Genomic DNA, 112105 nt, shown 5'->3' with positions numbered 1-112105 from the left:
AGCGTGCAGCTTGCGGACGTCGCCCTGGATCACATCAGCCTGCAGTGGCTGACCGGCACTCATCAGTTTCGTCGCTCGTGCTCGCAGATCCGCGAGACTGAGGATCTCCAGCCGTCCAATGGCATAGCCGGAATCTTTGCCGTCCGCGTGCAGATTTCCGGCGACGACTGAGAGTCGACGCTGCGTTTCAGCGTACGGTCCCTCGCGGAACCCTGTGATGCGCTCGAACCAATCCATCGAGTGTGCAGTCATTAGGCTTAGACAGACGTCTCAGTGGACCGAGAGTTGCGCCTTCACGCGCTCAACCAGCCCATGAAGGTCCACTAGCCATTTCTGCTGCGGAGGCGTGTACGTCGCATGCAGCTGGCGAGGGACAACAAGCTGCAGGTGCTTGTCCTTCATCTCGTCCGTCTGAGCCGTGCTTATCGCGGTCTCCAGCGTCAGCAGGTGCTTCTCAGGGACCCGGTCCGCCTCGGAGAGCACTTGTCTCCAGCGATCCTTGCAAGTGGACTTCACGCCCAGCATTGTCAATCTGACAGGGTCGAACGACGGGTCCCGGTACTCTGAGATGCCTGGGAAGAGGAAGTCCGGTTTCGCCTTGTTCTCAGTCACCGGCGTGCGAACAAAGGGCACCTTGAGGGTAGTGAAGACATGCTCGAGATGATTCTCAAGCGCGTAGCCAACACGACTCTTCCGGCGGTTCTGCACTGACAGGGAGAACGCAATGAACGCGTCGACATCGCCCTGAAATCCCTTCGAGAGCCTGTCCGCAATCAGATGCCGCTCGAGCGCACGGAATAGCTTCTCCTCCTTGTCCATCCAGGCCATCAGTGCGGCATCACAATCACTTTCCACGTCAACTTGAGGAGCCTTGGCCCGCGCAAACGCTGAAAACTCGCGAGTGGTCGGAAATCCTGAGAATCGATCCAGGATTTCATCGAGTCCGTCGTCCGAGTCCTCCTCCAGAGTGACCCCAACCGATTCAAGAATGAGGCGGGAGGCAAATGCGATCCGGTCTCGCTCCGCGTCAAGGACCTCCCTGACTGCGTATCCGGCATCTGCGAGATCATCGACTCCAAACAGCCACTGGATCTGATTGGCCGCGGTGGATCCGGCGTCGGCAACTACTACGAGCACCGATGCATCCGGCCGGCGTCCAATGATCAGCAGGTCACCCGTACCAGACCTCTCCGAGACCGGCGTAGAGGGGAAGTAAAGGCGGTGCTCAGAGCGGACAGGGTGCCTCTCACGCGCGTCGTACCAGGTCAGGAAGCCGTCCGCGATGACCGGCTCATCCTGAGCGTCGCTCAAGTAGATGAACTTCGCTGGGAACGTCTGCTTGCCGCTGGCATGACCAAACAGCCGCTTCAGTGCATCTACGCCGTTGAACTCGTGCTGATTACTTCGCAGCACGTCGGCCTCGACGGCTTTCAGGCGCTTTGCCGCCACCCCGGTGAAATACTCAGACAGATAGCCTTTTTTCATCCGCGTCTCACCTGCGAATGATAGGGCTACACGTCACGAGCACCAATGGGTAGCGGAGATGTCACCTCCCCACCGCCCTCTTCACCCGGAGGACCTGTCTGCGCAACGCGACAGCGTTCTTGGTCTCACACTCCCAGACCACGACACACTTCCAGCCAAGCTCACCTAACGCCTTGAGCGACCTGCGGTCCCTCTCCACGTTCGCGCTGAACTTTTCCGCCCAGAAGTCGAGGTTGCTCTTTGGGCTGTACGCCAGAGTACATCCGGCGTGTCGATGCCAGAAGCAGCCGTTCACAAAGACAGCGACTCGCGCCTTCCGGAAGACGAGATCGGGCCGACCGGGAAGGTCCTTTGCATGCAGCCTGTAGCGCAAGCCCTCGCGATGCAGAGCGCGTCTGAACGCGAGCTCGGGCTTTGTGTCCTTGCCTCGGATCTTCGACATGTTCCGGCTGCGACGAGCCGGATCCAGCCGGTCGGCCATTCAGGCAGCCAGCAGCGAACGCTCTGCGCGCCCTTCCTTTATCGACAGCACGCCAGGCTTCATGATCCGGGCGATTTCAGCGATCACTGGCACAACAACCGAGTTGCCGAACTGTTTGTACGCTGGAGTATCGGCAGCAATGATGTTGTACCGGCGCTCAGGAGTGTCAAATCCCATAAGACGTGCGCACTCGCGCGGCGTCAGCCTGCGTGGATTCTTCTTCTTGCCCTGGCTCACGAGGATCTCCGAGCCATCCTTGTAGTAGCGAGCAGACAGCGTCCTTGCGACATCGTCTTTATCCACGAGGCCAAAACCGAAGCCGTTGCCCTGCTTCTGGTGCTTGGCGGCGTACGCCTGCAGATACGTCCAGAGCTTGTCACTCAACGTGTACTTCTCTGCGACCTTGGCTTTCGCCCCGACCGTGTACGGCTCCTCGGGTTCCTCCGAGCCGTCCTGGGGGTGCAGGATGTCCGCCAGGCGCTTAGCGTCAGGGCGCGGGGCAACGAAAGCATTCCAGTCGAAGTCGACCTCTTCGCGGAAACCAACGATATAGATGCGCTCCCGGTGCTGCGGTACAAATCCTTTGGCGTCAACCACCATCGGGTAGACGTGATACCCGAGCTCCTCCCGCAGGACCTGCTGTATCACCCGGAACGTGTTGCCCTTGTCATGCCCCTTCAGGTTCTTGACGTTTTCGAGGAGGAACGCTGCCGGCCTGAACTGATGCAGGATCTGAGCGATGTCGAAGAAAAGCGTACCTTGGGCGTCGCAGGCGAAGCCGTGCTTGCGCCCCAGGGAGTTCTTCTTGCTCACTCCCGCGATGGAGAACGGCTGGCATGGGAAGCCGGCGACGAGCACATCGAACTCCGCCGGAATCAGGTCCCATCGCTCCTTTGCTGTCACCTCCCTGATGTCACCGATCAGTGCATGCCGTTCATCGACCGGGAAGTTGGCCCGGTATGTCCGCTGCGCTGCAGCATCCCACTCGGAGGTGAAAACGCACCGCCCGCCAGCCCGCTCAAAGCCAAGGCGCGTTCCTCCGATGCCAGCAAACAGGTCGATGAATGTGAAGTCACCCTTGTCGCTGGTTGGCGCGGGTCTGGAATTCGCCAAGAGGAACAGCAGCGCCATCTGGGATGTGCGGTCCAGACCTGCCTTCTCCCATCGCGCGATCGTCTTCGTGTCACGGCCGAGCTCACGAGCGAGCTCAGCTCTACTGAAGCGGCGCAGCGCCTCTCCGAGAAGAACCTGCGGCGGGGTCTGCATGTCCATACTGTATGTCCTGACAGGGGGAAAACTGAGCGGCATTATGACCGAGTTTTCTCCCAGCGCAACCCAGCGCCACACTCACCCGAGTTCAAGTGACCTGTTCGGGCTGCCTGGACTGCGGACGCGGACATCTGAGCCGCAAGCTCAATGCGCTTGGCCGCAATCACACACACGGCAGGGATGAGCTTGCGGAAAGCCGGGCCTGAAACGGCGTACCCCGTGTAGAGCACGGCCACGGCAGCACCGATCGGCCCTGCGGCTCCCGCAGCAGCCATCAGAGCCCCGCCGGCACCGATCCCGAGGACGGCTCCTGCCGCAGCAAGCTTGCCGGACGTGATGAGGATTGCCTTCAGAACCACCCACTGAAGAAAGTTGAGTCCGACGAGCCCCGATAGCCCAGGACCGGCCAGCACAAGGCCACCAACGGTCCCCCCGACATCCATGCCTGCGAACTTCACGAAGTCCACTATCTCGTGAAAGGCGACCCGCCGGTAGATGCCCCTCGTCCTCAGCTCCGCTTCAATCTGCTCCGCCAGTTGAAGCTTCTGGGCTTCGGACATTCCACTGAGTGACTTCTCGATCATCTTGAAGAGTACGACGCGTTCGATCTCCTCAATGGGCGAATCCGCCGGCGCAGGAATTTTCAGCCGCTTTGCAACAACGGCGACCGCTCCGGGGTAGTCAACGGCTCGCGACCAGGGCAGTGAATACGAGGCCGCAGAAGCGAACTGCGTTCGCACGTGGTCTGCAAGGACAGCATGGGGAAGGTCCGGTTCAATGCGCGCCTTGAACTGGGTTTCAAGGAGCGAGCGGAGCTCGCTGACGTCCATTGCGCCTGTGACTTCTCCCAACGCATCCGGGCCCGCCTTGATCGCGACACTGCTCATGAGTCCAGTGTAGTGACGCGCTGGGCAGGCGCCCTCGCCTTCGGGCACTGCCGGTGCAAGGCAGCGACACGTCGGGGCTTGCCCCGTTGTCAGGCCGGATACCAGCGGTTACATTGGAGGTCAGTTCATCTGGCCGCACACCGGTTCCGGAATCTCCTCCGCATACGGGTCCGTCGAGAACGGCTGCAGTTTGGGCTCGAGGGAGGGAAGATGAATCTGTTACGACGGCTGCTCGCATGGATTGGGCAGCTGCTCTCGCCGAAAGCGGAACCGCTTCAGGCCCGCAGGTGGGACCCTCAGACCAATCCGGTCGACGTCCAGAAGATCTCGCGCGAGCTGCGTCTGAAGGAAGAGGGTCGCCGACTTGGTGCTGCCGGCGTTCCGGCTGATTCGGATGCGAGCCTCTGCTCGCCTGAAGAAAAGGCCGTCGCCGTCATCGAGCACGCGCGCACTGATTACCTTGCGTGGGGCCAACTGCGCCTGAAGTCGCTTCAAGGCGAGTTGGACAGGCTGGACATCCGCAAGGACCTGCGAGCCGCCGCAGATGGCGCGAACGAATTTGAGCGGCTCGCCGAAGCAGCCATCACGGCAAACGCTCCCGAACTGCAGCAGCTTGGAGCGACCGCAACTGCCCGAGCTGACGAGTTCGCCCGCTTCCAGGCAGAGCACAGACGAAAAGACCTGCCCCACTACCCCGTGGGACTGATGAAGGTGCTGGCGTGGGTCTTCGCCGTCTTCCTCATCGCCATCGAAGCGCTGCTGAATGCATCGTTTTTCGCGAAGGGACTGTCCGGGGGTCTGATTGACGGTTTCGTGGAGGCGGCGATCGCTTCGATGCTGAACGTGCTCGTTTGCCTCGCTGTGGGCGCTCTGGCAATCCGCCACATCAATCATGTCCATCCGTTCGGAAAACTCTACGGGATGCTGGGGTTGCTCTTCGCCGTCTGTTTCATCACAGCGCTTGGCCTCGCCGTCTCGCACTATCGGGAGGCACTTGTCCTCGCGCTGGACGATCCGCAAAGCGCTGCGATCAAGAACGTGCTGGCTGACCCTTTCGGCCTCAAACAGGTGTCTTCCTGGTACCTCTTCTGCATCAGTGTCGTGTTCGGCATCCTGGCAGTGGCGGACGGATACAAGCTGGATGACCGATATCCCGGCTATGGGAAGCGCCACCGGCAGCTTGCTGAAGCACAGAACGAGTACACCGGCGCCGTAGCGCAGCTGCAGGAACACCTCGAAGAACTCAAGGCGGATGCGCTGACCAAGCTCGATCGTGCTCTTGCCCAGTCTCACGTGTCGATCGCCAGCTACAAGAGTGCGATCACTGACAAGGAGCGCTGCCGCAAGGATCTCAACAACCTCATCTTCGATGCGGAGCCTATCCTCAAGGCACTTCTTTCAGAGTTCAGGACAGAGAACAAGGTCGCTAGAGCCGAGAAGGGGCTCGGAGTGCCGCCTTCCTTCAGTACTTCTCCGCAACTCAAGGATCGCGCTGACGATGTACCTGACTTCAGTACTGACGACGACGAGAAGAACCTCGCGGAGCAAGTGCGTGCGCTCCAAGAGTTCGTCGACATGGAGCCCCAGATTCGGGGACGTATCCAAGCGGCCTACAACGCTCGTTTCAGCTCCCTGAGTACGCTGTTCGGACACCTGGATGGCACCGACCTCAGCTCGCGCATCACCCGCTCAGAGCAGCTAACAAGCGAGCCGTCGGTTGAAGTCGCCCTCGGAGGAAGCTGATGGCGTTTCGTGTTTCAAAGGGCCAGCGCAAGGGTACGCTGCTCACACTCACGTGGATTGCCCTTCTAGTCCTCGGCATCGCCGCGGCAGGCGGCGTGGTGATCTACAAGCTTGTATTCGGCAAGAGCGACGTCTTCGACCCCTCAACGCTCTGCCCCGCCGCAGGGTCGCATGGGCACGTCGTGCTGCTCGTCGACAGGTCAGACCCGCTGACCTTTACTCAGCGCAAAGACTTCGAGGTTCTGTTCCGCGACGTCCTCATCTCGAGCGTTCCCAAAGGACACCTCCTCTCCGTTTATGCGCTCGCCGACGACTTCAAAGCTACAGCTGAGCCGCTCATGGAGATGTGCAACCCGGGCGACGGCAGAGATGCTCGGGAGCTTGACGGTAACCCCGCCATGTTGCGCAAAGCGTTCGACGAGAAGTACCTCAAGCCGCTGCTTGCCAGGCGGGACGAGCTGATCACCGACATGCCGGGCAAAGCCTCGCCCATTCTGGAGATGATCCAGCTGGCAGGCATCACAGGATTTAACAGGCGAGCCGTTCCAGAAGCCCGACGCCTGATCGTTGTGTCCGACTTCATTCAGAACACGCCAGAACTGCCGATGTACAAGGTCGGGATTCCTGAGTACGAGTCATTCCGGTCGACAGCGTACGGAAAGAAGGTTCTAGCGGACCTCAAAGATGTGAAGGTGGAACTGCGCATGCTGTTGAACAGGCCAGATCTGCAGACGGAGAAGCTCCTGAAGTTCTGGCAGGAACACATCCGGGCGTCCGGAGGCCGCGTGGTCCTGTACGAGCCTGTTAAGGGCTGATCAGCAGCATCACCATTGAGAAAGATCTTGAGCACCCTCCTCCCCCAGACCCTGAGTGTTCAGCGCCTTTTCGGCGTTGCAGTCGCGCTGAAGGTCGCGTTCGCCGCCGCCGGCTACCTGCTTGAGTCTCCGCTCTGGCTTGGCACGGTGGCGCCGCTGACCGTAATGGTCGCGTACATGTACTTGGGGTACCACCGCCGTTCCTCAGACGTCTCTGAAGAACGCTTCGCGGATAGCTGCTACTACCTTGGCTTCATCTTCACCATCGTCTCGATCATCATCTGCCTGTTCGATCTCCCGAAGATGTCCCCGGGGAAGGGCATGTACCTGATCGCCATGCGCTTCGGCGCAGCAATGGTCAGCACGGTTTTGGGGATGATCGTCAGGGTTTATCTCGTAGGCTTCAAGAAAGACGTCTCTGAAGCAGTGAAGGACGTTGAGACGGCGCTTATCGATGCCACGCGGGCGTTTACCATCCAACTGCAGGACACGATGCAGTCCATGAAGCAGTTCGAGGCCCAGATTCTTGATGCTTCTAAGGCTTCTGTCGCAGGCGTCCAGCTCCAGGTCGAGTCGCTTGGCAGAAACTTCGCAGACGCGCTCAACCGGTTCTATGAGCAGGTGAATTCAGACAACAAAACTGCGTTTGAGCAGATGTTGGGCGAGGTGCGAACGGCAACAGGGCGCCTCTCAGCCTCAGTCGAGACGTACTCCGCTGGGATGCGCGAGCATTTGCAGGGGATCGAGCAGAAGGTGACGGCGTTCAGTGATGCCGTGACGTCGCGCCTCACATCCACCACCTTTCCGGACGACTTCTTCAGCACTCGACTTGAGGCGCCGGTTCAGCAGCTCCGGTCAGAAGCTGAGTCCCTAGGCGCCAGCATTCGGGCGGTAGCCGGGCAGGTACAGGCCTCATCGGCCTCGTTAGGCGAAGTTCTTGATTCCCTGCGCGAACGTACTGAAGGGACGAAGGCAACCATGGACTCAGTTGTGGCGCTTTCAGATCAGCACCGCGTTCTGCTGAACAACGCAGATCTGCAGCTGAATGCTCTCAGCAGACTTGCAGCCAGCCTAGAAACTCTGGAAGGCGCGCTGCGCCTCACCAGCGATGCGGTCAAGGCGAACAGCGCGACTAGCGGGGACCTCCAGAGACAGATCGGGACACTCGTGCAAGACGGTCTCGCAGCCCGCACGGACGTCAAGGATGCTCTCGGGGAGATTTCTAGGCGGCTGGACCAGACTGCCGGACGCGCAGATGGGGTTCTGGATCGCCTTGACTCCCATGTCGTAGCAATGCGCGACCATATTGGGGCGGCGCTGCTTGAAGTGAGAACAACAGCACAGGCGACGCAGAGGACCTCTGAACAGGTCTCGGAGCTCTCGGGCGTCCTGCCCAAGCTTGTCGCAACCACTGAGGACGGCGCGGTCAAGTTGCAGAACGCTGTTGGCAGCCTTCAGCAGATTGCCGGCGCTTCGACTGCTACCGCCCAGGCAGGCGCTGAGAACGCGCGGCTTTCGGAGCAATTGCTCTCTGTCATCAGGGAGCAGACTCGGGAACTTGCCGCCGCCAACCAGCGCTTCCAGGAGACGTCCAATGCCCAGCCCGCGCCTATCCAGACCATACCGACCATCGTGCAGCCTGCCGACGCGGCTGCGGTGCAGGTTGAGCTGCCGCGTCCACTTTCCTGATCTGAGTCCGCAGCCGTGTCGCGCCACACTGACCAGGTCTTTCCAGTCTCTCTGTCGGAGATTGCGTTCACGCTGGTTCTTGTTCTAATGCTTCTTCTTGGCTACATGTTCCTGCAGGAACGCGAGGCGCGCGACGCTGCCGAGCAGAAGCTTCGCGACGCCGTCGTAACTCAGAATGGCGAAGCGACCTTGAAGATGCTTGAGAGTGCCAAGCGGGCACTGGAGGTGGAACTAAGAAGAGCCGGCGCGAAGAACCCCGATCTGCTTATTGCAACCATCAGCAATGCGGGCGAGAAGACAGCCGAGGCCACCCGGCTGCAGCAGGAGGTGGCAGACCTCACGAAGAAGCTCGTCGCGCTTGAGGAACTTCGGAGTCGTGTTGAATCCGCTGGTCGCTCAACCGACGATCAGCTCACGCGCGAGCAAGTCGAAAGGGCGATCGTTCTGCAGAAGGAAGTCGAACGGATTCTGGCCGAGCGCGCCCAAGCCGGACATGCAAGTGCGAACTCGACATCGGCGAGTCCCGACACGGGGACCAGAATAGTCGTTCAGGCTCTGGCAACCACGAGCGAGCTTCACAAGCAAGCCAGAGAGAAGCTTCAACAGTCGATAGTTCCCGGTGAAGAGCCCAAGACCGTACGTGAGCTCGTTGCGGTGGCGAGCGAGGCGTCGCGAGAACGTGGAAGCGGCGCAAGCGTCGGTTCACTCCGCGCAGAGAACGAAAAACTCCAGACTCAGCTCCAGTTCTACGCAAAGCGCGACAAGTTGAGGGGACTTGACCATCCGCCGTGCTGGATGGATTCCGAATCACGCATCGAGTACATCTACAACGTTCAGACGACGCCAGAGGGTTTCTTCGTTAGCCGCGGCTGGCCCTCACACCGCGAGTCCGATGCACGAGCAAGCGATGGTTTCTCAGTTCTAATGGCACAGCCCGGAGTGGCACTCAGCTCGGAACAGTTCGGAACCGGAGCAAAGCCGTATCTGGACTATGGAAAAAAGCAAAGCCCTGAGTGCCGGCACTTCGTCTACCTGTCGTCAACGATCCCGAACGCAGATCGCCGGGATGACGCACGCCGGCTTGTGAGTTCATTCTTCTACATTCTCGAGCGCAAGGCGCCGGTCACGCCATGAGAGTGTCAGTCGGGTCCCTACGGTCGGCGCTGTTCCTCGTCGCCGCATTGCTCGCGTGTGGTCACCTGGCCGCTGACGAACTTCGCGGCCGGGTTGTCGGTATCACTGATGGGGACACTGTGACTGTCTTGACCCCAGCGCGCATCCAGAAAAAGGTTCGCCTCGCAGGAATCGATGCACCGGAGAAGGGGCAACCGTTCGGGCAAGCGTCCAAGCGCCAGCTGTCGGAACTTGCCTTTCAGCGCGATGTGTCGGTTCAATGGAACAAGGAAGATCGCTTCGGTCGCATTGTCGGCGTGATCATCGTGAATGGTGACGACGTTGGGTTGTCGCTCCTTCGCTCCGGTTTCGCCTGGCACTTCAAAAGATATGCGCATGAGCAGAGCTCCACAGACCGAGCTGCCTATGCGAAGGCCGAAGAACAGGCTCAGGCAGCGCGAGTTGGACTCTGGCGCGATCCACAGCCGGTCCCGCCTTGGCAATACCGATCGAACCGCCGACACTGATGCGCTCCCCGCGCCAAAATCGTGTGGATCCTTGGGGAGCGCTGCACGCAGTTGATGCGCGCGGATCGCTGATGGGCAACAGGGGCAAGCTGCACGACGACCAGGGCAGGATCGTTCGCAACGCTGAGACTAAGCGCTGGATTGCCTGTCTGCTGGAGTTCGGAGAGGTTCGCAGGTCCATTTTCTCGGACAGCTACAGCGAACTGTTCTTTCTCGACGAGGCCACGGCCTTTTCCGCGGGCCATCGACCCTGCGCCCAGTGCCAGCGTGGCCGGTACAACGCTTTCCGCGAGGCATGGGCCACGGGGAATGGTTTGTCAGGGCAGCTTGGAGCTGACGACATCGATGCGGCCCTACGCAGCGAAGCAACAGAGGGGCCGCACTTTCGCAAAGTCGGTGAGCTGCCCCTAGGCACCTTCTTCTGCATCCAAGAGACAGCGTTTGCCGTGTGTCCACAAGGCCCGCGAAAATGGTCGTTCTTCGGGTATGAAATGGCCGCCGACGTGCAAGGTAACTTGCCTGTTCGCTTACTGACGCCTGTCTCGATCGTCAACGCCTTCCGAGCGGGGTTCACGCCTCTACTGCATCGGAGTGCACGCACCGAATGAGCACTGCCCTGCGCATGCGCAGGCAGCGACCAGGGAAGCATCATCAATCTCATGTCTGCTCCTAGATCACTCTCCAACACGATCCTGTTCCTGTGGGAGGATGGCTTCGACCGGGGCGTTTTTATGCTACCGGAGCTGCATTCATTCGCGACGACTTTCTGCAGTTGCTGGCGAACCTCTGCGAACTGGGGCGAGTTGATGAATGCCATCGGACCATTCGGCCAGAGGTATCTCACGCCCTTCATAGAGAACTTATCAGAGCCACTTCGATCTTCATACAGCCTTGCGCGCGTTCATGAGATCTGGGAGGTGGATGTGGACGAGTTCCCGTGGACCCAGTGCGTTGAGGAGTCGTACACCAGACTGGCTCCTGCATTTCAGGACGAGTACGACGCGGTACAGATCTGGACTGAGTACGGGCACCCTGTTAGCTACTTCAACATAGCAGACTACCTCGCGCTGTGTACGGATCTGGTGGGGAGCGGCCTCACTGTCCAGCCTCTTCACGGAGCCGTCCCAAAGCTGCATGACTACGGTCGCCCTTGAAGGGGACAAAAGGCAGTGGTAGCTCGCATTGTGGTGGCTGGACATCTGACTCCAGCGCGATTCCTCGGCGCGCGACAGACCGTAGCGGTTCGCTACCGCAAGGCGCCGGTCGCAGTGATCTGCGACGCAAAGTAGGCAGCGGCTGCTGCGCCACTTGTCCGCCGCTAGCAGATTACAGGAAGGCCGGTGTGACTTCCTCGTACAAGTCTGGGATCCCGCGCTTCGACACACGAAATTGATTTCGAGCCTTCAAGGCCCCACCGCTTTTCTGAGTCAAATGCGTGGTGAGGATCGATGAGCCCGGGTCGTAGATTGCTGTATGGGAGAACAGAGCATGCAGGAAAAATGCGAAGTCCGTGCCCTCGCAGATCCAAACCACATGCGCGTTCTTCCTCTTTCCGGAGGCTGGATCGAGCACTTGTGACTTCGTCACAAAATTGAATCCCGAGGAACCGCGCTTGTATGGCACGTACGCGGCTTGGAAGTGCTTCGTTGACCAGTGGGTTAGGAGGCTTGCGAACGACCAGGAAGCGGCTGTCGCACCAGCCTTGTCAATCAGTTTTATCGACCCTTTCGCGTTGATGATCTTCTTCGCGACTGGGTCGTACCCCACGAGCTTGAGCGTTGTTCCCAAGCTTGCGTGGGTTGTCCCGACTTTGTGCTGACCGACGAACCGCGTCTTGTTGTTGGCGCCGGCTTTGCCGTAGAGCCGTAGAAACGCCCGGCAGCCATTCTTCTTGTAGTAACCACCATCTGGCTCAGGTTCTATCACCGTGATCTTCGAGCCGCTGAACGCCTTGATCTCCCATCCCTTGTAATCAGGTTCTGCTCGCGCATTCGCGGGGATGCCCAGGTAAGCTTCTAACGTGTAGCCAGCCGCGTTGTCGTCGGTGAACTTGATTGGTGCCGTCGTGCTTCCCATCTTCCTTGCAGGGGGGAGCTCTACGCCCTTAAGCCGCGCCAGCTTTTTCAGAAGCTCATTCTTGATGGCGGCCGCCGACTGCTTGGCATTTATTTCATGAAGAACGCCCCACCGGTTTATGGAGGCCACGTCCAATTCCAGCTGAAGCTCACGCGCGAGCAAAGTACCAGCGGCAGCTAGGTGCGCGATGATCCTCCCCCCTGGCGTTACTCCGAGAACCAGAACCCGACCATCTGGCACGCCTTTCCCGTTCCGGTCCTCCTTAGCCACAGGACGCAGCTTCTCGGCAAGACTTTTCGGGCACCCGCGCAAGAACCCCGAGAGCCGGATCTCGGGGTAATCGGGGTACATGATCAATTGGGCGCTGGGTGCCGCGCAGAGCTGACCACCTTTCAACAGCCAACTGAAATCAAGCTTTGCCTTGAAGTGCTGCCGTTGGGAACGCTCCACCGACACCGACTTCAAGGGCAGCAGATTGATCACACCCCAGTTTCCTCGCCACAGGTATATCTGCTGTTTCGAGTTGTCGTTCTGAGCGAGCTTCTTGCAAAAGAGCCGTTGGACCTCGACCTCGGACATCGCCTGCCGCAATGACGCAAGGTCGTTGATGGGATACGGTGCTGTACCCGAACTGACGCGCGAGGCGCTCTTGGCCGTGGTCATCTTCCCCTCCTCTTTTGTGGCGATCGTAGCTCATGGCACTGCCGGCTCAAGGCGGTGATCAACCCCGACGCTGGCCAACTGCAAGTACGAGCTGGACTGTCAGAGCTTCGAATCTTCTACACACTGCCTGAGAAACGCGTCAACTTGAGCTTCGGTGAGTACTTCGAAGAGCACTCCACCTCCCCGCAGGTTGAGTGTCTTCATAAACTTCCGGAATCCTTCCTCGCTGTCGGTGACTCTCGGTTCGTCCTGAATCAGGCGCACGATTCCCGCGCACACCTTAGTGCGGCTTGCAGTCAGCCGGCGCTCGACGATGTTCGAGCGGATATCCGCCGTCTTGAGGATGGCTGGCAGACCATCAAGCTGATCATCGCTCGAAACCTTCCTGGCGATGTATGCATTCCACCAGAGTCTCGAAATCGCATTGTCATCGCGACGCTTGGTCAGCGTGTCGGCAAAGAAGTGAGTCTCGATCACTGAAACTGTCTTATCGGACTCACTGCCGCGCGCCAACCAGCGGTCGCGACAGTACTGCAGGCACTCGCAATGTGTCAATCGCACCCAGATCCCCTCCTCGTAGGCCAGGGATGGCGAAAGCCGACCAGGAGAGCGCCACACCAAGCGCGAGTTTCTGACCTCCGCTTCAGACGAGCCCGCTGGATCAAGATCCCTCAAGGGGGCGAGGTCGACATCTAGATCGAGTTCCGATGTCCCATTCGCCAGCCGCTCGAACGTCTTCGAAACCGCTGCTCTGGTACCGAGAAAGATTGGCTTCAATCTCGGCGCGAAGGGAATCAATCGTGCTTTGTGAAAGATATCTGAGCTTCATTTCGTCTACTCACCGAGAAGTTCTTTGACCGCGAGAACTTCACTGAATGGCTGCTGCAGCAGCTTCTGCGCGTCTCTCCAGAGTTCAGCGTCAGCAGGGTTGATTCCGAGGTAGTCACACTTGGCAGTGAATACGCGATGCCAGCGCCTGCCCTCATATTCACCGGCGCCACTCCTCAACGTGTCTAGCACTTCCATGGCCGCCGGGAGGTAGACGCTGTTCAGGACGACGGGCTTGCCGACTTTCAGGCCGCGAAGCTGGTTCACAGTTCCGTACAGATCCGAGGCGCTGAGGATTCTGATGCGGTCGCCATCCATCTGGATGGAGAACGTGCCCGCCGGCAGGTCTTCGGACTCTACCAACGAGAAGATCGTGTCCACTTGAGCTAGCTTCTCGCGCCCGACATTGATCACGATTTCATCGTCCAGGCCGAGTACGGATCCGGCCGCGATGCGGCAAGTGCCGCCTCCGTACTCGGAGTGACATTCGGCGAGGGAAAAGGCCTCGATGTCGCGAGTCGCCCAGATCATGGGACGCATGGCGACCCGGCCGATGAGTGCGCCTTGCGGAAAGACGTATGCTCCGCCTTCGATGCCGAGCTGGATCAGCTCGGAAAAGTAGCTCTCGGCACAGCTGACGAACATGCCCACTCCCGCGGCCCCAGCGGCTACCAGCCCGCGAAGATAGGTCTGCGTCAGCGAGACACCGTACTGGAGGGAAAGTTCAGAGGACTCGGGCAGTTCCGTGACCTCTACAGACAAGGAAAAGTCTGCGCCTTCATAGTCGCCCGTCTCGCGCCAGAGCACCGGATGCGGAAACCGGGTTTGCTCATCAATTTTCACGGGCACCCTCCTCCGCCCCGCCAGCGCGGTAGGTCACAGCCAAGTCGATCGGGCCGCGGTACTCGCCTACCATGTCGACGTCAAGCTGAACGCGGACGCCCTCACTGACGCTGGTGCGCAAGCGACCCGCAACAATGCTCCCCTGATCAGCGCTTGCGAGCGGTAGAAGCTCCGCGCTGTTGAGGCCCACGGCAAAAAGCGCCACCTCCACTTCGCCGGCCGCGACCGGCGTGAAGAAGATCCGGCGACGGGAGGCCCCCCCCGATCAGCATGTTCCTGACATCCCGCACCTGCAACGCCCCTCCTCCGCGCTCCTTCGCATCGGCCCGGGGCCGGCTGCTCCGCCCGCCAAGGGCTTCATCCTTACCCCCCTCAGCTTGGGGACCTGCGCCTGGTGATTCGCCACCGACTCCAGCCGAACCAGCATGCTGACCTGCTCCACTGCCAGGGAGCGGCTTTCTGCGCGCTGGTGTGACTTGATAGCGCAGCTTCTGCGGGTCAGCCTGGGACGACTCTGACCGGCTCTCCGCCCCGGATCTCTCCCCTTCGAAGTACCGGCGCATTTCGTCAGCAGCGACCTCCTTGTCGAAGTCCGCCAAGGTATGAAACTTCACAGCTTCGCGGATCCGCTTGGCCAGCATCTTCATCACTCCCTTCGCACGTTCGCGGGATCGCACATCTGGAAGTCGCTCCGAGGACAGCTCGCGGTGTTTTGGATCCTCAAGCTTCTTGATGAACGCGCTCCCCTTTGCTTCCGCTGGCATGACCAGCGCGACAAAGTCCTTGTACATGGGGAAACGCACAAACTTGTCGCCAAAGTGTTCGAGGCTGTCGGCAATCACCATTCCGTTGCGGGCGATGAATATCTTCTTGGGCAAGCCTTCACGCACCAGAACCCTCACCCGCACCCGTCCAAGCTCCGGAAGCTCGAGCGACTCCTCCTTCGCGTCCGCGGAGGTCAAGCACTCATGAAGATCGCGCGCGAGCAGAAAGTCCTGCGACATCTCCGCCTTCTCCGCTGTCTGCAGCATGCCCAAATCGCTGAAAAGTCCTGCAATGCTTGAGCGGGTCAGGACAATCTGTCCACCATCGATGCTGAACTCCATCTCGCCCGCGGCGATCGCAGGGAAGAAGTTCTGCATCAGAGAGCAAGCGAAAGTCCGCTGCCAGTCGGCAGTTTCCCTGAAAGCAAGAATGTAGAGGGACGTTCCCGGCTCACCTCTGCGCAGCCAAGCAGGCACTGCGGCTCGATCCGCCACAGGCTCGAAGTTCGGCAGCCCCCAATACCCGGCCTGCCTGCGAGGCTTTCCGTCACTGCCGGTATGCAATATGAGAATGGTCTTGCCTTGGGCGAGGAAGGCAATCTCCCCCTCCGCGGGTTACACGGATTGACGTGGACGTCTGCGCGAACTGCTCGAAACTCGGCATCATCTCGCCGATGTGCCGCAGCTGAGCAGGCCCGACTGAGCTGTGGGATGCTGCCCTGGGGATCGTGGCCGGCTGCTGTCAGCAGCCAAGTGCTTGCCTGGGGCATCTGTACCCAAGCGCTCGCGCACTCTGGTATTGAGGCGAGGGAGAGCGTCCGGGCAATGCGCGGAGTTCGTGGCGGGCTACAATACCGCCCGACCTAGAGGTACCCACGCAAGATGAAATCTGGGCGAGCGTCAAGAAGGGCGGATCGGAGCGGCGGCTGAGCGCCTTGCCGGGTGCCCCAAGAAGCGCAGTCGCAGGTTCGCGCGTCCTTCTGCCATACTGAGCCATGAGCCCGCCTTCAGGCGCAAATGCAGGCAGCACACTGCGGGCGCTGCCCAGAACCACATGAGTCAGAACACCTATGTCACCGCAAGCGTGCTCGGGCGCGTGCGCGTGCGCGCCGGCTGGGATGCGCCACTGCAGGAGATCTACTGCAGTGTCGAGCCGCTGGACGTGCAGGCTGATTTTGACGGGCAGACGCCGCGCTGCTTCCTGGAGTTCGCCTACGCCGACATCCCGTCCATGATCGCCTCGCTGGCCGAAGGCGGCATCATGCTGCCCGCGGACATGCGCCAGGCGATTGAATCCGATGTCCGGGCCGGGGCGGGCAATGTGATCCGCGATTTCGGGGCCGACTGGCCGTCGTCGCAGCTGCACTGACCCGCCCGCAAGGCAGAACGCTCCGGCCGGCAGTCACCTTGACGGCACACAGACACTGCCGCAGCAGAAGCAGGCACACGGCCGCTGCCCACTGCCGCCAGTGATCACAACGGCAGCTCGGTACCGGCACAACGGAACCCGCAGCCGCGGGGTTCTACTCGCGCGGTGTGCGCCGGTGGTCCGAGTTCCTCAGTACGCGCTCCAAGCATTTCTGTAGCGGCAATTCGATTAGTGAACTGACTAAGGCCAGAGCTGCCAGCCTCACGCAACGGCGTCCTCCCACGTGACCGTCGGCTTTGAGGCACTGCATCAGAATCGAATCGCGACCGAAGCCGTATCCAAACCAAGTCCCAACGAGCAACACCAGAGAATCGACCGCAGCTGGACACTGCGCTCTACACGATCTCGCGATGGTCGAACGCAAGCCGGCGGGCTGGGACGCCCCCAGCTGCGGGGAACCATCTGAGCTCCTCGATGCGCTTGCCGGCGACCAAGGGGATGTCGGCCGGCGTAAGCGACCGGCAGACGATGCTCAGCGCCCGGCCGCGGGCAGCTCGTTCAGGCCGCCCACGGCTCGCATCTGGTGCAGGTACGGCACGCAACAACCGAGCCGCTCTTGCGCCACCTTCCGTGCCGCGGCTCGATCGAAGCAACTCCTACGCGGCCTGTTGAAGCGCAGCTTCTAGATGGTTGGCCCAGAACTCCATCATCTTTCGACGCTGGGGGAGTTGCCGACTATGGTCGTACGCTCCTCTCACCTTGCCACGAACGTGCGCCAGTTGAAGCTCGATGTGATCAGACGCAAACTGCCGCTCGTATAGAGCAGTGGATGCAAGGCCGCGGAAGCCGTGGCCCGTCATCTTGCCCTTGTACCCAAGTCGCCCCAGCGCTTTCAGAATCGTGTTGTTGCTCATTGGCTTCCTTCGGTCACGTTCACCGGGAAACAGCAACTCTGATCCTCTAGAGATCACCTGAAGCGTCCGAAGTACTTGAATAGCCTGAGGCGCCAGGGGCACGATGTGCATCCGCTTCATCTTCATGCGCTCCGCCGGGATCCGCCATTCGGCAGCGTCAAAGTCGATCTCTTCCCACTTCGCCTCAATGAGTTCAGATGTGCGCACAAACGTCAGCGCAAGAAGCTTCATGGCGAGCCGCGTGAGCTGCGAGCCTTCGTACGCCTCGATCTTGCGCAGCAGCTGTGGCAGCTCACTCTCGTCGATCCGGGCGTGATTCCCTCCGGCGCGTTGGGGCAGAACGTCGGAGGGCTTGAACTCGGAGGCGGGGTTGCGGCTGCACAGCCCTCGCGTGATCGCGTACCGGAACACCTGACTGCAGGTATTCCGCACTCGACGCGCGACATCGGTGGCTCCGCGCCCCTGGACACGCTCCATCATCGCGACGACGTGCTTGGGTTCGATCTGGTCCACTGGCTTGTGCCCAAGCACGGGAAATACGTTTCGCTCTAGCCGGCTCATGACGTCCTCGGCATACCTCGCATGTCGCCCTGTGGACCACCTCGAGTGCCAGGCACGAGCGACGGCTTCGAACGATGACTCCTGCGCGATCAGCAGAGCAAGCTTCGCCTCCCGCTTCTCGTCCGCGGGATCAATGCCGGCCTGCACCTTGTCGCGAGCTTGGTCCCGGGCGGCGCGCGCCTGCTCAAGACTGACTTCCGGGTACGAGCCAAGGAGCAGCACTTTCTCACGACCCCGGATGTAGTAGCGCCACCGCCAGGAGCGCTGCCCGCTCGGTGTGACGAGAACGAAGAGCGAGTTGCCGTCGAACACCTTGTACGGGCGATCTCGGGTGATCAGGTCGGCCAGTTGCTGGTCGGTGAGACGGCAGTCCGGCTGCCGGGGTCGGCGTTGAGTAGTGGTGGTTGCGGTCGTTTCAGACATCTTTCGGGTCCTTCTGATGAAGAAAAGTACCCCGATAGCCGCTGTCTCGATACCCCGATTCGTACCCCGATAAGGCGCTGGACGTCGGTGGACGGTCCTGGACCTCAGAAGACATAAAGCCCTGATTTCTCAGGGCTTTATGCTGCTTGGGGGACTTCGATGGACCCCTATGGACAGGGTCCTGGCGGAGCAGGAGGGATTCGAACCCTCGATACGGAAAAACCGTATACCGGATTTCGAGTCCGGCGCATTCGACCACTCTGCCACCGCTCCTGTATTCGGTTCGCGTGGTGCGAAGCCGCGCATTCTACCGCAGCAGCGGGGCTCTTCCGCAGGTCTCCCGGCTCTTCTGGATCAGCCCGCCGAGCGGCTCAGGCCGCCTCGAACCAGGGCCGCGAGCGGTCGTGCATGGCGCGCACGGGGACGACCTGGCCCGGCTCGACCTGCCGCGGCTCGTCGAAGAGGTAGACGGCCTGCTGCCAGCTGGCGACAGCCCGGCTGCGCGAGGGGTGGTTCTCGAAGAGCACGCCGCGGCCGAAATCGATGCGGATCCACTGGATGACGCCCCAGCACAGGCCGCCGTCCACCACCGGCAGCTCCAGCCGCTTCTTCTCGGGCGGGAAGGTGTCGTGCTGCTGGAAGTCGAAGCGGAAGGCCTCGACCGCTTCGCTCAGCAGCACGCGCGGCAGGTCCTCGCGGTGCAGCGGGCGCTTGCGCGGCTGGATGGCGTTGAAGGGCCGCAGGTCGAAGCCGAAGGAGTCCTGCACCCGCAGCTCCCGGCCGAGCTCCTCGCCGCCCACCAGGGCGACCATGATGCTGGCGGCCGCGGGCAGGATCTCGCCGCCCGGCTTGAGCAGGCGCGCCTTGGCGTCCTCGAGGGCGGGCAGCACGTGCTCGCCGAGCAGTTCGCTGGAGAAGATCTCGTGCACCAGGATGTCGGCGCGGCCGCCCAGGTCACGCTGCGCATCGACGCCGAACGAAGGCTTGTGCAGGACCTTCACCCGGTCCTGGTAGCCGTTGCGGGCCACGATCTTCATCGCCGCGTCGGCCACCAGGCCCTCGGCTTCGCAGGTGACGACCTTCCTGGCGCCGAGCCGCGCCGCCATCATGGCCACCAGGCCGGAGCCGGTGCCGATCTCGAAGACGGTCTTGTCCGCGCTGACGGCGCCGCGCAGCCCCTCTTCGTAGGCGCGGTTGCGCTCGGCCTCGTTCATCATCGGCACGTGCCAGAGCGGGACCATCTGGCTGACCAGCCACTCGGCGCCCAGCCGCGCGGCCAGGCTGTCGGGCTGGGCCTTGAGCACGTCCCGGCATACCTGGATGGCCAAGGCGCCCTCGCCCGCGTGCAACAGGCAGAGCGTGGCCTTCTTCAGGGCCTGCTCGTCGGCCGGGCGCAGCGCCAGCACGACGCGGTAGTCCTCCGCCGCTTCACGCAGGCCGCCCAGCTGCTCCCAGGCGTCGCCGCGCTGCTGGCGCAGGTCGGCGTCGTTGGGCGCGAGCTGGATCGCCCGGTTGAAGGTGGCGATGGCCTGTTCGTGCCGGCCTAGCGCCTGTTCGCAGCGGCCGCGCACCGACCAGGCAGGCACGAAGGCCGCGTCGATCTGCAGCGCGCGCTCGGCCAGCTCGATGCCCTCCTCCGCAGCGCCCAGATGGAGCTTGCATTCCGCCAGGCTGGCCCAGCCATCCGCATGGCCGGGGAAGCGGTCGGCGTAGGCGCGGAAATGGTCGGCGGCGGCCGCGAAGTTGCCCAGTTCCCGCTCGCACATGCCCAGGTTGAACAGCACGTCCGCATCGGCGGGCGCGTGGCGATGCACCTGGCCGAGCAGCTCCCGCGCCCGCGCGAAGTTGCGCACCATCAGCTGCATGGTGGCGCACAGCCGGGCGCTGTCGATGTCGCCAGGGTTGTCCCGGCACAGCGCCTCGCATTCGGCGATGGCTTCGGCGTGCTGGCCGGCGCGGAACTTCGCCTTGAGGGCGGCGTGGGCAGGATTCATGGAGGCAGCGGTCGAAAAGGCGCGATTGTCGGCCACGCCGACGGAGCGAGCGGCGGCCGTTCAGCGCACAGGCGCCAGCACCGCCTCGCCGCCCATGTAGGGTCGCAGCGCCTCGGGCACCGTCACCGATCCGTCGGCGTTCTGGTAGTTCTCGACGACGGCCACCAGCGTGCGGCCCACGGCCAGTCCCGAGCCATTGAGCGTGTGCACCAGCTCGTTCTTGCCCTGCGCGGTCTTGAAGCGGGCCTGCAGGCGGCGCGCCTGGAAGGCCTCGCAGTTGGAGACGGAACTGATCTCGCGATAGGTGTCCTGCGCCGGCAGCCAGACTTCCAGGTCGTAGGTCTTGGCGGCGCCGAAGCCCATGTCGCCGGTGCACAGCAGCATCACGCGGTACGGCAGGCCGAGCTTCTGCAGCACGGCCTCGGCGTGGCCGGTCATCTGCTCCAGCGCCTCGTAGCTCTTGTCCGGGTGGGTGACCTGCACCATCTCGACCTTGTCGAACTGGTGCTGGCGGATCATGCCGCGTGTGTCGCGGCCGGCGCTGCCCGCCTCGCTGCGGAAGCAGGGCGTGTGCGCGGTCAGCTTGATCGGCAGCTGCGACTCGGCCAGCACCTCGTCGCGCACGAAGTTGGTCAGCGACACCTCGCTGGTCGGGATCAGGTACAGCGCCTGCTGCTCCTCCGAGGCCAGTCCCTCCTGCCCGCCCTTGCTGACGGCGAACAGGTCGGCCTCGAACTTGGGCAGCTGGCCGGTGCCGCGCAGCGTGGCCTCGTTGACGATGTAGGGCGTGTAGCACTCGGTGTAGCCGTGCTCGCGCGTCTGCACGTCCAGCATGAACTGGGCGATGGCGCGATGCAGCCGGGCGATCGGGCCCTTCATCACCGAGAAGCGCGCGCCGCTCAGCTTGATGGCCGTTTCGAAGTCCAGGCCGAGCCGCTCGCCCACGTCGACGTGGTCCTTGGGCTCGAAGTCGAATTTGCGCGGGGTGCCCCAGGTACGCACCTGCACGTTGGCGCCCTCGTCGTCACCGACCGGCACGCTCTCGTGCGGCAGGTTGGGGATGCCCTGCAGCATGGCCAGCAGCTCGGGCTGGATCTCGTCCAGGCGTTGGGCGGAACGCTCGAGCTCGGTCTTGATGCCGGCGACCTCGGCCATCACGGCGTCGGCCGATTCACCCTTGGCCTTGAGCTGGCCGATCTGCTTCGACAGCTGGTTGCGCCGGGCCTGCAGCTCTTCGGTGCGGCTCTGGATGGTCTTTCGCTCGGCTTCCAGGGCCTTGAAGGCGTCCACGTCCAGGTAAGGCTGCGGCTTCTTGCGCGCCTCGAGCCGGGCGACCACGGCATCCAGGTCTTTGCGTAGCAGGGTGATGTCGAGCATCGCGGGATTTTATGCGGGGGGCTCCAGGGGCCGGGGGCTCGCTCGGGTGGGAGAGCCACACGGCTGGAGTTGCCGCCGGGACTGGATCCCCCGCCTTCGCGGGGGATGACGAAGAAACGCGCGGGGGATGACGAAGAAATAGAGCAGGCGGTGACGAGAGACTATTTCGCCGCCGCCGTTTCCGGGTCCGGGATCTCGCCGCTTTGCCGCTGCAGCGACCACATCTGCGCATAGCGGCCGCCGCGCGCCAGCAGCTCGCGGTGGGTGCCGCGCTCGACGATGCGGCCGGCCTCCATCACCAGGATCTCGTGCGCGTCGATCACCGTGGACAGGCGGTGCGCGATCAGCAGCGTCGTCTTGTTTCGCGCCGCGCTCTTGAGCTCGGCCTGGATGGCGCGCTCGTTGGCCGAGTCCAGGGCGGAGGTGGCCTCGTCGAAGATCAGGATCGGCGGGTCCTTCAGCAGCGTGCGGGCAATGGCCACCCGCTGCTTCTCGCCGCCGGAGAGCTTCAGGCCGCGCTCGCCCACCATGGTCTGGTAGCCGCGCGGCGTACTCTCGATGAAGTCGTGGATGCGGGCGGCGCGGGCCGCGGCTTCCACTTCGGCGCGGCTGGCGCCCGGGCGGCCGTACGCGATGTTGTATTCGACCGTGTCGTTGAAGAGCACCGTGTCCTGCGGGACGATGCCGATTTCCCGGCGCACGCTGGCCTGGGTGACCGCGCGGATGTCCTGCCCCGCGATGGTGATGCGGCCCTGCTGCACGTCGTAGAAGCGGTAGAGCAGGCGGGCCAGCGTCGACTTGCCCGAGCCGGAGGGGCCGACCACGGCCACCGTCTTGCCGGCCGGGATTTCGAAGCTGACGTCGTGCAGGATGACGCGGGAAGGCTCGTAGGCGAAGCCGACGTGCTCGAAGCGGACGGTCCAGTCGATCTCGGGGCCGGCCGCGGCGGCTGCCTCGCGCAGGGCCGGCGCGCCGGGCGCGTCCGCCACCTCGCGCTCGCGGTCCATCAGCGTGAACATCTTGTCGAGGTCGGTCAGGCTCTGCTTGATCTCGCGGTACAGCACGCCCAGGAAGTTGAGCGGGATGTAGAGCTGGATCATGAAGGCGTTGATCATCACCAGGTCGCCCAGCGTCATGCGGCCGGCGACCACGCCCTCGGTGGCCAGCCACAGCATGGCGATCAGCCCGGTGGCGATCACCAGCTGCTGGCCGGTGTTCAGCAGCGACAGCGTGCTCTGCGCCTTCAGCCGGGCGCGGCGCAGGCTCTCCAGGCTCTGGTCGTAGCGCCGCGCCTCGAAGCCTTCGTTGTTGAAGTACTTGACCGTCTCGTAGTTGAGCAGCGAGTCGACCGCCTTGGTGTGGGCCGCCGAGTCGAACTCGTTGGCCTCGCGCCGGAACTTGGTGCGCCACTCGGTCACCACCACCGTGTAGGCGATGTAGACCACCAGCGCCGCCAGCGTGATCCAGGCGAACCAGGCGTCGAAGCGCACCGCCAGGATGCCCAGCACCAGCGCCATCTCGAACAGCGTGGGCACGATGCTGTAGAGCGAGAACGAGATCAGCGACTCGATGCCGCGCACGCCGCGCTCGATGTCGCGCGTCATGCCGCCGGTCTGGCGTTCCAGGTGGAAGCGCAGCGACAGCGAATGCAGGTGCTGGAAGGTCTGCAGCGCGATGCTGCGCGCCGCGCCCTGCGTGGCCTTGGCGAACACCAGTTCGCGCAACTCGGTGAACAGCGTGGTCGACAAGCGCAGCGCGCCGTAACCGATCAGCAGGCCGGCCGGCACCACCAGCATGGCGGCGGCGTCGCCCGGCTTCAGGCTCAGCGAATCGATGAGGTGCTTGAGCACGATCGGCACGCTGACGTTGGCCAGCTTGGCGCCCACCATGAAGGCGAGCGCGATCGCCACCCGCCACTTGTATTCCCACAGGTAGGGCAGCAGGCGCTTGAGCGTGGCCCAGTCGGCCCCCTTGGCGGGCGGGGCGCCGGGAGCGGCTGCAGGCGGGAAGTGGCGGGAGGAGCTGGCGTCGCCGTAACGGCGCATCGGGGACAATCCGGACAGTTGCTTCTGGAGAGATTGTGCCCACCTCCCCGAATTCAAGCGCGTCGGCCGGCGCCTCCCCGGTCGGCCCGGCCACCCCGCCCAGCGACAAGGAGCTGGTGCTCAAGGTGATCCCGCTGCCGGCCGACACCAACGGCAACGGCGACATCTTCGGCGGCTGGGTGATGGCCCAGGTCGACCTGGCCGGCTCGGTGATCCCGGCCCGCTACGTCAACGGGCGCATGGCCACCGTGGCGGTCAAGGAGTTCATCTTCAAGCAGCCGGTGCGGGTGGGCGACATCCTGTCCTTCTACGCCTGCGTCACCCACATCGGGCGCACCTCGATCACGGTGCAGGTGGAGGTGTTCTCCGAGCGGCACCGGGCGCAGGGGCAGTTCGTCAAGGTGACCGAGGCGACGGTGACCTACGTCGCGATCGACGACAACGGCCGGCCGCGGCCGATCGAAAAGCGCGCATGAGCGACCCGCACGAGCCGCCCGACCCCCTGCTCTCCCCTGCGCTGGAGCACAAGACGCTGCTCTGGCTGGTGGTGGGCTTCACCCTCGCCTTCCTGTGGGTGCTGTGGCCGCTGGCCGGCGCCGTGCTGTGGGCGATCTTCCTCGCCATCGTGTTCTTCCCGATGCACCAGTACGTGCGGCGCCGGGTGGTCCGGCGGCGCTCCAACCTGGCGGCCTTCCTGACCATGCTGTCCATCGTGCTGATGGTGATCCTGCCGCTGTCGCTGGTCAGCGCGTCGGTGGTGGAGCAGGCGTCGATGCTGTACCAGAGCATCAAGACCGGGCAGGTGCAGCCGGCCCAGTGGCTGCAGCGCATGATGGACGCCCTGCCGGCCTGGGCCCAGTCCATCCTGGCGCGCTTCGGCCTGTTCGACCTGCCGGCCGTGCTGCAGCGCGCCGGCGAACTGCTGTCGCGCAGCAGCCAGGCCATCACCAGCAGCCTGGTGGGCATAGGCCAGGTCACGCTGGACTTCGTGGTGTCCTTCTTCATCATGCTGTACGTGCTGTTCTTCCTGCTGCGCGACGGCAGCTCGCTCACGGCCAGCATCGAACGGGCGGTGCCGCTGCGGCCCGAGCAGACCCACAAGCTGCTGTCGCAGTTCGTCACCGTGGTGCGCGCCACCGTCAAGGGCAACGTGGTGGTGGCCGTGATCCAGGGCACGCTGGGCGCGCTGGCCTTCTGGGTGCTGGACATCCCCGGCCCGGCACTGTGGGGCGCGCTGATGGCGCTGCTGTCGCTGCTGCCGGCGGTCGGCGCAGCTCTCGTGTGGGGACCGGTGGCGCTGTACCAACTGTTCACCGGCCAGCTGCTGCAGGGCCTGGGACTGGTCGCCTGGGGGGTGCTGGTGATCGGGCTGGTCGACAACGTGCTGCGGCCGGTGCTGGTCGGGCGCGACACGCGCATGCCCGACTACCTGGTGCTGGTGGCCACGGTGGGCGGCATCAGCCTGTTCGGGCTGAACGGCTTCGTGATCGGGCCGGTGATCGCGGCCCTGTTCCTGGTGTGCTGGAAGCTGCTGACCGACGTGCGCGAGGAGACGCCGGCCTCAGCGCTGGCCGCCACCGACACCGGCGCCGCCACCCCGAAGGACGGCCAGCCCCCGCCGTAGCGCCTGCAGCGGCAGCTGCCCGGGCGCCGAGGCTTGCTGCCCGACGGCAAAGGTCAGCGCCGATCCGAATTCGCCGCCGCACAGGCGGCTGGCGGCACCCAGTGCGCCCATTGCCATTCCGGCCACCGGGATGCGCAGTTCCTCGCTGGCCTGCAGCGTGGCCTGCAGCAGCACCAGCACGTCGCTGCGCCGCTGCGGCATGACGGCGACCTTGGCGATGTCGGCGCCCAGCGCCTGCGCCTGGCGGAAGCGCTCCAGCAGCTGCGCCGCCGGCGGCGTCTTGTCGAAATCGTGGAAGGACAGCAGCAGCGCGATGCCCGCCGCGCGAGCGGATTCGCGCACCTCGGCCAGTTGGGCAGGTTCGGACGCCATCTCCCAGTCGACGATGTCGGCGGCGCCCTGCGCGCACACGGCGCGGTACAGCTCCACCACGCCGGGCTCGTCCAGCGCGAGCGGCTGGCCACCCTCGCGCTGCGAGCGACGGGTGAACAGCAGCGGCACGCCGGCGGCCTGCCGGATGCGAGCGGCGGTGTCGAGCACGCGGGCGGTGTCGGCCACCGCCCCGAAGAAGTCGACCCGCCACTCCAGCAGGTCGGGCGGCTCGGCGGCCACAGCGGCCACTTCGGCCAGCAGCGCGTCCGCGTCGCGCCCCACCAGCGGCACGCACACGGCCGGCAACGCGCCGCCGGCCAGCGGCTGTCCGTGCAGCGTGATCGGCTCCATGGGATCAGGAGATGATGTAGGCGCCGGCGCCGGTGCTCAGCAGCTTGCCGTCCGGACCCAGGAACTCCATGCGCGTGGAGCCCACGCGCGAGCCCAGGCGCAGCACCTCGGCGCGCAGCTCGAAGTGGTCGCCGATGGCCGGGCGCAGGTAGTCGATGCGCAGGTCGATGGTGCCCAGCTTGGCGAAGCGCTGCAGGCGGGCCTCCGGCGACTCGTCCATGTGGCGGCCGCCGACGGCGGCCAGGCAGGCCAGGCCACCCATCGCATCCAGCCCCGCGGAGACCACGCCGCCGTGCAGGCGGTTGTAGGCCGGGTGGCCGATCAGTTCGCGGCGCATGTCGATGCGGCCGACCACGCGGTCGGGGCGGAGGCTGGTGATCTTCAGGCCCAGCACCTGGTTGAAGACGATGCGGTCCTCGAAGATGGCCTTCAGGCCGGCAATGAACTCCGGCTCGAATTCGCTCGGGGCCGGCGGCGGGTTCCTTGTCATCCCGCCATTGTCCCGCACACGCCGTGCTCGACCGTGGAAGGTGTCCGACGCGGCCCGCCGGCCGGCGGGGCCATACTGGCCGCATGGGCGGGGCGCCCGGCGGAAAGGACGGACGTGAAGAAAAAGACGTACAGCCAGATGCTGGAAGAGATCGAACTGCTCAAGAAGCAGGCCGAGGAGGTGCGCCGGCGCGAGATCGAGACGGTGATCGCGCGCATCAAGGACGCGATCGCCTTCTACGGCCTGACCGAGGAAGACCTGGGGTTCAGGAAGCCGGAGAAGCCGGCGCCGACGCCGCCGCCCGCTTCGGAACCCGTGACCAGGAAGAAGCGCAAGTCGCGCTACACCGAGCGGCCGCTGGCCGGGCCGAAGGTCTGATGCCTCAGTGCGGCGCGAGCCGCTGGGCCCGTTCCAGCAGCAGGGCCTTCTCCCGCGCATTGCCGGCCAGCGCGGCGGCGCGCTCGAAGGCGGCCCGCGCCTCGTCCTTGCGGCCCAGCCTGGCCAGCAGGTCGCCCTGAATGCTGGGCAGCCACTGGTAGTTGCGCAGGGCCTTGTCGTCCAGCAGGCGCTCCACGATCGCCAGCCCCTCGGCCGCACCGAAGGCCATCCCGACGGCCACGGCCCGATTGAGCTCGACGACCGGCGACGGCATCACCTGCGCGAGTTGCCCGTACAGGGCCGCGATCGCCGGCCAGTCGGTCGCCTCCGCGCTGGGCGCCTGCGCATGGCAGGCTGCGATCGCCGCCTGCAGCGCATAGGGGCCGCGTTGCGGCGACAGCGCGTCGGCGCGCGCCAGCGCCGCCAGCCCGCGGCGGATCAGCAGCCGGTCCCAGCGCGAGCGGTCCTGCTCGGCCAGCAGGATGGGCCGGCCCTCGGCGTCGGTGCGCGCGTGCAGGCGCGAGGCCTGAAGCTCCAACAGCGCGGCCAGCCCGTGCGTCTCCGCGGCGTCGGGCGCCAGTTCGGCCAGCATGCGGGCCAGCCGCAGGGCCTCCTCGGCCAGCGCGGGCCGCATCCAGTCGCCGCCGGCCGTCGCCGTGTAGCCCTCGTTGAACACCAGGTAGACCACCTCCAGCACCGAGGCCAGTCTTGCCTGCAGTTCCTCGCCGCGCGGTGCCTCGAACGGCACGCGGGCCTCGCGCAGCTTCTGCTTGGCGCGCACGATCCGCTGCGCGACGGTCGGCTCCGGCACCAGGAAGGCGCGCGCGATCTCGTGCGTGGTCAGGCCCCCGAGCAGCTTGAGCGTGAGCGCCACGCGGGCCTCGGTGGGCAGCACCGGATGGCAGGCGGTGAACATCAGCCGCAGCAGGTCGTCGCCGATCTCGTCCTGGCGAGCGGCGTCCAGTGCATCGGTGAAGTCCGGCACGATCAGGGCCTCCTGCGCCTCGAGGTCGCGCCCCAGTTCCTCGTGCTTGCGGGCCTGCATCTGCTGGTGCCGCAGGTGGTCCAGCGCCCGGTTCTTGGCCGTGGCCATGAGCCAGGCGCCGGGCTTGTCCGGCAGCCCGTCGCGCGGCCAGCGCTCCAGCGCGGCCACCAGCGCCTCCTGCGCCAGTTCCTCGGCGACGGCCACGTCGCGCACCATGCGCGCGACGGTGGCGACCACCTTGGCCGACTCGATGCGCCAGGCCGCGGCGATGGCGTCATGGGTGGACGAGTGCATGGACGGCGCGACGCCCCGGTGTCAGGCCATGGGCGGCGCGGCCGCCGCGTCCATCCAGAACACTTCCCACACGTGGCCGTCGAGGTCCTCGAAGCCGTGCTGGTACATGAAGCCGTGGTCCTGCGGCGCATTCGGCGCGGTGCCGCCGGCGGCCAGCGCCTTCTTCACCATGGCGTCGACCTCTTCGCGGCTGTCGCACGACAGGGCGATCAGCACCTCGGTGCCCTTGCGCGCATCGGCGATGGGCTTCTTCGTGAAGCCCTGGAAGAAAGGCTCGACCAGCAGCATGGCGTAGCTGGCGCCATCCTGGATCACCATGCAGGCGCCCTGCTCGTTGGTGAACTGCGGGTTGAACGAAAAGCCGAGCGCGGCGAAGAAGGCGCGTGAGCGCGCCATGTCGCGGATCGGCAGGTTGACGAAGGTCTGGCGGGGCATGCGAACTCCTCGGGCGATGGGGGTTGCGTTGGTGGTCGGGTCACGCCAGCGTGCCGATCTTGCGGAAGCGCTCGGCGCCGGGGATGCCCTTGCGCTCGAAGTCCTCCGGCCCGTACAGCGGGCGCACCTCGATCTCACCGGTGCGGCCTTCGCCCATGGGGTTGGGGTAGCGCCGCGCCCAGGCCAGCGCCTCGTCGCGGTTGCGCACCTGGATCAGCGTGTAGCCCGCGATCAGTTCCTTGCTCTCGGCGAAGGGCCCGTCGATCACCTGGATGCGGCCGTCCTCGTGGCGGATGCGGAAGCCCTCGCTCGAGGGCTGCAGGCCGTTGGCATCGAGCAGCACGCCGGCCCGCGCCAGCTCCTCGTGGAAGGCGGCCATCTCGGCCATCATCCGGTCGGTGCCGGGCGGGAATTCGCCGGCCTCGGTCATGTCGGTCGCGCGCACCATGATCATGAATTTCATGACGGTCTCCCGCGCCATCAGCCGGCATGGGCCAGCGGCTGCAGCATGCTGGAGCGGTTGCCTTCGGTGTCGAGGAAGGCGACGTAGGCGCCCACGCCGGGGATGTCCATCGGCTCGCCCAGCACCTGGCCGCCCGCAGCGCCCACCTGGCGCATGGATTCGCGGATGTCCTGCACGCCGATCACGATGCCGGGGAACTGGGCCGGCATGGAGGGGTCGGCGGTGAAGAAGCCGCCGTTGATGGCGCCGCGCGGCGCGTCGGGGCGGGCGTCGGTCTCGGCGGTGGTCACCAGCACGTAGTTCCCCATCTCGGGGCCGAGCAGCTGGCATTTCCAGCCGAAGGCGCGCTCGAAGAAGCGGGCGATGCGCTCGCGGTCCTTGCAGGGCAGTTCGAAGTGGACGACGGGGTTCACGATGCCTCCTTTCGGGCAGGGTCCGGGATGGGCCCTCACCTGCACGACGAACCGGCCGGCCCGGAATCGACAACGGGCCCGAAGTCCGATTCCAGTGGAACCGGGACCTGGCCCGCCTACGCGTAGCAGGGGCCGAGCTTGCGGACCTCCACGGTGGCCCAGCGGGCCGCCGGGCATTCGCGGGCGATGGCGAGCGCCTCCTCGCGCGACTCGCAGTCGAGCAGGAAGTAGCCGCCCACCATCTCCTTGGCTTCGGCGAAGGGCCCGTCCAGCAGGCGGGCCTGGCCGTCGCGCACCTGGATGCGGGCCGGTGTGCCGTCGCGCCAGCTGAGCGACTCGGCGCCCCGCAGCAGCCCGCGTTCCTGCAGTCCGGCCGCGAAGCGGGTCATCTGGTCGTAGACCTCGTGGCCCTCGGCTTCGGTGCGGGTGGCGCGCTGGCCGGGGGGTTCCATGATGAGCAGCATGTAGGCCATGCGTGCCATGCTATCGGCTTCGGACCCGGCGCGCACCGGACTTTCAGGCCAGGCCTCACGCCCGCTGCCGAGTCAGCAGCCGCCCCAGCAGGGCCAGCGCGGCGATGAGGTAGGCCAGCCCGGTGGGCACCCACATGATCAGTCCGCCGAGCTGCTGGTCCTCCAGGGCCGCCAGGCCCAGCGCGGCCGTGCTGGACGCGTAGGCGGCGTACCAGGGCGTGGGCGAGAGGCTCAGCAGCGCGCCGAGCAAGGCCGTGTGCACCATGGTCGTGAACAGCGAGAGCACCGTCCATCCGGCGCCGCGCGTGGCGCGCGGGTCGGTGCCCAGCACGGTCCACCAGAACAACAGCGCACTCGCCAGGAAGCTGCCGTGCTGCAGCACGTGCCAGCCTTCGTGCCGGATCGCCGCGTCGAACAGCACCGGCACGTGCCAGAGCCACAGGGCCAGCGCGTGCAGCGACCATGCCATCGCGGGTTCGGTCAACGAAGACCAGGTCGCCGCCAGCCAGCGCGCCGACACAGCCCGGGCTATGCGCCGGCGGCCCGAAGCATCGAAGGCCCAGGTCCAGGCCGCCAGCGGCCGCCCCAGCACCAGCAGCGGCGCCGCGACCACCATCAGCAGTTCGTGCTGCACCATGTGCACCGAGAACAGCAGGCCGCCCAGTGCATCGAGCGGCGAAACGAGTGCGACCAGCAGGGCCAGCCAGCCGCAGGCGAACGAGGCCACCGTGCGCGGCGCGATGCCGCGGCCCCAGCCCGCGTGGGCCCACAGGCGCCAGGCACCGCGCGCATAGAACAGCGCGGATGCGGCCATCAGCGCCAGCAACCACGGCTCGGTGTTCCATGGCCACGCGTGCGGCGCCGCTTCCGCGCCGGGTGCATGCGCGCTGGCCACGCCAGGCAAGAGGGCCAGGAGCAGCCAGCAGCGCGCCATCGCTTCAGGCGTGCTGCTCGCGGCGCGCCATATGGGTCGCGAACCAGTCCGCCGCGGCCTCGCCGACCGCGTCGAGCGCGCCCGGTTCCTCGAACAGGTGGGTCGCCCCCGGCACCAGCTTCAGCTCGTGCTCCACCCGCAGGTGCTGGCCGGCGTGGCGATTGAGCTGCAGCACGACCGGATCGGCGGAGCCGACGATCAGCAGCGTCGGCGCCTGCACTTCGGCCAGCACCACCGGCCCGGCCAGGTCGGGCCGGCCGCCGCGCGACACCACGGCGCTGATCTGCCGGCCCAGTCGCGCCGCGGCGATGAGGGCCGCAGCGGCGCCCGTGCTGGCACCGAAGTAGCCGATCGCCAGTCCGCGCAGCGGCGGGTCGGCCGCCGCCCAGGCGGTCGCATCCTGTAGCCGCTGCGTGAGCAGCGGGATGTCGAAGCGGTGCTGGCGCGTCTGCAGGTCCACCTCCTCTTCCTCGGGCGTCAGCAGGTCGAACAGCAGCGTCGCGATGCCCGCGTCCTGCAGCCGCCGCGCCACCCGGCGGTTGCGGCTGCTGTGGCGCCCGCTCCCGCTGCCATGCGCGAACAGCACCAACCCAACCGCCGCGTCCGGCAGCACCAGGTCGCCGACCAGGTGGTGGTCGCCGGCCGGCATCCGCACCTCGCGCGCAGGATCGGATCGAGCTTGCATGGGCCGCACGGTGCCTGCGCGGCGCGGCGGCGTCGGTCAGCAGCAACCACGAGTGTTCGTAGGAGCGGGAATGACATGCCCGGCCGTGGGAATGGACGGATGCCGGACGTCGGAGACGGACGCCAACCCGGCGCACGTAAGCCTCTCCGCGGCCACGTGAATCGCCATCTGGCATCCTCCACCCATGCAATTCCCGCTTTCCGTCCTGGACCTGGCGCCCATCGTCGAAGGCGGCGACGCCGCGCAGTCGTTCCGCCATTCGCTCTCGCTCGCGCAGCACGTGGAGCGGCTGGGCTACCGCCGCTTCTGGCTGGCCGAGCACCATGGCATGCCCGGCATCGCCAGCGCGGCCACTTCGGTGCTGATGGCGCACGTGGCCGGCGGCACCGAACGCATCCGCGTGGGCGCCGGCGGCATCATGCTGCCCAACCACTCGCCGCTGGTCATTGCCGAGCAGTTCGGCACGCTGGAGGCGCTGTTCCCCGGCCGCATCGACCTCGGGCTCGGCCGTGCACCGGGCTCCGATCCGGCCACCGCCCGCGCCCTGCGACGCAACCTGGACACCGATCCCGACCAGTTCCCGCAGGACGTGGTCGAGCTGATGGACTTCCTGTCCGACGCGCCGCGCCAGCGGGTGCGCGCCGTGCCCGGCCAGGGCGCCAAGGTGCCGGTCTGGATCCTGGGCTCCAGCCTGTTCGGCGCGCAGCTGGCCGCCATGCTGGGGCTGCCCTACGCCTTCGCCTCGCACTTCGCGCCGCAGCAGATGATGCAGGCCGTCGAGCTGTACCGCGCCACCTTCCGGCCGTCGGCGCAGCTGGACAGGCCCTACGTGATGCTGGGCTTCAACGTGATCGCGGCGGATTCCGACGAGCAGGCGCAGGTGCTCGCCACCTCGCAGCAGCAGGCCTTCGTCAACCTGCGCTCGGGGCGCCCCACCCGCCTGCCGCCGCCACGGCCCGGCTACCTGGATTCGCTGGGGCCGGCGGAACGCGGGCTGCTGGAGAACATCCTGTCCTGCTCGGCCATCGGCTCCCCGCACACGGTGCGCCGCCAGGTGCGCGAGTTCATCGAGCGCACCGGCGCCGACGAACTGATGGTGGCCTCGCAGATCCACGACCACGCGGCGCGCCTGCGCTCCTACGAGCTGCTGGCAGGAGACGAACCATGAGCGGCTACCTCGAGAACGGACAGTGGCACGACGGCTGGTACGACACCCGTGCCACGAAGGGCGAGTTCGTGCGGACCACCTCCGCCTTCCGCCACCCGCTCACGGCCGACGGCTCCAGCGGCTTTCCGGTCGAGGCCGGGCGTTATCACCTGTACGTGTCGCTGGCCTGCCCCTGGGCGCATCGCACCCTGATCGGCCGCGTGCTCAAGGGACTGGAGGACGCCATTTCGGTGTCGGTGGTCGAGCCGGTGATGACGCAGGGCTGGAGCTTCAGCGAGGCGCTGCCCGACCACCTGTACGGTTGCTCGCACCTGCACCAGCTCTACACCATGGCCGACCCGCACTACAGCGGGCGCGTGCTGGTGCCGGTGCTGTGGGACAAGCAGGAGCGCACCATCGTGAACAACGAGTCCAGCGAGATCCTGCGCATGCTCGACGGTGCGTTCGCCGGCCTGGGCCGCGGCGGCGCCGAGCTGTACCCCGAGCCCTGGCGCGCCGAGATCGACCGCATCAACGCCTTCGTCTACGACAACATCAACAACGGGGTGTACCGGTGCGGCTTCGCGTCGGGCCAGGCGGCCTACGAGCGCGCCTTCGAGCGGCTGTTCTCCGCGCTCGACGAGATCGAAGCCCTGCTGGCGCAGCGCACCTGGCTGGCCGGCTCGCCACGGCCGACCGAGGCCGACTGGCGCCTGTTCACCACCCTGGTCCGCTTCGACGCCGTCTACGTCGGCCACTTCAAGTGCAACCGCAACCGCATCGAGGAGTTCCCGCGGCTGTCGCGCTTCCTGCGCGAGCTGTACCGGGTGCCCGGCATTGCCGCGACGGTGGACATCGAGCACATCAAGCGCCACTACTACATGAGCCATCCGCACATCAATCCGACGCGGATCGTGCCCGCCGGCCCGAGGCTGGCCTTCCTCGAGCCCGCGTGAGGCAGGCACGAAAAAGGGGGCTCCGTTGCCGGAGCCCCCTGTCGCTTGCTGGCCTGGATGCTCAACGCACGTTGTGGGCGAAGCGGTCGCCGGACGGCTGCTGCTGGCCGTTGCGGGCCAGGTAGGCGGAGCCGCTGTCCTCGCCCGTCATGGCGGCGACGCGGTCACGCGCGACGATGTAGTCGCCCACCACCTCGGCGCGGGTCTTCTGGCTCTCGAAGTTCGCCGTCTGGGAGTAGCCGCGCGACCAGGGGTTCACGCCGGACGCCTTGAACTGGGCCAGCTCGGCCTGCACTTCGGCGCGGGTGCGCGACGAATCGAACGGGATGTTGTTGTACTCGGCGTAGTTCTCTGCGAAGGCGGTGCCGGCGGCAGCAGCGGTGACGAGGGCGATGGCGAGGGTGCGCTTCATGTTCATTTCTCCTGGTTGAAGGTTGGATCGGCAGCCGGGCCGGGCTTGCGTGCCCGGCGGCGTCGGCATGGGATGAAGTTTGGGCGCTGGGGAGCGAAAGAAAAACCGCCCCCGCGTGTACGCGCCATTGCCGATCCGGCAACAATCCGGAGCGGCCGTCGTGACGACGGCCGGCCGGGGCCGGTGCCCCGGCAGGGAGGAGGAACAATGGAAACGACCGCGGCCCTGCCGAAGGGCCTGCAGCCGGCCGGCGGGGCGGGTCAGCCCTGCGCGGCCTTCACCATGATCCGCGACAGCCGCGCGAAATGATCCAGCGCGTCCTGCGTCAGCTCGATCTGCTTGCGGCGCGCATCCTCGGTGTCGGCCAGCGTGATCCAGCCCTTGCTGCGCATGGATTTCAGGCGCGAGTGGATGGTGGCGGGCGCACCGAATTCATCCTTGGCCAGCATGTCGCGCACCGACAGCCGCTCGCCCTCGCGTCCCGAGCGGGCGATCCAGGACAGGATGCGCTCCTCCAGGGGATCCAGCGGGGGCAGCGTGGGCAGGCCGCGGATCGCCTGCGACAACTGCAGGAATCGCAGGTACACGTCGGCGCCACGGGTCGACTTGTTCAAACGCGTTCTCCGAGAGGTAAAACCGGCTGTGCCAGAAGGTCTTCGGGCCCCCATGCAGCCGCGTCTGCAATGCTAGCGCGAACACGATGATCCGGATGACCCTCCGCCTGCAGATTGTCCAGGTGATCGCCACCATGGCGCTGTTCATGGCCATGCTGTGGATCAATGAATGGCTGTTCCGCTCACTCGAGTTCGCGCCCGGCATCAACTGGATCTACCTGCCGGCCGGGGCCCGCCTGTTGTGCACCCTGCTGTTCGCCGAGGCCGGCGCGATCGGCCTGCTCATCATTTCCTGGCTGGTGAGCTTCCTGATCTTCTTCCCCCATGACCCGCTGCGCGCCTTCGTGGGGGGCATCCTGGCCGCGCTGGCGCCCTGGCTGGTGTACCGGGGCGCCTCGTGGGCCTGGGGCCTGCAGGCATCGCTGCGCAGCCTGACCCCCGCCCGGCTGCTGCTGCTGGCGCTGGCCTATTCGATCGCCAGCCCGCTGCTGCACCACCTGTGGTTCGCCCTGCGAGGCCAGGACGACCTGCTGCGCGGCTTCTTCGCCATGTTCGCGGGCGACCTCGCCGGTACGCTGATCGTGCTGTACGGCATCAAGGGCCTGCTCGCCCTGATGCCGCGCCTGCGCATCTGAGCGGGCAGCTACCTCATTTGGGCAATGGACGCAATCCGGGCTTCGGCTAAGCTCGGGACCGTATCAGTTCTTGTCACGAAGAGGCTCAGGGGGAGTCATGGAAGCGCGGCGGAGGAAGCCATGACGGGTTGCGAGGCCTGTTCCGCGCTGGTCGCCGCCGGCGACGCGTCCTGCGCCACCTGCGGCGCAGACCTGGGGCCGGCCCGCCATCGGCGGGCCAGGCCCAGGGTCGACATCCCCGTGCGCCGCTACGGCCGCGTGCCGCGGCCTCCGCGCGCCCTGCGCACCACCCACGCGAAACGACCCGGCCGCCAGCAACTCGCCCTGGCCGCGGCCGTGATGGTGCCGGTGGTCGCCGGCGCGCTGGCAGCGCTGGTGCTGTTCGGCTGAGCGCTCAGTCGACGAAGAAGTCGGGGATGAACTGCCGGGTGCCCGGCGTGACCGAGTACCGGTCCAGGTCGCTCACGCCGTGGCCGGCCAGCACCTCGTCGTCGATGTAGAAGTTGCCGGTGGCGTCCGACGGGCCGGTGAGGATGTACCAGGCGGCGTCGGCCAGGATCTCCGGCTTGCGGCACAGCTTCACTTCCACGCCCGGGATCATCTGCAGAGCCGCCGTGGCGATGGCGGTGCGCGGCCACAGGCTGTTGACGGCGATGCCGTACTTGCGGAACTCGCCGGCGTGGCCCAGCGTGCACATGCTCATGCCGTACTTGGCCATGGTGTAGGCGGTGTGCGGCGCGAACCAGCGCTCCTTCATGGACAACGGCGGCGACATGTTCAGCACGTGCGGGTTGCGCCCGGCCGCGGCCGACTTCTTCAGTTCGGGCAGGCAGGCCTGGGTGCACAGGTAGGTGCCGCGCGCGTTGATCCCGTTCATCAGGTCGTAGCGCTTCATCGGCGTGTGCTCGGTGTCGGTCAGGCTGATCGCGCTGGCGTTGTTGACCAGGATGTCGATGCCGCCGAAGGCCTGCACCGCCTGCGCCACCGCATCCAGCACCGCGGCCTCGTCGCGGATGTCCACGGCCAGCGGCAGGGCCTGCCCACCGGCGGCGCGGACCTCGTCGGCGGCGCTGTAGATGGTGCCCGGCAGCTTCGGGTTGGGCTCGGTGGTCTTGGCCGCGATCACCACGTTGGCACCGTCGGCCGCGGCGCGCTTGCCGATCGCCAGCCCGATGCCGCGCGAGGCGCCGGTGATGAAGAGGGTCTTGCCTTGCAGGCTCATGGCGCAGTCTCCTTGCTGGTGGGCCGGGCGCTCAGCCCTTGGGCGCGGGCAGGCCGCGCAGGTACAGGTGGAGCGCCCGCATGTCAGTGTCGCTGATCTCGCGCAGCGAATCGAAGGGCATCACCTGCACGGCGCTGCCGTCGGCCCGCTTGCCGGTACGGAACAGCCGGATCAGCGATTCCGGTTCCGCATAGTGCGCCATCACCGAGCCCTCGCCCGGCGCCAGCCGCGGGGCCGGCGGCCAGTCCGGCGGGGCGCCGGGGATGCGGCCACCCAACAGGTGCTCGCCGTGGCAGCCCAGGCACATGTTGGCCACGTAGGCGCCGTGCTGCGCGTTGACGCCTTCGGGCACCGGCTGCGAGGGCGGCAGCGAATGGTCGATCTTGGCGGCGGCGTCCCGGATCGCGCCGAAGCCGTACAGCACGCGCGCGGGCAGCGGCAGCTCGACGACGGCCGGCCCGCCTTCGGCCGGCGGCAGCGAACGCACGTAGGCGACCAGCGCGGCGAGATCGGAGTCGGTGAATCGGTTGTAGTCCTCGCTGGGCATGATCATCAGCGGCCGCCCGCCGGGCGCCACGCCGTGGCGGATCGACCGCACCCAGTCCTCGGGCCCGTACCGGGCGACCATGCTGCCCGGGCCGGGGCTGATGTTGGGACCCTTGATGCGCAGGCCCGCCGAGGGGTCGTCGACGAAGGTGCGGCCGGCGCCGTTCGCCCCGTGGCAGTCCACGCAGCCGCGCGACGAGAACAGGTAGCGGCCGCGCTCGATCGCCTGGGCGTCGTCCACGTAGGCCACGGGCCGCACCGGCACCTCGACCTTGCGGTGCATCCGGCTGTCGGCCAGCCACAGGCCGGCGCCACCGGCGGCGCCGGCCAGCAGGGCCAGCCCGGCGGCCACCCCGATCGTGATCTTCATCCATCTGCGCATCGCTTCGCTCCTGTAGAATTGGACGACCCAGCAAATTTTTGACTGTGCCTAAAAAATTGGAGCGTATGTCAACATCTTGGCCTTTGTCAATGCCAGCTTTGCCCCCTCCGCTGGCCGCCGCCTTCCTGATGGGCACGGTCGGGGGCGCCAAGCGCGAGCGCACGCAGGCCCAGCTGCTCTATGCCGCCGTGCAGGTCTTCGCCGGTGGCGGCGTGGGCAGCGCGACCATGCAGCAGATCGCCCAGGCCGCGGGCGTCACCACGGCCACGCTCTACAACCACTTCAGCACCAAGGAGGAGCTGGTCGTGCGGCTGGCCGCCGCCATCGCCGGGACGCTGTGCAAGGCAATCGACGACAGTTACGGCCACATCGCCGACGGCGCCGAGCGCATGGCGATCGGGCAGCGGCGCTACGTCTGGCTGGCGGCCGAGAGCCCCGGCTGGGCCCTCATGCTGCTGGAGGTGATCGCCGCCGCGCCGGAGGTGCTGGCCCAGGTGCAGGCGTATCCGCTGAAGGACCTGCGGGTGGGCGTGCGGCAGAAGAAGTTCAAGGTCCCCAGCGAAGCCGCGGCGCTGGATGCGATCAACGGCATCTGCATCCAGGCCATGCGGCGCGTGGCCACGGGACGGGCGCCCGCCCACCACGACGTGGCCGCGGCGGCCATGGTGCTGCGGGCGCTGGGGGTGCCGCCGGACCAGGCGGCCGAGATCGCGAAGCGGCCGCTGCCGCCGCTGCCCGAACCGCAGCCGCCGGAAGCGGCCCGGCCGCGCGCGACCAAGGTGGCGCAGCGCCGGGCGTAAGCCGCGCTGCGCCGGGCGCAGCGTCAGACCTTCGAAAAATCCGGCTTCCGCTTCTCCATGAAAGCAGTGAACGCCTCACGGGCAGCCGGCTCGCGCAGCATGCGGGAGAAGCTGGCGCCCTCTTGCTGCATGCGCTCCATCACCGGGCCTTGCTGGCCCAGCTTCATCAGGCGCTTGGTCTCGACCAGGCTGCTCAGCGGCTTGGCGGCGAGCTTGCGCGCCTGGGCCTGCGCATAGGCGTTGGCCTCGGTCGGCGGCAGCACGCGGTTGACCAGGCCGGCCTCGAGCGCCGCTTCGGCCATGAAGGGCTCGCCCAGCAGCAGCGCCTCGGCCGCGCGGTGGTAGCCGAACATCTGCGGCACCAGCAGGCTGGACGCCGCCTCCGGGCACAGGCCCAGGTTCACGAAGGGCAGCGAGAACGCGGCGTTGTCGCCGGCGAACACCAGGTCGCAATGGAACAGCAAGGTGGTGCCCACGCCCACGGCCGGGCCGCACACCGCCGCCACCAGCGGCTTGGGGAACTTCGCGATGCCGCGCAGGAAGCGGAACACGGGCGAATCCTCGCCGGCAGGCGGCTGGTTCAGGAAATCGCCGATGTCGTTGCCGGCGGAGAACACGGTTTCGTGGCCTTGCAGCACCGCCACCCGGATCGCCGGGTCGCTGGCGGCCTTGTCCAGCGCGTCGGCCAGCGCCGCGTACATGGCGGAGGTGATCGAGTTCTTGCGCTCCAGCCGGTTGAAGGTGATGGTCATCACGCCGGCTTCGGCGTGGGTCAGGATGTCGTTCATTGCAGGCTTTCCTTCACGAAATCGAGGCGGTCCTGGCCCCAGAACATCTGGTCGCCGACGAAGAAGGTCGGCGCACCGAAGACGCCGCGGGCCACCGCCTCCTGGGTGGCGGCCTTGAGGCGTTCCTTGACCTCCGGGTCCTGCGCCAGGGCCAGCAGGGCCTGCGGATCGAAGCCTGCCTGCTGCAGCACCGAGGCCACCTCCGCCGGATCGTTCATGTTGCGGCCATCCACCCAGATCGCGTGCATCACGGCGTCCACGTAGGGCCGCAGCTTCGCGGGCTCGCGCATCTGCAGGCCGAGCGCGATGCGCATGAGCGCCAGGGTATTGATCGGGAAATGCGGGCTCAGGCGGAAGGGCACACCGTAGCGGGCGGCGAAGCGGTTCAGGTCCTCGTGCAGCCAGCGACTCTTGGCCGCCACCTCCATCGGCGAGCGGTTGCCGGTGGCCTGGAACACACCACCCAGCAGGATGGGCCGCTCGTGCACCGTGGCGCCGGTCTCGGCGGCGATGCGCGGCACCTGCGTCCAGGCGAGGTAGGCCGCCGGGCTGCCGACGTCGAAATAGAAATCCAGGCTCTTGCTCATTCAGAAGCTCTCCATCCAGGGCCGCAAATCCAGTTCATGGGTCCAGGCATCGCGCGGCTGCGAGTGCAGCATCCAGTACTGGTCGGCGATGTGCCCGGGGTCGAGGATGCCATCCCGGTCCTTGAGTGCGTAGCGCTCGGGGAAATTCTCCCGGATGAAGGCGGTGTCGATGGCGCCATCGATCACGACGTGGGCCACGTGGATGCCGCGCGGCCCCAGCTCGCGCGCCATGCTCTGGGCCAGCGCGCGCAGCGCATGCTTGGCGCCGGCGAAGGCGGAGAAGCCGGCGCTGCCGCGCATGGAGGCGGTGGCGCCGGTGAACAGGATGGTGCCGCGCCCGCGCGCCGCCATCCGGCGCGCCACCTCGCGCCCATTGAGGAAGCCGGCGAAGCAGGCCATCTCCCAGACCTTGAAGTAGCGCCGCGCGGTCTCGTCCAGGATGCTGGCCCGCACGTTGGCGCCGATGTTGAAGGCCAGCACCTCGATCGGGCCGATCTCCGACTCGATGCGCTCGACCAGCGCCACGACCTCCTCCTCCTTGCGCGCGTCACTGCCGAAGCCGTGCGCCTGGCCGCCCTCGGCCCGGATGCGATCGACCAGCGGCTGCAGCGATTCGGCGTTGCGACGCGTCACGCAGGCGGTGAATCCCTCGCGCGCGAAGCGCCGGGCGATGGCCCCGCCGGTGGCATCGCCGGCGCCGACCACGAGGGCGACGGAGTTCATGTTCATTCTTTGTAGTAGACGACCTGGTGCGTGGTGGCCAGCAGGTCGCCGGCCTCGCTCCAGAGCTGCGCCGACTGGTCGAAATAGCCGCCGTGGAAGGCCTGGGCCTGGGCCTGGCCCAGCAGGTAGCCCTCGCCGACCTGCGCCAGCTGCACCGCGCCGGCATGGAAGTAGACCGTCATCGTCACGGTGCCGATCGGCACGAACACGGGCCGCCGGCGCCAGATGCGGGGGAAGAACACGTCGGCCAGCGCCGTGAGCGAGGCGAAGTCCAGCGGCCGCGGCGGGTTGTCGCGCATCCACAGGCGGGTACGGCTGTCGCCCAGGTCGCGCCCGTGCCAGTCGTGCGGCAGCGCCCCGTCGACGAAGCGCATCTCGTAGCGCTTGACCCATTCGACGCGCGCGGGGCCCTGGGCCAGCGGCACGCCGGCCGGCCGCGGTACCGCCGGCAGGGGATGTTCGACCGCCCCCCAGGTGTCCCGGCGCAGCGCGGTGAACACGGTGCCGGTCAGCACCGGCTGGCCGTCCTGCAGGGTCTGCACGGTCCAGTGCTGGGTGGAACGGTTGGTGCGGACCGGCGTGGCCACCACCTCGAAGGGGCCGTCGGCCACGGCCGAGGCGAAGTTCACCGTCAGAGCGACTGGCTCGCCCAGCAGCGCCGGGTGGCGCAGCACGGCGGCCAGTGCCTGCGCCGCGGTGAGGCCGCCGAAGGGCCCCACCATGTTGGCGTACGCGGGGCTGGTGTGTCCCCGCCAGCGGTGCTCGCCGGCTTCGGCCAGCGCGAGGGCGGCGTCGAAGGCGTGCGTCGTCATGCGGCGGCGCTCCCTGCCGGCGCCAGTGCATCCAGCCACTGCGCCAGCCGCGGCCACAGCACGGATTCCTGCTCGCTGCGGAACGCGCCGAAGTGGCCGATGCGGCGCAGGGCGAGGTCGCCGGGCGCGATCCGGCGCACTTCGCTGCGCGCGTTCTCGTACAGCGACACCAGGCTGTGGGTGCCGCGCAGCGTCATCAGCTCGTCGTCGGCGATGGACAGGGCCAGCACCGGGAAGCGGGCCTGCGCGTACTGGCGCCGAACCGCCTCGCCTTCGGCACCCACGCTGTAGCGCGGGTTCAGGCACCAGCGCCGCCACTGCAGGATCACGCCCTTGGGCAGGTCGCCGACCTTGCGCAGCTTGCGCCCCGGGAAGTAACCGAACAGGCGCGTGGCCAGCGGCACCAGCACCCACCAGAAGTACCAGACCGTACGCCGCAGCCGCGGTGCGTTCTCGCGCCAGTAGCCGCTGCCGGCGGCGACGCTGAGCAGGCCGCTGACCTTGTCCTGGTTGCGCAGCAGCCCGGGCAGCTGCGCCCCCAGGCTATGGCCCAGCAGGTAGAGCGGCCGGTCGGGCAGCGCCGCGTGCGCGTGATCGACTACGGTTTCGTAGTCGCGCGCCCAGTCGAACAGGTCGGCCCGCACCTGGCGCAGGCTCTCGCCCTGCGCGAGCGAGGCGCCGCTGCCGCGGTAGTCGAAGGTGGTGACGCGCCAGCCCTGGCCGGCGAGCCACTGCGCGAAGGGCGCGTAGAAGTCCTGCCGCACGCCCATGGCGCCGCCTATGACGACGCTGCCCAAGGCTGGCTCGTCCGGCGCCCAGGTGCGTAGCACGACCGCGGCGCCGTCCGGGGTGGTGAGTGTCTCCTGCTTCATCTTCTGCTCCTGCTGCTCACCGGGGGGGCGGCCCCTGGGCGCTTCGTGCTAGACCCTTTCGAAGATACCCGCTGCGCCCTGCCCCATGCCCACGCACATGGTGACCATGCCGTACTTGAGGTTCTTGCGGCGCAGCGCGTGCACCACGGTGGCGGAGCGGATGGCGCCGGTGGCGCCCAGCGGGTGGCCCAGCGCGATGGCGCCGCCCATCGGGTTGACCCGGGCCGGATCCAGCCCCAGGGTGTTGATCACGGCCAGCGACTGCGCGGCAAAGGCCTCGTTCAGCTCGATCCAGCCCAGGTCGTCCTGCTTCAGCCCGGCCGCCTTGAGCGCCGCGGGAATCGCCTCGACCGGGCCGATGCCCATGATGTGCGGCGGCACGCCGCGGCTGGCATAGCCGGCGAAGCGCGCCAGCGGCTGCAGGTTGAAGCGCTTGAGCGCAGCCTCGCTCACCACGATCAACGCGCCGGCGCCGTCGGACGTCTGCGAGCTGTTGCCGGCGGTCACCGTGCCGCGGGCGGCGAACACGGTCTTGAGCTTGGCCAGGCCTTCAACGGTGGTGTCGGGGCGCGCGCCCTCGTCCAGGTTCACCGTGCGGGTCTTCACCGCGACCTCGGCCGATTCCAGGTCCACCGAGCGCTCGGCGACATCCACCGGCGTGATCTCGTCGGTGAACTCGCCGGCCTTCATGGCCGCCAGCGCCTTCATGTGCGACTGGTAGGCGAACTGGTCCTGCGCCTCGCGCCCGACCTTCCACTGCTGCGCCACCTTCTCGGCCGTCAGGCCCATGCCATAGGCGATGCCGTAGCTCTCGATGTCGTCCGGGTTGGCGAAGATGGCGGGCGACAGCGAGGGCGAGTTGCCCATCATGGGGACCATGCTCATGCTCTCGGTGCCGGCTGCGATCATCACGTCGGCCTCGCCGACGCGGATGCGGTCGGCCGCGATCTGCACCGCCGACAGGCCGGAGGCGCAGAAGCGGTTGACGGTCATGCCGCCCACGCTCTTGGGCAAACCGGCCAGCACGGCGCCGATGCGAGCCACGTTCAGGCCCTGTTGCGCCTCGGGAATCGCGCAGCCGCAGATCACGTCCTCGATCGCGTTCGGGTCCAGGCCCGGCGCCTGCGCCAGCGCGGCCCGCAGCGCCGTCGCCAGCAGGTCGTCCGGGCGCGTGTTGCGGAAGTAGCCGCGGTGCGAGCGCCCGATGGGCGTGCGGGTGGCGGCGACGATGTAGGCGTCCTGTACTTGCTTCATGTCCTGTCCTCAGTTCCTGACCGGCTTGCCCGTGCTGAGCATGCCGAGGATGCGCTCCTGGGTCTTGGGGTGCTGCACCAGCTCGCAGAAGGCCTGGCGCTCCAGCGTCATCAGGTATTCCTCGCTGACCAGCGTGCCGGCATCGACGTCGCCGCCGGTGACCACGTTGGCGATCAGGGAGGCGATGCGGAAGTCGTGCTGGCTGATGAAGCCGCCGTCGCGCATGTTGACCAGCTGCCCCTGGATGGTGGCCTTGCCGCTGCGGCCGGCCACCGGGAACAGGCGCTTGAGCGGCGCCCGCCAGCCGGCGTTGAACATCGCCTTGGCCTCCTGGATGGCCACGTACAGCAGCTCGTCCTTGTTGGGCACGATGATGTCGCTGTCCAGCAGGTAGCCGATCTTGCGCGACTCGATCGCGCTGGTGCCCACCTTGGCCATGGCGGCGGCGGTGAAGCCCTCGGTCAGGAAGGGCAGCAGGTCCTTGTGGGTGGACTGCGCCTGCGCTTCGGCCGCGCGGCGCGCGATGTAGGCCAGGCCGCCCGCGCCGGGCACCAGGCCCACGCCCACTTCCACCAGGCCGATGTAGCTCTCCATCGCGGCGACGCGGCGCGCCGAGTACAGGCCCAGTTCGCAGCCGCCGCCCAACGCCAGGCCGCGGATGGCCGAGATCACCGGCACCCCGGCATAGCGCAGCCGCAGCATGGTCTGTTGCATGAAGCCCTCGGCGTCCTCGATCGCGCTGACGCCCACCGCCAGGAACGCGGGCAGCGTCGACTCCAGGTCGGCGCCGGCGCTGAAGGGCTCGTCGCCCGACCAGATCACCAGGCCCTGGTAGGACTTCTCGGCGGTCTCGATCGCCAGTTGCAGCCCTTCGCACACCTCGGGGCTGATGGTGTGCATCTTGGTCTTCAGGCTGGCGATCAGCACGTCGCCGTCGAGCGTCCAGACGCGGATGGTCTTGTCCTCGTGCACGGTGGTGCCGGCCGTCTGGAACTTCGCCCCGCCGCTGCCCAGCACCGTCTCGGGGAAGTGCTGGCGCTGGTACACGGGCAGCATGCGGCGCGGCTCGAACCGGCCGCTGGTCGGGTTCCACGAGCCCTCGGGCGTGTGCACGCCGCCGGCTTCGGCCACCGGCCCCTTGAACACCCAGTCGGGCAGCGGCGCCTTCGACAGCGCCTTGCCGGCAGCGATGTCCTCCTGGATCCACTGCGCCACCTGCAGCCAGCCGGCTTCCTGCCACAGCTCGAACGGGCCCTGCTTCATGCCGAAGCCCCAGCGCATGGCGAAGTCGACGTCACGCGCGGTATCGGCGATGGACGCCAGGTGCACCGCGGCGTAATGGAAGCTGTTGCGCAGGATGGCCCACAGGAACTGGCCCTGCGGCCCTTCGCTCTCGCGCAGCAGCTTCAGGCGCTCGGCCGCCGGCTTCTTCAGCATGCGGCCGTACACGTCGTCGGCCTTCTGGCCGCCGGGCACGTAGTCCTTGGACGCCAGCTCGAAGCGCAGCACGTCGCGGCCGACCTTCCTGTAGAAGCCGGCCTTGGTCTTCTGGCCGAGATGGCCCATCTCCAGCAGCGTCTTGAGCACCTCGGGCGTGCCGAAGCTGTCGTAGAACGGGTCGGTCTCGGCGCTCAGGTTGTCCTGCAGCGTCTTGATGACGTGAGCCATGGTGTCCAGGCCCACCACGTCGGCGGTGCGGAAGGTGCCGCTGGAGGCGCGGCCCAGTTTCTTGCCGGTGAGGTCGTCCACCACGTCGTAGGTCAGGCCGAACTTCTCCACCTCGCGCATGGTGGCCAGCATGCCGGCGATGCCCACCCGGTTGGCGATGAAGTTGGGCGTGTCCTTGGCGCGCACCACGCCCTTGCCCAGGCCGCTGGTGACGAAGGTCTCCAGGTCGTCCAGGATCTGCGGCTGCGTGGTCGGCGTCGCGATCAGCTCGACCAGGTACATGTACCGCGGCGGGTTGAAGAAGTGGATGCCGCAGAAGCGCGGCTTGATCGCCTCGGGCAGCGCCTCGGACAGCTTCGTGATGGACAGGCCCGAGGTGTTGGACGCCACGATCGCGTGCGGCGCAACGTGGGGCGCGATCTTCTTGTAGAGATCGAGCTTCCAGTCCATGCGCTCGGCGATGGCCTCGATCACCAGGTCGCACTCGCCCAGCAGGGCCATGTGCTCCTCGTAGTTGGCCTGCTGGATCAGCGCTGCGTCGTCGGCCACGCCCAGCGGCGAGGGCTTGAGCTTCTTCAGGCCCTCGACGGCCTTGGTGACGATGCCGTTCTTCGGGCCTTCCTTGGCCGGCAGGTCGAACAGCACCACCGGCACCTTCACGTTCACGAGGTGGGCCGCGATCTGCGCGCCCATCACGCCGGCGCCGAGCACGGCGACCTTTCTCACCTGGAAGCGGCTCATCGTCGCGGCCCTTTCGCTGCCCGCCGCGGTGGCGGCGTCGTGTTCCTTGTACATCTCACTCTCCGGTTCCCTCCCGCTGCCGGGAGGAGAAAGACATCTACTCGACCCGCACCCAGGTCTGCGTGCGCCCGAACGGCCCGATCGAGCCGCGCACGTCGAGGCGCTTGCCGCCGTCCTGCGGCGTCAGGCGCAGCGTGTAGTCGCGGCCGTTCTCGGGGTCCAGGATCCGGCCGCCCTCCCAGACGTCCTTGCCGTCGGCCTTGCGGGCGCCGCGGATGATCTCCAGGCCATCCAGCGGCTGGCCCTTGCGGTCATCCGAGCACTCCTCGCACACCGCATCGGGCTTGGCGCCCTTGGCCAGCCGCCGCACGATGCGGCCGTTGACCACGCCATTGGCCTCGGTGATGCGGATCTCGGCCTTGACCTCGCCGGTCTTGTCGTCGACGTTGCGCCACAGGCCCACCGGCGACAGCTGCGCGAAGGCGCTGCCGGCGGCCAGCAGTCCGCCCAGGAGGACCAGCGTCCTCACGCGAGGGCCTCGTCGGTGTCCAGCAGCACCCTGGCGCCGGAACGCGCCGTGCGCATCAGGGTGGCGGTCTCGGGGAACAGGCGGGCGAAGTAGAAGCGCGCGGTCTGCAGCTTGGCCTTGTAGAACGGGTCGGTGTTGCCGGCCGCGATCTCGCGCAGCGACACCTGCGCCATGCGCGCGAACAGGTAGCCGAACACCAGGTGGCCGGCCACGCGCAGGTAGTCGACCGCGGCGGCACCCACCTCGTCCGGGTTCTGGAAGCCCTTGAAGCCGATCTCGGTGGTGAACTTGGTCATCTGCTCGCCCAGCAGCGCGATCGGGTTGATGAACTCGGCCATCTTCTCGTTCACGCCCTCATCCTCGACCAGCTGGGCGACCAGCTTGCCGAACTTCTTGAGGGTGGCGCCCTGGTTGCCCAGCACCTTGCGGCCCAGCAGGTCCAGCGACTGGATCGTGTTGGTGCCCTCGTAGATCATGTTGATGCGGGCATCGCGCACGAACTGCTCCATGCCCCATTCCTTGATGTAGCCGTGGCCGCCGAACACCTGCAGGCAGGACGAGGTGGCGATCCAGCCGTTGTCGGTGATGAAGGCCTTGACGATGGGCGTCAGCAGCGCCACCAGCTCGGCGGACTCCTTGCGCACCTTCTCGTCGGGATGGTGCAGCTCGCGGTCGATCAGCAGCGCGCTCCACAGCGCCAGCGCGCGGCCGCCTTCGGCGTACGCCTTGGCGGTCAGCAGCATCTTGCGCACGTCGGGGTGCACGATGATGGGATCGGCCGGCTTGTCCTTGGCCTTGGGACCGGACAGCGAACGCATCTGGATGCGGTCCTTGGCGTAAGCCAGCGCGTTCTGGTAGGCGACCTCGGTCAGGCCCAGCGACTGCATGCCCACGCCGACACGGGCCGCGTTCATCATCACGAACATGGCCTGCAGGCCCTTGTTCGGCTCGCCGACCAGGGTGCCGACGGCGCCGTCCAGCACCAGCTGCGCGGTGGCGTTGCCGTGGATGCCCATCTTGTGCTCCAGGCCGCCGCAGTGGATGCCGTTGCGCGCGCCGAGCGAGCCGTCCGGGTTCACGTTGTACTTGGGCACCACGAACAGGCTGATGCCCTTGCTGCCCTTGGGCGCGTCCGGCAGGCGGGCCAGCACCAGGTGCACGATGTTGGGCACGAAGTCGTGTTCGCCGGCCGAGATGAAGATCTTGTTGCCGGTGATGCGGTAGGTGCCGTCGGCCTGCGGTTCGGCCTTGGTGCGCAGCAGGCCCAGGTCGGTGCCGCAGTGGGGTTCGGTCAGGCACATGGTGCCGGTCCACTCGCCGCTCACCAGCTTGGGCAGGTAGGTCTTCTTCTGCTCGGGCGTGCCGTGCGCGCGCAGCGCGGCGTAGGCGCCGCTGGTCAGGCCGGGGTACATGGTCCAGGCCTGGTTGGCGGCGTTGAGCATCTCGTAGAAGGCCTGGCTCACCACGATCGGCAGGCCCTGGCCGCCGAACTCCGGGTCGCAGGACAGCGCCGGCCAGCCGCCCTCGATGAACTTCGCGTAGGCCTCCTTGAAGCCCTTGGGCGTGGCGACCTCGTGGGTCTCCCTGTCCAGGCGGCAGCCTTCCTCGTCGCCGCTGATGTTCAGCGGGAAGGTCACCTCGCTGGCGAACTTGCCACCCTCCTCCAGCACGGCATTGATGGTGTCGGCGTCGACCTCGGCATAGGCCGGCATGGCCTTGTACTCGTCGGCGACCTTGAACACCTCGTGCATGACGAACTGCATGTCGCGCAGGGGCGGGGTATAGCTGGGCATGGGCTCACTCCTTGTGGGCGGTTTTGTTGTGGCGTGGAAGCCGGGCGGGGCGGCCGTCGACGGCATCCGCGCCGTAGCGGCGCAGGATGTTGTCGAAGCCGGTGTTGGCGCGCGCGATCGAGCCGGGGCTCTTGAGGAAGCGCGCCTCGTAATGCAGGGCCAGGATCAGGCCGTGGATCTCGAACAGCATCTGCTCGACGTCGGCGTCGGCGCGCAGGTGGCCTTCGTCGCGGGCGCTGGCGATGGCCCGCTTCATGGCGGCATGCCAGGTCAGCACCGAGCTGGCCAGGGCGTCGCGCACCGGGCCCGGCCGGTCGTCGAACTCCACGGCGCCGCTGATGTAGATGCAGCCGGAGTCCAGTTCGACCGAGGTGAGCTTCATCCAGTTGGCGAACAGCGCGCGCAGGCGGGGCAGCCCGCGCGGCTCCTTCATCGCCGGATAGAACACCTCGTCCTCGAAGCGCGCGTGGTACTCGCGGATCACCGAGATCTGCAGTTCCTCGCGCGAGCCGAAATGCGCGAACACGCCCGACTTGCTCATCTGGGCGACCTCGGCCAGCGCGCCGATCGACAGGCCTTCCAGCCCGATTTGCGTGGCCAGCCCGAGGGCGGCATCGACGATCGCAGCCTTGGTCTGCTGGCCCTTCTGCAGGGCACGGCCGTCGCGCACGGAGCGCGAGCGCTTCAGGGGCAGCTCGGTGACGGACATGGCTTTCCGATTAGAACGAACGGTCGTTCTATTTTGCAGGAAAACCGCATCCCCCCCAAGCCGGCGTGGTCCTCTAGGCGCGCCGGCCTAGAAACGCGGCGTGCTGACCGGTCTCAGGCGCGGAACGCCACCACCTCCTGGCGCTGCTCGCCCAGTCCCTCGATGCCGAGCGTGACCACGTCGCCCTTCTTCAGGTAGCGCGGCGGCTTCATGCCCATGCCCACGCCGGGCGGGGTGCCGGTGGTGATCACGTCGCCGGGCAGCAGGGTCATGAAGCGGCTCACGTAGCTCACGAGCTCCGCCACGCCGAAGATCATGGTGCGCGTGTTGCCGGACTGCATGCGCTGGCCATTCACCTCCAGCCACATGGGCAGGCGTTGCACGTTGGCGACCTCGTCGGCCGTCACCAGCCAGGGGCCGATCGGGCCGAAGGTGTCGCAGCCCTTGCCCTTGTCCCATTGCGGGCCGCGCTCGAGCTGGTACTCGCGCTCGCTCACGTCGTTGACCACGCAGTAGCCGGCCACGTGCGACAGCGCGTCCTTCTTCGTCACGTAGCGCGCCCGAGTGCCGATCACCACCCCCAGTTCGACTTCCCAGTCGGTCTTGGTCGAGCCCTTGGGCAGCATCACCGGGTCGTCCGGGCCCTGGATACAGCTGGTGGCCTTGAGGAAGACGATGGGCTCCTTGGGGATGGGAGCGCCCGCTTCCGCCGCGTGGTCGGCGTAGTTCAGGCCGATCGCCACCAGCTTGCCGACGCCGGCCACCGGGCAGCCGATGCGCGGCTTGCCGCGCACCGCCGGCAGCTTGGCCGGGTCGAGCCGGCGCAGGCGGGCCAGCGCCGCCGGCGCCAGCTGGGCCGCACCGATGTCGGGAACCACCGCCGTAAGGTCACGCAGGCGGCCGTCGGCATCGACGAGGCCGGGCTTCTCGCGTCCGGGCTGGCCATAGCGCACGAGTTTCATCGGGTCTTCTCCTTGCTTGTTCGTTCGACGCGCGGCGAGGGCCGCGGCACCCGATCATGCACCGCGCCGCTCAGGCGCCGGGCAGCGGACGCACGACGCCGTCGGCGATCGCGAACACGCGGTCGCCAGGCGCGCGCCGGATCGGATGCATGCCGGTGAAGCTGCCGAAGGCCGGCAGCACCCCGACCGCGCGCTGCGGCTGGGCGCCGCTGTCGTCGCCCAGCCAGAAGCAGGGCAGCCGCAGGCTGTCGAAGGCGCGGCCGCCGATGCGGGTGCACGGATGCCAGTGGCCGGCCAGCACGTAGGCGCCGGCGACCGGATCGGGGTGGTGGCACAGCGCGAACGGGCCGAGCCGCACGGGTTCGTCGGTCGCCTCGATGCCGAGCGAGGCCGGCGGGTCACCGGCCCGCGCATCGTGGTTGCCGCGCACCAGCAGCAGGTCCAGCGATGGATGGCGATCACGCCAGGCCTGCAGCGCCGCCAGCGTCTCGCGCGCATGCGAGCGGCGCGAATGCAGGAAGTCGCCGAGGAACACGATGCGCCGCGCCGCCGTGGCGGCTATGGCGTCCGACAGCGCGTCCAGCGTCGCCCCGGTCGTGGCTTCCGGCACCGGCACGCCCAGGCGGCGGTAGCTCACCGCCTTGCCGAAGTGCGCATCCGCGACCAGCAGGGTGTCGCGCGCGGGCAGGAACAGGGCGCCGGCCGGATGCAGGTGCGCCGGCTCGCCGGCGAGTCGGATGGGGTGCATGGCGGAAGGCGGGACGGCGGCCGGCCGCCGCGGGCCGGGCCAGGAAGGCGCGGCTCAGCCCAGCATGAGGCCGAGGCTGGTGTCCAGGTGTTCCGACGGGCTGCGCCGGAAGCCCGAGCGGGCGAAGCGCTGCAGCCGGCCCACCACGAAGGCCGTCAGCATGGCGGCGCGCACCTGCGCGTCCACCGTGGGGGTGGCCGACGGCTCGGCGACGCCGTCGCGCAGGCACTGCTTGAGGGTGGATTCGATCTTGTCGAAGAACTGGTTCATGCGCTGCTGCAGGCGCTCGTTCTCGAACACCAGCGCGTCGCCCACCATCACCCGGGTCATGCCCGGGTTCTTCTCGGCGAACTGCACCAGCATGGCCACGATGCGGGCGGCCTGCCGCACGCCCGGTTCCACCCCCGCCTCGCGCTCCTGGATCTGGTTGACCAGGGTGAAGACGCTCTGCTCGATGAACTCGATCAGGCCCTCGAACATCTGGGCCTTGCTGGCGAAGTGGCGGTACAGGGCCGCCTCGCTGACTTCCAGCCGGGCCGCCAGGGCCGCGGTGGTGATGCGCTCGGCGCCGGGCTGCTCCAGCATCATGGCCAGCGCCTGCAGGATCTGCACGCGGCGCTCGCCGGGCTTGGGGCGCTTGCGCGTGGGCGCGGCGGCTTCGGCGACAGGGAGGGCGGGCGTGCTGAGCTCGGCTTCGGACATGGCGTTGCTATGGATCAGTTGCAACCATTCTCGCATACCGTTACGCCCGACCCGCCGCGCCGTGCCCGTGGGGCCGCGCGGCGCCGCGCCCAAGTGCGCGCTTACAACGGCAGCAGCAGGTGCACGCGCAGGCCGCGTCCGCCGGCGCCGGTGCCCAGTTCCAGCACGCTGTGGTGCACGCGCGCGATCTCCTGCGCGATCGCCAGCCCTAGGCCGTTGCCCTCGCCGACCGTGCCCTGCACGCGGTAGAAGCGCTCCAGCACCCGCCCGCGCTCGGGTTCGGGCACGCCGGGGCCGTCGTCCTCCACCTCCAGGAAGGCATGGCCGGCGCGCACGCCGCAGCGCAGCGTCACCGTGCCCCCCTCGGGCGTGTACTTGATGGCGTTGTCGACCAGGTTGGACAGCAGCTCGCGCAGCAGCCAGTCGTGGCCCATCACCTGTACCGGCGCGGCCTCCAGGCCCAGGTCGAGGCGGCGCTCGCTGGCGGCATCCAGGTGCGCGCCCAGGATGTCCTCGCACAGCGCCTTGAGGTCGACGCGGTGCATGGGCTGGGCCAGCATAGCGCGGGCGTCGGCCCGCGACAGGGCCAGCAGCTGGTTGGCCAGCTGGGACGTGCGACGGGTCGCGCCCCGCAGCTTGTTCACCTGCTCCGCGGGCAGCTCGATCCGCCCCTCCGGCCCGGCGTGGCCGGCCGCCTGGGCCCAGGCCTCCACCTGCGCCTGCAGGCCCGCCAGGGGCGTGCGCAACTGGTGCGCGGCATCGGCGATGAAGCGGCGCTGGCTCTCGGCCTGGGCGTTCACCATCCCGAACAGGCGGTTGAGCGACTGCACCAGCGGACGCACCTCCTCGGGCGTGCCGCCCTCGTCGAGGGCGCTCAGGTCGCGCGGCGAGCGCCGCTCCACCGCCTCCTTCAGCGCCAGCAGGGGCCCCAGCGCCCGCTCCACGGCCCAACCCACCGCGATCGCCGCAGCCGCGATCAGCACGAGGTTGGGCAGCAGCACCTTCAGCAGGATGGAACGCGCCCACTGCTGGCGCGGGTCGGAGCCGTCCGCGATGGACACCGCCACGTCGCCAACCACCGTCTGCTGGCGCTGGCGCGCGATGCGCCAGGTGATGCCGCCGTGCTCCTCGCTGTGGAATTCGATCTGCGTGTCCGGCGGCGGCAGCGCCGCCAGCCAATCGTCGCCGACCAGCAGCTTGCCGTCGAGATCGGTGATCGCGAAGGTGGCGGGGCCGGGCCGCTCGCGCAGGAACTCCTGCACGCTGGGGGCCATCATCAGCACCAGGGCTTCGTCGGCACCGCTGCCCTGCCCGATCACCGAGTCGGCCAGCAGCGGCACCAGCGCCTGCAGCCGGCGGTCCTGCTGGAGCGCAACGTTGTCGGCCGAGCCGTACGCGAACCAGGCGTTGCCCAGCGCCAGCAGCACCAGCGGCACCAGCAGCATCACCATCAGGCGCCGCCGCAGGCCGGAGAGCATGCGCTCGCCCGGCGCACGTCGTGCCGGCGCGGGGGCGAGCAAGGGCATCACGGCGCGGGCGGTTCGTGCAGTTCCAGCCGGTAGCCGAAGCCGCGGATGGAGCGCAGCGCGACCCCGTGCGGCTCCAGCTTGCCGCGCAGCCGCGAGATGTAGACCTCCACCGCGTTCGGGGTGATCTCCTTGTCCCACCCGGTCAGCGCCTGCAGCAGCTTTTCCTTGCTGGCCGGCTTGGGCGCGTGCATCAGCAGGTACTCCAGCACGGTCCACTCGCGCGGGCCCAGCTCGATGGTCGCGCGCTGGCCGTCCCGGACCGCGCTGGCGCGGCGATTGGCGGTGTCGAGTTCCACCGGCCCGAAGCTGAGCACGGCGCTGGTGGCCGCCTGCGAGCGCCGCAGCAGCGCGCGCAGGCGCGCCAGCATCTCGGGCAGCTCGAACGGCTTGATCATGTAGTCGTCGGCGCCCAGGTCCAGCCCCTGCACCCGGTCCTGCAGCGCGTCGCGCGCGGTCAGGATCAGCACCGGCACCTTGCGGCTGGCCATCCCCGGCTTGCGCAGCCGGCGCGTCAGTTCCAGCCCGTCCATGCCGGGCAGGCCGATGTCGATGACCGCGACGTCGAACACCTCGGCGCGCAGCACCTCCTCGGCGCGCTCGCCGCTGCCGACCCAGTCGACGGCATAGCCGGCGTCCGACAGCCCCAGCTTGATGCCGCTGGCGACCATCACATCGTCTTCGACCAGGAGCAGGCGCACCGCAGCCTCAGTGGTCGCGCCCGGGTTGCATGGGATCCCGCCCAGCGGCCACGGTGGATCCGGCGTGGCCGGTCCAGAGGTGGCGCCCCTGCGCGGGGGAGGCACCGAAGGCGCTTCGGGGGGGACTCATCTGCTCCGGATCATGGTCCCGTAGGCCTGCTCGGTCAGGATCTCCAGCAGCATCGAGTGCGGCACCCGGCCGTCGATGATGTGGACCGAGTTCACGCCGTTGCGGGCGGCGTCCAGGGCGCCACTGATCTTGGGCAGCATGCCGCCGGACAGCGTGCCGTCGGCGAACAGGCCGTCGATCTCGGCCGCGCTCAGCTCGGTGAGCAGCTGCCCGTTCTTGTCCAGCACGCCGGGCGTGTTGGTCAGCAGCACCAGCTTCTCGGCCTTCAGCACGGTGGCCAGCTTGCCGGCGACCACGTCGGCGTTGATGTTGTAGCTCTCGTTCTCCTCGCCGAAGCCGATCGGGCTGATCACGGGGATGAACTGGTCGTCCTGCAGCGCCTTCACCACGGCCGGCTCGATCGCGATGATGTCGCCGACCTGGCCGACGTCGTGCTCCTTGCTCGGGTCCTGGTTGTCGACCATCTTCAGCTTGCGGGCGCGGATCATGCCGCCGTCGCGGCCGGTCAGGCCCACCGCCTTGCCACCCGCCTGGTTGATCAGGCCGACGATGTCCTGCTGCACCTCGCCCGCCAGCACCCACTCGACCACCTCCATGGTCTCGGCGTCGGTCACGCGCATGCCCTGGATGAATTCGCCCTTCTTGCCCAGGCGCTTGAGGGCCTGCTCGATCTGCGGCCCGCCGCCGTGCACCACGACCGGGTTCATGCCCACCAGCTTGAGCAGCACCACGTCCTCGGCGAAATCGGCCTGCAGCTCCGGGTCCGTCATCGCGTTGCCGCCGTACTTGATCACCATGGTCTTGCCATGGAACTTGCGGATGTAGGGCAGCGCCTGGGCCAGGATCTCGGCCTTGTCGCGCGGGGTGATCGAGGAGAGGTCGGTCATGCCGAAATTGTAGGGTCGGCACCCGGGCGCACACCCGGTCGGCTACAGCCCCGCGTGCACCGTGGGATAGCGCAGCCGCAGCCGCAGTTCGCGCTTGAGGCGGCGGTTGTCCAGCCGGCGCGATTCGCCAATGAAGCTCAGGAGCACCGGCCCCAGCTGCGACTGCGCCTCGGCCCGCGGGATCCGGGGCGGGCGCGGCAGGCCGTAGCGGTCGGCCGCGAGGTCGAACCAGTCGCCCATCCTCAGCTCGGTGTCGTCGGCCACGTTCAGCACGCGCTGCGGCCGGCCGCGCCAGAGGGCCGCGGCGACGGCGCGCGCCAGGTCGTCCGCGTGGATGTGGCTGGTGTAGACGTCGTCCTCGGCGCGCAGCACGGGCGTGCCCCTGAGCAGGCGTTCGCGCGGCGTGCCGCCCTCGCGGTCGGCGGCGTAGATGCCGGGCACGCGCAGGATGGTGGCGCGCACGCCCGCGGCGCGGCCGGCGTGCCGCACCGCGGCTTCCGCATCGGCGCGGCGTTGTGCACGGGCGGTGCGGGGCGCGATGCGCCGCACTTCATCGACCTTGTCGCCGCCGCAGTCGCCATAGACGCCGGTGGTCGATGCATAGACCAGCGCGGACGCCGGGGTGCGCAGGCGCAGGGCGCGCAGCAGCGCCGAGGTGCGCGGATCGCGCCAGGCCGGTTCGCGGTCGGACGGCGGCGGCGCCAGGTGGACCACGCGCGTGGCCAGGCCGGCCAGTCGTGCCAGCGTGTGCGGGCGGTCCAGGTCGCCGGCCAGCGGCACCAGGCCGGCGGCGCGCAGCGCCCCCACGCGCTGCGGCGACGACGTCAGCGCCAGCAGCCGGACCCGGCCCCGCAGTTCGCGCGCTACGCGCAGGCCCACGTCGCCGCAGCCGACCACCAGGATGCGCTCGCGCCGGAAGCGCGCGGGAAGCGCGCCGAGGGGACTCTGGTTCGAGGGCAAAATACCGGCTTCGTCGAGTGAAAACCAGCTTCGAGGATACCCAAACATGACCAGCGCCGAGGCCGCAGCAGGCCCCTTCCAGGTGACCGTGCAGCCCAGCGGCCGGACCTTCAGCGCCAACGCCGACGAGGCCCTGCTCGCCGCCGCCATCCGGCAGGGCATCGGCATGCCCTACGGCTGCAAGGACGGCGCCTGCGGTTCGTGCAAGTGCCGCAAGCTTGAAGGCGAGGTGGTCCACCGCGCGCACCAGAGCAAGGCCCTGAGCGCCGAGGAGGAAGCGGCCGGCTACGTGCTGACCTGCAGCGCCTTCGCGCTGACCGACGTGGTGCTCGAGTCGCGCCAGGTCACCGACGAGAGTGCGTTCCCCGTCAAGAAGATGCCCTCGCGCGTGATCGCGCTGGAGAAGCGCTCGCACGACGTGATGATCGTGCGGCTGCAGCTGCCCGCCAATGACACGCTGCGCTACCACGCCGGGCAGTACGTCGAATTCATCCTGCGCGACGGCTCGCGCCGCAGCTACTCGATGGCGAACGCGCCGCACAACGGCCCGGGGGTGGAACTGCACATCCGCCACATGCCGGGCGGCAAGTTCACGGACCACGTGTTCAGCGCGATGAAGGAGAAGGAGATCCTGCGGGTGGAAGGCCCGTACGGCAGCTTCTTCCTGCGCGAGGATTCCGACAAGCCCATGATCCTGCTGGCCTCGGGCACCGGCTTCGCGCCGATCAAGGCCCTGATCGAGCACATGCAGCACAAGGGGATCTCGCGGCCGACCACGCTCTACTGGGGCGGGCGCCGCCCCGGGGACCTGTACCTGGACGACTGGGTGAAGGCGCGCTGCGCCGAGATGGGCCACCTGAAGTACGTCCCGGTGATCTCCAACGCCCTGCCCGAGGACAACTGGACCGGCCGGACCGGCTTCGTCCACAAGGCCGTGATGGAGGACTTCCCCGACCTCTCGGGCCACCAGGTCTATGCCTGCGGCGCGCCCATCGTGGTGGATTCCGCCCGCGCCGAGTACAGCGAGTTGGCCAGGCTGCCGCCGGAGGAGTTCTACGCCGACGCCTTCACCACCGAGGCCGACAAGCACAAGGACGCCGGCACCTGAGTCCGGCGCCGCTGGGCGCTAGGCCCCCAGGTCCATCATCCCGGTCGGGGTCGGCTCCGACGCGCCCTGGCTTCCCGCCGAGAGCGTCTCGTGGATGCGGTGTGCCACGTACCAGCTGGCGCGCATGCGCGCTTCCCGCGTGTGCGAGCCCAGGCGCGGGGTCAGGAAGAGGTTGCTGCAGTCGTGCAGCGGCGACCCGCGCGAGGCGAAGCCGGACTCGGCGCCGTCCAGCAGCGCGGCTTCGATGCGGCCGTCGTTCAGCGCCCGCGCGAAGGCATCCACGTCGAACAGCTGCGAGCGACTGATGCCCACCCAAAGCTGGCCGGGCCGGCAGTGGGCCAGCAGCTTGTCGTTGATGAAGCCCCGGTAGCGCGAGGCGTACATCACCTGCACCGTCACCGCGTCGGCGTTGGACAGCAGCTCGTGCACGCCGACCGGCTGGATCTTCAGGCGCTCCCAGATCGGCGCGCTGTGGTGCACGGCGGGGTCGTAGCCGATCAGGCGGGCCCCCAGCGAGGTCAGCATGAGCGCGAGGGTGTGGGCCGTGGGCTCCAGGCCCAGGATGCCGACCACGCTGCCATTGAGCTCGCGGCCGAGCCGGACCTCGGCGTGGCGGTCGCCGTTCAGAGCCGCGCCGATGCCGCGCCGGTACAGCATCAACAGGCTGGCGAGCAGGTACTCGGCGTTGGACCGGACGTTGGCGGTGCTGGCCTGGATGACGCGCACCTTGCGCGCCCGGCACGCTTCCAGGTCGGTGTTGTCGGTGCCCACGTGCATGCGCGCCACGGCCTTGAGCATGGGGGCGAAATCGAGGAACTCCTGGGTGACGACCACCTTGCGGGGCAGCACCAGCGCGCGCGACTTGTACACCGCCTTGCGCAGCGCGCTGGGGTCGCTGGCGAGGTCACCGCGCACCTCGACGCTGTGGCGCTCCTGCAGCCAGTTCAGCGCCTCGGGCACGAGACGTTCGACCAGTAAGATGTCCAAGGTGGGTTGGGTCCTTGTCCGACATGGATTTCAGCCAGTTGCAACGGCTGAGAACGTCGGAGTGTGAAAAACTGCGCGGACTTTATCCAAGATCAGCGCACAACGCTATGAAAAACGTCACAAAGGTCAACAAAGCAGTCTTCCCGGTCGCCGGCCTCGGCACCCGCTTCCTCCCGGCCACCAAGGCCATGCCCAAGGAGATGCTGCCCATCGTCGACAAGCCGCTCATCCAGTACGCGGTCGAGGAAGCCTACGAGGCCGGCATCCGCCACATGGTGTTCGTCACCGGCCGCAGCAAGCGCGCGATCGAGGACCACTTCGATGTTTCGCCCGAGCTGGAGATGGAGCTGGAGGCCAGCGGCAAGAAGGAGGTGCTGGAACTGGTGCGCTCCATCGCGCCGGCCGACATGGCCTGCTCCTTCGTGCGGCAGCCCCGCGCGCTGGGCCTCGGGCATGCCGTCCTGTGCGCCGCGCCGATCGTGGGCAACGACCCCTTCGCGGTGCTGCTCCCGGACGACCTCATGAGCGGCCCCGAGGGCGGCCCCTCGGTGCTGGCGCAGATGGTGCAGCAGTTCGAGCGCACGCCCACCTGCATCCTCGCCGTGCAGGAGGTCCCGCGCGAGCACGTCAAGCGCTACGGCATCGTTGCCGGCGATGCGGTGGGCGAGCGCCTGACGCGGGTGCGGCAGATGGTGGAAAAGCCGGACCCGGAATCGGCCCCGTCACGCATGGGCGTGGCCGGCCGCTACGTGCTGACCGCCAGCGTGTTCGACATGATCCGCACCAACCCGCGCGGCGCCGGCGGCGAGATCCAGCTCACCGACGGCATCGCGCGGCTGATGGAGGGCGAAGGCGTGCACGCCTGGCTGTACGAGGGCAAGCGCTACGACTGCGGCAGCAAGGACGGCTTCCTGCAGGCCACCGTCGATTTCGCGCTGAAGAACCCCGAGCTCGGCCCGGGCCTGCGGGAGCACCTCAGGCGGCTGGCCGTCTAGGCACCCCTGGGGCGGCGCCGTTCAGCGCCGCTTCAGGACGTGGATGAACTCCTCGCCCTGCTGCTGCTGCTCGACCAGTTCGTTGCCGGTCTGGCGGGCAAAGGCCTGGAAGTCTCGCAGCGAGCCCGGGTCGGTGGCCACCACCTTGAGCAACTGGCCCGACAGCATGTCCGTCAGCGCCTTCTTGGCGCGCAGGATGGGCAACGGGCAGTTCAGGCCGCGCGTGTCGATTTCCTTGTCGATGTTCATCGTGCGCCCTTGCGGATGATCCACCGGCCATTCTAGGCGCGACCGCAGGCGCTCACCGGAGGCGGCTTCGGCCGTTTGCTATCGTCGGGGTCTTCCCCTCGCTTCCATCATGATCATCGTCACCGGCGGCTGCGGCTTCATCGGATCCGCCTTCATCCTCGACTGGCTGGCCCAGGACCGGGAGCCCGTCCTGAACCTGGACCTGCTCACCTACGCCGGCCACCCGGGCAACCTGCGGACGGTGGAGTCGCATCCCGGCTACCGGTTCGTGCGCGGCGACATAGCCGACAGCGCGCTCGTCGGCGACCTGCTGCGCGAACACCGGCCGCGCGCCATCGTGCACTTCGCCGCCGAGAGCCACGTGGACCGCTCCATCGCCGGGCCGGACGCCTTCATCCAGACCAACGTGGTCGGCACCGCCCGGCTGCTGCAGGCGGCGCACGGGTACTGGAGCCGGCTGCCGGCACCGGAGGCGTCGGCCTTCCGCTTCCTCAACGTCTCCACCGACGAGGTGTTCGGCTCGCTGGGCCCGTCCGAGCCGGCCTTCAGCGAGACCCACCCCTACCAGCCCAACAGCCCGTATTCGGCGTCCAAGGCCTCGGCCGACCATTTCGCGCGCGCCTGGTGCCACACCTTCGGCCTGCCGGTGATCACCACCAACTGCTCCAACAACTACGGCCCGCGCCAGTTCCCGGAGAAGCTGATCCCGCTGATGATCCACAACGCCCTGGCCGGCCAGCCGCTGCCCGTGTACGGCGACGGGCGCCAGGTGCGTGACTGGCTGCACGTGGGCGACCACTGCTCGGCGCTGCGCGCGGTGCTGGAGCGCGGCCGGCCCGGCGAGACCTACAACATAGGCGGTCGCTCCGAGCGCACCAACCTGGAGGTCGTCCACACCATCTGCCGCGTGATCGACGAAGCGCGCCCCGGCCGCTCGCACGCGGCGCTGGTCCGGCACGTGCAGGACCGGCTCGGCCACGACCGCCGCTACGCCATCGACGACAGCAAGATCGCCGCCGAGCTGGGCTGGAAGCCCGCGGTGACCTTCGAGCAGGGCATCCGCGACACGGTGCAGTGGTACCTGGCCAACGGCGACTGGGTGGCCTCGGTCACCAGCGGCGCCTACCGGCGCTGGGTCGAGCAGCAGTACCCGGCCCTGCACTCCGCCGCATGAAGATCCTGCTGTTCGGTGCCCGGGGGCAGGTCGGCTGGCAGTTGCAGCGCAGCCTGTCGGTGCTGGGCGAGGTCGTCGCGCTGGACCGCCGCAGCGCGGCCCTGTGCGGCGACCTGAGCGACATCGAAGGCGTCGCGGCCACCGTGGCCGCCGTGGCACCCGATGTGGTGGTCAATGCGGCCGCCTACACCGCCGTGGACCGCGCCGAGGACGAGCCCGAGCTGGCGTTCGCCATCAATGCGCAGGCCTGCGAGGCCATCGCCCGCGCCGCTGCCCGCTGCGGCGCCTGGGTGGTCCACTACTCCAGCGACTACGTCTACGACGGCAGCGGCGAACGGCCCTGGCGCGAATCCGATCCCACCGGCCCACTGGGCGCCTACGGCCGCAGCAAGCTGGCCGGCGACGAGGCGGTCGCGCGCGAGAACCCGCGCCACCTGGTCCTGCGCACCAGCTGGGTGTTCGACAGCTGGGGCCGGAACTTCGCCAGGAGCATCCTCGAGGCCGCGGCCACCCGGGACGAACTCACCATCGTGGCCGACCAGTGGGGCGCCCCGACGCGCGCCGCGCTGATTGCCGACGTGACTGCGCACGTCCTGCGCTCGCTGCGCCAGCGCGGCGAGGATCCCTCGCTGGCCGGCGTCTATCACCTGGCCGCCGCCGGCTTCACCACCTGGCACGGCTATGCCCTGCTGCTGCTGCAGGAAGCGCAGCGCGTGGGCCTGCCCCTGCGCGCCACGCCGGACCGGGTGCGGCCGATCCCGTCCCGTGACTACCCGGTGCGAGCGGCGCGGCCGGCCAACTCGCGGCTGGACACCACCCGGCTGCGCGAGACCTTCGGCCTGTCGCTGCCGCCCTGGCAGGATGGCGTGCGCGCCGTCATCGCCGAACTCGCGCACCATCGCGCCTCCTGACCCATGCCCACCCACAAGCCCGCCCGCAAGGGCATCGTCCTGGCCGGCGGCGCCGGCACCCGGCTGCACCCGGCCACGCTGGCGATCTCCAAGCAGCTGCTGCCGGTCTTCGACAAGCCCATGGTCTATTACCCGCTGTCCACGCTGATGCTGGCCGGCATCCGCGAGGTGCTGCTGGTCAGCACCCCGCAGGACACGCCGCGCTTCCAACAGTTGCTGGGCGACGGCAGCCAGTGGGGCATGCGGATCGCCTACGCCGTGCAGCCGCGCCCCGAGGGGCTGGCGCAGGCCTTCCTGATCGGGCGCGAATTCCTGGCCGGCGCACCCAGCGCCCTGGTGCTGGGCGACAACATCTTCTACGGCCATGACCTGGTCAAGCTGCTGCAGCAGGCCAACGACACGGTCGAGGGCGCCACCGTGTTCGCGTACCACGTGCGCGACCCGCAGCGCTATGGCGTGGTCGCCTTCGACGAGCAGGGCAATGCCACCTCGATCGAGGAGAAGCCAGCGCAGCCGCGCAGCAACTGCGCGGTGACCGGCCTGTACTTCTACGATGCCGAGGTGTGCGACGTCGCCGCGCAAGTGCGCCCGTCGGCGCGCGGCGAGCTGGAGATCACCAGCGTCAACCAGCACTACCTGGAGCGCGGGCGCCTGCGCGTGCAGACCATGGGCCGGGGATTCGCCTGGCTGGATACCGGCACCCACGAAAGCCTGCTGGAGGCCACGCAGTTCATCCACACGCTGGAGCAGCGCCAGGGCCTGAAGGTGGCCTGCCCCGAGGAGATCGCTTGGCGCAACGGCTGGATCGACGATGCGGCGCTGAGCGCGCTGGCGCAGCCGCTGGGCAAGAGCAGCTATGGCGCGTACCTGCTCGCGCTGCTGAGGGGGTGAGCACGATGCAGGTCACGCCCACCCGGCTGCCCGAAGTGCTGCTGATCGAGCCGCGCGTGTTCGGCGACGCCCGCGGCTTCTTCATGGAAAGCTGGAACCAGCGCGCCTTCGACCAGGCCGTGGGCGGCGCCGTCACCTTCGTCCAGGACAACCATTCGCGCAGCGCGCGCGGCGTGCTGCGGGGCATCCACTACCAGCTGGCGCATCCGCAGGGCAAGCTGGTGCGCGTGGCCAGCGGCCGGGTGTTCGACGTGGCCGTGGACCTGCGGCGCGATTCGCCGCGCTGCGGCCAGTGGGTGGGCGTGGAGCTCAGCGCCGACAACCACCGGCAGCTGTGGATCCCGCCGGGCTTCGGCCACGGCTTCCTGGTCCTGTCGGAGCAGGCGGACTTCCTCTACAAGGCCAGCGACTATTACGTGCCCGAGGACGAACGGGCACTGGCGTGGAACGATGCCCACGTGGGCATCGAATGGCCGCTGTCGGCGATCGGCGACGCACCGGTGCTGTCGGCGCGCGACCAGGCTGCGCCCGGCTGGGACCAAGCGCCGCTGTACTCCCGCTGATGGTGCGCGCCTACTCGGCGCGCCGCTGCCACTCGATGAACTGCGGCTCGTGGCCGCGGCCGCGCAGCCAGTCGGCCAGCGCGTAGCCGGTTCCGGCCGGCCAGCACTTGACTTCGTCGCAGGCGTACAGCCGGTAGTCCGCCAGCTCCGGCGACAGCCGCACCACGCCCTGCGCCTGCACGTGGAAGGCGATGATCACCTGGTTCATGCGCTGGAAGTCGTAGACGCCGATCAGCTCCACGGCGGTGGCGTCGAGGTCGGTCTCTTCCTTCACCTCGCGGCGGATCCCCTCCTGCGGGGTCTCGCCGGCCTCCATGAAGCCGGTGATCAGCGCGTACATCCTGCCCGGCCACGCGGCATTGCGCGCCAGCAGGATGCGGCCTTCGTACTCGACCACGGCCGCCAGCACCGGGGTGGGATTGTTCCAGTGCGTCCAGCGGCAGGCCGGGCAGCGCAGGCGCTCCTTGGGCCCGCCGTCCTCGTCCTGCACGATGGGCTGCAGGGGCGTGGCGCATTGGGGGCAGAACCGGTAAGGCTCCATGGTCCCCCTCCTCAGGCCGGGAACACGCCCGTCGACAGGTAGCGGTCGCCGCGGTCGCAGACCACGAACACGATGGTGGCGTTCTCGACCTGCTGCGCGATCTGCTGCGCGACCCAGCAGGCGCCCGCCGCCGAGATGCCGCCGAAGATGCCCTCTTCGCGCGCCAGGCGCCGGCACATCTCCTCGGCCTCCTCCTGGCTGACCAGCACGGTCTCGTCCACGTGGGTGGGGTCGTAGATCTTCGGCATGTACTCCGGCGGCCACTTGCGGATGCCGGGGATGCGCGAGCCTTCGGCCGGCTGGGCGCCGATAACGCGCACCTTGGTATTCTTCTCCTTGAGGTAGCGCGACACCCCGGTGATGGTGCCGGTGGTGCCCATGGCACTGACGAAGTGAGTCACGCGACCACCGGTCTGCTCCCAGATCTCCGGGCCGGTGGCCTCGTAGTGGATGCGCGTGTTGTCGGGGTTGGCGAACTGGTCCAGCACCCGGCCCTTGCCCTCGCGCTGCATGTTCTCCGCCAGGTCGCGCGCGTACTCCATGCCGCCGCTCTTGGGCGTGAGCACCAGCTCGGCGCCGAAGGCCTTCATGGTCTGCGCCCGCTCGATCGACAGGTCCTCCGGCATGATCAGCACCATGCGATAGCCGCGGATCGCCGCGGCCATGGCGAGCGCGATGCCGGTGTTGCCCGAGGTGGCCTCGATCAGCGTGTCGCCGGGCCGGATCTCGCCGCGCTCCTCGGCCCGGCGGATCATGGACAGCGCGGGCCGGTCCTTCACCGAGCCGGCCGGGTTGTTGCCCTCGAGCTTGCCGAGCACGACGTTGCCGCGCTGGCGGTTGCCGGGTTCGCCTATGCGTTGCAGGGCGACCAGGGGCGTGTTTCCGATCGCGTCTTCGAGGGTGGGATAGCTGCGCGGGTCCATCGCCCCACTGTGCCATAATTTTTTTCCTCGCTCTTCAACGCTGCCGGAGTGGCGAAATCGGTAGACGCAGCAGACTCAAAATCTGCCGGTGGCAACACCGTGCCGGTTCGATTCCGGCCTCCGGCACCAACCTCTTAGCCCGACCGACACCGGTTCCCCGCCTCCTTGCCCGTCACGGTGTGTTCGAACCCTCCATGACCCGGGCCGCCACACACCGTGTTCAACGACAACCGCCTGAGCGACCCTGCTCCTGCCGAGGCGATGCAGGCTGTTTCGGCGCCGACGTATCGCGCCTTCGGCACGTTCCGCCTCGTGCTGGCCATGGTGGTGGTCCTGGGCCACGGCGCATGGCTGGCGCCGGACCACCTGCCGGCCAACGCCGTCATGCGGATCCACGCCGGTTCGACGGCGGTCCTCGCCTTCTTCGTCCTCTCCGGCTTCATCCTCGCCGAAGCGGCCAGCACCTTCTACCGGGGCCGCGCGATGGCCTTGATGAAGAACCGCGTCATCAAGATCGTCCCGCCGTTCCTGGGCGCGCTCGCCGTTTCGCTGGCGGTACACCGTGTGCTGGCCCATTTCGGCCTGCTGTCGGCGGGCATCGGATTCGAGGGCTACAAGCAGTTGCCCGACATGTGGAGCGCGCGCAACCTCCTGTACAACCCGGTGAGCGTGCTGCCGTTCCTGATGCCGGACCGCATGACGGACTACGTGGGCGAGATCTACCTGTTCGTGCGCTACGTGTGGGCGATCAACGCCGAGATGATGTTCTATCTCTTCATCGGGCTGTTCGTCCTGTTCAGGGGCTCCATCGGGCGGACGCGGCTGCCCACCCTCGCCGGGACCCTCGCGCTGGCCGTGCTGTACCTGTACGCGGCCTGGCACCAGAAGCCGTGGTTCTACGTCACCTACGCACCCTTCTTCGTGCTGGGCGTCAGCATCCACGCGGTCGCCAGGCACAAGGGCTGGCAGCTTCCCCTGGTGGCCAGCGCGGCCCTGTCGCTCGTGGGCGCCGCCCGCCTGATCGGCGGGGGCAACGTGCTGCGCGACCCCGGCCTGGTCACCTTGCCCGTGCTGCTGGGCATCCTGGTGTTCGCCATGTTCTGCGGCCTGGTCGTCGTGCTGAGCCGTGCGACGGTGCCGGCTTCCTTGCGACGGCTGGACCGCTCGCTCGGCGACCTCTCCTACGCCGTGTACCTGAACCACTACGTGGTGCTGGTGCTGTTCAGCGCGCTGGTCGGCGAAAGCCGCGGCGCGGCCTTGTGGATGGCGGCCTTGCTGGCGGCGCTGGTCCTGTCCGCCCTCATGCAGCTGGTCATCGAACGTCCGCTGGCGGGACTGCGGGCAAGGATCCGCGGCGCGGCCCTGGCCTAGATCGCCCGCGCTGCAAAAAAAACGCCCGGCGCGCGGCCGGGCGAAGAACCTCCATGGCTGGGACCGTAACCAAGGACCGATCCCGCGTTCAGGATGGTCGAACGGCCGAGCCAGTGCCGTCAGGCTGAGCCTCGTTTCATGGCTCGGCCGTTTCCGACCGGCGTGTAGGCGGAAACGCCGAGCCAGCGAGTCCCGCGCCGGATGAGCCGCTTGGGGCCGGCCTACGGTGGAGCGCCGGGAACCGGCGACAAACGGCAGGCAGCGCCTACTCCGCTGCGCTGCGCAGCGTTTCCACCACCGGCCTGCGCAGGACTTCGCGCAGCCCCCACCAGCCGGCCGCCAGCGCGAGCACGGCACCGGCCACGGCGCCGCCGGCCAGCACCAGCGGGGAGGCCGTCCACTGGAACTCGAACACGAAGCGCGCCAGTCCCCAGCCGACGACGGCAGCGACGGCGCTGGCCAGCAGCCCGGCCAGCAGGCCCACGCCCGCCAGTTCGGCCCGCTGCACCTGCCGCAGCAGGGCACCGCTGGCGCCCACCGCCCGCATGATGGCGAACTCGCGCGCGCGCTCCTCGCGGGTGGCGGTCACGGCGGCGAACAGCACCACCAGCCCGGCGGCCAGCGTGAAGCCGAACAAAAACTCGACCGCGCGCACCACCTTGTCGAGCACGGCCTGCACCTGGTCGATGGTGCTGGTCATGTCGACGTTGGTGATGTTGGGGAATTGGCGCACCAGCGCGCTGTCGAAGCCCTTGCGCTCGGGCGCGCGGAAGGCCGCCATGAAGGTGGCCGGCACGTCCGGCATGCGGCTGACCGGGAACATGACGAAGAAGTTGGCCCGCATCGAACCCCAGTCCACCTTGCGCAGCGAGGTGATGCGCGCCTCCACCGGCATGCCGCCGATGTCGAAGCGCAGGCGGTCGCCCAGCTCCAGCCCCAGCGTCCTGGCGATGCCCTGCTCCACGCTGACGGCATCGGCCTCCTCGGCCTGCCAGCGGCCGGCGACGATCTGGTTGTGCGGCGGCGCATCCGCCGCATGCGAGAGGTTGAATTCCCGGTCCACCAGTCGCCGGGCCCGGTCCTCGGTGTAGTCGTCGGGGCCGACGTCGCGGTCGTTCACCGCCACCAGGCGGCCGCGGATCATGGGGTACCAGTCGAAGCGCTGCACGCCCGCCTGCTGCAGCGCATGCAGGAAGTCGTCGCCCTGCTCGGGCATCACGTTGATGACGAAGCGGTTGGGCGCGTCCGGCGGCGTGGCCTGGCGCCAGCTGGCCACCAGGTCGGTGCGCAGCAGCACCAGCAGCACCAGTGCCAGCAGGCCGACCGCCAGCGAGCTCACCTGCACCACCGCATAGGCCGGCCGGGCCGACAGCTGCCGCGTCGCCAGCACCAGCCAGCGCGGCGCCGTGGCTTCGTTGACCGACAGCCGCAGCAGCTTCACCGCCACCCAGCTCAGCACCGCGAACAGCAGCACCGCGCCGGCAAAGCCGCCCACAGCGATGCCACCCAGCCACAGGTCGCTGCTGGCGGCCAGCAGCAAGGTGGCGAAGCCCAGCACGCCTATGCCCAGCACCGCCATAGAGGCCGGCTTGAGGCCGCCGACGTCGCGCCGGATCACGCGCAGCGGCGGCACCTGCGCCAGTTGCAGCACCGGCGGCAGCCCGAACGCGAACAGCAGGGTCAGGCCCATGCCCAGGCCGAAACCGACCGGCCACAGGCCGGCGCCGGGCAGCGAGGTCTCCACCAGCCCGGACAGCAGCAGCACGAACACGAAGTGCACCGCATAGCCAAGCGCCACGCCCAGCGCACTGGCCGCAAGCCCGACCAGCCCGAACTCCACCGCGTAGCCCAGGGCGATGGCGCGCTGCGGCTGCCCCAGCACGCGCAGCATGGCGCAGTCGTCCAGGTGGCGCGCCGCGAAGCCACGGGCCGCCAGGGCCACCGCCACGGCGCTGAGCAGCGCCGACAGCAGCGCGACCAGGTTCAGGAATTTCTCGGCTCGGTCCAGCGTCTGGCGCATCTCCGGCCGGCCGCCTTCCAGCGATTCCACCCGCACGCCGCGCACCTCGGGCTTCGCCGCCACCGCGGTCGCGAATTCGGAGAAGGACTTGACGGCGCGGTCCGGCCCGGCCACGGCAAAGCGCCAGCGGATGCGGCTGGCCGGCTGCACCAGCCGGGTGGCCGCGAGGTCGGCCTCGTTGATCATCACTCGCGGCGAGAAGGTGGAAAAGCCGGTGCCCCGGTCCGGCTCCAGCAGCAGCACGCGCGCGATGCGCAGGCTGGCATCGCCCAGCAGCAGGGTGTCGCCCGGGGCCAGCCCCAGCGCCTCCAGCAGCGAGCGATCGACCCAGGCCTCCCCTCGGGCCGGGATCGCCCGGGTGGGCGCGCCCGCCCCTTCCGCGCTGTCGCTGACGGTGAGCTGGCCGCGCAAGGGATAGCCGGGCTCGACGGCCTTGAGGGCCACCAGCCGCGCGGCGCCGCCCCGCTCGTCGGGCGCCCGCGCCATGGTCGGGAACACCACGCTGGTGGCCGCCTGCAGGCCGAGGGCGCGGGCGCGCTCGACGAAGGCGGGCGGCGTGGGGTTGTCGCTGGCGACGACGGCATCGCCGCCCAGCAGCTGGCGTGCATCGCGCGCCAGCCCGCCCTGGAGCCGGTCCGCGAAGAAACCGACGGCGGTGAGCGCCGCCACCGCCAGGGTGACCGCCACGATCAGCAGCCGCAGTTCGCCGGCTCGGAGGTCGCGCCACAGGGTGCGCCAGCCCAGGCGCCAGAAGGAGGTCTGCATGGCGCAGGACCTTAGCAAAGACGGGCCGGCGCCGCTGTCGCGTGGCCGGCGCCGCTAGGCAGCTGGACTCAGCCCCCGGGCCGGCATCGTGCGCGACTTGCTGCGCACGGATCCGCTCGAGGGCTCGGCCGGCTCCTCACCGTCCAGCCGCGCCAGCTCGCACCGGAAGGCCTCGATGACTTCCGAGACACCGGGCTCGGACATCATGCTGAAGTGCGAGCCGGCGATCTCCGTCAGGCGGATCTCGCCCGTCACATGCTCGTCCCAGCCCAGCCAGGGGCCGGCGTACAGGTACAGCGTCTCGGCCTGCGCCGCCTTGAACAGCACCACTTCGCCGTCGTAGGGCTGCACGCGGTACTGCGCCTGCGCGTCGGTGAAGTTGCGGAACAGGTGGAAGTCCACCAGCTCCGGCGGCAGCGGCTCGCCGCGCGCCAGCTGCTCCAGCGCGAGCTGGTAGGACCGCTGCATCACGCGCGCGCGCCGGCGCCGGCTGGGCCAGTCGAGCGCGAACGCCAGCGACCAGTGGCGCTTGAGCCAGAGCTTCTGCAGCAGCGGAACCTTGCGCACCGCCGCGCTGGGCGACAGCGTGTCGATCATCAGGATGGTCTCGACCTGGGCGCCGCTGCGCACCAGCTGCTGCGCCATCTCGTACGCGATCACGCCGCCGCCCGAGTACCCGGCCAGCCGGTAGGGACCGCTGGGGTCGACGGTGCGGATCGCCTCCACGTACTGCGCGGCCATCGCTTCGATGGTGGACAGCGGCGGCAGCCTTCCATCCACCCCCTGCGCCTGCAGGCCGTAGAAGGGCTGCTGCGGCCCGAGCCGGTCCGAGATGACCTTGAAGTTCAGCACGTTGCCGCCGGCGCCGTGCACGCAGAAGACCGGCCGCCGGCCGGCGGCCCCGCGGCAGATCGCCACCAGCGGCGACCAGGCGCGCGGCAGCGGGATGACGTTGGACGCCGGTGCCGCGGTCGGCGCGGGCGGGCTGCCCATGCTGGTGTCCAGGTGCCCCGCCTGGGCCACCAGCTGCGCCAGGCCGGCGAGCGTGGAGCCCTGGAACAGCGTGGCCAGCGGCAGGTCCACGTTCCACTGCTTGCGGATGCGGGCGAACAGCCGCACCGCCGCCAGCGAATGCCCGCCGAGCGCGAAGAAGTCGTCGTCGCGGCCCACCTCGTCCACGCCCAGCAGTTCGCGCCAGATCCCGGCGATGACGGCCTCGACCGGATTGAGCTGGGCCGCCGACGCGGCCGGCGCCCGCGACGCCGCCACCGGTGGCAGCGGCCGCGGCGCCGCATCGCTCATGGCGCGGTGGATGGCCGACAGCGGGATGGAGGACACCACCAGTTCGCGCACGGCGGCATCCAGTACCCGCTCGAACAGCGCCGGCGCTTCCTCGGTGCGCAGGCCGCAGGCGAGCATGGCCTCGGCCAGGCCGGGCTCGCGGTGGGCCTGGCCGCTGGCGTGGCGCGACAGGGCCTTCGGATCGACGCCGCGCAGGCTGAAGCCTTCGATGGTGGCGATGGGTGCGCCTTCGGGCGTGTGCAGGCTGACGTCGAAGGCGGCGAAGCGGTCGCGGGCCGCCTCCTTGAGCCGCGCGCAGCTGACGCTGTGCATGGGCAGCGGCGCCACGATGCGGATGCGGTCCACCGACAGCGGCACGTACAGCGTGCCTTCGCGCTGCGCCGGCTCGAGCAGGTGCAGCCCGAAGGTGGCAGCGATGTCGGCCAGCGCCGGATGCATGGCGAAGACCTTCAGGTCGTCGGCGAACCGGGGCGCCAGCTGCATGCGGGCGACGCCCTCGCCGCGGCCCAGTCGCATGCCGGCGATGTTGTGCCAGCGCGGGCCGAAGTCCACGCCCCGTTGCGGCAGTTCGCCGCCACGCCAGTCGCCGGCCGGCAGCGGCGGCGCCGGCGGCAGCGTGCCGCGGTAGCGCGCCAGCCGGGCCCGCGCATGCTCCTGCCAGGGTTCACGGGCGTCGGCGCGGCTGCGCACCAGGAACTCGTAGCCTTCCGGATGGCGGTTCAATTCGATCCGCACGTCGCGGCGGCCGGCGCCGTCGAACACCATTGCTTCCTCGAAGGAGAGCGAGCGGATCTCGACGCCGCTGCGCGGATGCAGCTGCGCCATCGCGGCGCGGGCGATCTCGATGTAGGCCGTGCCCGGCAGCACCGGGCGGCCGGCCACCGAGTGCTCGCGCAGCACCCACAGGTCCTGGGCAGCGTACGTGGCCTCGAACACGGCGCCGCCGTCGCTGTCGGCGCGCACGCCCAGCAGCGGATGGACCGCGTGCGGCGTGGCCGCCGCCGCGCGCCCGTAGGCCCGCGCAGCCATGCCCTTGTCGGCCCAGATGCCCCAGTGGATGGACAGGCCGTCGGGGCGCGACGCGGCCAGCGCGTCGAGGAAGGCATTCGCCGCCACGTAATCCACCTGCCCGGGCGGGCCCAGCCACACGCTGGTGGAGGAGAACATCGCGAAGACGTCCAGCTCGCCGGGGGGCAGCAGTGCGTGCAGCACGCGCGCGCCATCCGCCTTGGGCGACAGCACCTGCCGCAGCGCATCGGCCGTCTTGGCGGCCATGGGCGCGTCCTGCAGCGTGCCGGCCGCGTGGAACACGCCGTGCACTGCGCCCCAGCGGCGCCGCGCGTCGGCGATCACCTCGGCCATCGCGGCCCGGTCGGCCACGTCGGCGCTGTAGACGGCCACTTCGCCGCCCGCCTTTTCGAGCGCGAGCAGCTGGCGCAGCACGCGGGCGGTGTCGCCCGGCTCCGTGGCGGCCGCCAGTGCCGGCCAGCTGCTGCGGGCCGGCAGCTTGCGGCGGCTCACCAGCGCCAGCCGGGCCTTGCAGCGCTGGGCAAGGAAGGCCGCCAGTTCCAGCGCGATGTCGCCCAGCCCGCCGGTGAGGAGGTAGACGCCGCGTTCGCGCAAGCGGGACGGGATGTCGGCCTTCGCCAGGTCGGGCTCCGCGAGGGGCTCGCCGCCCTCCGCACCGGCGCGGGATGGACCGGCGGCCGGCAGCTTCACCAGTTGTGCCACCCAGCGCGCGCCCTCGCGCCAGGCCACCAGGTCGGCACCCCCACCGGCGCCACGGCATTCGCCGACCACCGCTCGGCAGGCCGCAGCCGACGCGGTGTCCCGCGGGTCCAGGTCGACCAGCACGGTGCTGACGTTCGGCACCTCGCGCGGGACCACGCGCACCGGCCCCAGGGCCAGGCTGCGCACCGGGTGGGTAACGGGGCTGCCGTTGACACCCTGGCTGCCCGACGTGACCACCGCCAGCCGGACGGGCTGGCGCAGGTCCATGGCCTGCAAGGCCTTGGCGAGGTTCACCAGGCTCTCGAAGGCCAGGACCTGGTCCCGCGCCGCATCCCGGCCGTCCGCCTGCAGGCTCCACAGGTGCAGGACCTGGTCCGGCATCCGGCCACTGCCCTCCAGTTCGTTGAACAGTCGCTCGAAGGCGGCGGCGTCCGTCGGGTCCAGCGTGAAGCTGCCGTCGGCTGCGGCCGCGAACGCGGCGCCGCTGCGCACCAGCACGGCACGCCCGCCCTCGTCGGCGATGCGCCGCAGCACGCCGTGGGTGGTGGCGTCGTCGCCACCCAGCACCAGCGCGTGCAGCCCCGGTTCCGGGGCGGGCGCCACCGGCAGCGGCGCCGGGCTCCACTGCGGGACGCCGAACCAGTCGTCCATCTGCGGCAGGCGGCGCACGCGCTGCGTCGGCGCTTCGTCCGGGCCGGCCGCATCGGTCAGCAGCGCACGGCCCGGTTCGATCCAGTGGCGCTGGTGGTCGAACGCATAGGTGGGCAGCGAGATCCGCCGGGGCGAGCCGCCCCCGCGCACGGCCGCCCAGTCGGGGGTGATCCCGCGCGTCCACAGCGCGCCCAGCGACGCGAGGATGAGCGGCAGGTCGTCGCCCTCGTCCTGCGCCTTGCCGGTGGACGGCAGCACGGTGCGCGGCTGGCCGCGCAGGTTCTGCCGCGCCAGGGCGCACATGCCCTGGCCCGGCCCGACTTCCAGCAGCACCGCATCGCCCATGGCCAGCACCGTGGCCAGGCCCTCGGCAAAGCGCACCGGCTGGCGCAGGTGGCGCACCCAGTAGTCGGCGCCGGACAGCAGCGCCGCGTCGGCCCAGCCCCCGCTGAGGTTGGAGATGAACGGAATCGCCGGCTGCGACAGCCGGATGCGCGCCACTCCCTCGCGGAAGCGATCCAGGATGCCGTCCAGCAGGCGGGAATGCGCTGCCACCCGGATGTGCAGGCGCCGCCCCTCGTGCCCATGGGCCGCCAGCCGGCGACCCAGTTCCGCGATCGCGGATTCGGCGCCCGATGCGATGCACAGGTCGGGCGCATTGACCACGCCGACGTCCAGTTCCAGGCCCTGCGCCAGCGACAGCAGCTCGTCCTCCGCCAGGTCGACCGACAGCATCGCCCCCGGCGGTGCCTGCTCGAACAGCACGCCGCGCAGCACGACCAGGGACAGCGCATCGTCCAGGTCCATCACGCCGGCGATGACCGCGGCCGCGTACTCGCCGGCGCTGTGGCCGATCACCGCCGAGGCACGCACGCCCCAGCTCTCCCACAGGCGGGCCAGCGCGTACTCGAGCACGAACAGTGCGGGGATGTTGTAGCGCGGCTGCTCCAGCCGGCGCGCCGCGTCCGCGTCGCCCTTGTCGCGCTCGAACATCAGGGCCCTCAGGTCGGCCGGCGCGTCGGGCGGCATGCGCCGGAAGCACTCGTCGACCGCCGAGCGGAAGGCCGGTTGCGCGAGCAGGTCGCGGCCGGCACCCGGGTAGCTGGCGCCGCCGCCGGGGAACATCATCACCACGGCCGGTGCGTGGGCTGCGGCCTTGCCGCCGGCGACTTGCGCGGACGTGCGCGTCTCCAGGGCTGCCGCGAGCCCCGCTACGTCGCGCGCGACGAGCGCGCAGCGATGCGGGAACGCGCGCCGGCCCTCCTGCGTGGTGAAGGCGGCGTCGTGCAGGCTGAAATCGGCCGGCGGACGCGCGAGGAAGTCGCTCCACTTGGCCTTGAGCCGCTCCAGCGAGCCCGGCGTGCGGGCCGACAGCGTGATCACCTGCCAGGGCTGCCCGGCCGGAGCCTGCGACACGACGACGGGCGCTTCCTCCAGGATCACGTGCGCATTGGTGCCGCCCACGCCCAGCGAATTGACCGCTGCACGGCGCGGCTGTGCTCCTCGCGGCCAGGGCCGCGCGCGGTCGACCACGCGGAAGGGCGTGTTCTCCATCTCGAAGCGGCTGTTGGGCCGCTCGAAGTTCAGCGAGGCCGGGATCAACCCGTGCCGCAGCGCCAGCGACACCTTGATCAGCGAAGCGGCGCCGGCGGCGGTGTCGAGGTGGCCGATGTTGGTCTTGATCGAACCCAGCCCGCAGAAGCCGCGGCCACCCTCGCCATAGGCCTGGGTGAGCGCGGCCACCTCGATCGGGTCGCCCACCGGCGTACCGGTGCCGTGCGCCTCGATGTACTGCACGCTGCCGGGCTCCACGCCGGCCACGGCCAGCGCCTCGACGGCGCAGCGGGCCTGCCCGTCGACGCTGGGCGCGAGGTAGCCGGCCTTTTGCGAGCCGTCGTTGTTGACGGCCGAGCCGCGGATCACCGCATAGATGTTGTCGCGGTCGCGCAGCGCGTCCTCCAGGCGGCGCAGCACCACGACGGCGGCGCCGCTGCCGAACAGGGTGCCGCCCGCGTTCTCGTCGAAGGCGCGGCAATGCCCGTCCGGCGACAGGATCTCGCCTTCGGCGAAGCGGTAGCCCTGGCGGTGCGGCAGCTCGATGCTGGCCGCGCCGGCCAGCGCCATGTCGCACTCGCCCGACAGCAGGCTCTGCGCCGCCACGTGCACGGCCACCAGCGAGGTGGAACACGCCGTCTGGATGCCGAGGCTGGGCCCCCGCAGGTCCAGCAGGTAGGACACGCGGGTGGCCAGGAAGTCCTTGTCGTTGCCGGTGTGGCGCAGCAGGAACAACCCGATCGACTGCCTCAGCTCGGGGTTGGTCAGCAGGTTGTACGGCAGGTAGGCCTGCATGCCGCAGCCGGCGAACACGCCGATGGCGCCCTCGAAGGACTCGGGCGGATGCCCCGCGTCCTCCAGCGCCTCCCAGGCGCATTCGGTGAAGTGGCGGTGCTGCGGATCGAGGATGGCGGCGTCGCGCCGCGAGAAGCCGAAGAACTCGGCGTCGAACATCTCCAGGTCGGGCAGCACCAGGCTGGCGCGCACGTAGTTGGGATCGGCCAGTTCCGCATCGCCGACGCCGGCGGCGCGCAGTTCCTCGTCGGTCAGCCACTGGGTGGCCTCGCGCCCGGCGGCCAGCAGCTGCCACAGCTCGCCCGGCGTGCGCGCGGCCGGGAAGCGCCCGGCCATGCCGACGATGGCGACGCAGCCGGGCTCGATGGGGGGCACTTGTTCACTCATCAGGATTGGGTCTGGAGGCTTCGGTTGCGCAGCATGCGGCGCGCCTGGGCGCGGCTCTGGCCCTGGGCGACGGCCGAGGAGGCGCCGCCGCCGCCCAGGTGCGCGGCCAGCGCCTGGATGGTGGGCAGCCGGAACATGTCGGTGATCGAGACCTCCTGCCCGGTGGCCTCGCGCAGCCGGCGCTGCACCTGCACCACCAGCAGCGAGTGGCCACCCAGGTCGAAGAAGTTCTCCGTGGTCCCCACCGCCTCCAGCCCGAGCACGTCCTGCCAGATGGCGGCGATGGTTTTCTCCAGCGCGTTCTCCGGCGCCGCCGACGGCGGGGCCGCGATGGCGCCGCTGCGCACCACGCTACCGGCGCGCGGATCGGGCAGCAGCTTGCGGTCGATCTTGCCGTTGGGCGTGGTCGGCAGCGTCGGCAGCACCAGCACCGACTGCGGCACCATGATCTCGGGCAGTGCCTGCGCGACCGCCTCGCGGAGCCGCGCCGCCTGCAGGGTCGCACCCGGCCGGGGCGACACGTAGCCGGCGAGGAAGTGCTGGCCGGCGCTGTCGGTGCGCGCCACCACCACCGCCTGCTTCACGCCGTCCTGCCGCAACAGCACGCTTTCGATCTCGCCCAGCTCGATGCGGTGGCCGCGGATCTTGACCTGGTGGTCCATGCGGCCGAGGAACTCGAGCGTGCCGTCCGGCAGCCGCCGCACCAGGTCACCGGTGCGATACCAGCGGCGGGCCGGCTGCTTCGAGTCGGGCACGAAGCGCTCGGCCGTCAGCTCCGGCCGGTGCAGGTAGCCATCGGTCACGCCGTCGCCGGCGATGCACAGCTCGCCCGGCACCAGGGCCGGGCATTCGGCGCCCCAGGGCGTGCGGATCGACAGCTGCGTGTTGGCGATCGGCCGCCCCAGCGGCACCCGATCCTGCACCCGGTCCAGCTGGCAGGTGGTGGACCAGACGGTGGTCTCGGTCGGCCCGTACATGTTGACCAGCACGCCTTTCACGCAGCCGCGCAGCTGCGTCGCCATCTCCAGCGGCAGCGCCTCGCCGCCGACCAGCAGCACCTCCAGCTTCGACAGCGCCGCGCGGCCGGGCGAGTCGGCCAGCAGCATGGCGGCCATGGACGGCGTGCACTGCAGGTGCGTCACGCCGTGCTGCAGCACCTGTTCGGCCACCGTGACGCGGCGCGGCAGCGCCTGCGCGGCATGGCTGGCCTCCATCACGGCCTTGAGGTGCGGCAGGCTGGCCAGCACCTCGTCGGGCGCAATGCCGAAGTCGATCAGGCAGGCGATCTCGTCCACGCCCGCCGCCTGCACCTTGCCGACCAGTTCCAGGCATCGCTGCGGCGTGCCGATCAGCGCGCTGGTGCCGTAGTAGCGTTCGAACGCATGGTCCAGCAAGGCATCCATGTCCTGCTCGGACAGCGGCGCCGACTCCATGATCTCGAGCGGGCTCTTGCCGCTGGCGGAGGCTCGCTCGACGAACGTGGGGAACGACCAAGCCGCCTGGCGCACCAGGTCCACCGCGCTGCGCAGGTACTGCTTCATCGGGCCACGCGCCATCTCGCGCGCGCGGTCCTCGTCGGGATCGACGAAGGTGTGCAGCATCAGCGTGACGTGGCCTTCGCCGGGATGGCCAGCCTTGAGCCAAGCCGCCCGGTACAAGGCGAGCTTCTCCGCCACGTCCTCGACCTTCTGGCCCAGCAGGTGGGTCAGCAGGCGGCAGCCGAGCGCGCCCGCCTGCTCGAAGGTCTTGGGGTTGCCGGCGGCCGTGATCCACATCGGCAGCTCGGGCTGCACCGGCCGCGGCAGGGTGCGGATCGCCACCGGCTCGCCCTTGGGCCCGGGGAAGGACACCGTCTCGCCGCGCCACAGCCGGCGCACGGTGTCGATGCGGTCCAGCATCTCGTCCTGGCGCTTGGCGAAGGCTTCCGGCATCAGCACGAAATCGTTGGGCTGCCAGCCGGACGCGAAGGCCACGCCCACCCGGCCCTGCGAGATGTTGTCCACGAAGGCCCAGTCCTCGGCGATGCGGATCGGGTGGTGCAGCGGCGCCACGCAGCTGCCGGCCCGGATCTGCACCCGCGAGGTGATCGCGGCGATGGCCGCGCTGGTCACCGATGCGTTCGGGAACAGCCCGCCGAACGCATGGAAGTGGCGCTCGGGTGTCCAGACCGCCGCGAAGCCTTCGCGATCGGCGAAGCGCGCGCCCTCCAGCAGCAGGCGGTAGCGGTCCTTGGGCTCGTTGTTCTCGTCGCTGGCGAAATAGAACAGGCTGAAATCGGTGGCCCGGCCGGCGGCCGTGGCGTCGTCGGCGTGCAGCACCACGGCGACCCCGCGCGCCAGGGTCCAGCACAGCTCCAGCACCGAGATGTCGAACGACAGGCTGGTGACGGCGAGCCAGCGCGCGCCGTCGCTTCGCGGCACTCGTTCGTCCATGCCGGCGAAGAAGTTCATCACGTTGCGGTGCGTGACGACCACGCCCTTGGGCTTGCCGGTGGAGCCCGAGGTGTAGATCACGTAGGCGGCGCGGCGCGGGTCGGCGGCCGGCAGCGCGGCCGGCAAGGGCGCCGCGGCGCCGGGCTCGTCGATGCGCAGCAGGCGCTGCGCCGGCAGTTGCAGCGCGGCCGCCGTGGCGCCGCTTGCCAGCACCAGCGGCGCCTGCGAATCCTCGACCATGAACTGCAGGCGCTCCTGCGGATAGTCCGGATCCAGCGACAGGTAGGCGGCGCCGGCCTTGAACACGCCGAGCACCGCGACCAGCAGCTGGGGCGTGCGCGGCAGGCACAGGCCGACGATGTCGCCGGGCCGCACGCCGCGTGCCAGCAGGCGCTGCGCGAGCGCGGTGGATTGCTCGTCCAGCTGGGCCGCCGTGAGGCTGTCGCCGGCACCGGTGACCACGACCTGCCCCGGCGCGCGAGCCAGCTGCGCGGCGATGGCCTTGTGCACGGCGCCCTGTTCGTCGAAGGCCACCTGCGTCGCATTGAGCTCGTCCAGCGCGCGCTGCTCGTCGGCACCGAACAGCGGCACGCGCGAGACCGGTCCGTCCGACGCCGCGAAGGCGTTCAGCCAGGCGCCGAGCTGCGCCGCCATCGCCATGCCCGTTTCGGCATCGAAGGCCGCGCCGTCGAGCACCAGTTCGAGCGAGCGCTCGCCGGCATCAGGCCGGACCAGCAACTCGCAGCCCTCGGGGCGTTCGCACGGGCGCAGCGAGAGCGCCACCCGGGCGATCGCCGGCATCGGGGATTGCCGCTCGCCCAGGCGCCAAGGCAGGTCGCGCGTGGGCGGGCCGGCCGCACGCGTGCGCGCCAAAGCCGATTCAGCCGCGCCCACCGCCTGCAGGGTGGTCGTGGCCGCATCCGTTTGCAGGGCCACCGGCACCCAGTCGCTTAACCAGGGCTGCAGGTCCCTCGCCTGCTCGGCCAGCGACGCATCGGTGTAGAGCACGCAGGCGGTGCCCTGCCCCGTCAACGCGGCCAGCCAGGCGTGGAAGGCGGCCAGCGTGGTGGCGCCGTGCGCGGGCGCCTGCAAGGGCAAGGTGAGCTCGGCGGCCCCGGCCGCCGGGTGGGTCCGCCTGGGATAGGGCAACTCCACCGGCGTGGCCGCATGCAGCACCTCGGTCCAGTGCTGCTCGCCGCGCGCAAGGGACTCGCTGCGCTGCGCCAGTTGCGCGACGGCCGCGGCGGGCAGCGCCAGGCAGTCATTCGGCGCCAGGCCACTGGTCGCGTGGCCCTGCAGGTCCGTGACCCCGGTCAGCAGCACGTCCGCATCGGCGGCCGCCACGCGCATGGCATCGCCCTGCACCGAGAGCACGGTGCCCGGCGTGGCACCGCTTCGCTGGCCGGTCGGCTCGGCCCCACGCACGGCGAGCAGGCGGTCGCCGGCGAGGACCTTGGCCCGGCCCAGCGGATTGGGGTACTGGCCGAAGTCCAGCGCGCGCACCAGCGCTACGAGCTCCGCAGCGGGCCGCGAGAAATCGAGGGTGCCCAGCGCCGGTGGCCGGCGGTGCCGGCCGAAGTACTGCCGCTCGCCCTGCTGTTCGACCAGGGTCGGTTCGCCGCGCGCCAGGTCCTGTGCGATGGCCGTGAAGCTGGCGAGGCCGGCCTCGTAGCACTTGGCGTTGAGGCTCAGCGCCGTCTCCTGCGGCGAGATCTCGAACGAAGCCTGCCGCACGATGCGGCCCGCATCGGCGCGGGCCGTCATCTCGTGCCAGGTCACGCCATGGCTGCGTTCCTGCGCCATCAGCGCCCAGCAGGTGGCGTTCAGCCCGGCGTACCGGGGCAGCAGGGCGTCGTGGAAATTGATGGCCAGCTTGCGCGCACGGGCCAGCACCGCCGTCGGCAGCATGCGCAGGTTGGCCACGCTGAACAGGTAGTCGAAGCCGGGAAGGCCGGCCAGGGCCGCTTCCCAGCCGGGCTCGATACGGATCGCGGGAATGCCCTGCTCCCCCGCCCACCCCAGGTGGGCCTCGCTGGCCGACGCCACGGCCACCACCTCGTGTCCGGCGCTGCGCCAGGCCTGCGCACATTGCACGAGCAGGCTGCCGTCACCCACGAACACCGCGCTTGTCTTCATCCCTGTCCCTCGCTTCACGGGTTACGAACTGAAAATGCTAGGCATCGAGTCGAGCCAGCAGTCACCAGACTTACAACTTGTCTCGGCTTTCTGCGGTTGGGCAGGGGGCCTGGGCGCCAGGGCCTCCAGTTCGACCCATTGCACCGGCGCCGCCTGCGTGCAAGCCAGGCTGAGGACGTGCGTGGCCGGGCCCGGCATCCGCATCACCACCAGCCCGCTGGCGCTGCGCGCCTCCCCGACCAGCACCTCGAGGCAACCGTCGCCGCAGGGCCGCAGCGCGATGCGCGGATGCGAGGTGGACAGCCCCAGGCCGCGGGCCTTCCAGTAGGCTTCCAGCGCGGTCCAGTGCGCATAGAAGGCCTCGTCGTCTTGCGGCGGCTGCTCGCCGTGGTCCATGTACGCCTCCAGCAACCCGGCGTCGACGCCGTCGCGCAAGAGCTCGACGTCGATGCCGACCGGGCCGCGCCAGTCCACGGCCACCGCCACCAGCCCGCGGCTGCGGGTGAGGCTGAAGAACGGCGCGTCGCCGCCGTTCCCCAGGAGCAGCGGTTGCCCGTGCGGGCCGCTGCCGAATCGCACCTCCTGGGGATCGATGCCGAGGGCCAGTCCCAACGCCATGCGCCGCATGGCATGCGCGACGACGAACGCGCGCCGGTCGCTATCGAACTGCAGCCGGGACGCCCGTTCGCGCTCCATCGGATCGAGCATGCCGGCGAAGGCCTGGCAGGCGGCGCAGCCGAGACCGTCCGGGTTCGCCGTCCACACTTGCACCCCACCTTGCATGCCAAGTTCCCTGTTGCACAGCCGTTGCGCCCTGTTGCCGGGGATGTTTGCATGGGCATTCCGCGTTGTGGGCGCGCCCCGATGGCCCTTACGGACTACCCGAAGGCGCGACTACAGCCCGGCAAGGCCGGGTCCTACGAGCAACCTCGTGCATTGGCACATGATTCGACGCACGAACCTGAGCCAGCACCGCCATGCAGCACGACACCCAGGAGCCCGCCACGGCCCAGCGGACGGCCCGGCGGCCGATCGCGATCCTCTCGTACCACCAGACCACGCGGCCGCCTGCGCGCGGCACGCCGGTGCGATCGCTCGTGCTGCCGCCGCGCCGCTTCGCCCGGCAACTGTGGTGCTTGCGCCTGCTCGGCTGGCGCGGCCTGTCCCTGGGCGACCTCGAGCCCTACCTGAGCGGCGAGAAGACGGGCAAGGTGTTCGGCATCACGCTGGACGACGGCTACCTGAACAACTTCGAGGAAGCCCTGCCGGTGCTGCGCGAGGTGGGCTTCACCGCGACCGCCTTCATCGTGACTTCGCAGATCGGCGGCTCCAACGTGTGGGACCACGGCAAGGGCGCGCCGCCGGCGCCGATGATGGACCTGGGCCACCTGCGCGCGTGGCTGGCCGCCGGCATGGACATCGGCGCGCACACGCGCAACCACGTGAACCTGTGCACCTGCGACGCCGAGACCGCACGCGCGGAAATCGCCGGCAGCAAGCACGACCTGGAACAGGCACTGGGCATCGAGGTGCGCAGTTTCTCCTACCCCTACGGCGAGCACCGTCCCGAACACGTCCAGATGGTGCGCGACGCCGGCTACACGCTGGGGACCACCATCGTCAGCTCGCGTGCCCGGCCGGATGACGACCCGGCCTGCCTGCCGCGCATCTCGGTCCACCTGCACGACCGGCTGCCGCGCGTGCTGGCCCAGGTCACCACCGACTACGAGGACTGGCGCATGCGCCGGAACCGGTCGCATCCCAACTCGCGCTGGTACCAGCCGCCCCAGCCCGGCGTGCCGGGCATGGGCTCCGGCGCGACCAGTTCCTGATCAGGTCAGGTCGAAGCGGCGGCGACCGCGGCCGGCGGCTGCATCAGCAGGCGGTCGGCGCCGGTGTAGCAGAGGAAGCGCCGGTTGAGCGCGCGCCCGACGGTGCACAGGCCGAGCTGCTGCGCCACCTGATGGCCCATCTGCGTCATGCCGCTGCGCGACACCACGATGGCCACGCCCATCTGCGCCGACTTGATCACCATCTCGCTGGTGAGCCGGCCGGTCGTGTAGAAGACCAGGGGCTCGTCTTCCGCGGCGTCGTGCGACGACAGGCCTTGCAGCCACATCCAGCCGGCGATGGTGTCGATCGCGTTGTGCCGGCCGACGTCCTCGACGAAAAGCAGCAGCTCGCTGCCGCGGAACAGCGCGCAGCCGTGCACCGAGCCGGCCGACTTGTAGGTGCTCTCCTGGTGGCGGATGGCTTCGAGGATGCCGTACAGCGCCTCCTGCCTCAGCACAGCCGGCGGCAGGCGCAGCGAGGCCACCTCGTCCATCAGCGCGCCGAACACGCTGCCCTGGCCGCAGCCGGTGGTGACGATGCGGCGCGCGGTGCGCTCCTCGATGCGCGCGATGCCGCCGCGCGTGCGCACCGCCGCACTGGACACCTCCCAGTCGACGGTGACCGACTCCACCTCGTCCGGCGAGTGCACCAGCCGCTGGTTGCGCAGGTAGCCCAGCACCAGCCACTCGGGGTGCGCGCCCAGGGTCATGAGCGTGACCAGCTCGCGCTTGTCGACGTAGATGGTGAGGTCGCGCTCGGCCGGGATGGACACGCGCTGGTGCTGGCCGTGCTCGTCGAGCACGTCCACTTCCTGGGTCAGCGGGGCTTGCGCCCGGGTCAAGCGCGGCAACATCGCCGCCAGTTTATGCGGCGGGCGCAGGGCGGCGCGGGCCAGGGCTACTTGCTCGCCGGCGCCGCGGCACCGGGCTTCATCTCGGCTGCTTCGGGACGCACGCTGGGGGGCGTGGCGGCCGTGCCGGCCGGCGAGTGGGCGCCGGACGTCTCGAGCGGTTTTTCCGATGGCGCGGTGTAGGCGAACGGGCCGGGATCCACGCAGGGCGCCGCCGGCGCGGCCGCCACCGGCGTGCCCGCTGCAGCGGAGCCCGAGGCAGGACGGGCGGCCGATGCGGCAGCTGCAGCCGCTGCCGGAGCCGGCTGGGACGGCTGCGCCGCGGCCGTGGCCGGCGCGGCGCTGGAGGCCGCCGCCGGCTGCACGGCGCCCGCCGGCACCTGCACCTTGGACTTGCCACCGAACTTGCCCGCGATGCGGTCCTGCGCCTTGCACAACTGGTACGCCGAGACCTTGGCGGTCCAGGCCGCCTTGGCCTTGGTCTCGTCGGCCTTGGCCTGCGCCTCCGGGGTGAGCGGCGGGAGCTTGGCGAAGGCGGCGCTGCCTGCGACAGCGGCCAGCAGCGCGGCGGAAAGGAGGCGCAGCTTCATGGTGGGGTTCCTCTCAGGCGGGACGGACCTGTTCCGGGGCAGCGCCCGGCTCGCGGGACTGGCTGCTGCGCACGGCCGGGACGCGGCCGGCCTGGATGGCTTCGTGCCAGTACGCGTGGTGTTCCTGGGCCCAGGCCTCGTCCACCCAGCCGTGTCGCATGGCGTCGTAGGCGCCGCGCATGCCGATGGTGCCCAGGTAGATGTGCAGCGTCATCATGGCCATCATCAGGATGGTGGCCGTGGCGTGGATCATGTGCGCCTGCTGCATGGTCCCGCGCACGTAGTCGATGCCCGGGATCAGGTGGTCCAGCACCAGGCCGGATCCAACCGCGACCAGTCCCAGCACCAGCACCGCGATCCAGAACAGCACCTTCTCGCCGGCGTTGAACCGGTGCGAGGGCGGCTCGTGCCGATCCTTGCTGAAGGCTCCTCCGGCCCTGGCCAGCCACCGCAGGTCGCCCCGCTGCGGGAACTCGTCCTTGATGAAGGTGATGATGACCACCACCAGCGACACGGCGAACAGCGGGCCGGCGAAGTTGTGGATGTTCTTCAGCGCGTAGGTCAGCCAGCCGAACAGGGTCTGCCCGATCAGCGGCAGCAGGAAGGCGCGCCCGAAGGCCATGATGATGCCGGAGACCGCCAGCAGCACGAAGGCGATGGCATTGGCCCAGTGCGCAGCACGCTCGAACGGGGTGAAGCGTTCGATCCGACGGCCGCCACCGCCCACCGCCGGCTGGTGGCCCAGGGGCCCGCGGGCGAAGTAGTAGATGGCCAGCGCCCCGATGGCGATCAGCAGCAAGGCGCCGCCGTAGGGGATCAGCCAGTTGTTGCGAACCTGCCGCCAGGCTTCGCCGGCCGTGGTGGGGCGCGAGCCGGGGTATTGCACCTGCTCCTGGATCAGCACGCCGGCCTCCGGCGCCTGCTGCTGGGGCAGGCTGCTGTAGCCCTCGATCCCGTCCTTGACCTTGCGCCACATGGGCGAGTTGTTGCCCGGTTGCACTGCGTTGCGCTGGCCGTTGTCCTGGTCCATGTAGCCGGGCTCGCTGGACGCATCCCGCTTGACCTCGGGCTTGACCTCGAAGATGTTCTGGCCCTGGATGCCGCCCGGCGCGGGCGCCGGATCGTCGAGCGAGCGGGCCGGCGCAGGCTGGGTGGCGGAACTCTGGCCCTGCTGGGCCGGGGCCTGGGCGGCGGCCGGTGCGACCACCAGTGCGGCCAGCGCGAGGAGCGCGGCCGCGAACAGTTCAGTTGACCTTGGTGTAGTCATTCTGCCCCCGCTGCGTGCGCGTCTTCAGGTGCTGCTCCCAGCTGGCGCGGTCGCCCGGCTTCCAGCCCGTGGTGACGAAGGGCTTGCCCGTGCCCTGGAACAGCGCGGCGTCGCGCTTGCTGCCGCTGGCGGTCTGCGGCTCCTCGCCGCAGGCGGCAAGGACGAACGCGGCGGCCCCGATGACGATGGCGGTGCGCATCATGACTTCTGCCCTCCCGGCTGGCCCGCCTGGCGGGAGCCGTAGGCCGTGCCCCAGCCCCACACCTCGGCCCCCTTGCCGCGCTTGATCACGCGATTGCGGAAGATGTCGGCCACCGTGTCGCCGTCGCCGCCGAGCAGGGCCTTGGTCGAGCACATCTCGGCACAGGCCGGCAGCTTGCCTTCGGCCAGCCGGTTGCGCCCGTACTTCTCGAACTCGGCCTGCGAGCCGTGCTCTTCCGGTCCCCCGGCGCAGAAGGTGCACTTGTCCATCTTGCCGCGCACGCCGAAGCTGCCAGAGGCCGGGAACTGCGGCGCGCCGAACGGGCAGGCGTAGCTGCAATAGCCGCAACCGATGCAGGTGTCCTTGTCGTGCAGGACCACGCCTTCCTCGGTGCGGTAGAAGCAGTTGACCGGGCACACCGCCATGCAGGGCGCATCGGAGCAGTGCATGCAGGCGACCGAGATCGAGCGCTCGCCGGGCACGCCGTCGTTGAGCGTCACCACCCGCCGGCGGTTGACGCCCCACGGCACCTCGTGCTCGTTCTTGCACGCGGTCACGCAGCTGTTGCACTCGATGCAACGCTCCGAGTCGCAGATGAATTTCATTCGTGCCATGTCCGTCTCCCGTCAGCGAGCTAGGCCCGTTCCACGTTGCACAGCGTGGTCTTGGTTTCCTGCATCATGGTCACGCTGTCGTAACCGTAGGTCGTGGCCGTGTTGACCGCTTCGCCGCGGACCACCGGGGCCGCCCCCTTCGGGTAGTAGGCCAGCAGGTCGGCGCCCATCCAGCGCCCCGCGAAGTGGAACGGCATCCAGCACGTGTCGGGGCCGACCCGCTCCGTGACCAGGGCCTGCACGTTCAGTTGCGCACCCGTCGGCGTCTTGAGCCAGACCCGGTCGCCGTTGCGGATGTTGCGGGCCGCGGCCGCCTTGGGGTTGATCTCCACGAAGGCTTCCTGCTGCAGCTCCGCCAGCCAGGGGTTGGAGCGCGTCTCGTCGCCGCCGCCCTCGTACTCGGTCAGGCGGCCGGAACTGAGGATCAGCGGAAACTTCTCGTGCACCTTGTCGGCCAGGTTCTTCTGCTGCAGGGTCTTGTACAGCGTGGGCAGCCGCCAGAACGCCTTCTTGTCGTCGTGCGTCGGGTACTTGGCCACCAGGTCCGGCCGCGGGCTGTAGATAGGCTCGCGGTGCTGCGGGATGGGGTCGGGGAAGTTCCAGACGATGGCCCGCGCCTTGGCGTTGCCGAACGGGTGCACGCCGTGGTTCTTCATGGCCACGCGGATCAGGCCGCCCGAAAGGTCGGTCTTCCAGTTCTTGCCCTCCGCTGCGGCCTGCTCGGCCGGCGTGAGCTCGTTCCACCAGCCCAGCTTCTTCATGAAGACGTGGTCGATCTCGGGGTAGCCGGTGGTGATCTCGCAACCCTTGGGGAACGACCCGTCCTCGGCCAGCAGGTTGACCCCGTCGCGTTCGACGCCGAAGTTGGCGCGGAAGCAGCCGCCGCCGTCCATCACGTGCCGCGTGTTGTCGTACAGGTTGGCCGAGCCCGGGTGCTTGAGCTCGGGGTTGCCGTAGCAGGGCCACGGCAGGCCGTAGTAGTCGCCTTCGATGTCGTAGCCGGTCTCCGGGTCCTTGACGCTGCCCTTGGCCTTGAGCGTCTTGACGTCGAAGTGCGCCATCAGCTTCATGTGCGCCTTGAGGCGTTCCGGGCTCTGGCCGGTGTAGCCGATGGTCCAGTTGGACTTGTTGATCTCGCGGAGGATGTCCTCGGGCACGGGTTCGTCCATGCCCTTGATCTTCTGCATCTTGAAGTTCTTGACCAGTTCCTTGCCGAAGCCGAGCTTCTCGGCCAGCTGGTACATGATCATGTGGTCGCTGCGGCTCTCCCAGATCGGGTCGATCACCTTCTCGCGCCACTGCAGCGCGCGGTTGGAGGCCGTCACCGAGCCGCTGGTCTCGAGCTGGGTGGCCGCGGGCAGCAGATAGACCGCGCGATTGGGGTTCAGGTCCTCCGGCCGGCCGGGCATGGCCGCCATCGCCGCCGTCGCCGACGGATAGGGGTCGATCACCACCAGCAGGTCCAGCTTGTCCATGGCCCGTTTCATCTCGGCGCCGCGAGTCTGCGAGTTGGGCGCGTGGCCCCAGTAGACGACGCCGCGCAGGTTGGGCCCCTGGTCGATCAGCTCGTTCTTCTCCAGCACGCCGTCGATCCAGCGGGAGACGGTGATGCCCGGCTTGGTCATCAGCTCCGGGCTGGCGAAGCGGCCCTTGATCCACTCGTAGTCCACGCCCCAGACCGCGGCGTAGTGTTTCCACGAGCCTTCGGAGATGCCGTAGTAGCCGGGCAGCGAATCGGGGTTGGGGCCGATGTCGGTGGCACCCTGCACGTTGTCGTGGCCGCGGAAGATGTTGGCGCCGCCGCCCGACACGCCCACGTTGCCCAGCGCCAGCTGCACCAGGCAGGAGGCGCGCACCATGGCGTTGCCGATCGAGTGCTGCGTCTGGCCCATGCACCACACCAGCGTCGAGGGCCGGTTCTTGGCCATCATCTCGGCGGCCTTGAACAGCTCCTCCTCGGTGACGCCGGAGGCCTCGAACACCTTGTCGGGCGTCCACTTGGCCAGCACTTCCTCGCGGACCTTGTCCATCCCGTAGACGCGGTCGTTGATGTACTTCTTGTCCTCCCAGCCGTTCTTGAAGATGTGGTACAGCAGGCCGAACAGGACCGGGATGTCGGTGCCGGAACGGAAGCGGATGTACTGGTCCGCCTTGGCCGCGGTGCGCGTGAAGCGCGGGTCGGCCACGATCATCTTGCAGCCGTTCTCCTTGGCATGCAGCATGTGCAGCAGCGAGACCGGGTGCGCCTCGGCCGCATTGGAGCCGATGTAGAACGCGCACTTGCTGTTCTGCATGTCGTTGTACGAGTTCGTCATCGCGCCGTAGCCCCAGGTGTTGGCGACGCCGGACACCGTGGTCGAGTGGCAGATGCGCGCCTGGTGGTCGCAGTTGTTGCTGCCGAACAGGCTGACGAACTTGCGCAGCAGGTACGACTGCTCGTTGCTGTGCTTGGACGAGCCGATCCAGTAGACCGAGTCGGGCCCGCTGGCCTTGCGCAATTCCTCGATCTTGGCGCTGACCTCGTTGAGCGCCTGGTCCCAGGAGATGCGCTGGTACTTGCCGTCCACCAGCTTCATCGGGTAGCGCAGGCGGAACTCGCCGTGTCCGTGCTCGCGGATCGCCGCGCCCTTGGCGCAGTGCGAGCCCATGTTCAGGGGCGAGTCGAACACCGGCTCCTGCCGCACCCACACGCCGTTCTCGACCACAGCGTCGATCGCGCAGCCCACCGAGCAGTGGGTGCACACGGTGCGCTTGACCTCGATGCGGCCGTTGCCGACCGCGGCTTCGCGGCCGCCCTCGGCGGCGCGCGCCTTCTTCACCAGCGACAGGCTGCCGGCGGCGACGCCGACGCCCACGCCCAGTCCCGATCGCCGCAGGAAGGCGCGCCGGTCCATGGTGGGCAGCGCATGCGACAGCCCGCGCTGCAGGCTGTTCACGAAGGGCGAACGCTCATCGGCGCGCGCAGCCGCGTGGCTGGCGCCCGTTCTCTTGGTCAGCAACATGGGTAGCCCCCGTGGTGAAGGGTTAGAGACGGGTGGTCTCGTAATAGCGCTTGACGTGCTCGGTGAGCCGGTAGCCGCCGCCGCGCTCGGGGGGTTGCGGCTTGTCGGCCTGCGCCTCGTTCTCCTGGCGCGCGGCTGGCAGCAGTCCGGAGGCTGCGACCAGGGCGCCGGTGGTGGCGGCACCCGCGAAGAGCGTTCTGCGCGAGAGCTTGGTCGGGGTCTTGCTCATGCTTTCTCCTTTGCGCTGCGTGGAGCGGCGAAGAGCCTTATGCAATAGGCAGCATATCCATTCGCAGCCGTTTGGGCACAGGGTAAGTGCCCGATACCAAAGTACTCCTGCCCGTCGCACGCCTCTGGAGAGAGTGACAGCTTCACGCCCTCGCGGGGGCGAGAACTCGGGTAAACCCGAGCTTCAGGCGAGCAGGTCGAAGCCTTGCTGTTCGACCTGGAAGAAGGCCTGGGAGAAGTGGGCCAGCGCGGCGTAGAGCCGGGCCGACGGATGCGCTGCGACCGTGTTGCACATCTCCGCGACCCACGGCTGCAGGTGGGTGGCGAAGAACTCGCGCTGTCGCGTCAGGTTGGAGACCGCCACGTCGTCGCCCGCGATCAGGTAGCGCATGACCTCGCAGAGATAGGCCACGTGGTCCTCGGTCTCGGGCATGGCGGCCTCGTCGCGCGTGAGGCCGAGCGCGCGCAGGTCGTCGCGCAGTTGCGCCAGCGGGCGCTCGTTCAGGAAGCCGGTGAGGTAGTGCGAGCCGAACAGGTAGACCTCGGGCTTGCCCACGCCGCCGAAGAGCGCGTCGTACTCGTCCCGGGCCTGGGCGGCCGTGGTTTCGCGCGCCACGCCGACGAAGGCGCGCCAGGGCTCCTCGAGGAAGGCGCCCGATGCGGGCGCTTCCGTCACCGCGACCTGCAGGCGCCCGAGCAGTTCCTCGGGCGGCGGTGCATACCAGAGCTGGGCGAGCAGGCCGTAGACCTCGGCGCGCGCCGTCTCCTCGTCGAGGGCCGAGGAGCGGGGTGGCAGGACTTCAGACATCGGTGATCTTCACCTCGTCGGTGGCGGAGTAAAGGTCGATCACGCGGCAGTCCGCGCACATCTTCAGGCGCTCCAGCGCAGCGCCCTGGAACATGGCATGGCCGGCCAGGCGGGCCAGCATGGCTTCGATCGCCTTGCCGGTGCCGAAGGGCTTGCCGCATCGCACGCAGGCGTAGGGCTGCGCCTCGTTCAGCACGCGCGGCTGCTTGCGCTCGGGCCTCGCCAGCAGCCGGGGCTGCAGGCTGATAGCCTGCTCGGGGCAGGTGCCCGCGCACAGCCCGCACTGAACGCAGTTCTTCTCGATGAAGCGCAGTTGCGGCTGCTGAGGGTTGTCGAGCAGCGCGCCGGCCGGACAGGCCCCGACGCAGCTCATGCACAGGGTGCACTTGCCGCTGTCCACCACCACCGCGCCGAGCGGCGCGCCCGCCGGCAGGGCGATGTCCTCGGGCCGCTTCGGCGCGTGCTCGACCAGGTGGTCGAGCGCGAGGTCCAGCGTCGCCCGCTTCTCGGCCAGCACCGCGAACCGGGCCGCTTCCCGGGGCACGACCCCACTTTGCCCGGCGAGCCGCTGCAGGTCCTGGTCCAGGTCCATGGCGTTGCGGCTTTGCAGCAGGCTGAAGTGGCTGCCCGAATAGCCCAGGCCTTCCAGCACCGCCTGCGCCACCTGCATCTGCAACTGCAGCGCCTCGAGGTACTGCGGCGCTTCCTCGCCGGTGGCCAGCACGGCCACGTGGCTGGCGCCCTGGGCGACCGCGGCCAGCCATACCTCGATCCCGGTGCTCGCGACGTGCCACAGCGCCAGCGGGATCACGCGCGCCGGCACCCCTTCAGCCGCGCCCACGCGCGCGGCGCGCCCGAGTTCCTCCACCAGCGTCCGGCCGCGCTCCTGCGAGTGCAGCAGCAGGATGGGCGCGCGCCCGCCCGCCTTGTCGTAGGTGGCCAGCAGGGTGCGGATCCTGGCGCCCTGGTCGGTGGCCCGCGGGTAGGCGTAGGTCATCGCGCCGGTCGGGCACACGGTGGTGCAGGCGCCGCAGCCCACGCACAGGTGGAAGTTGACCTTGACCTGCTGGCGGGCCTTGTCGCTGGAGATCGCCTCGGCCGAACAGACGTCCACGCAGGCGTTGCAGCCGATGCGGCCGTTGCGCGTGTGGGCGCAGAGCTTCTGCTTGTAGGCGACGAAGCGTGGCTTGTCGAACTCGCCCACCAGCTCGCGCAGGCGCAACATGGCCTCCAGGGCGGCCGCGCCCTGGGCCTTGGCCGGCGGCAGGTGGAAGTAGCCCTGGGGCACCGCGTGCTGCAGGAAGCCGGGCTGCTCGCGCAGGTCCAGCACCAGGTCGAAGCTGTCGGTGTGGGCGATGGCCTCGCGGGTGAAGTCGATCGCACCGGCGGCCTCGCACACCTTCACGCAATCGCGATGGCTGCGGCAGGCCTGCAGGTCGATCTGGTAGTCCAGCCCGATCGCGCTTTCCGGGCAGGCCGCGATGCAGGCATTGCAGCGCGTGCACAGGTCCAGGTCGATCGGGTTGTCCTGGGTCCAGGCCAGCTCGAAGGCGCCCAGCCAGCCTCGCAGGCCGTCGATGCGGCCCGCCAGCACCGGCCAGCGGCGCTCCTGCGAGCCGCTGCCGCCGGTGGACATCAGGGTGGTGCGGAACTCGTCGCCGGCCAGGGTGGCGAAGCGCTCGGCTTCCTCCAGCGGGCCGATCACCAGCAGGCGCGCGGCGCTGCTGTCGTAGGCCACCGTGGGCACCGGCTCGGGCTCCGGCAGCCGGGCTGCGGCCAGCAGCGCTGCGATCTTGGGACCCGCGGCGGCTGCGTCCCGGCTCCAGCCGCCGGTTTCGCGGATGTTCACGAAGCGCACCGGCGACACCGCGCCTTCGGTCTGCCGGCCGATGTCGCCGAACAGCCGCTTTTCCTGGGTGCAGGCGACCACCACCTCCTCGCCGCTGCGGATCGCCTGCTGGTAGGCAGCAGCCTCGCGACGGCACAGGGTGGAGTGAAGCGTCAGCTTCTCATCCAGGGCCCGGCCGAGCGCCTGGGGATCCAGGGGCATCGTCCGGTTGCAATTGCAGATCAGCGTGGCCATGGTCGGGTCCTGCCGGCGGCGGCGACTCCCGGGACTCCTCGGCCGCCTCGCCATCGGCCGACTGTGCCACGGATGCCGCAGCCGGGTCCTCCGCATCATCCCTTGGCCCGCCGCGGGGGTCGTCCTTGCGCTCGTCCTCGCGGAACCAGCCGAGGAAGTGGGCGGTGGCCAGCTGCCGCACGGCCGACTCGGGCAGCGGATCGGGCTTGCCGTAGTCGTCGATGTAGACGTCCAGGCCGTCCATCACATTGAAGTGGGGATCGGCGAAGAGCTTCTTCAGCGCGGCGTTCTTCACGTCGGCCGGCACATCGCGGCGCACGAATCGGGTGAAGTCGGACTCGGGGGTGAGGGCCTGCGTGTCTTCCAGGGTCGGGGGCGCTTCGGCGGCCGCTGCATGGGCTTCGTCGGTTCCTGCCTGAACCTCGTGCGGACCGGAGGCGGAGGTGCCAGCCGTGCCAGCCGGATCCTGGCCGGCATCGCTCCCTCGCGCGCGCACGGACGGCTGGGCCGAAGGATCCCGCGCCAGCTCCGGCTCCGCCGGCACCCGCCCTTCCTTGACATCCATCTTGCGCCGCGACCAGCGGCCCAGGAAACCTTCAGCCATCGGGGCCTCCGCCGAACTTCTTGAGGGTGGTGACCGAGGCCGGGTTGCCGAAGCGGTCCTGCAGCGGCCGGAAGCTCTCGGGCCGCTTGCGCCGGCGCGGTTCCGGCACGTAGTGCGCATCGGCGAAGGCCCGCATCCACTCGACCACCTCGGGCGGCGCGGGCACCTGCTCCACGGTTTCCTGCGCATCCAGCCAGCGGCCCGCATCGTGGTAGCTCAGGCTGACCACCACCGGCCGGGCGATCGGTTCCTCAGCGACGGTGGGCTCTTCTTCCATGCGCCACATCACGAACCAGCCAGGCGCGGCGGTAGTCGCGTTCAGGTAGTAGCCCTCCGCGTCGTCGCGGAACAGCTCGACGGTGAAGCCGGGATGCAGCCACAGCTCGCTGCGCTCGTCCGTGTGGATGCGCCGCACCTCGGTGCCGAACCCCGGCTGCTGCAGCACCACCTCGTCCAGCATCCAGCGCCAGGGTTGCCAGCGGTTGTCCAGGCGGTCGCGCCGCATGACGACGGCGACGTCCAGCGAAGGCCTGTTGCTCATGATGTCTCCGTCACCCCGCAAGGTTCGGGCCATCTTAGCCCCGGTGGGGAAACGGGGTCGGGCGCCGCGGAGAAAAACGGCTCAGGTGCTCTTGGACACCCGGATGGTCGGGATCTTCGAGCTGAAGTCCTTGGACTGGCCGGCGACCTTCACCGCCATCTGCCGGGCCACGCTCTTGTAGACGCCGGCCAGTTGGCCGTCGGGATCCGAGACCACGGTCGGCTTGCCGCCGTCGGCCTGCAGCCGGATGGCCATGTCCAGCGGCAGCGAGCCCAGGTAGTCGATGCCGCGCTCGGCCGCGTAGCGCTTGCCGCCACCCTCGCCGAAGATGTGCTCCACGTGCCCGCAGTTGCTGCACACGTGCATGGCCATGTTCTCCACCAGGCCCAGGATGGGCACGCCCACCTTCTCGAACATGGTGACGGCCTTGCGGGCATCGATCAGGGCGATGTCCTGCGGCGTGGTCACGATCACCGCGCCCGTCATGGGCACCCGCTGCGACAGCGTGAGCTGGATGTCGCCGGTGCCGGGCGGCAGGTCGACGACGAGGTAGTCGAGTTCGCGCCAGTTGGTCTGGCGCAGCAACTGCTCCAGCGCCTGGGTGGCCATGGGGCCGCGCCAGATCATGGCTTCGTCCTGGTTGACCAGGAAGCCGATGGACATGACCTGCACGCCGTAGTTCTCCAGCGGCTCCATGGTCTTGCCGTCCTCGCTGGTCGGCCGCCCCTCGATGCCCATCATCATGGGCTGGCTGGGCCCGTAGATGTCGGCGTCCAGCAGGCCCACCGACGCGCCCTCGGCCGCCAGCGCCAGCGCCAGGTTGACCGCCGTGGTGCTCTTGCCCACGCCGCCCTTCCCGGACGCCACGGCGACGATGTTCTTCACCTTGGGCAGCAGCTGCACGCCGCGTTGCACGGCATGCGGCACCACCTTGGTCGTGACGTTGACCGAGACGTTGGACACCCCCGGCACGCCCCTGGCCGCCGCCACCAGGGCCTGGCGCAAGGCCGGCACCTGGCTCCTGGCCGGGTAGCCCAGCTCGACGTCGAAGGCGACGTCGCCGCCGTCGACCTGCAGGTTCTTCACCGCCTTGGTCGAGACGAAATCGGTTCCCGTGTTCGGGTCCTTGACGGCCGCGATCGCGGCCAGCACTTGTTCGGAGGTCGCCATGGACCCCATTGTTGCAGGCCGCGTGCATCTTCCGTCCGGCAGCCCTGTGCCGCGAGGGGACTACGGACGAGGACATGCGCGGCGCCGGCCGGGCCGCGCGGGGTGGCGCCCTAAAATCGCCGGTTCCCCCCGTACAGGCTTCCCATGCGCCAGCGCAAGCTTTTCGTCACCACCGCCCTGCCCTACGCCAACGGCAAGTTCCACATCGGCCACATCATGGAATACATCCAGGCCGACATCTGGGTGCGGCACCAGCGCATGGGCGGGCACATGGTGCACTTCGTCGGCGCCGACGACGCGCACGGCGCGCCCATCATGATCGCGGCCGAGAAGGCCGGCCAGACGCCCCAGCAGTTCGTGGCGGGCATTGCCGCCGGCCGCAAGGAGTACCTGGACGGTTTCCACGTCCGCTTCGACAACTGGCACTCCACCGACAGCCCCGAGAACACGGCGCTGGCCCAGGGCATCTACGAGGCCCTCAAGGCCAACGGGCTGGTGGCCACCCGCACCATCGAGCAGTTCTACGACCCGGTCAAGGGCATGTTCCTGCCGGACCGCTACATCAAGGGCGAGTGCCCCAACTGCCATGCCAAGGACCAGTACGGCGACAGCTGCGAGGTCTGCAGCAGCGTCTATTCGCCGACGGACCTGATCGAGCCGTACTCCACCCTCAGCGGCGCGCGTCCCGAGCTGCGCAGCTCGGAGCACTACTTCTTCAAGCTGTCCGATCCCCAGGTGGTCGAGTTCCTGAAGGCCTGGACGCAGGACGGCAAGCTGCAGCCCGAAGTGGCGAAGAAGGCCAGCGAATGGTTCGAGGCCGGGCTGGCCGACTGGGACATCAGCCGCGACGCGCCCTACTTCGGCATCGAGATACCGGACGCGCCGGGCAAGTACTTCTACGTCTGGCTGGACGCGCCGATCGGCTACCTGGCCAGCCTCAAGAACCACTTCGACAAGGGGCAGGCGCGCGACCACTGGCATGCGCCTTCGCGCACCGACGCCACCTTCGAGCAGTACGTGGCCGACCCGGCCGTGGAGCAGGTGCACTTCATCGGCAAGGACATCGTGTACTTCCACACCCTGTTCTGGCCGGCCATGCTGCAGTTCTCCGGCCGCAAAACGCCCAGCCAGGTCAACGTGCACGGCTTCATCACCGTCAGCGGCGAGAAGATGAGCAAGAGCCGGGGCACCGGCATCGACCCGCTGCGCTACCTGTCGATCGGCATGAATCCGGAGTGGCTGCGCTACTACATCGCGGCCAAGCTCAATGGCAAGGTGGAGGACGTCGACTTCAACCCCGACGACTTCATCGCGCGGGTGAACGCCGACCTGATCGGCAAGTACGTGAACATCGCCAGCCGGGCCGCCAAGTTCGTCCCGGGCGGCAAGCTGGTCGGCTCCTTCGGCGGCGAGGAGACGCGCGCGACCCGGCTGGTCGAGGAGGTGCGCAACCTGTACGAAGGTCGCGAGTACGGCAAGGCGGTGCGCGAGATCATGGCCTTTGCCGACGAAGTGAACCTGCGCTTCGACGCCGCCGCGCCCTGGAAGCTGGTGAAGGAAGGCAAGGCCGACGAGGCCGCCCTGGTGTGCTCGGAGTGCCTGGAGTCCTTCAAGGTCATGACGGCCTGCCTCAAGCCCATCCTGCCGGCGCTGGCTCAGCAGGCCGAGGCCTTCCTGCGCTGCGAGCCCCTGGACTGGGCGAACGCGGCGCGGCCGCTGGGCGCCGGGCACCAGGTGGGGGCCTACCAGCACCTGATGCAGCGGGTCGAGGGCAAGCAGGTGGACGCCCTGTTCGAGGTGGCCGAGGAAGCGAAGGCGGCACCCGCCTCCACGACGTCCGAGGATGGCGGCGCACGGCCGGGCGGCGAGGCGCTCGCGGCCGGGATCACCATCGACGATTTCGCCAAGGTCGACCTGCGCATCGCGAAGATCGTGGACTGCCAGCCGGTGGAGGGCTCGACCAAGCTGCTGCGCCTGACGCTGGACGTGGGCGAGGGCCGGATGCGCAACGTGTTCTCCGGCATCGCCTCCGCCTACCAGCCGGAGCAGCTGGCCGGCAAGCTCACCGTGGTGGTGGCCAACCTGGCGCCGCGCAAGATGAAGTTCGGCGTGAGCGAAGGTATGGTGCTGGCCGCCAGCCATGCGGACGAGAAGGCAAATCCGGGCATCTTCGTGCTGGAACCCTGGCCGGGCGCCGAACCCGGCATGCGGGTGAGATAAACCACCCCCGAAGCGCCTTTGGCGCGCCCCTCGAGGGGCGTCGCTAGCGGCCCGGCCAAGCCGGTCCCGCGTTGGCACTAAATTGCCCCCTGACTCCCTTGCGCTACCGCTGGGAACCTCGCCTCCGCGGAATCTCGACAGGGTCGCCGTGTTCGCTCCCCGCCGCTTGCGCCATCACCCATTCGGAGAAGCGCTCGGCAGCCGGGTGGGCGCCCAGCGAGCGGCGGCTGCACAGGAAGTAGCCGCGGCCGGTCGAGGCGGCCCCTGCCACCGGCATCGCCAGCCGGCCTGCCGCCAGGTCGGCTTCCACCATGCACTTCTGCACCACCGCCACCCCCATGCCGCTGCGCGCGGCCTCGATCAGGTTCATCACCAGGTCGAAACCGGTGCCGCGCCAGCCGGCGGGCAGGTGCACGCCCGCCGCCTGCGCCCACAGCCCCCAGTTGTCCGGGTAGTTAGAGTGGTAGAGCAGGGGTTGCCGAACCAGATCCGCCGCCGAGCGGATGCGGGCGCCCAGGCGCGGCGCGCACACCGCCACGATCTCGCGGCCGACCAGGTACCGGGCGGCGATCTGGCGCGGCCAGGCCTGGCCCCGCTGCGGCTTGAGCGCGATCCACAGGTCCACGTCCTCGCGCCGGAAGTCCTCGTCGTGGTGGTACTGGCGGAACTCCAGTTCCACTTCGGGGTGGCGCGCGCGGAAGTCCTCCAGCCGCGGCATCAGCCACAGGTTGCCCAGGCTGGTCACGACCGACAGCCGCAGCCGCAGCCGGTCCGGCCGGCGCTGCAGGTCTGCCGCGGCCTGCTCCAGCGCCGCCAGCGGCTTTTCCACCCGTCGCAGCAGCTGCGCGCCGGCGTCGGTCAAACGCACGCCCGCGCCCGAGCGGGTGAGCACGTCCACGCCGAGCTGCTCCTCCAGCCGCAGCACGGCGCGGCTGACCGCCGCCTGGGTGACGAACAGGCGATCGGCCGCCTTGCGGAAGCTGCCGGTGCGCGCCACCGCGACGAAGGCATGCAGTTCCACCAGCGAAGGGCTGCGTAGGGCCATGCGGCGATTACAACATGTCATCACCGGAGGCGAAAAAGTCGTTTGTCCGAGTGCGCCCCCGCACCTACCCTGCGGCGCTGCTTCAACCCGCCGAGATCCAAGCCATGAAGACTCGCCACTTCCTCAAGACCCTGGCCTGCGCGGCCGCCCTGGCCGCCGTCGGCGGCGTCCATGCCCAGGCGAACTACCCCACGCAGCCGATCAAGCTGATCGTGCCGTTCGCGCCCGGCGGTTCCACCGACCTGGCCGCGCGCCTGATCGCCGAGTACGGAGGCCGCGAGCTGGGCCAGTCCATCGTGGTGGAGAACAAGGCCGGCGCCGGCGGCTCGCTGGGCATGGAGTTCGTCTCCAAGGCCAAGGCCGACGGCTACACCCTGGGCATGGCCACCGTCAGCACCCACGGCAGCAATCCGGCCGTCTATGGCAGCAAGCTGAAGTACGACCCGGTGAAGGACTTCGCGCCCGTCACCAACGTGGCCACCACGCCCAGCGTGTTCGCGGTCAACCCCAAGGTGCCGGCGCAGGACATGAAGCAGTTCATCGCCGCCGCCAAGGCCCAACCGAACAAGTTCAGCTTCGCCTCCCCCGGCACCGGCTCGCTGGGCCACGCCAACATCGAGCACTTCATGGCGCTGGCACAGATGAAGATGCTGCACGTGCCCTACAAGGGCGCGGGCCTGGCGATGAACGACGCGCTCGGCGGCCAGGTCGATGCCATCACCGACAACCTGCCCTCGGCGCTGCCGCACATCAAGGCCGGCAAGCTGCGCGCGCTGGCCGTGCTGTCCGAGAAGCGCTCGCCCGCGCTGCCCGACGTGCCGACCTACGGCGAGCTCGGCTTCCCGCAGATGGGTGGCGGCGGCTGGTTCGGCGTCGTCGCCCCGGCCGGCACCCCGCCGGAGATCGTGGCCAAGCTGAACCAGGCCTTCCACAAGGCCATGAAGAACCCCGAGTTCATTCGCAAGATGGACGAGTCCGGCGCGACGCTGATCCCCAACACGCCGGAGCAGTTCGCCCAGCAGATCCGCCAGGCCATGGAGCGCTACCAGCGGGTGGCGCAGATGGCGAAGATCGCGATCGACTGAAGGCCCGGCCCTTGAGCCCCTTCACCCTGCAGCGGCCCGCCGGCCCGGCGGTGCCGCTGGTGTGCGATTCGCCGCACAGCGGCACCTGGTACCCCGATGACTACCGCCCCGCCGTGCCGCTGGCCCTGCTGCGCGGCGGCGAGGACACGCACGTGGACCGGCTGTGGGCGGCGGTGCCGTCGGTCGGCGGCACGCTGCTGGCGGCGCACTTCCCGCGCACCTACATCGATCCCAATCGCAGCGAGGACGACCTCGACCCGGAACTGCTGGACGCGCCCTGGCCCGCGCCGCTGGCGCCGACCGAGAAGACCCGGCTCGGCTTCGGCCTGGTCTGGCGCAACGTGCGCGCCGGCGTGCCGATCTACGACCGCAAGCTCACCGTGGCCGAGGTGCAGGCGCGCCTGGAGCGCTGCTGGCGCCCGTACCACCAGGCGCTGGCGGGCTGCATCGAGCAGGCGCAGCGCGAGTTCGGCGCCGTCTGGCACCTGAACCTGCACTCCATGCCCAACGACGCCTACCAGCGGCTGCAGATCGCCAGCCCGCACCCGCTGGCCGACTTCGTGCTGGGCGACCGCGACGGCCGCACCTGCGAGCCGGCCTTCGTCGACCTGGTCGAACGCGAGCTGCGCGGCTTCGGCTACACGGTCGCGCGCAACGACCCGTACAAGGGCGTGCAGCTGATCGAGCGCATCGGCCAGCCGCAGCTGCGCCGGCACAGCCTGCAGGTGGAGATCCGCCGGCCGCTGTACATGGACGAGGCCACGCGCGAGCCGAACGAGGGCTTCGCGCCGCTGCAGGCCAACCTCACCCGGCTGCTGCACACCCTGGCCGGCTACGTGCGCGAGCAGGCCGCGACTTGAAACCGCAGGGCGGGCCGTAGAATGCCGGCCATGGCGCCCGCGCCCATCCTGCCCTTGACGCGCCGCAGGCGCTTCATCATCCGGCTGCACCACTGCGGCCCTCCGGCGACGAGCTGAACACCCCGTTCGTTCGACTTCCGGAGCTTTCCTTGCCCATTTCCTTCGCCTTCCGTCCGCGCATCGCGGACGCGCTGCGTGGCTACGACCGCGAGCGTTTCCTGCGCGACCTCGGTGCCGGCGCCACCGTCGGCATCGTCGCCCTGCCGCTGGCCATGGCCTTCGCCATCGCCTCCGGGCTGACGCCCCAGGCCGGCCTCTGGACGGCGATCATCGCCGGCCTGCTGATCGCGCTGCTGGGCGGCTCGCACGTGCAGATCGGCGGCCCGGCGGGCGCCTTCATCGTCATCGTCTACGGCATCGTCGAGCGCTACGGGGTGGCCAACCTGCTGATCGCCACCGCCGGCGCCGGCGTGCTGCTGTTCGCCATGGGCCTGCTGCGCCTGGGACGGCTGGTGCGCTACGTGCCGGTGAGCATCGTCATCGGCTTCACCAACGGCATCGCGCTGCTGATCGCCGCCTCCCAGATCAAGGACTGGCTGGGGCTGGACATCGACAAGATGCCGGCCGACTTCTTCGCGCAGCTGCGCACGATCGGCGCGAACATCGGCAGCTTCAACCCCTACGCCTTCGGCCTGGGCACCGCCTGCTTCGTCGGCCTGATGCTGTGGCCGCGGCTGTGGGCAGCCCGCGCCCGCCTGCAGGGCTCGCTGGACCTTCCCGGACTGCAGCGCGCCAGCGAGGTCGGCGCCCGCATCCCCGGGCCCATCGTGGCGCTGGTCACCCTGACGGCGCTGGCGTCCTTCCTGCAGTTCCCGGTCGAGACCATCGGCAGCCGCTTCGGCGACATCCCGCGCGGCATGCCGGCGTTCGCGCTGCCGGAGTTCAGCTGGGAGACGGTCAAGATGCTGTTCTCGCCCATGCTCACCATCGCGGCCCTGGGCGCGATCGAGTCGCTGCTGTGCGCGCGGGTGGCCGACCAGGTGTCCGGGCTGCCGCGGCACGACCCGAACCAGGAGCTGATGGCCCAGGGGGTGGCCAACTTCGTGGTGCCGTTCTTCGGCGGCATGCCGGCCACGGGCACGATCGCCCGCACCGTCACCAACGTGCGCGCCGGCGGCACCACGCCGGTGGCGGGGGTGGCGCATGCCATCACCCTCGCCCTGATCGTGCTGCTGGCGGCGCCGCTGGCGCTGCTGGTGCCGCTGTCGGTGCTGGCCGGCATCCTGTTCTTCGTCGCCTGGAACATGGGCGAGTGGCGCGAGTTCGCGCACCTGCGCCGCCATCCGAACGACTACCGGCTCAAGCTGCTGGGCACCTTCGCGCTCACGGTGGTGTTCGACCTCACCGTCGCCGTGCAGGTGGGGCTGCTGGCGGCCTGCCTGTTGTTCATCCACAAGATGAGTTCGCTGTTCGGCGTGGAGCGCAGCGACGGCGAGAACGGCGCCATGCGCTTCAGCCTGTACGGCTCGCTGTTCTTCGGCGCCACCGCCAAGATCGACCCCATCCTCGACGAGGTGGAGCGCGGCCCGGAACAGCCGCAGGTGGTGCTGGACGCGCTGCACCTGGTGCACCTGGACAGCTCCGGTCTGGACACGCTGCGCCAGCTGCTCAAGGCGGTGCAGCAGAAGGGCGGCACGCTGCGGCTGGAGAACCTGCACGAGCAACCGCGGGAGCTGATCGAACACGCCGGTTTCGCCGAGGAACTGGGCGTCACCGGCTGAACGCCTGCAGCGACGACCGGGGCTAGCGGCTGGGGCCGCCCCGGTTCTCCGGCGCCTCCGGGTCCGGCCCGGTCGTGGTGCGCACCACGCGGTAGTCCTTGTCGAACCACACGGTGAACACCATCGAGGTGTTGGGCATCTGCATCCAGCGCCAGTCCCAGGCCTCCTCGCCCTTGAGCGCATAGGGCGTCTTCTTCGCCGGCTTGCCCAGCATGCGGCGTACCGGCTCCATGGCCATCCCCGGCTGCACTTTCGCGAACGTGTCCGGGTTCAGCACCTGCCGCAGGGCACTCATCTTCCCGTCCGGGCCGATGGTGATCATGTAGTTCTCGTGCCCGGCCGGGTTGCGGTTGTATTCCAGGGTGCGGGCGCCGCCCGGCTCGTCCCAGACGTTCTCGGGCGCGCCGAACTGGGCGCGCACGTCGGCCTCGGTGGACACGCCTTCCTCCAGCTTCTCGATGCGGCGCTGGTCGCAGCCGGCCAGGGGCAGCAGGGCGAGCAGGGCAGCGAGGAATCCCATCGAGGCGCGCAGGTAAAATCGGGCGTTCACCGCGCACAGTCTATGTCCAAGTTGCTCCGCATCTTCCGCCGGCCGGACTACCAGTCCGACGTCACCCAGTTCATCGAAGGGCTCAAGGCGCAGCGCCCGGACATCGAGGCCCAGCAGCGCGCGGGCCGCGCCCTGCTGTGGGACAAGCACATCGACCGCGACGCGCTGGCCGAATGGAAGCAGGCGCGCGTGCGTCCCAGCTCCTACGTCTACTACGCCTGGGGCCCGGGCAAGAAGTCCTGAAGTGGACGAGGGCAGCGAGGCCACCCTGCCGCAGCCCGGGGCGCCGGAGCTGACCGGCATGCCCGAGGTGGTCGACCAGGTCGCGCTGGCGCGCCTGTACGGCGAACCGCTGTTCGCCCTGCCCACCGACCTGTACATCCCGCCCGACGCGCTGGAGGTGTTCCTCGAGGCCTTCGAGGGCCCGCTGGACCTGCTGCTGTACCTGATCCGCAAGCAGAACTTCAACATCCTCGACATCCCGATGGCGGCGGTGACCCGCCAGTACCTGCAGTACGTCGAGGAGATCCGCTCGCGCAACCTGGAGCTGGCCGCCGAATACCTGCTGATGGCGGCCATGCTGATCGAGATCAAGTCGCGCATGCTGCTGCCGCCGCGCAAGACCGCGGAAGGCCAGGAGCCGGAGGACCCGCGCGCCGAGCTGGTGCGCCGCCTGCTCGAATACGAGCAGATGAAGCTGGCCGCGGCGCGCCTGAACGAGGTGCCGCAGCTCGGGCGCGACGTGCTGCGCGCGCAGGTCTACATCGAGCAGGCGCTGCAGCCCCGGTTCCCGGACGTGGCCGTCGCCGACCTGCAGGAAGCCTGGCGCGACATCCTCAAGCGCGCCAGGCTGGTCCAGCACCACCGGATCTCGCGCGAGGAGCTCTCGGTGCGCGAGCACATGAGCATCGTGCTGCGCAAGCTGCAGGGGCGCCGCTTCGTGCCCTTCGAGGACCTGTTCGACCCCGCGCGCGGCGTGCCGGTGCTGGTGGTCACCTTCATCGCGACGCTGGAACTGGCCAAGGAGTCCCTGATCGAGCTGACCCAGGCCGAGGCGTTCGCGCCCATCTACGTCCGGCTCGCGTACCAACCGGCATGAACTCCCTCGACTTCGACGTCGTCATCGTCGGCAGCGGCCTGGCCGGCCTGTCGGCGGCGCTGCACCTGGCCCCCACCCACCGGGTCGCCGTGATCACCAAGCGGGCGCTGGCCGACGGCTCCAGCGGCTGGGCCCAGGGCGGCATCGCCGCGGTGCTGGCCGAAGGCGACAGCTTCGACTCGCACGTGGACGACACCCTGGTCGCGGGGGCCGGCCTGTCGGAGCCGGCCGCCACCCGCTTCGTGGTCGAGCACGCCCCCGAGAGCATCGGCTGGCTGCGCGAACTGGGCGTGCCCTTCTCGCAGGAGAACGGCCAGCTGCACCTGACGCGCGAGGGCGGCCACAGCGCGCGGCGCATCGTGCACGTCACCGACGCCACCGGCGCGGCCGTGCAGCAGACGATGATCGAGCACGTGCGGCGCACGCCCAACATCAGCCTGTTCGAGCACCACACGCTGGTGGACCTGATCACCAGCCGGCGCATCGGCCAGGCGCCGCCCCGCTGCCTGGGGGCGTACGCGCTGGACGAGCAGGCCGACCGGGTGCTCACCTTCCGGGCGCCGCACACCATCCTGGCCACCGGCGGCGCCGGCAAGGTCTACCTGTACACCACCAACCCCGACACGGCCACCGGCGACGGCATCGCGGCGGCCTGGCGGGCCGGCTGCCGCGCGACGAACATGGAGTTCATCCAGTTCCACCCGACCTGCCTGTACCACCCGCTGGTCAAGAGCTTCCTGATCACCGAGGCGGTGCGCGGCGAAGGCGGCCGCCTGCTGCTGCCCGACGGCACCCGCTTCATGCCGCAGCACGATCCGCGCGCCGAACTGGCGCCGCGCGACATCGTGGCGCGCGCGATCGACTTCGAGATGAAGAAGCACGGGCTGGACTGCGTCTACCTGGACATCTCGCACCAGCCGGCCGAATTCGTGCGCGAGCACTTCCCCAACATCCATGCGCGCTGCCTGGAGCTGGGCATCGACATCACGCGCCAGCCGATCCCGGTGGTGCCGGCCGCGCACTACACCTGCGGCGGCGTGCACACCGACCTGCTGGGGCGCACCGACCTGCCCGGCCTGCACGCCATCGGCGAGACCGCCTACACCGGCCTGCACGGCGCCAACCGGCTGGCCAGCAACTCGCTGGTCGAGTGCATGGTGTTCGCCCGCTCGGCCACGCGCGACATCGTGGCCACGCCCATGCCGCCGGTACCGGCGCTGCCGGCGTGGGACGTCAGCCAGGTCACGGACCCGGACGAATCGGTGGTGATCTCGCACAACTGGGACGAGCTGCGCCGCTTCATGTGGGACTACGTCGGCATAGTCCGCACCAACAAGCGCCTGGAGCGCGCCGCCCACCGCATCCGGCTGCTGCAGGAAGAGATCCAGGAGTTCTACGCCAACTTCCACGTCAGCCGCGACCTGCTGGAACTGCGCAACCTGGTCACCGTGGCCGACCTGATCGTGCGCTCGGCGCGCCTGCGCCACGAGAGCCGCGGCCTGCATTTCAGCCGCGACTACCCGGAGACGGCGCCGATCGCGAAGCCGACCACGCTGGTGCCCTGACTCGGGGCGAGGCTGGGTCGCCGGCGGGGCGATCTAGTCGCGGGTGCCTGCGGCCCCAGCCCTGCTTTTCTTCCGAGCAGCCTCTTCGGCCGCGGCACGCGCCGCACGCTCGGCACTTTCACGGGCTGGATCCCTCGCGTGCAACCTGTGCACGCCTTCGTGGCAGGACCGGGTCCACTGCAGCGACCGCTGCCAGCAGGCCTCGTCGACGTCCCAGGGGGACGACTCGGCGAGGCATCGCTGGAGGCTGTCGACCGCGATCCTGCGACAGGGTTCGAATTCGTTGGACGTGGGCGATGCCATCGCCGCGGAGGACCCGAGGGCGAGGAGAAGAACGACCCAGGGATGGGCGCGCAAGGCGGGTTTCGATCGGCTCATGGGGGGCAGCCTCGACGGCTCCTTCGGCCAGGCAGGCAAGGCGGGATGCGGAGGAGCGCACTGTAGTGGATCGCCGCCTTCGCGCCGGCCCGGACACGGGGCAGCGCATTTTCGGCATAGTGGGCCCGATGCAGCGCAGCGACATCCCCGCCCGGCTCGATCGCCTGCCCTGGTCGCGCTGGCACTGGCGGCTGGTGCTGGCCCTCGGCGTGGCCTGGGTGCTGGACGGCCTCGAGGTCACCATCGTCGGTTCGCTGGGCGGCGTGCTGGAACGCCCCGACACGCTGGCGCTGTCGGCGGCGCAGATCGGCTGGAGCGGCTCGCTCTACGTGGGCGGCGCGGTGATCGGTGCCATCGTGTTCGGCCGGCTGGCGGACCGGCTGGGACGCAAGCGGCTGTTCCTGGTCACGCTGCTGGTCTACATGCTGGCGACCGTGGCGACCGCGTTCTCCACCGGCTTCGTGAGCTTCGCCGCCTGCCGCTTCGCCACCGGCCTGGGCATAGGCGGCGAATACGCGGCCATCAACTCCGCGATCGACGAACTGATCCCGGCGCGGGTGCGCGGACGGGTGAACCTGGCCATCAACGGCAGCTTCTGGATTGGCGCGGCCCTGGGCGCGCTGCTGAGCCTGTTCCTGCTGGATGCACGGGTGCTCGGGCCGGAGACGGGCTGGCGCGCCGCCTTCCTGCTGGGCGCGGTGATGGCGGTGGCCATCCTGCTGGTGCGCCGGCACGTGCCCGAGAGCCCGCGCTGGCTGCTGGCCCACGGCCACGCGCAGGAAGCCGAGCGCGTCGTCGCGGGCATCGAAGCGGCGGTCCACGGCCGGGCCGCCACGGCGACGAGCGCCGGCGCCCTGCCGCCACCGGCTCGGCGCGCCACCGTGCCCAGCCTGGGCGAAGTCGCGCACGTGCTGCTGCGCCGCTATCCGCAGCGCAGCGCCGTGGTGCTGGCGCTGATGGTGTCGCAGGCCTTCTTCTACAACGCCATCTTCTTCACCTACGCGCTGGTGCTGACCCGCTTCTACGCCGTGGATGCCGCGCGGGTGGGCATGTTCATCTTCCCTTTCGCTGCCGGCAACGTGCTGGGGCCCCTGCTGCTCGGGCCGCTGTTCGACCGCATCGGCCGCCGCCGCATGATCGCGGCAACCTATGCGCTGTCGGGCGTCGGCCTCGCGCTCACCGGCGTGGGCTTCCTCACCGACGTGCTCGATGCGACGACGCAGACCCTCGCCTGGTCGGCGGTGTTCTTCATGGCGTCCGCCGCCGCCAGCTCGGCCTACCTCACCGTCAGCGAGGTGTTCCCGCTGGAGATGCGCGCCATCGCGATTTCGATCTTCTATGCGGTGGGCACGGCAGTCGGCGGCTTCGCGGCACCGGCGCTGTTCGGCGTGCTGATCGAAACCGGCAGCCGCGCCAACGTGTTCGCCGGCTACCTGGTCGGCGCCGTGCTGGTGCTGGCGGCGGCGGTGGTCGCCTTGCGCTGGGGCGTGGACGCCGAGCGCAAGCCGCTGGAGGAAGTGGCGCCGCCGCTGGGGCTGGGCGGGCGGGAGCCTTAGTTCCCGGCCAGCTTGCGCAGCTCGTTGCGGTAGGCCACGTTGGCGGCCGTGCACATGGCCGTGCCGGCGGCCAGGCCGGCCAGGAAGCCGGCCACGGCTCCCGGAACGGCGCCCACGCCGGGGACCATCACGGTGCCGGCGCTGGCCATCATCGCCGCGCCGCCGCCGCCCATGGGCACGCCGGTGGTGACCGCGCAGCGCTTGGCGATCGACCAGAGGCTTTCGTGCTCGCGGTGGGAAATGATCCCGAGCTTGATCAACTCCCGGCGGAAGTCCTGGCTGATGTCGGACATGGGCCCTGCTCCTCTGCGTTGGTCTGGCCGCGCAGTCTAAGGCAGCAGGCCGCCGCGGTCGCAGGGGGCCTCAGGCGGCGCCGATCTCGGGGACCAGCGAGCCGGCCGGCTGGCCGTTCTTCAGGGCCGCGGTGAAGGTCAGCATGCGGTCGATCGGCAACCGGGCGCGCGCGCCGACGGCGGGATCGACGAAGACCTCGTTGGCGCCGGTCTCCAGCACGTGCGCCAGGCCGGCCAGGCCGTTCATCGCCATCCAGGGGCAGTGCGCGCAGCTCTTGCAGGTGGCGCTGTTGCCGGCCGTGGGCGCTTCGTAGAACACCTTGCCCGGGTTGAGCGTGCGCAGCTTGTGCATCATGCCCTTGTCGGTGGCGACGATGAACTCCCTGGCGTCCATCTCGCGCGCGGCCTTGAGGATGGCCGAGGTGGATCCCACGGCATGGGCCAGCGCCACCACGTCGGCCGGCGACTCCGGGTGCACCAGCACCCGGGCGCCGGGGTGCTCCTTCATCATCGCCTCGAGCTCGAAGGCCTTGAACTCGTCGTGCACGATGCACGAGCCGTTCCAGAACACCATGTCGGCGCCGGTCTCGCGCTGGATGTAGCCGCCCAGGTGGCGGTCCGGCGCCCACAGGATCTTGTGGCCCTTGTCCTTGAGCGCCGAGACGATGTCCAGCGCGCAGCTGGAGGTCACCAGCCAGTCGGAGCGCGCCTTCACGGCGGCGCTGGTGTTGGCGTAGACCACCACCGTGCGGTCCGGATGCCGGTCGCAGAAGGCGCTGAAGGCGTCGATCGGGCAGCCCAGGTCGAGCGAGCAGTTGGCGTCCAGGTCGGGCATCAGCACGCGCTTCTCGGGCGACAGGATCTTGGCCGTCTCGCCCATGAAGCGCACGCCGGACACCACCAGCGTCTGGGCCGGGTGGTCGCGGCCGAAGCGCGCCATCTCGAGCGAATCGCTGACGATGCCGCCGGTCTCCTCGGCCAGGTCCTGCAGGTCGGGATGCACGTAGTAGTGCGAGACCATGACCGCGTTGCGCTCCTTCAGCAGGCGCCGGATGCGGTCCATCAGTTCCAGCCGCTCGGCCGGGCCGGGCTCGGGCGGCACCCGCGCCCACGCGTGCCGCGTGTCGCACGTGTCGCCGACCGGCTGCTCGTACTCGACGTCCTTGATCGGAATCACCACCGAATTCATCCTAGTTCCTGCAGGCGCATCGAATAGTCCGTGGCCTTCACGTCCTTGGTCAGCGCCCCGATGGAAATGCGGTCGACGCCGGTTTCTGCAAGCTCGCGCACCCGGTCCAATGTCACGCCGCCGGAGATTTCCAGCACTGCCCGGCCAGCGTTGAGGCGCACGGCCTCGCGCAGCGTGGCCAGGTCCATGTTGTCCAGCAGGACCATGGTCGCGCCGGCGGCCAGCGCTTCCTGCAGCTGGGCCAGGTCCTCGACCTCGATCTCGACGAACGCGGCACCGGCGGCCGCCCGGGCGGCTGCCGCCAGCACCGGGGCGACGCCGCCGGCGGCCGCGATGTGGTTTTCCTTGATCAGCACCGCGTCGTACAGGCCGATGCGGTGGTTGGTGCCGCCGCCGGTGCGCACCGCGTACTTCTGCGCCAGCCGAAGGCCGGGCAGGGTCTTGCGGGTGTCCACGATGCGCGCGCGGGTGCCGGCCACGGCGGCCACGTAGGTGGCGGTCCGGGTGGCCACGGCGCTGAGCAGTTGCAGGAAGTTCAGCGCCGTCCGCTCGGCCGTGAGCAGCGAGCGGGCGCTGCCTTCGATCTCGGCCACCACCTGGTCGGCCGCGCTGCGCTGCCCTTCGCCGACGTGCCAGCGGATCGCCGCATCGGGGTCGAGCTGGCGGACGGCCGCGTCCACCCAGGGAGCGCCGCACAACACCGCCGCCTCGCGCGCCAGGATGCGGGCACGCGCCCGCGCCTGCGCCGGCACCAGCGCCGCGGTGAGGTCGCCCGCGCCGACGTCCTCGGCCAGCGCGCGCGCCGCGTCGTCCCGCGCCAGCTCGGCCACGGCAGCGGGGCTGAAATCGAATCCATGCATCCGGTCGAGCATAGCCGGATCGCCATGCCTGGGTCGGGACCGAGGCTGACGCGCGTCAACGGGACGGCGCATGACAATCCGGCCCATGGACACGTACTCCGAGAAAGCGCCGAGCCGGGCCGAGGTGGAGGCCTGGACCGGCCCGGCGGTGCTGGATTTCGGCACCAACTGGTGCGGCTGGTGCCGCGGCGCCCTACCCAAGATCGCGCAGGCACTGTCGGCCCACCCCGGCATCCGCCACGTCAAGGTGGAAGACGGTAGCGGCCGGCCGCTGGGCCGCTCCTTCGGCGTGAAGCTGTGGCCCACGCTGGTGTTCCTGCGCGACGGGCAGGAAGTGACGCGGCTGGTGAGGCCGGGGGACGCGGAAGCGATCAGCCGAGCGCTGGAGCAGATCGCCTGAACGGCGGCCGTCAGTCCGCCGCGAAGCAGTACATCAGGCCGGCTCCGCCGGTGCGGGCCAGCTGGGGCAGGCCGCATCCGTGCGTGACCGCGGTGCCCTTCTCCGTCGGCGATAGCGCTTCAAGCGCGGCCATTCGCCCCGCAGGCTCACTGCCAGGGCATTTCGGCCGTCGGGTCGCGCCCCATCAGGCGGGCCACGGCCTGCTCCGGGGCCAGGCGGCCGTCCAGCAGTTCCACCACGCTCTGCGTGATCGGCATCTCGATTTTCAGGCGGGCCGCTCGCGCCGCCACCGTGCGGGCGCTGTAGACGCCCTCGGCCACGTGGCCCAGCGAATCCAGCGCCTGTTGCAGGCTGCGGCCCTGCGCCAGCAGCAGCCCGACCTTGCGGTTGCGGCTGAGGTCCCCGGTGGCGGTGAGCACCAGGTCGCCCAGGCCCGACAAGCCCATGAAGGTCTGCGCCCGGGCACCCAGGGCCACGCCCAGCCGGGTCATCTCGGCCAGTCCGCGGGTGACCAGGGCCGCGCGCGCATTGAAGCCCAGGGACAGGCCGTCGCACAGGCCGGTGGCAATCGCCAGCACGTTCTTGACGGCGCCGCCGACCTCGGCGCCGACGATGTCGTCATTGCCATAGACCCGCAGCGCCGGTCCGTGCAGGGCCTCCACGAGGGCGTCACGCACCTCCGCGTGGGCACTGGCCGCCACCAGTGCGGTGGGCTGGCCGCGCGCCACTTCGAGCGCGAAGCTGGGGCCCGTCAGCACGCCGCCGGCCAGCCGCGGCGCCACCTCGGCCTGGATCTCGTGCCCCAGCAGGCCCGTGTCCGCCTCGAACCCCTTGCACAGCCACGCGAGTGGCGCGCGGCAGTCCGCCAGCGCACCGAGCAGGGCGCGCAAGCCCGCCATCGGTGTCGCCACGATCACCAGGTCCTGGCCGATGGCGAGTTCGCCGGACGGCGTTCCGGCAGCGATGCGCAGCGTCGCCGGCAGCGGCACGCCGGGGAGATAGCGCCGGTTCTCGTGCTGCTGCTGCAGGGCGGCAGCCTGGGCCTGGTCGCGCGCCCACAGGGTGACGGTGTGCCGCCCGCAGGCACTGAGGGCCAGGCCCGTGCCCCAGGCGCCGGCGCCGAGCACGAGCAGCTTCATGGCCGCGCCCGCCGCCTCAGGCGGAGGTGACGATGGACGGCGCCTGGTCCTGTTGCAGCTGGGCCTGCTGCTGCTCGTACATGGCCTGGAAGTTGATCTCGGCCAGGTGCACCGGCGGGAAGCCGGCACGGTTGACGATGTCGGCCACGTTGCCGCGCAGGTAGGGGTAGACGATCTGCGGGCAGGCGATGCCGAGGATGGCGCTCATCTGCTCTTCCGGAACGTTGCGGATCTCGAAGATGCCGCCCTGCTTCACCTCGACCAGGAACACGGTGCGGTCCTTGATCTTGGTGGTGACGGTGGCCGTCACGCAGACTTCGAAAATGCCCTCGACCGCCTGGGCGGCTTCCACCCCGAGCTGGATGTCCACCGAGGGCTGCTCCTGCTCCAGCAGGATGGCGGGCGAATTCGGCTGCTCGAGCGAGGCCTCCTTGAGGTAGACGCGCTGGATCTGGAAGACGGGGTCCTGGGAGTCGGCCATGGTGTGTGCTTTCGTGCGTGAAAAGGAAAGGCCCGCCGGGTGCAACCGAAGCGGGCCGATGCAGGAAGAATTATCTCAGTTCTCCACCGCCCGCCATCCCGCCGCCATGCACGAGCGACCCTGGCTGGGTCCAGTGCCGCCGCGGGACCTGCTTTGCCGGGCCGCAGGCGCTTCGGGGTGGTCCTTGGCTTCAGGCCGAGCCGTTGAGCAACGGCAGCAGGCCGCCGCGGCTGTCCAGCGCCATCAGGTCGTCGCAGCCCCCCACATGGGTGTCGCCGATGAAGATCTGCGGCACGGTGCGCCGGCCGGTGATCTCCATCATGCGCAGGCGCTCCTGCGGCTGGGTGTCGATGCGGATCTCGTTGATGCTCTCCACCCCGCGCGCCTTCAGGATCTGCTTGGCCCGGATGCAGTAGGGGCAGACGGCGGTGGTGTACATGGTGACGTCTTGCATTCGGTGGTCGGTCTTTCGGGTCATGCTTTCTCGACCGGCAGGTTAGCCTCTTTCCAGGCCTTCAGCCCGCCGCCCAGGACTTGGGCCTTCTCGTAACCCAGCTTCCTGGCGGTGGCCAGCGCGCGGTTGGCGCGCGCGCCGCTGGCGCAGACCAGCAGCACCGGCAGCGACTTGTTCTTCACCGCCTCGGGCAGGCGCTGCTCGAGCTGGCCCAGCGGAATGTTGCGGGCGCCCCCGATGTGGCCCTGGGCGAACTCCTCGGCCTCGCATACGTCCACCACCACCGCCTTCTCGCGGTTGATCAGTTGCACGGCCTGGGGGGCCGTCAGCCCGCCTCCCACGCCGCCCTGCACCATCGGCCACAGCAACAGCGCGCCGGAGGCGAATGCCACGGCGAACAGCACCCAGTTGTCGATCACGAAATCCATGTCTTCCTTGCCTGCACGCCCCGCGGGCGCAAAACCGGGATTCTAGAATCCGGCCTTTTGCCCGGCCCCCGGACCCCCGCCATGTACAAGCTCGTGCTGGTTCGCCACGGCGAATCGACCTGGAACCTCGAAAACCGCTTCACCGGCTGGACCGACGTGGACCTCACGCCCACCGGGGTGGAGCAGGCCAAGACGGCCGGCCGCCTGCTCAGGGCCGAGGGCTACGAGTTCGACATCTGCCACACCAGCGTGCTCAAGCGCGCCATCCACACCCTGTGGCACTGCCTGGACGAGATGGACCGCCAGTGGCTGCCCACGGTCAAGTCCTGGCGCCTGAACGAGCGCCACTACGGCGCCCTGCAGGGCCTGAACAAGGCCGAGACGGCCAAGAAGTTCGGCGACGAGCAGGTGCTGGTCTGGCGCCGCAGCTACGACATTCCGCCGCCGGCGCTGGAGCCCGGCGATCCCCGCAGCGAGCGCAGCGACCCCCGCTACGCCCGCCTGGCCCCCGGCGAGGTGCCGCTGACCGAATGCCTGAAGGACACGGTGGCGCGCGTGCTGCCGTTCTGGAACGAGGCGATGGCCCCCGCCATCCGCTCCGGCAAGCGGCTGCTGGTGTCGGCCCACGGCAATTCGATCCGGGCCCTGGTCAAGTACCTGGACGGCATCTCGGACGCCGACATCGTGGGCCTGAACATCCCCAACGGCATCCCGCTGGTCTACGAACTGGATGCCGACCTGCGGCCGATCCGGCACTACTACCTGGGGGATGCGGAGGCCGCCGAGAAGGCCGCCGCGGCGGTCGCCAACCAGGGCAAGGGTTAGTGCTGACTCAGCCGTTGGGGCTTTTTACACGCCGGGCCGCGCTCTTCCGGAACCCGCGGGTAAGCGCGGCGTCATAGTGTCTTCTCAGGTGTATATTGAATCGTCGAGAGGACTTCAGGTTTCGCATGCGACACAAACTCAAGATTGCCGGCTGGGTCTCCGTCGGGGCACTGGCCGGCGCCCTGACCACGGTCTCGCTGCAGACCGTCGCGCGCGGCTCCCTGGCGCCGCTGCCGCTGGAGGAACTGCAGCAGTTGGCCGCCGTCTTCGGCATGGTCAAGAGCGACTACGTCGAGCCCGTGGACGACAAGAAGCTGATCACCGATGCCATTTCCGGCATGGTGGCCAGCCTGGACCCGCACTCGCAGTACTTCGACAAGAAGTCCTTCAAGGAATTCCGCGAGGGCACGTCCGGCCGCTTCGTCGGCGTCGGCATCGAGATCACCCAGGAGGACGGGCTGGTCAAGGTGGTCTCGCCGATCGAAGGCACGCCCGCGTTCCGCGCCGGCCTCAAGACCAACGACCTGATCACCAAGATCGACGACACGATGGTCAAGGGGCTGTCGCTGTCCGAGGCGGTCAAGAAGATGCGCGGCGAGCCCAACACCAAGGTCACGCTGACGATCTTCCGCAAGGACGAGAACCGCAGCTTCCCCGTCACCATCACCCGCGAGGAGATCAAGACGGTCTCGGTCAAGGGCAAGGTGGTCGAGCCGGGCTACGGCTGGATCCGCCTGTCGCAGTTCCAGGAGCGCACGGTCGACGACTTCGTCAAGAAGGTCGACGAGATCTACAAGCAGGAGCCGAACCTCAAGGGCCTGGTGCTCGACCTGCGCAACGACCCGGGCGGCCTGCTCGACGCGGCGGTGGCGATTTCGGCCGCCTTCCTGCCCGAGAACGTCACGGTGGTCACCACCGACGGCCAGCTGTCCGAGAGCAAGTCGGTCTACAAGGCGGCGCCGGAGTTCTACCAGCGCCGCTCCGGAAGCGATCCGCTGCGCAACCTGCCGGCCGCCCTCAAGACGGTGCCGCTGGTGGTGCTGGTGAACG

At 69.0% G+C, this 112105-nt stretch carries 107 protein-coding genes and 2 tRNA genes (1 of these 109 cut by a window edge); 36 read left to right on the top strand and 73 right to left on the bottom strand.

From position 1 onward, the window contains the following. The 5 genes from VEC03_RS15985 to VEC03_RS15965 form a co-directional block, all read right to left on the bottom strand. Nucleotides 1-237, bottom strand: partial view of a hypothetical protein gene (locus tag VEC03_RS15985; protein WP_324917226.1) — the 5' portion only. Its footprint begins 762 nt before the window's first position; 237 of the gene's 999 nt are visible here — the first part of the coding sequence; it begins with the start codon at nt 235-237; its stop codon lies beyond the left edge, outside the window. 33 nt (nt 238-270) lie between these two features. Further along, on the bottom strand, nt 271-1485 hold the full coding sequence (locus VEC03_RS15980) for a type II restriction endonuclease (protein ID WP_324917223.1): 1215 nt from the start codon (nt 1483-1485) through the stop codon (nt 271-273). Between the two features lie 61 nt (nt 1486-1546). Continuing rightward, nucleotides 1547-1966: a DNA mismatch endonuclease Vsr gene (locus VEC03_RS15975; protein ID WP_324917220.1), complete on the bottom strand. Its 420-nt coding sequence runs from the start codon at nt 1964-1966 to the stop codon at nt 1547-1549. Beyond that, complete coding sequence (gene dcm / locus VEC03_RS15970) at nt 1967-3238, bottom strand: DNA (cytosine-5-)-methyltransferase (RefSeq protein ID WP_324917217.1); 1272 nt, start codon at nt 3236-3238, stop codon at nt 1967-1969. It lies immediately after the preceding gene. A 35-nt stretch (nt 3239-3273) separates the two neighbouring features. Then, the gene (locus VEC03_RS15965; protein ID WP_324917214.1) at nt 3274-4122 is read right to left on the bottom strand and encodes a hypothetical protein; all 849 of its coding nucleotides are present in this window, start codon (nt 4120-4122) and stop codon (nt 3274-3276) included. Between the two features lie 210 nt (nt 4123-4332). Between VEC03_RS15965 and VEC03_RS15960 the strand changes: the two genes are divergently transcribed. From VEC03_RS15960 to VEC03_RS15930, 7 genes are all read left to right on the top strand, one after another. Beyond that, a complete protein-coding gene (locus tag VEC03_RS15960) occupies nt 4333-5865 on the top strand; it encodes a hypothetical protein (protein WP_324917211.1) in 1533 nt (510 codons plus the stop codon). Further along, on the top strand, nt 5865-6680 hold the full coding sequence (locus VEC03_RS15955) for a hypothetical protein (protein WP_324917208.1): 816 nt from the start codon (nt 5865-5867) through the stop codon (nt 6678-6680). The genes VEC03_RS15960 and VEC03_RS15955 overlap by 1 nt, the downstream gene beginning before the upstream one ends. A gap of 27 nt (nt 6681-6707) precedes the next feature. Continuing rightward, nucleotides 6708-8369 (top strand): hypothetical protein, encoded by a 1662-nt coding sequence (locus VEC03_RS15950; RefSeq protein ID WP_324917205.1) that lies wholly within the window; start codon nt 6708-6710, stop codon nt 8367-8369. A 15-nt stretch (nt 8370-8384) separates the two neighbouring features. Continuing rightward, on the top strand, nt 8385-9503 hold the full coding sequence (locus tag VEC03_RS15945; protein ID WP_324917202.1) for a hypothetical protein: 1119 nt from the start codon (nt 8385-8387) through the stop codon (nt 9501-9503). Next, nucleotides 9500-10009 carry a thermonuclease family protein gene (locus VEC03_RS15940; RefSeq protein ID WP_324917199.1) on the top strand — a complete coding sequence of 170 codons (510 nt, stop codon included), beginning with the start codon at nt 9500-9502 and terminating at the stop codon, nt 10007-10009. The genes VEC03_RS15945 and VEC03_RS15940 overlap by 4 nt, the downstream gene beginning before the upstream one ends. Nucleotides 10010-10080: 71 nt before the next feature. Next, nucleotides 10081-10617, top strand: coding sequence for a hypothetical protein (locus VEC03_RS15935; protein ID WP_324917196.1), 537 nt, complete (start codon nt 10081-10083; stop codon nt 10615-10617). A gap of 198 nt (nt 10618-10815) precedes the next feature. After that, on the top strand, nt 10816-11163 hold the full coding sequence (locus tag VEC03_RS15930; RefSeq protein WP_324917193.1) for a hypothetical protein: 348 nt from the start codon (nt 10816-10818) through the stop codon (nt 11161-11163). Between the two features lie 172 nt (nt 11164-11335). Here the strand turns inward: VEC03_RS15930 and VEC03_RS15925 are convergent, their stop codons facing one another. The 4 genes from VEC03_RS15925 to VEC03_RS15910 form a co-directional block, all read right to left on the bottom strand. After that, nucleotides 11336-12748, bottom strand: coding sequence for an MvaI/BcnI family restriction endonuclease (locus VEC03_RS15925; protein ID WP_324917190.1), 1413 nt, complete (start codon nt 12746-12748; stop codon nt 11336-11338). A 99-nt stretch (nt 12749-12847) separates the two neighbouring features. Continuing rightward, entirely contained in the window at nt 12848-13546 is a 699-nt protein-coding gene (locus tag VEC03_RS15920) for a DUF6339 family protein (protein ID WP_324917187.1), read from the bottom strand. Nucleotides 13547-13582: 36 nt separating this feature from the next. Continuing rightward, nucleotides 13583-14419 carry a hypothetical protein gene (locus VEC03_RS15915; protein WP_324917184.1) on the bottom strand — a complete coding sequence of 279 codons (837 nt, stop codon included), beginning with the start codon at nt 14417-14419 and terminating at the stop codon, nt 13583-13585. A gap of 146 nt (nt 14420-14565) precedes the next feature. Continuing rightward, nucleotides 14566-15561 (bottom strand): hypothetical protein, encoded by a 996-nt coding sequence (locus VEC03_RS15910; RefSeq protein WP_324917181.1) that lies wholly within the window; start codon nt 15559-15561, stop codon nt 14566-14568. Nucleotides 15562-16237: 676 nt separating this feature from the next. Here VEC03_RS15910 and VEC03_RS15905 point away from each other — a divergent pair. Continuing rightward, on the top strand, nt 16238-16552 hold the full coding sequence (locus tag VEC03_RS15905) for a hypothetical protein (protein ID WP_324917178.1): 315 nt from the start codon (nt 16238-16240) through the stop codon (nt 16550-16552). 656 nt (nt 16553-17208) lie between these two features. Here the strand turns inward: VEC03_RS15905 and VEC03_RS15900 are convergent. The 5 genes from VEC03_RS15900 to VEC03_RS15880 all read right to left on the bottom strand — a co-directional run bounded on the left by VEC03_RS15900 (nt 17209) and on the right by VEC03_RS15880 (nt 23866). After that, complete coding sequence (locus tag VEC03_RS15900) at nt 17209-18450, bottom strand: tyrosine-type recombinase/integrase (protein ID WP_324917175.1); 1242 nt, start codon at nt 18448-18450, stop codon at nt 17209-17211. A gap of 182 nt (nt 18451-18632) precedes the next feature. Continuing rightward, a tRNA-Ser gene (locus VEC03_RS15895) sits at nt 18633-18723 on the bottom strand. Between the two features lie 98 nt (nt 18724-18821). Next, nucleotides 18822-20444, bottom strand: a complete 1623-nt coding sequence (locus VEC03_RS15890) for a tetratricopeptide repeat protein (RefSeq protein ID WP_324917172.1) — start codon at nt 20442-20444, stop codon at nt 18822-18824. 60 nt (nt 20445-20504) lie between these two features. Then, nucleotides 20505-21821 carry a serine--tRNA ligase gene (serS, locus tag VEC03_RS15885; RefSeq protein WP_324917169.1) on the bottom strand — a complete coding sequence of 439 codons (1317 nt, stop codon included), beginning with the start codon at nt 21819-21821 and terminating at the stop codon, nt 20505-20507. Between the two features lie 161 nt (nt 21822-21982). Continuing rightward, on the bottom strand, nt 21983-23866 hold the full coding sequence (locus VEC03_RS15880; protein ID WP_324917166.1) for an ABC transporter ATP-binding protein/permease: 1884 nt from the start codon (nt 23864-23866) through the stop codon (nt 21983-21985). A gap of 113 nt (nt 23867-23979) precedes the next feature. On the opposite strand from VEC03_RS15880, the gene VEC03_RS15875 reads away from it, so the two are divergent. Next, the gene (locus VEC03_RS15875) at nt 23980-24342 is read left to right on the top strand and encodes an acyl-CoA thioesterase (protein ID WP_324917702.1); all 363 of its coding nucleotides are present in this window, start codon (nt 23980-23982) and stop codon (nt 24340-24342) included. Next, nucleotides 24339-25490 carry an AI-2E family transporter gene (locus VEC03_RS15870; RefSeq protein WP_324917163.1) on the top strand — a complete coding sequence of 384 codons (1152 nt, stop codon included), beginning with the start codon at nt 24339-24341 and terminating at the stop codon, nt 25488-25490. The genes VEC03_RS15875 and VEC03_RS15870 overlap by 4 nt, the downstream gene beginning before the upstream one ends. Here the strand turns inward: VEC03_RS15870 and aroD are convergent. Together aroD and VEC03_RS15860 are read right to left on the bottom strand one after the other, a co-directional pair. After that, nucleotides 25428-26213: a type I 3-dehydroquinate dehydratase gene (gene aroD / locus VEC03_RS15865; RefSeq protein ID WP_324917160.1), complete on the bottom strand. Its 786-nt coding sequence runs from the start codon at nt 26211-26213 to the stop codon at nt 25428-25430. The two genes, VEC03_RS15870 and aroD, sit on opposite strands and share 63 nt — an antisense overlap. Before the next feature lie 4 nt (nt 26214-26217). Next, entirely contained in the window at nt 26218-26703 is a 486-nt protein-coding gene (locus tag VEC03_RS15860; protein WP_324917157.1) for a thioesterase family protein, read from the bottom strand. A 114-nt stretch (nt 26704-26817) separates the two neighbouring features. On the opposite strand from VEC03_RS15860, the gene VEC03_RS15855 reads away from it, so the two are divergent. Beyond that, nucleotides 26818-27081, top strand: coding sequence for an H-NS family nucleoid-associated regulatory protein (locus VEC03_RS15855; protein WP_324917153.1), 264 nt, complete (start codon nt 26818-26820; stop codon nt 27079-27081). Between the two features lie 4 nt (nt 27082-27085). Here the strand turns inward: VEC03_RS15855 and VEC03_RS15850 are convergent, their stop codons facing one another. The 7 genes from VEC03_RS15850 to VEC03_RS15820 form a co-directional block, all read right to left on the bottom strand. Next, complete coding sequence (locus tag VEC03_RS15850) at nt 27086-28360, bottom strand: RNA polymerase sigma factor (RefSeq protein ID WP_324917150.1); 1275 nt, start codon at nt 28358-28360, stop codon at nt 27086-27088. A gap of 21 nt (nt 28361-28381) precedes the next feature. Further along, nucleotides 28382-28795, bottom strand: coding sequence for a VOC family protein (locus VEC03_RS15845; RefSeq protein WP_324917147.1), 414 nt, complete (start codon nt 28793-28795; stop codon nt 28382-28384). 40 nt (nt 28796-28835) lie between these two features. Next, the gene (locus VEC03_RS15840; protein ID WP_324917144.1) at nt 28836-29258 is read right to left on the bottom strand and encodes a YciI family protein; all 423 of its coding nucleotides are present in this window, start codon (nt 29256-29258) and stop codon (nt 28836-28838) included. A gap of 17 nt (nt 29259-29275) precedes the next feature. After that, nucleotides 29276-29671, bottom strand: a complete 396-nt coding sequence (locus VEC03_RS15835) for a VOC family protein (protein ID WP_324917141.1) — start codon at nt 29669-29671, stop codon at nt 29276-29278. Nucleotides 29672-29787: 116 nt separating this feature from the next. Beyond that, the gene (locus tag VEC03_RS15830) at nt 29788-30144 is read right to left on the bottom strand and encodes a YciI family protein (protein WP_324917699.1); all 357 of its coding nucleotides are present in this window, start codon (nt 30142-30144) and stop codon (nt 29788-29790) included. Between the two features lie 55 nt (nt 30145-30199). Beyond that, nucleotides 30200-31078, bottom strand: coding sequence for a cytochrome c oxidase assembly protein (locus tag VEC03_RS15825; protein ID WP_324917138.1), 879 nt, complete (start codon nt 31076-31078; stop codon nt 30200-30202). Nucleotides 31079-31082: 4 nt separating this feature from the next. After that, nucleotides 31083-31763: a dienelactone hydrolase family protein gene (locus VEC03_RS15820; protein WP_324917135.1), complete on the bottom strand. Its 681-nt coding sequence runs from the start codon at nt 31761-31763 to the stop codon at nt 31083-31085. Between the two features lie 184 nt (nt 31764-31947). Between VEC03_RS15820 and VEC03_RS15815 the strand changes: the two genes are divergently transcribed. Further along, the gene (locus VEC03_RS15815) at nt 31948-32931 is read left to right on the top strand and encodes an LLM class flavin-dependent oxidoreductase (protein ID WP_324917132.1); all 984 of its coding nucleotides are present in this window, start codon (nt 31948-31950) and stop codon (nt 32929-32931) included. After that, nucleotides 32928-33866, top strand: a complete 939-nt coding sequence (locus tag VEC03_RS15810; RefSeq protein WP_324917129.1) for a glutathione S-transferase family protein — start codon at nt 32928-32930, stop codon at nt 33864-33866. The genes VEC03_RS15815 and VEC03_RS15810 overlap by 4 nt, the downstream gene beginning before the upstream one ends. A 61-nt stretch (nt 33867-33927) precedes the next feature. Here the strand turns inward: VEC03_RS15810 and VEC03_RS15805 are convergent, their stop codons facing one another. Together VEC03_RS15805 and VEC03_RS15800 are read right to left on the bottom strand one after the other, a co-directional pair. Next, nucleotides 33928-34278 (bottom strand): DUF4148 domain-containing protein, encoded by a 351-nt coding sequence (locus VEC03_RS15805; protein ID WP_324917126.1) that lies wholly within the window; start codon nt 34276-34278, stop codon nt 33928-33930. Between the two features lie 260 nt (nt 34279-34538). Further along, entirely contained in the window at nt 34539-34892 is a 354-nt protein-coding gene (locus VEC03_RS15800) for a winged helix-turn-helix domain-containing protein (protein ID WP_324917123.1), read from the bottom strand. Nucleotides 34893-34987: 95 nt separating this feature from the next. Here VEC03_RS15800 and VEC03_RS15795 point away from each other — a divergent pair, with 95 nt between their 5' ends. Together VEC03_RS15795 and VEC03_RS15790 are read left to right on the top strand one after the other, a co-directional pair. After that, entirely contained in the window at nt 34988-35527 is a 540-nt protein-coding gene (locus VEC03_RS15795) for a hypothetical protein (protein WP_324917120.1), read from the top strand. Nucleotides 35528-35647: 120 nt separating this feature from the next. Then, a complete protein-coding gene (locus VEC03_RS15790) occupies nt 35648-35917 on the top strand; it encodes a hypothetical protein (protein ID WP_324917117.1) in 270 nt (89 codons plus the stop codon). Nucleotides 35918-35921: 4 nt separating this feature from the next. On the opposite strand, the gene VEC03_RS15785 is transcribed toward VEC03_RS15790, so the two are convergent. Both VEC03_RS15785 and VEC03_RS15780 read right to left on the bottom strand, forming a co-directional pair. Next, the gene (locus VEC03_RS15785) at nt 35922-36749 is read right to left on the bottom strand and encodes an NAD(P)-dependent oxidoreductase (protein WP_324917114.1); all 828 of its coding nucleotides are present in this window, start codon (nt 36747-36749) and stop codon (nt 35922-35924) included. Between the two features lie 31 nt (nt 36750-36780). Next, complete coding sequence (locus VEC03_RS15780; RefSeq protein WP_324917112.1) at nt 36781-37677, bottom strand: cytochrome c; 897 nt, start codon at nt 37675-37677, stop codon at nt 36781-36783. Nucleotides 37678-37775: 98 nt separating this feature from the next. Here VEC03_RS15780 and VEC03_RS15775 point away from each other — a divergent pair, with 98 nt between their 5' ends. Further along, nucleotides 37776-38477: a TetR/AcrR family transcriptional regulator gene (locus tag VEC03_RS15775; protein WP_324917109.1), complete on the top strand. Its 702-nt coding sequence runs from the start codon at nt 37776-37778 to the stop codon at nt 38475-38477. A gap of 23 nt (nt 38478-38500) precedes the next feature. Here VEC03_RS15775 and VEC03_RS15770 read toward each other — a convergent pair whose 3' ends face one another. From VEC03_RS15770 to VEC03_RS15690, 17 genes are all read right to left on the bottom strand, one after another. Beyond that, nucleotides 38501-39265, bottom strand: a complete 765-nt coding sequence (locus VEC03_RS15770) for an enoyl-CoA hydratase (RefSeq protein WP_324917106.1) — start codon at nt 39263-39265, stop codon at nt 38501-38503. Continuing rightward, a complete protein-coding gene (locus VEC03_RS15765) occupies nt 39262-39852 on the bottom strand; it encodes a 2-hydroxychromene-2-carboxylate isomerase (RefSeq protein ID WP_324917103.1) in 591 nt (196 codons plus the stop codon). Before VEC03_RS15765 ends, VEC03_RS15770 begins: the two co-directional genes overlap by 4 nt. Beyond that, nucleotides 39853-40575, bottom strand: a complete 723-nt coding sequence (locus VEC03_RS15760; RefSeq protein WP_324917101.1) for an SDR family oxidoreductase — start codon at nt 40573-40575, stop codon at nt 39853-39855. Nucleotides 40576-40577: 2 nt separating this feature from the next. Next, a complete protein-coding gene (locus VEC03_RS15755) occupies nt 40578-41387 on the bottom strand; it encodes a thioesterase family protein (RefSeq protein ID WP_324917098.1) in 810 nt (269 codons plus the stop codon). After that, complete coding sequence (locus VEC03_RS15750) at nt 41384-42259, bottom strand: alpha/beta fold hydrolase (protein WP_324917095.1); 876 nt, start codon at nt 42257-42259, stop codon at nt 41384-41386. The genes VEC03_RS15755 and VEC03_RS15750 overlap by 4 nt, the downstream gene beginning before the upstream one ends. 48 nt (nt 42260-42307) lie before the next feature. Then, nucleotides 42308-43513, bottom strand: a complete 1206-nt coding sequence (locus tag VEC03_RS15745; protein WP_324917092.1) for an acetyl-CoA C-acyltransferase — start codon at nt 43511-43513, stop codon at nt 42308-42310. Nucleotides 43514-43522: 9 nt separating this feature from the next. Next, complete coding sequence (locus VEC03_RS15740; protein WP_324917696.1) at nt 43523-45922, bottom strand: 3-hydroxyacyl-CoA dehydrogenase/enoyl-CoA hydratase family protein; 2400 nt, start codon at nt 45920-45922, stop codon at nt 43523-43525. A 97-nt stretch (nt 45923-46019) separates the two neighbouring features. After that, nucleotides 46020-46451, bottom strand: a complete 432-nt coding sequence (locus VEC03_RS15735) for a DUF2147 domain-containing protein (RefSeq protein ID WP_324917088.1) — start codon at nt 46449-46451, stop codon at nt 46020-46022. Continuing rightward, entirely contained in the window at nt 46448-48244 is a 1797-nt protein-coding gene (locus tag VEC03_RS15730; protein WP_324917085.1) for an acyl-CoA dehydrogenase C-terminal domain-containing protein, read from the bottom strand. The genes VEC03_RS15735 and VEC03_RS15730 overlap by 4 nt, the downstream gene beginning before the upstream one ends. A 4-nt stretch (nt 48245-48248) precedes the next feature. Beyond that, a complete protein-coding gene (locus VEC03_RS15725) occupies nt 48249-48953 on the bottom strand; it encodes a TetR/AcrR family transcriptional regulator (protein ID WP_324917083.1) in 705 nt (234 codons plus the stop codon). Between the two features lie 113 nt (nt 48954-49066). Next, the gene (locus VEC03_RS15720) at nt 49067-49915 is read right to left on the bottom strand and encodes a fumarylacetoacetate hydrolase family protein (RefSeq protein ID WP_324917080.1); all 849 of its coding nucleotides are present in this window, start codon (nt 49913-49915) and stop codon (nt 49067-49069) included. 70 nt (nt 49916-49985) lie between these two features. After that, the gene (gene pdeM / locus VEC03_RS15715; protein WP_324917077.1) at nt 49986-50663 is read right to left on the bottom strand and encodes a ligase-associated DNA damage response endonuclease PdeM; all 678 of its coding nucleotides are present in this window, start codon (nt 50661-50663) and stop codon (nt 49986-49988) included. Nucleotides 50664-50717: 54 nt separating this feature from the next. Next, complete coding sequence (slmA, locus tag VEC03_RS15710; RefSeq protein ID WP_324917074.1) at nt 50718-51365, bottom strand: nucleoid occlusion factor SlmA; 648 nt, start codon at nt 51363-51365, stop codon at nt 50718-50720. 101 nt (nt 51366-51466) lie between these two features. After that, the gene (locus VEC03_RS15705; RefSeq protein ID WP_324917694.1) at nt 51467-52843 is read right to left on the bottom strand and encodes an ATP-binding protein; all 1377 of its coding nucleotides are present in this window, start codon (nt 52841-52843) and stop codon (nt 51467-51469) included. 47 nt (nt 52844-52890) lie between these two features. Continuing rightward, the gene (locus tag VEC03_RS15700; protein WP_324917071.1) at nt 52891-53592 is read right to left on the bottom strand and encodes a response regulator transcription factor; all 702 of its coding nucleotides are present in this window, start codon (nt 53590-53592) and stop codon (nt 52891-52893) included. 126 nt (nt 53593-53718) lie between these two features. Beyond that, on the bottom strand, nt 53719-54609 hold the full coding sequence (argB, locus tag VEC03_RS15695) for an acetylglutamate kinase (protein WP_324917068.1): 891 nt from the start codon (nt 54607-54609) through the stop codon (nt 53719-53721). 42 nt (nt 54610-54651) lie between these two features. After that, nucleotides 54652-55569, bottom strand: a complete 918-nt coding sequence (locus VEC03_RS15690) for an NAD-dependent epimerase/dehydratase family protein (RefSeq protein ID WP_324917065.1) — start codon at nt 55567-55569, stop codon at nt 54652-54654. Nucleotides 55570-55615: 46 nt separating this feature from the next. On the opposite strand from VEC03_RS15690, the gene VEC03_RS15685 reads away from it, so the two are divergent. Further along, a complete protein-coding gene (locus VEC03_RS15685; RefSeq protein WP_324917063.1) occupies nt 55616-56677 on the top strand; it encodes a CDP-6-deoxy-delta-3,4-glucoseen reductase in 1062 nt (353 codons plus the stop codon). A gap of 18 nt (nt 56678-56695) precedes the next feature. Here VEC03_RS15685 and VEC03_RS15680 read toward each other — a convergent pair whose 3' ends face one another. Beyond that, nucleotides 56696-57664, bottom strand: coding sequence for an NAD(P)-dependent oxidoreductase (locus VEC03_RS15680; protein ID WP_324917060.1), 969 nt, complete (start codon nt 57662-57664; stop codon nt 56696-56698). A gap of 107 nt (nt 57665-57771) precedes the next feature. Here VEC03_RS15680 and galU point away from each other — a divergent pair, with 107 nt between their 5' ends. Further along, entirely contained in the window at nt 57772-58659 is an 888-nt protein-coding gene (galU, locus tag VEC03_RS15675; RefSeq protein ID WP_324917056.1) for a UTP--glucose-1-phosphate uridylyltransferase GalU, read from the top strand. A gap of 21 nt (nt 58660-58680) precedes the next feature. Here the strand turns inward: galU and VEC03_RS15670 are convergent, their stop codons facing one another. Beyond that, nucleotides 58681-58908: a sulfurtransferase TusA family protein gene (locus tag VEC03_RS15670; RefSeq protein WP_324917053.1), complete on the bottom strand. Its 228-nt coding sequence runs from the start codon at nt 58906-58908 to the stop codon at nt 58681-58683. Between the two features lie 109 nt (nt 58909-59017). Here VEC03_RS15670 and rfbB point away from each other — a divergent pair, with 109 nt between their 5' ends. The 4 genes from rfbB to rfbC are packed head-to-tail and all read left to right on the top strand — an operon-like array spanning nt 59018 to nt 62447. Next, nucleotides 59018-60082, top strand: coding sequence for a dTDP-glucose 4,6-dehydratase (gene rfbB, locus VEC03_RS15665; protein ID WP_324917050.1), 1065 nt, complete (start codon nt 59018-59020; stop codon nt 60080-60082). Next, entirely contained in the window at nt 60079-60993 is a 915-nt protein-coding gene (gene rfbD, locus VEC03_RS15660; protein WP_324917047.1) for a dTDP-4-dehydrorhamnose reductase, read from the top strand. The genes rfbB and rfbD overlap by 4 nt, the downstream gene beginning before the upstream one ends. A 3-nt stretch (nt 60994-60996) precedes the next feature. Continuing rightward, a complete protein-coding gene (gene rfbA / locus VEC03_RS15655; RefSeq protein WP_324917044.1) occupies nt 60997-61884 on the top strand; it encodes a glucose-1-phosphate thymidylyltransferase RfbA in 888 nt (295 codons plus the stop codon). Between the two features lie 5 nt (nt 61885-61889). Continuing rightward, nucleotides 61890-62447, top strand: a complete 558-nt coding sequence (gene rfbC / locus VEC03_RS15650) for a dTDP-4-dehydrorhamnose 3,5-epimerase (protein ID WP_324917691.1) — start codon at nt 61890-61892, stop codon at nt 62445-62447. A 10-nt stretch (nt 62448-62457) separates the two neighbouring features. On the opposite strand, the gene VEC03_RS15645 is transcribed toward rfbC, so the two are convergent. Together VEC03_RS15645 and cysM are read right to left on the bottom strand one after the other, a co-directional pair. After that, the gene (locus VEC03_RS15645; RefSeq protein ID WP_324917041.1) at nt 62458-62988 is read right to left on the bottom strand and encodes an NUDIX domain-containing protein; all 531 of its coding nucleotides are present in this window, start codon (nt 62986-62988) and stop codon (nt 62458-62460) included. 11 nt (nt 62989-62999) lie between these two features. After that, nucleotides 63000-63911, bottom strand: a complete 912-nt coding sequence (gene cysM, locus VEC03_RS15640; RefSeq protein ID WP_324917038.1) for a cysteine synthase CysM — start codon at nt 63909-63911, stop codon at nt 63000-63002. Between the two features lie 42 nt (nt 63912-63953). On the opposite strand from cysM, the gene VEC03_RS15635 reads away from it, so the two are divergent. Both VEC03_RS15635 and VEC03_RS15630 read left to right on the top strand, forming a co-directional pair. Next, nucleotides 63954-64040 (top strand) — tRNA-Leu (locus tag VEC03_RS15635). 87 nt (nt 64041-64127) lie between these two features. Next, complete coding sequence (locus VEC03_RS15630) at nt 64128-65282, top strand: acyltransferase (RefSeq protein ID WP_324917035.1); 1155 nt, start codon at nt 64128-64130, stop codon at nt 65280-65282. 265 nt (nt 65283-65547) lie between these two features. Here VEC03_RS15630 and VEC03_RS15625 read toward each other — a convergent pair whose 3' ends face one another. From VEC03_RS15625 to VEC03_RS15610, 4 genes are read right to left on the bottom strand one after another with little or no spacing between them, the layout of a single operon-like run. After that, nucleotides 65548-68067: an ABC transporter permease gene (locus VEC03_RS15625; RefSeq protein ID WP_324917032.1), complete on the bottom strand. Its 2520-nt coding sequence runs from the start codon at nt 68065-68067 to the stop codon at nt 65548-65550. 54 nt (nt 68068-68121) lie between these two features. Beyond that, nucleotides 68122-74487 (bottom strand): polyketide synthase, encoded by a 6366-nt coding sequence (locus VEC03_RS15620; RefSeq protein ID WP_324917029.1) that lies wholly within the window; start codon nt 74485-74487, stop codon nt 68122-68124. Continuing rightward, entirely contained in the window at nt 74487-79055 is a 4569-nt protein-coding gene (locus VEC03_RS15615) for a MupA/Atu3671 family FMN-dependent luciferase-like monooxygenase (RefSeq protein ID WP_324917026.1), read from the bottom strand. The genes VEC03_RS15620 and VEC03_RS15615 overlap by 1 nt, the downstream gene beginning before the upstream one ends. A gap of 21 nt (nt 79056-79076) precedes the next feature. After that, nucleotides 79077-79826, bottom strand: coding sequence for a 4'-phosphopantetheinyl transferase family protein (locus tag VEC03_RS15610; RefSeq protein WP_324917023.1), 750 nt, complete (start codon nt 79824-79826; stop codon nt 79077-79079). 206 nt (nt 79827-80032) lie between these two features. Between VEC03_RS15610 and VEC03_RS15605 the strand changes: the two genes are divergently transcribed. Continuing rightward, nucleotides 80033-80887 carry a polysaccharide deacetylase family protein gene (locus VEC03_RS15605; protein WP_324917020.1) on the top strand — a complete coding sequence of 285 codons (855 nt, stop codon included), beginning with the start codon at nt 80033-80035 and terminating at the stop codon, nt 80885-80887. Nucleotides 80888-80892: 5 nt separating this feature from the next. Here the strand turns inward: VEC03_RS15605 and VEC03_RS15600 are convergent, their stop codons facing one another. The 12 genes from VEC03_RS15600 to apbC form a co-directional block, all read right to left on the bottom strand. Then, nucleotides 80893-81741 (bottom strand): formate dehydrogenase accessory sulfurtransferase FdhD, encoded by an 849-nt coding sequence (locus VEC03_RS15600; protein ID WP_324917017.1) that lies wholly within the window; start codon nt 81739-81741, stop codon nt 80893-80895. Nucleotides 81742-81785: 44 nt separating this feature from the next. Then, a complete protein-coding gene (locus VEC03_RS15595) occupies nt 81786-82328 on the bottom strand; it encodes a hypothetical protein (RefSeq protein ID WP_324917014.1) in 543 nt (180 codons plus the stop codon). Nucleotides 82329-82341: 13 nt separating this feature from the next. Next, nucleotides 82342-83595 (bottom strand): formate dehydrogenase subunit gamma, encoded by a 1254-nt coding sequence (locus VEC03_RS15590; RefSeq protein WP_324917011.1) that lies wholly within the window; start codon nt 83593-83595, stop codon nt 82342-82344. Next, nucleotides 83573-83797, bottom strand: coding sequence for a hypothetical protein (locus tag VEC03_RS15585; protein WP_324917009.1), 225 nt, complete (start codon nt 83795-83797; stop codon nt 83573-83575). The genes VEC03_RS15590 and VEC03_RS15585 overlap by 23 nt, the downstream gene beginning before the upstream one ends. Further along, nucleotides 83794-84411 carry a formate dehydrogenase FDH3 subunit beta gene (fdh3B, locus tag VEC03_RS15580; protein WP_324917006.1) on the bottom strand — a complete coding sequence of 206 codons (618 nt, stop codon included), beginning with the start codon at nt 84409-84411 and terminating at the stop codon, nt 83794-83796. The genes VEC03_RS15585 and fdh3B overlap by 4 nt, the downstream gene beginning before the upstream one ends. A gap of 20 nt (nt 84412-84431) precedes the next feature. Next, nucleotides 84432-87413, bottom strand: a complete 2982-nt coding sequence (locus tag VEC03_RS15575) for a formate dehydrogenase subunit alpha (RefSeq protein WP_324917003.1) — start codon at nt 87411-87413, stop codon at nt 84432-84434. Between the two features lie 22 nt (nt 87414-87435). Beyond that, nucleotides 87436-87642: a formate dehydrogenase gene (locus VEC03_RS15570; protein ID WP_324917000.1), complete on the bottom strand. Its 207-nt coding sequence runs from the start codon at nt 87640-87642 to the stop codon at nt 87436-87438. A gap of 183 nt (nt 87643-87825) precedes the next feature. Beyond that, nucleotides 87826-88449 carry a TorD/DmsD family molecular chaperone gene (locus VEC03_RS15565; protein ID WP_324916997.1) on the bottom strand — a complete coding sequence of 208 codons (624 nt, stop codon included), beginning with the start codon at nt 88447-88449 and terminating at the stop codon, nt 87826-87828. Next, nucleotides 88442-90499, bottom strand: coding sequence for a 4Fe-4S dicluster domain-containing protein (locus VEC03_RS15560; protein ID WP_324916994.1), 2058 nt, complete (start codon nt 90497-90499; stop codon nt 88442-88444). Before VEC03_RS15560 ends, VEC03_RS15565 begins: the two co-directional genes overlap by 8 nt. Further along, nucleotides 90459-91136 (bottom strand): DUF3306 domain-containing protein, encoded by a 678-nt coding sequence (locus VEC03_RS15555; protein WP_324916991.1) that lies wholly within the window; start codon nt 91134-91136, stop codon nt 90459-90461. The genes VEC03_RS15560 and VEC03_RS15555 overlap by 41 nt, the downstream gene beginning before the upstream one ends. Next, complete coding sequence (locus VEC03_RS15550; RefSeq protein WP_324916988.1) at nt 91129-91677, bottom strand: DUF3305 domain-containing protein; 549 nt, start codon at nt 91675-91677, stop codon at nt 91129-91131. The genes VEC03_RS15555 and VEC03_RS15550 overlap by 8 nt, the downstream gene beginning before the upstream one ends. Before the next feature lie 81 nt (nt 91678-91758). Further along, nucleotides 91759-92847, bottom strand: coding sequence for an iron-sulfur cluster carrier protein ApbC (apbC, locus tag VEC03_RS15545; protein ID WP_324916985.1), 1089 nt, complete (start codon nt 92845-92847; stop codon nt 91759-91761). Between the two features lie 144 nt (nt 92848-92991). Between apbC and metG the strand changes: the two genes are divergently transcribed. Further along, complete coding sequence (gene metG, locus VEC03_RS15540) at nt 92992-95067, top strand: methionine--tRNA ligase (RefSeq protein ID WP_324916982.1); 2076 nt, start codon at nt 92992-92994, stop codon at nt 95065-95067. Between the two features lie 103 nt (nt 95068-95170). Here metG and VEC03_RS15535 read toward each other — a convergent pair whose 3' ends face one another. Next, entirely contained in the window at nt 95171-96112 is a 942-nt protein-coding gene (locus tag VEC03_RS15535; protein ID WP_324916979.1) for a LysR substrate-binding domain-containing protein, read from the bottom strand. A 104-nt stretch (nt 96113-96216) separates the two neighbouring features. Between VEC03_RS15535 and VEC03_RS15530 the strand changes: the two genes are divergently transcribed. From VEC03_RS15530 to VEC03_RS15520, 3 genes are all read left to right on the top strand, one after another. Beyond that, nucleotides 96217-97197, top strand: a complete 981-nt coding sequence (locus VEC03_RS15530; RefSeq protein WP_324916976.1) for a tripartite tricarboxylate transporter substrate binding protein BugE — start codon at nt 96217-96219, stop codon at nt 97195-97197. Nucleotides 97198-97208: 11 nt separating this feature from the next. Then, complete coding sequence (locus VEC03_RS15525) at nt 97209-98057, top strand: N-formylglutamate amidohydrolase (protein ID WP_324916973.1); 849 nt, start codon at nt 97209-97211, stop codon at nt 98055-98057. A 149-nt stretch (nt 98058-98206) separates the two neighbouring features. Then, nucleotides 98207-99838: a SulP family inorganic anion transporter gene (locus VEC03_RS15520; RefSeq protein ID WP_324916970.1), complete on the top strand. Its 1632-nt coding sequence runs from the start codon at nt 98207-98209 to the stop codon at nt 99836-99838. 22 nt (nt 99839-99860) lie between these two features. Here VEC03_RS15520 and bamE read toward each other — a convergent pair whose 3' ends face one another. Continuing rightward, nucleotides 99861-100358: an outer membrane protein assembly factor BamE domain-containing protein gene (bamE, locus tag VEC03_RS15515; RefSeq protein WP_324917688.1), complete on the bottom strand. Its 498-nt coding sequence runs from the start codon at nt 100356-100358 to the stop codon at nt 99861-99863. A gap of 42 nt (nt 100359-100400) precedes the next feature. Between bamE and VEC03_RS15510 the strand changes: the two genes are divergently transcribed. The 4 genes from VEC03_RS15510 to VEC03_RS15495 all read left to right on the top strand — a co-directional run bounded on the left by VEC03_RS15510 (nt 100401) and on the right by VEC03_RS15495 (nt 104986). Further along, on the top strand, nt 100401-100631 hold the full coding sequence (locus VEC03_RS15510) for a DUF3460 family protein (RefSeq protein WP_324916966.1): 231 nt from the start codon (nt 100401-100403) through the stop codon (nt 100629-100631). 58 nt (nt 100632-100689) lie between these two features. Next, nucleotides 100690-101487: a ScpA family protein gene (locus VEC03_RS15505; RefSeq protein WP_324917685.1), complete on the top strand. Its 798-nt coding sequence runs from the start codon at nt 100690-100692 to the stop codon at nt 101485-101487. Further along, nucleotides 101484-103052, top strand: coding sequence for an L-aspartate oxidase (nadB, locus tag VEC03_RS15500; RefSeq protein WP_324916963.1), 1569 nt, complete (start codon nt 101484-101486; stop codon nt 103050-103052). Before VEC03_RS15505 ends, nadB begins: the two co-directional genes overlap by 4 nt. Before the next feature lie 506 nt (nt 103053-103558). Continuing rightward, nucleotides 103559-104986: an MFS transporter gene (locus tag VEC03_RS15495; RefSeq protein WP_324916960.1), complete on the top strand. Its 1428-nt coding sequence runs from the start codon at nt 103559-103561 to the stop codon at nt 104984-104986. Here VEC03_RS15495 and VEC03_RS15490 read toward each other — a convergent pair. The 3 genes from VEC03_RS15490 to nadC form a co-directional block, all read right to left on the bottom strand. Then, a complete protein-coding gene (locus tag VEC03_RS15490; protein WP_324916958.1) occupies nt 104983-105279 on the bottom strand; it encodes a hypothetical protein in 297 nt (98 codons plus the stop codon). The two genes, VEC03_RS15495 and VEC03_RS15490, sit on opposite strands and share 4 nt — an antisense overlap. A 70-nt stretch (nt 105280-105349) precedes the next feature. Next, entirely contained in the window at nt 105350-106468 is a 1119-nt protein-coding gene (nadA, locus tag VEC03_RS15485; protein ID WP_324916955.1) for a quinolinate synthase NadA, read from the bottom strand. Further along, a complete protein-coding gene (gene nadC, locus VEC03_RS15480) occupies nt 106465-107328 on the bottom strand; it encodes a carboxylating nicotinate-nucleotide diphosphorylase (protein WP_324916952.1) in 864 nt (287 codons plus the stop codon). The genes nadA and nadC overlap by 4 nt, the downstream gene beginning before the upstream one ends. An 85-nt stretch (nt 107329-107413) precedes the next feature. Between nadC and VEC03_RS15475 the strand changes: the two genes are divergently transcribed. Beyond that, nucleotides 107414-107728: a thioredoxin family protein gene (locus VEC03_RS15475; protein WP_324916950.1), complete on the top strand. Its 315-nt coding sequence runs from the start codon at nt 107414-107416 to the stop codon at nt 107726-107728. 146 nt (nt 107729-107874) lie between these two features. Here VEC03_RS15475 and VEC03_RS15470 read toward each other — a convergent pair whose 3' ends face one another. From VEC03_RS15470 to VEC03_RS15455, 4 genes are all read right to left on the bottom strand, one after another. Further along, complete coding sequence (locus VEC03_RS15470) at nt 107875-108867, bottom strand: NAD(P)H-dependent glycerol-3-phosphate dehydrogenase (RefSeq protein ID WP_324916947.1); 993 nt, start codon at nt 108865-108867, stop codon at nt 107875-107877. 16 nt (nt 108868-108883) lie between these two features. After that, complete coding sequence (gene secB, locus VEC03_RS15465; RefSeq protein ID WP_324916944.1) at nt 108884-109348, bottom strand: protein-export chaperone SecB; 465 nt, start codon at nt 109346-109348, stop codon at nt 108884-108886. Nucleotides 109349-109538: 190 nt separating this feature from the next. Further along, a complete protein-coding gene (gene grxC, locus VEC03_RS15460) occupies nt 109539-109802 on the bottom strand; it encodes a glutaredoxin 3 (RefSeq protein ID WP_324916942.1) in 264 nt (87 codons plus the stop codon). Nucleotides 109803-109822: 20 nt separating this feature from the next. Next, nucleotides 109823-110230 carry a rhodanese-like domain-containing protein gene (locus tag VEC03_RS15455; protein ID WP_324916939.1) on the bottom strand — a complete coding sequence of 136 codons (408 nt, stop codon included), beginning with the start codon at nt 110228-110230 and terminating at the stop codon, nt 109823-109825. An 81-nt stretch (nt 110231-110311) separates the two neighbouring features. On the opposite strand from VEC03_RS15455, the gene gpmA reads away from it, so the two are divergent. Further along, nucleotides 110312-111055 carry a 2,3-diphosphoglycerate-dependent phosphoglycerate mutase gene (gpmA, locus tag VEC03_RS15450; RefSeq protein ID WP_324916937.1) on the top strand — a complete coding sequence of 248 codons (744 nt, stop codon included), beginning with the start codon at nt 110312-110314 and terminating at the stop codon, nt 111053-111055. A 125-nt stretch (nt 111056-111180) separates the two neighbouring features. After that, the coding region (locus VEC03_RS15445) for a S41 family peptidase (protein WP_324916934.1) at nt 111181-112105 on the top strand (925 nt) is incomplete at its 3' end.

The sequence above is a fragment of the Ramlibacter sp. genome (assembly GCF_035627355.1).
Classification (GTDB): domain Bacteria; phylum Pseudomonadota; class Gammaproteobacteria; order Burkholderiales; family Burkholderiaceae_C; genus Ramlibacter.
The sequence above is the reverse complement of the archived record's forward strand: the minus strand, read 5'-3'. Positions and strand labels throughout refer to the sequence as shown.

Bases quoted from the DNA above. Each gene is read 5' to 3' on its own strand.
- VEC03_RS15570 (WP_324917000.1), bottom strand. From the start codon at position 87,642: ATGAGCAAGACCCCGACCAAGCTCTCGCGCAGAACGCTCTTCGCGGGT.
- VEC03_RS15470 (WP_324916947.1), bottom strand. From the start codon at position 108,867: ATGAAGCTGCTCGTGCTCGGCGCCGGCGCCTGGGGCACGGGCCTGGCC.
- VEC03_RS15725 (WP_324917083.1), bottom strand. From the start codon at position 48,953: ATGTCCGTCACCGAGCTGCCCCTGAAGCGCTCGCGCTCCGTGCGCGAC.
- VEC03_RS15890 (WP_324917172.1), bottom strand. From the start codon at position 20,444: ATGAATCCTGCCCACGCCGCCCTCAAGGCGAAGTTCCGCGCCGGCCAG.
- VEC03_RS15705 (WP_324917694.1), bottom strand. From the start codon at position 52,843: ATGCTCTCCGGCCTGCGGCGGCGCCTGATGGTGATGCTGCTGGTGCCG.
- VEC03_RS15720 (WP_324917080.1), bottom strand. From the start codon at position 49,915: ATGAAACTCGTGCGCTATGGCCAGCCCGGACGCGAGAAGCCCGGCCTC.
- VEC03_RS15760 (WP_324917101.1), bottom strand. From the start codon at position 40,575: ATGAACTCCGTCGCCCTCGTGGTCGGCGCCGGCGATGCCACCGGCGGG.
- fdh3B (WP_324917006.1), bottom strand. From the start codon at position 84,411: ATGGCACGAATGAAATTCATCTGCGACTCGGAGCGTTGCATCGAGTGC.
- VEC03_RS15830 (WP_324917699.1), bottom strand. From the start codon at position 30,144: ATGGCCTACATGCTGCTCATCATGGAACCCCCCGGCCAGCGCGCCACC.
- rfbC (WP_324917691.1), top strand. From the start codon at position 61,890: ATGCAGGTCACGCCCACCCGGCTGCCCGAAGTGCTGCTGATCGAGCCG.
- VEC03_RS15510 (WP_324916966.1), top strand. From the start codon at position 100,401: ATGTCCAAGTTGCTCCGCATCTTCCGCCGGCCGGACTACCAGTCCGAC.
- VEC03_RS15770 (WP_324917106.1), bottom strand. From the start codon at position 39,265: ATGAACGACATCCTGACCCACGCCGAAGCCGGCGTGATGACCATCACC.
- VEC03_RS15585 (WP_324917009.1), bottom strand. From the start codon at position 83,797: ATGATGCGCACCGCCATCGTCATCGGGGCCGCCGCGTTCGTCCTTGCC.
- VEC03_RS15750 (WP_324917095.1), bottom strand. From the start codon at position 42,259: ATGAAGCAGGAGACACTCACCACCCCGGACGGCGCCGCGGTCGTGCTA.
- VEC03_RS15905 (WP_324917178.1), top strand. From the start codon at position 16,238: ATGAGTCAGAACACCTATGTCACCGCAAGCGTGCTCGGGCGCGTGCGC.
- VEC03_RS15810 (WP_324917129.1), top strand. From the start codon at position 32,928: ATGAGCGGCTACCTCGAGAACGGACAGTGGCACGACGGCTGGTACGAC.
- VEC03_RS15625 (WP_324917032.1), bottom strand. From the start codon at position 68,067: ATGCAGACCTCCTTCTGGCGCCTGGGCTGGCGCACCCTGTGGCGCGAC.
- VEC03_RS15980 (WP_324917223.1), bottom strand. From the start codon at position 1,485: ATGAAAAAAGGCTATCTGTCTGAGTATTTCACCGGGGTGGCGGCAAAG.
- VEC03_RS15590 (WP_324917011.1), bottom strand. From the start codon at position 83,595: ATGACTACACCAAGGTCAACTGAACTGTTCGCGGCCGCGCTCCTCGCG.
- VEC03_RS15645 (WP_324917041.1), bottom strand. From the start codon at position 62,988: ATGGAGCCTTACCGGTTCTGCCCCCAATGCGCCACGCCCCTGCAGCCC.
- VEC03_RS15535 (WP_324916979.1), bottom strand. From the start codon at position 96,112: ATGGCCCTACGCAGCCCTTCGCTGGTGGAACTGCATGCCTTCGTCGCG.
- VEC03_RS15825 (WP_324917138.1), bottom strand. From the start codon at position 31,078: ATGGCGCGCTGCTGGCTGCTCCTGGCCCTCTTGCCTGGCGTGGCCAGC.
- VEC03_RS15805 (WP_324917126.1), bottom strand. From the start codon at position 34,278: ATGAAGCGCACCCTCGCCATCGCCCTCGTCACCGCTGCTGCCGCCGGC.
- VEC03_RS15495 (WP_324916960.1), top strand. From the start codon at position 103,559: ATGCAGCGCAGCGACATCCCCGCCCGGCTCGATCGCCTGCCCTGGTCG.
- VEC03_RS15840 (WP_324917144.1), bottom strand. From the start codon at position 29,258: ATGAAATTCATGATCATGGTGCGCGCGACCGACATGACCGAGGCCGGC.
- rfbD (WP_324917047.1), top strand. From the start codon at position 60,079: ATGAAGATCCTGCTGTTCGGTGCCCGGGGGCAGGTCGGCTGGCAGTTG.
- cysM (WP_324917038.1), bottom strand. From the start codon at position 63,911: ATGGACCCGCGCAGCTATCCCACCCTCGAAGACGCGATCGGAAACACG.
- VEC03_RS15880 (WP_324917166.1), bottom strand. From the start codon at position 23,866: ATGCGCCGTTACGGCGACGCCAGCTCCTCCCGCCACTTCCCGCCTGCA.
- VEC03_RS15490 (WP_324916958.1), bottom strand. From the start codon at position 105,279: ATGTCCGACATCAGCCAGGACTTCCGCCGGGAGTTGATCAAGCTCGGG.
- VEC03_RS15740 (WP_324917696.1), bottom strand. From the start codon at position 45,922: ATGAGCCGCTTCCAGGTGAGAAAGGTCGCCGTGCTCGGCGCCGGCGTG.
- VEC03_RS15475 (WP_324916950.1), top strand. From the start codon at position 107,414: ATGGACACGTACTCCGAGAAAGCGCCGAGCCGGGCCGAGGTGGAGGCC.
- VEC03_RS15765 (WP_324917103.1), bottom strand. From the start codon at position 39,852: ATGAGCAAGAGCCTGGATTTCTATTTCGACGTCGGCAGCCCGGCGGCC.
- VEC03_RS15555 (WP_324916991.1), bottom strand. From the start codon at position 91,136: ATGGCTGAAGGTTTCCTGGGCCGCTGGTCGCGGCGCAAGATGGATGTC.
- serS (WP_324917169.1), bottom strand. From the start codon at position 21,821: ATGCTCGACATCACCCTGCTACGCAAAGACCTGGATGCCGTGGTCGCC.
- VEC03_RS15845 (WP_324917147.1), bottom strand. From the start codon at position 28,795: ATGCCCCGCCAGACCTTCGTCAACCTGCCGATCCGCGACATGGCGCGC.
- VEC03_RS15505 (WP_324917685.1), top strand. From the start codon at position 100,690: ATGCCCGAGGTGGTCGACCAGGTCGCGCTGGCGCGCCTGTACGGCGAA.
- VEC03_RS15730 (WP_324917085.1), bottom strand. From the start codon at position 48,244: ATGCCCAGCTATACCCCGCCCCTGCGCGACATGCAGTTCGTCATGCAC.
- VEC03_RS15790 (WP_324917117.1), top strand. From the start codon at position 35,648: ATGACGGGTTGCGAGGCCTGTTCCGCGCTGGTCGCCGCCGGCGACGCG.
- VEC03_RS15820 (WP_324917135.1), bottom strand. From the start codon at position 31,763: ATGCAAGCTCGATCCGATCCTGCGCGCGAGGTGCGGATGCCGGCCGGC.
- VEC03_RS15910 (WP_324917181.1), bottom strand. From the start codon at position 15,561: ATGCAGAACTTCTTCCCTGCGATCGCCGCGGGCGAGATGGAGTTCAGC.
- bamE (WP_324917688.1), bottom strand. From the start codon at position 100,358: ATGGGATTCCTCGCTGCCCTGCTCGCCCTGCTGCCCCTGGCCGGCTGC.
- VEC03_RS15670 (WP_324917053.1), bottom strand. From the start codon at position 58,908: ATGAACATCGACAAGGAAATCGACACGCGCGGCCTGAACTGCCCGTTG.
- VEC03_RS15755 (WP_324917098.1), bottom strand. From the start codon at position 41,387: ATGACGACGCACGCCTTCGACGCCGCCCTCGCGCTGGCCGAAGCCGGC.
- grxC (WP_324916942.1), bottom strand. From the start codon at position 109,802: ATGCAAGACGTCACCATGTACACCACCGCCGTCTGCCCCTACTGCATC.
- apbC (WP_324916985.1), bottom strand. From the start codon at position 92,847: ATGGCGACCTCCGAACAAGTGCTGGCCGCGATCGCGGCCGTCAAGGAC.
- nadC (WP_324916952.1), bottom strand. From the start codon at position 107,328: ATGCATGGATTCGATTTCAGCCCCGCTGCCGTGGCCGAGCTGGCGCGG.
- VEC03_RS15595 (WP_324917014.1), bottom strand. From the start codon at position 82,328: ATGAAGCTGCGCCTCCTTTCCGCCGCGCTGCTGGCCGCTGTCGCAGGC.
- VEC03_RS15870 (WP_324917163.1), top strand. From the start codon at position 24,339: ATGAGCGACCCGCACGAGCCGCCCGACCCCCTGCTCTCCCCTGCGCTG.
- VEC03_RS15940 (WP_324917199.1), top strand. From the start codon at position 9,500: ATGAGAGTGTCAGTCGGGTCCCTACGGTCGGCGCTGTTCCTCGTCGCC.
- VEC03_RS15965 (WP_324917214.1), bottom strand. From the start codon at position 4,122: ATGAGCAGTGTCGCGATCAAGGCGGGCCCGGATGCGTTGGGAGAAGTC.
- dcm (WP_324917217.1), bottom strand. From the start codon at position 3,238: ATGGACATGCAGACCCCGCCGCAGGTTCTTCTCGGAGAGGCGCTGCGC.
- VEC03_RS15600 (WP_324917017.1), bottom strand. From the start codon at position 81,741: ATGTTGCCGCGCTTGACCCGGGCGCAAGCCCCGCTGACCCAGGAAGTG.
- VEC03_RS15850 (WP_324917150.1), bottom strand. From the start codon at position 28,360: ATGCACTCGTCCACCCATGACGCCATCGCCGCGGCCTGGCGCATCGAG.
- metG (WP_324916982.1), top strand. From the start codon at position 92,992: ATGCGCCAGCGCAAGCTTTTCGTCACCACCGCCCTGCCCTACGCCAAC.
- secB (WP_324916944.1), bottom strand. From the start codon at position 109,348: ATGGCCGACTCCCAGGACCCCGTCTTCCAGATCCAGCGCGTCTACCTC.
- nadA (WP_324916955.1), bottom strand. From the start codon at position 106,468: ATGAATTCGGTGGTGATTCCGATCAAGGACGTCGAGTACGAGCAGCCG.
- rfbB (WP_324917050.1), top strand. From the start codon at position 59,018: ATGATCATCGTCACCGGCGGCTGCGGCTTCATCGGATCCGCCTTCATC.
- VEC03_RS15930 (WP_324917193.1), top strand. From the start codon at position 10,816: ATGAATGCCATCGGACCATTCGGCCAGAGGTATCTCACGCCCTTCATA.
- VEC03_RS15795 (WP_324917120.1), top strand. From the start codon at position 34,988: ATGACCCTCCGCCTGCAGATTGTCCAGGTGATCGCCACCATGGCGCTG.
- slmA (WP_324917074.1), bottom strand. From the start codon at position 51,365: ATGTCCGAAGCCGAGCTCAGCACGCCCGCCCTCCCTGTCGCCGAAGCC.
- VEC03_RS15935 (WP_324917196.1), top strand. From the start codon at position 10,081: ATGGGCAACAGGGGCAAGCTGCACGACGACCAGGGCAGGATCGTTCGC.
- argB (WP_324917068.1), bottom strand. From the start codon at position 54,609: ATGACCGACCTCTCCTCGATCACCCCGCGCGACAAGGCCGAGATCCTG.
- VEC03_RS15860 (WP_324917157.1), bottom strand. From the start codon at position 26,703: ATGACAAGGAACCCGCCGCCGGCCCCGAGCGAATTCGAGCCGGAGTTC.
- gpmA (WP_324916937.1), top strand. From the start codon at position 110,312: ATGTACAAGCTCGTGCTGGTTCGCCACGGCGAATCGACCTGGAACCTC.
- VEC03_RS15960 (WP_324917211.1), top strand. From the start codon at position 4,333: ATGAATCTGTTACGACGGCTGCTCGCATGGATTGGGCAGCTGCTCTCG.
- VEC03_RS15955 (WP_324917208.1), top strand. From the start codon at position 5,865: ATGGCGTTTCGTGTTTCAAAGGGCCAGCGCAAGGGTACGCTGCTCACA.
- VEC03_RS15615 (WP_324917026.1), bottom strand. From the start codon at position 79,055: ATGAAGACAAGCGCGGTGTTCGTGGGTGACGGCAGCCTGCTCGTGCAA.
- VEC03_RS15975 (WP_324917220.1), bottom strand. From the start codon at position 1,966: ATGGCCGACCGGCTGGATCCGGCTCGTCGCAGCCGGAACATGTCGAAG.
- VEC03_RS15455 (WP_324916939.1), bottom strand. From the start codon at position 110,230: ATGGATTTCGTGATCGACAACTGGGTGCTGTTCGCCGTGGCATTCGCC.
- VEC03_RS15785 (WP_324917114.1), bottom strand. From the start codon at position 36,749: ATGAGCCTGCAAGGCAAGACCCTCTTCATCACCGGCGCCTCGCGCGGC.
- VEC03_RS15745 (WP_324917092.1), bottom strand. From the start codon at position 43,513: ATGAAGCAAGTACAGGACGCCTACATCGTCGCCGCCACCCGCACGCCC.
- pdeM (WP_324917077.1), bottom strand. From the start codon at position 50,663: ATGCACCCCATCCGACTCGCCGGCGAGCCGGCGCACCTGCATCCGGCC.
- galU (WP_324917056.1), top strand. From the start codon at position 57,772: ATGAAAAACGTCACAAAGGTCAACAAAGCAGTCTTCCCGGTCGCCGGC.
- VEC03_RS15605 (WP_324917020.1), top strand. From the start codon at position 80,033: ATGCAGCACGACACCCAGGAGCCCGCCACGGCCCAGCGGACGGCCCGG.
- VEC03_RS15815 (WP_324917132.1), top strand. From the start codon at position 31,948: ATGCAATTCCCGCTTTCCGTCCTGGACCTGGCGCCCATCGTCGAAGGC.
- VEC03_RS15560 (WP_324916994.1), bottom strand. From the start codon at position 90,499: ATGCCCCTGGATCCCCAGGCGCTCGGCCGGGCCCTGGATGAGAAGCTG.
- VEC03_RS15575 (WP_324917003.1), bottom strand. From the start codon at position 87,413: ATGTTGCTGACCAAGAGAACGGGCGCCAGCCACGCGGCTGCGCGCGCC.
- VEC03_RS15780 (WP_324917112.1), bottom strand. From the start codon at position 37,677: ATGCGCAGATGGATGAAGATCACGATCGGGGTGGCCGCCGGGCTGGCC.
- VEC03_RS15550 (WP_324916988.1), bottom strand. From the start codon at position 91,677: ATGAGCAACAGGCCTTCGCTGGACGTCGCCGTCGTCATGCGGCGCGAC.
- VEC03_RS15530 (WP_324916976.1), top strand. From the start codon at position 96,217: ATGAAGACTCGCCACTTCCTCAAGACCCTGGCCTGCGCGGCCGCCCTG.
- rfbA (WP_324917044.1), top strand. From the start codon at position 60,997: ATGCCCACCCACAAGCCCGCCCGCAAGGGCATCGTCCTGGCCGGCGGC.
- aroD (WP_324917160.1), bottom strand. From the start codon at position 26,213: ATGGAGCCGATCACGCTGCACGGACAGCCGCTGGCCGGCGGCGCGTTG.
- nadB (WP_324916963.1), top strand. From the start codon at position 101,484: ATGAACTCCCTCGACTTCGACGTCGTCATCGTCGGCAGCGGCCTGGCC.
- VEC03_RS15900 (WP_324917175.1), bottom strand. From the start codon at position 18,450: ATGTCTGAAACGACCGCAACCACCACTACTCAACGCCGACCCCGGCAG.
- VEC03_RS15620 (WP_324917029.1), bottom strand. From the start codon at position 74,487: ATGAGTGAACAAGTGCCCCCCATCGAGCCCGGCTGCGTCGCCATCGTC.
- VEC03_RS15565 (WP_324916997.1), bottom strand. From the start codon at position 88,449: ATGTCTGAAGTCCTGCCACCCCGCTCCTCGGCCCTCGACGAGGAGACG.
- VEC03_RS15925 (WP_324917190.1), bottom strand. From the start codon at position 12,748: ATGACCACGGCCAAGAGCGCCTCGCGCGTCAGTTCGGGTACAGCACCG.
- VEC03_RS15685 (WP_324917063.1), top strand. From the start codon at position 55,616: ATGACCAGCGCCGAGGCCGCAGCAGGCCCCTTCCAGGTGACCGTGCAG.